The sequence below is a fragment of the bacterium genome (genome assembly GCA_030648955.1).
Taxonomy (GTDB): Bacteria; Patescibacteriota; Minisyncoccia; order Phycocordibacterales; family JAUSHB01; genus JAUSHB01.
On record JAUSHB010000013.1, the window covers coordinates 55882 to 169366 of the forward strand.

General features: G+C 41.7%; 123 protein-coding genes, 4 tRNA genes and 1 pseudogene. 78 read left to right on the forward strand and 50 right to left on the reverse strand.

Translation table 11 applies throughout. From position 1 onward, the window contains the following. Positions 1 to 79 precede the first annotated feature (79 nt). Positions 80 to 649 carry a hypothetical protein gene (locus Q7S11_03360; protein ID MDO8572776.1) on the reverse strand — a complete coding sequence of 190 codons (570 nt, stop codon included), beginning with the start codon at positions 647 to 649 and terminating at the stop codon, positions 80 to 82. A gap of 186 nt (positions 650 to 835) precedes the next feature. Between Q7S11_03360 and Q7S11_03365 the strand changes: the two genes are divergently transcribed. Further along, positions 836 to 2521 (forward strand): GspE/PulE family protein, encoded by a 1686-nt coding sequence (locus Q7S11_03365; GenBank protein ID MDO8572777.1) that lies wholly within the window; start codon positions 836 to 838, stop codon positions 2519 to 2521. A 404-nt stretch (positions 2522 to 2925) separates the two neighbouring features. Further along, the gene (ruvB, locus tag Q7S11_03370; protein MDO8572778.1) at positions 2926 to 3936 is read left to right on the forward strand and encodes a Holliday junction branch migration DNA helicase RuvB; all 1011 of its coding nucleotides are present in this window, start codon (positions 2926 to 2928) and stop codon (positions 3934 to 3936) included. Between the two features lie 106 nt (positions 3937 to 4042). On the opposite strand, the gene Q7S11_03375 is transcribed toward ruvB, so the two are convergent. Then, complete coding sequence (locus Q7S11_03375; GenBank protein ID MDO8572779.1) at positions 4043 to 4699, reverse strand: cysteine peptidase family C39 domain-containing protein; 657 nt, start codon at positions 4697 to 4699, stop codon at positions 4043 to 4045. Then, entirely contained in the window at positions 4699 to 5538 is an 840-nt protein-coding gene (locus Q7S11_03380) for a hypothetical protein (GenBank protein ID MDO8572780.1), read from the reverse strand. Before Q7S11_03380 ends, Q7S11_03375 begins: the two co-directional genes overlap by 1 nt. Positions 5539 to 5747: 209 nt before the next feature. Between Q7S11_03380 and Q7S11_03385 the strand changes: the two genes are divergently transcribed. The 8 genes from Q7S11_03385 to Q7S11_03420 all read left to right on the forward strand — a co-directional run bounded on the left by Q7S11_03385 (position 5748) and on the right by Q7S11_03420 (position 11059). Next, positions 5748 to 6065 carry a hypothetical protein gene (locus Q7S11_03385; GenBank protein ID MDO8572781.1) on the forward strand — a complete coding sequence of 106 codons (318 nt, stop codon included), beginning with the start codon at positions 5748 to 5750 and terminating at the stop codon, positions 6063 to 6065. 641 nt (positions 6066 to 6706) lie between these two features. Next, the gene (locus Q7S11_03390) at positions 6707 to 7132 is read left to right on the forward strand and encodes a hypothetical protein (GenBank protein ID MDO8572782.1); all 426 of its coding nucleotides are present in this window, start codon (positions 6707 to 6709) and stop codon (positions 7130 to 7132) included. Between the two features lie 547 nt (positions 7133 to 7679). Then, positions 7680 to 8027 (forward strand): hypothetical protein, encoded by a 348-nt coding sequence (locus Q7S11_03395; GenBank protein MDO8572783.1) that lies wholly within the window; start codon positions 7680 to 7682, stop codon positions 8025 to 8027. A gap of 50 nt (positions 8028 to 8077) precedes the next feature. After that, a complete protein-coding gene (locus tag Q7S11_03400; GenBank protein ID MDO8572784.1) occupies positions 8078 to 8476 on the forward strand; it encodes a hypothetical protein in 399 nt (132 codons plus the stop codon). Positions 8477 to 8807: 331 nt separating this feature from the next. Then, positions 8808 to 9251: a hypothetical protein gene (locus Q7S11_03405; GenBank protein MDO8572785.1), complete on the forward strand. Its 444-nt coding sequence runs from the start codon at positions 8808 to 8810 to the stop codon at positions 9249 to 9251. Between the two features lie 132 nt (positions 9252 to 9383). Next, a complete protein-coding gene (locus Q7S11_03410; GenBank protein MDO8572786.1) occupies positions 9384 to 9938 on the forward strand; it encodes a YebC/PmpR family DNA-binding transcriptional regulator in 555 nt (184 codons plus the stop codon). A 209-nt stretch (positions 9939 to 10147) separates the two neighbouring features. Next, on the forward strand, positions 10148 to 10645 hold the full coding sequence (gene ruvC, locus Q7S11_03415; GenBank protein MDO8572787.1) for a crossover junction endodeoxyribonuclease RuvC: 498 nt from the start codon (positions 10148 to 10150) through the stop codon (positions 10643 to 10645). Positions 10646 to 10918: 273 nt separating this feature from the next. After that, a complete protein-coding gene (locus Q7S11_03420; protein MDO8572788.1) occupies positions 10919 to 11059 on the forward strand; it encodes a hypothetical protein in 141 nt (46 codons plus the stop codon). 73 nt (positions 11060 to 11132) lie between these two features. Here the strand turns inward: Q7S11_03420 and tyrS are convergent, their stop codons facing one another. Beyond that, entirely contained in the window at positions 11133 to 12332 is a 1200-nt protein-coding gene (gene tyrS / locus Q7S11_03425; GenBank protein ID MDO8572789.1) for a tyrosine--tRNA ligase, read from the reverse strand. Between the two features lie 108 nt (positions 12333 to 12440). Between tyrS and Q7S11_03430 the strand changes: the two genes are divergently transcribed. Next, complete coding sequence (locus tag Q7S11_03430; GenBank protein MDO8572790.1) at positions 12441 to 13289, forward strand: hypothetical protein; 849 nt, start codon at positions 12441 to 12443, stop codon at positions 13287 to 13289. 81 nt (positions 13290 to 13370) lie between these two features. On the opposite strand, the gene Q7S11_03435 is transcribed toward Q7S11_03430, so the two are convergent. Beyond that, complete coding sequence (locus tag Q7S11_03435; GenBank protein MDO8572791.1) at positions 13371 to 14132, reverse strand: slipin family protein; 762 nt, start codon at positions 14130 to 14132, stop codon at positions 13371 to 13373. A 155-nt stretch (positions 14133 to 14287) separates the two neighbouring features. On the opposite strand from Q7S11_03435, the gene Q7S11_03440 reads away from it, so the two are divergent. Further along, positions 14288 to 16843 (forward strand): PBP1A family penicillin-binding protein, encoded by a 2556-nt coding sequence (locus Q7S11_03440; protein ID MDO8572792.1) that lies wholly within the window; start codon positions 14288 to 14290, stop codon positions 16841 to 16843. A 67-nt stretch (positions 16844 to 16910) separates the two neighbouring features. Here the strand turns inward: Q7S11_03440 and Q7S11_03445 are convergent, their stop codons facing one another. The 3 genes from Q7S11_03445 to dnaA all read right to left on the reverse strand — a co-directional run bounded on the left by Q7S11_03445 (position 16911) and on the right by dnaA (position 19921). Next, the gene (locus Q7S11_03445) at positions 16911 to 17174 is read right to left on the reverse strand and encodes a hypothetical protein (protein ID MDO8572793.1); all 264 of its coding nucleotides are present in this window, start codon (positions 17172 to 17174) and stop codon (positions 16911 to 16913) included. A gap of 65 nt (positions 17175 to 17239) precedes the next feature. Beyond that, positions 17240 to 18340, reverse strand: coding sequence for a DNA polymerase III subunit beta (dnaN, locus tag Q7S11_03450; GenBank protein ID MDO8572794.1), 1101 nt, complete (start codon positions 18338 to 18340; stop codon positions 17240 to 17242). 222 nt (positions 18341 to 18562) lie between these two features. Further along, entirely contained in the window at positions 18563 to 19921 is a 1359-nt protein-coding gene (gene dnaA, locus Q7S11_03455) for a chromosomal replication initiator protein DnaA (protein MDO8572795.1), read from the reverse strand. A 320-nt stretch (positions 19922 to 20241) separates the two neighbouring features. Between dnaA and rpmH the strand changes: the two genes are divergently transcribed. The 5 genes from rpmH (at position 20242) to Q7S11_03480 (ending at position 22909) form a co-directional block, all read left to right on the forward strand. Further along, positions 20242 to 20376 carry a 50S ribosomal protein L34 gene (gene rpmH / locus Q7S11_03460; protein ID MDO8572796.1) on the forward strand — a complete coding sequence of 45 codons (135 nt, stop codon included), beginning with the start codon at positions 20242 to 20244 and terminating at the stop codon, positions 20374 to 20376. Between the two features lie 104 nt (positions 20377 to 20480). Beyond that, on the forward strand, positions 20481 to 20894 hold the full coding sequence (locus tag Q7S11_03465; protein MDO8572797.1) for a ribonuclease P protein component: 414 nt from the start codon (positions 20481 to 20483) through the stop codon (positions 20892 to 20894). 46 nt (positions 20895 to 20940) lie between these two features. After that, positions 20941 to 21180, forward strand: coding sequence for a membrane protein insertion efficiency factor YidD (gene yidD / locus Q7S11_03470; protein ID MDO8572798.1), 240 nt, complete (start codon positions 20941 to 20943; stop codon positions 21178 to 21180). 145 nt (positions 21181 to 21325) lie between these two features. After that, on the forward strand, positions 21326 to 22087 hold the full coding sequence (locus tag Q7S11_03475; GenBank protein MDO8572799.1) for a YidC/Oxa1 family membrane protein insertase: 762 nt from the start codon (positions 21326 to 21328) through the stop codon (positions 22085 to 22087). 288 nt (positions 22088 to 22375) lie between these two features. Next, a complete protein-coding gene (locus tag Q7S11_03480; GenBank protein MDO8572800.1) occupies positions 22376 to 22909 on the forward strand; it encodes a R3H domain-containing nucleic acid-binding protein in 534 nt (177 codons plus the stop codon). Between the two features lie 74 nt (positions 22910 to 22983). Here Q7S11_03480 and Q7S11_03485 read toward each other — a convergent pair whose 3' ends face one another. From Q7S11_03485 to Q7S11_03540, 12 genes are all read right to left on the reverse strand, one after another. Next, positions 22984 to 24282, reverse strand: coding sequence for a hypothetical protein (locus Q7S11_03485; GenBank protein ID MDO8572801.1), 1299 nt, complete (start codon positions 24280 to 24282; stop codon positions 22984 to 22986). Positions 24283 to 24305: 23 nt separating this feature from the next. Further along, a complete protein-coding gene (locus tag Q7S11_03490) occupies positions 24306 to 24671 on the reverse strand; it encodes a hypothetical protein (GenBank protein MDO8572802.1) in 366 nt (121 codons plus the stop codon). Between the two features lie 15 nt (positions 24672 to 24686). Continuing rightward, entirely contained in the window at positions 24687 to 25838 is a 1152-nt protein-coding gene (locus Q7S11_03495) for a hypothetical protein (protein MDO8572803.1), read from the reverse strand. 61 nt (positions 25839 to 25899) lie between these two features. Then, positions 25900 to 27711, reverse strand: a complete 1812-nt coding sequence (locus Q7S11_03500; protein ID MDO8572804.1) for a DUF87 domain-containing protein — start codon at positions 27709 to 27711, stop codon at positions 25900 to 25902. Positions 27712 to 27771: 60 nt separating this feature from the next. Continuing rightward, a complete protein-coding gene (locus tag Q7S11_03505) occupies positions 27772 to 28143 on the reverse strand; it encodes a four helix bundle protein (GenBank protein MDO8572805.1) in 372 nt (123 codons plus the stop codon). A gap of 63 nt (positions 28144 to 28206) precedes the next feature. After that, on the reverse strand, positions 28207 to 28872 hold the full coding sequence (locus Q7S11_03510; protein MDO8572806.1) for a hypothetical protein: 666 nt from the start codon (positions 28870 to 28872) through the stop codon (positions 28207 to 28209). A 198-nt stretch (positions 28873 to 29070) separates the two neighbouring features. Beyond that, positions 29071 to 29532 (reverse strand): PrgI family protein, encoded by a 462-nt coding sequence (locus tag Q7S11_03515; GenBank protein ID MDO8572807.1) that lies wholly within the window; start codon positions 29530 to 29532, stop codon positions 29071 to 29073. Positions 29533 to 29587: 55 nt separating this feature from the next. Further along, positions 29588 to 29947 (reverse strand): four helix bundle protein, encoded by a 360-nt coding sequence (locus tag Q7S11_03520; GenBank protein MDO8572808.1) that lies wholly within the window; start codon positions 29945 to 29947, stop codon positions 29588 to 29590. A gap of 36 nt (positions 29948 to 29983) precedes the next feature. Then, complete coding sequence (locus tag Q7S11_03525) at positions 29984 to 30619, reverse strand: hypothetical protein (protein MDO8572809.1); 636 nt, start codon at positions 30617 to 30619, stop codon at positions 29984 to 29986. Between the two features lie 6 nt (positions 30620 to 30625). Continuing rightward, positions 30626 to 32425, reverse strand: coding sequence for a hypothetical protein (locus Q7S11_03530; protein MDO8572810.1), 1800 nt, complete (start codon positions 32423 to 32425; stop codon positions 30626 to 30628). Positions 32426 to 32459: 34 nt separating this feature from the next. Further along, on the reverse strand, positions 32460 to 33317 hold the full coding sequence (locus tag Q7S11_03535; GenBank protein MDO8572811.1) for a hypothetical protein: 858 nt from the start codon (positions 33315 to 33317) through the stop codon (positions 32460 to 32462). Positions 33318 to 33332: 15 nt separating this feature from the next. Continuing rightward, positions 33333 to 34319 carry a hypothetical protein gene (locus tag Q7S11_03540; protein ID MDO8572812.1) on the reverse strand — a complete coding sequence of 329 codons (987 nt, stop codon included), beginning with the start codon at positions 34317 to 34319 and terminating at the stop codon, positions 33333 to 33335. Positions 34320 to 34455: 136 nt separating this feature from the next. Between Q7S11_03540 and Q7S11_03545 the strand changes: the two genes are divergently transcribed. Further along, on the forward strand, positions 34456 to 35787 hold the full coding sequence (locus Q7S11_03545; GenBank protein ID MDO8572813.1) for a hypothetical protein: 1332 nt from the start codon (positions 34456 to 34458) through the stop codon (positions 35785 to 35787). A 23-nt stretch (positions 35788 to 35810) separates the two neighbouring features. On the opposite strand, the gene Q7S11_03550 is transcribed toward Q7S11_03545, so the two are convergent. From Q7S11_03550 to Q7S11_03570, 5 genes are all read right to left on the reverse strand, one after another. Continuing rightward, a complete protein-coding gene (locus Q7S11_03550) occupies positions 35811 to 36701 on the reverse strand; it encodes an rRNA adenine dimethyltransferase family protein (GenBank protein MDO8572814.1) in 891 nt (296 codons plus the stop codon). Between the two features lie 90 nt (positions 36702 to 36791). Next, positions 36792 to 37367, reverse strand: coding sequence for a hypothetical protein (locus Q7S11_03555; protein ID MDO8572815.1), 576 nt, complete (start codon positions 37365 to 37367; stop codon positions 36792 to 36794). A gap of 121 nt (positions 37368 to 37488) precedes the next feature. After that, complete coding sequence (locus Q7S11_03560; GenBank protein MDO8572816.1) at positions 37489 to 39432, reverse strand: UvrD-helicase domain-containing protein; 1944 nt, start codon at positions 39430 to 39432, stop codon at positions 37489 to 37491. A 137-nt stretch (positions 39433 to 39569) separates the two neighbouring features. Beyond that, a complete protein-coding gene (locus tag Q7S11_03565; GenBank protein ID MDO8572817.1) occupies positions 39570 to 39875 on the reverse strand; it encodes a hypothetical protein in 306 nt (101 codons plus the stop codon). Positions 39876 to 39886: 11 nt separating this feature from the next. After that, positions 39887 to 43204: a hypothetical protein gene (locus Q7S11_03570; GenBank protein ID MDO8572818.1), complete on the reverse strand. Its 3318-nt coding sequence runs from the start codon at positions 43202 to 43204 to the stop codon at positions 39887 to 39889. A 503-nt stretch (positions 43205 to 43707) separates the two neighbouring features. Between Q7S11_03570 and Q7S11_03575 the strand changes: the two genes are divergently transcribed. Next, a complete protein-coding gene (locus tag Q7S11_03575; GenBank protein ID MDO8572819.1) occupies positions 43708 to 44790 on the forward strand; it encodes a M23 family metallopeptidase in 1083 nt (360 codons plus the stop codon). Between the two features lie 123 nt (positions 44791 to 44913). Here the strand turns inward: Q7S11_03575 and Q7S11_03580 are convergent, their stop codons facing one another. The 8 genes from Q7S11_03580 to Q7S11_03615 all read right to left on the reverse strand — a co-directional run bounded on the left by Q7S11_03580 (position 44914) and on the right by Q7S11_03615 (position 50797). Beyond that, the gene (locus Q7S11_03580; protein MDO8572820.1) at positions 44914 to 46485 is read right to left on the reverse strand and encodes a YifB family Mg chelatase-like AAA ATPase; all 1572 of its coding nucleotides are present in this window, start codon (positions 46483 to 46485) and stop codon (positions 44914 to 44916) included. 12 nt (positions 46486 to 46497) lie between these two features. Beyond that, on the reverse strand, positions 46498 to 46872 hold the full coding sequence (locus tag Q7S11_03585) for a TraR/DksA family transcriptional regulator (protein ID MDO8572821.1): 375 nt from the start codon (positions 46870 to 46872) through the stop codon (positions 46498 to 46500). A gap of 135 nt (positions 46873 to 47007) precedes the next feature. Continuing rightward, entirely contained in the window at positions 47008 to 47631 is a 624-nt protein-coding gene (locus Q7S11_03590; GenBank protein MDO8572822.1) for a hypothetical protein, read from the reverse strand. Positions 47632 to 47697: 66 nt separating this feature from the next. Next, a complete protein-coding gene (locus tag Q7S11_03595) occupies positions 47698 to 48243 on the reverse strand; it encodes a hypothetical protein (GenBank protein MDO8572823.1) in 546 nt (181 codons plus the stop codon). Between the two features lie 250 nt (positions 48244 to 48493). After that, on the reverse strand, positions 48494 to 49528 hold the full coding sequence (locus tag Q7S11_03600; protein ID MDO8572824.1) for a hypothetical protein: 1035 nt from the start codon (positions 49526 to 49528) through the stop codon (positions 48494 to 48496). A gap of 67 nt (positions 49529 to 49595) precedes the next feature. Next, positions 49596 to 50165, reverse strand: coding sequence for an NYN domain-containing protein (locus Q7S11_03605; protein MDO8572825.1), 570 nt, complete (start codon positions 50163 to 50165; stop codon positions 49596 to 49598). Between the two features lie 89 nt (positions 50166 to 50254). Continuing rightward, entirely contained in the window at positions 50255 to 50518 is a 264-nt protein-coding gene (gene rpsO / locus Q7S11_03610) for a 30S ribosomal protein S15 (protein ID MDO8572826.1), read from the reverse strand. 84 nt (positions 50519 to 50602) lie between these two features. Further along, positions 50603 to 50797, reverse strand: coding sequence for a hypothetical protein (locus tag Q7S11_03615; GenBank protein ID MDO8572827.1), 195 nt, complete (start codon positions 50795 to 50797; stop codon positions 50603 to 50605). Positions 50798 to 51082: 285 nt separating this feature from the next. Here Q7S11_03615 and Q7S11_03620 point away from each other — a divergent pair, with 285 nt between their 5' ends. After that, on the forward strand, positions 51083 to 52042 hold the full coding sequence (locus tag Q7S11_03620) for a tyrosine-type recombinase/integrase (protein MDO8572828.1): 960 nt from the start codon (positions 51083 to 51085) through the stop codon (positions 52040 to 52042). A 59-nt stretch (positions 52043 to 52101) separates the two neighbouring features. On the opposite strand, the gene Q7S11_03625 is transcribed toward Q7S11_03620, so the two are convergent. Further along, a complete protein-coding gene (locus tag Q7S11_03625) occupies positions 52102 to 53601 on the reverse strand; it encodes a CCA tRNA nucleotidyltransferase (protein ID MDO8572829.1) in 1500 nt (499 codons plus the stop codon). 85 nt (positions 53602 to 53686) lie between these two features. Between Q7S11_03625 and Q7S11_03630 the strand changes: the two genes are divergently transcribed. From Q7S11_03630 to Q7S11_03680, 11 genes are all read left to right on the forward strand, one after another. Continuing rightward, positions 53687 to 53758: transfer RNA gene (locus tag Q7S11_03630), tRNA-Arg, on the forward strand. A 100-nt stretch (positions 53759 to 53858) separates the two neighbouring features. Next, complete coding sequence (locus tag Q7S11_03635; GenBank protein ID MDO8572830.1) at positions 53859 to 54551, forward strand: hypothetical protein; 693 nt, start codon at positions 53859 to 53861, stop codon at positions 54549 to 54551. Continuing rightward, a tRNA-Gly gene (locus Q7S11_03640) sits at positions 54531 to 54601 on the forward strand. Before Q7S11_03635 ends, Q7S11_03640 begins: the two co-directional genes overlap by 21 nt. Positions 54602 to 54999: 398 nt before the next feature. Continuing rightward, the gene (locus tag Q7S11_03645; GenBank protein ID MDO8572831.1) at positions 55000 to 55401 is read left to right on the forward strand and encodes a YraN family protein; all 402 of its coding nucleotides are present in this window, start codon (positions 55000 to 55002) and stop codon (positions 55399 to 55401) included. 134 nt (positions 55402 to 55535) lie between these two features. Further along, positions 55536 to 55606: transfer RNA gene (locus tag Q7S11_03650), tRNA-Pro, on the forward strand. 142 nt (positions 55607 to 55748) lie between these two features. Continuing rightward, complete coding sequence (locus Q7S11_03655; protein MDO8572832.1) at positions 55749 to 56129, forward strand: STAS/SEC14 domain-containing protein; 381 nt, start codon at positions 55749 to 55751, stop codon at positions 56127 to 56129. Between the two features lie 79 nt (positions 56130 to 56208). Continuing rightward, positions 56209 to 56418 (forward strand): DUF1059 domain-containing protein, encoded by a 210-nt coding sequence (locus Q7S11_03660; GenBank protein MDO8572833.1) that lies wholly within the window; start codon positions 56209 to 56211, stop codon positions 56416 to 56418. A 270-nt stretch (positions 56419 to 56688) separates the two neighbouring features. After that, positions 56689 to 58506, forward strand: coding sequence for an ATP-binding protein (locus Q7S11_03665; protein ID MDO8572834.1), 1818 nt, complete (start codon positions 56689 to 56691; stop codon positions 58504 to 58506). A gap of 244 nt (positions 58507 to 58750) precedes the next feature. After that, positions 58751 to 59617, forward strand: a complete 867-nt coding sequence (locus Q7S11_03670; GenBank protein MDO8572835.1) for a response regulator — start codon at positions 58751 to 58753, stop codon at positions 59615 to 59617. A 188-nt stretch (positions 59618 to 59805) separates the two neighbouring features. Further along, positions 59806 to 59876 (forward strand) — tRNA-Gly (locus tag Q7S11_03675). Positions 59877 to 59935: 59 nt separating this feature from the next. Then, the gene (locus Q7S11_03680; GenBank protein MDO8572836.1) at positions 59936 to 60154 is read left to right on the forward strand and encodes a hypothetical protein; all 219 of its coding nucleotides are present in this window, start codon (positions 59936 to 59938) and stop codon (positions 60152 to 60154) included. Positions 60155 to 60472: 318 nt separating this feature from the next. Here the strand turns inward: Q7S11_03680 and Q7S11_03685 are convergent, their stop codons facing one another. The 4 genes from Q7S11_03685 to clpP form a co-directional block, all read right to left on the reverse strand. Then, complete coding sequence (locus tag Q7S11_03685; GenBank protein MDO8572837.1) at positions 60473 to 62605, reverse strand: ATP-binding protein; 2133 nt, start codon at positions 62603 to 62605, stop codon at positions 60473 to 60475. A gap of 112 nt (positions 62606 to 62717) precedes the next feature. Beyond that, complete coding sequence (locus tag Q7S11_03690) at positions 62718 to 62990, reverse strand: HU family DNA-binding protein (protein ID MDO8572838.1); 273 nt, start codon at positions 62988 to 62990, stop codon at positions 62718 to 62720. Between the two features lie 217 nt (positions 62991 to 63207). Continuing rightward, positions 63208 to 64737 (reverse strand): ribonuclease Y, encoded by a 1530-nt coding sequence (gene rny, locus Q7S11_03695; GenBank protein MDO8572839.1) that lies wholly within the window; start codon positions 64735 to 64737, stop codon positions 63208 to 63210. A gap of 439 nt (positions 64738 to 65176) precedes the next feature. Continuing rightward, positions 65177 to 65764, reverse strand: a complete 588-nt coding sequence (gene clpP / locus Q7S11_03700; GenBank protein ID MDO8572840.1) for an ATP-dependent Clp endopeptidase proteolytic subunit ClpP — start codon at positions 65762 to 65764, stop codon at positions 65177 to 65179. A gap of 195 nt (positions 65765 to 65959) precedes the next feature. Between clpP and Q7S11_03705 the strand changes: the two genes are divergently transcribed. Beyond that, the gene (locus tag Q7S11_03705; protein MDO8572841.1) at positions 65960 to 66352 is read left to right on the forward strand and encodes a hypothetical protein; all 393 of its coding nucleotides are present in this window, start codon (positions 65960 to 65962) and stop codon (positions 66350 to 66352) included. Positions 66353 to 66535: 183 nt separating this feature from the next. Here the strand turns inward: Q7S11_03705 and Q7S11_03710 are convergent, their stop codons facing one another. The 7 genes from Q7S11_03710 to Q7S11_03740 form a co-directional block, all read right to left on the reverse strand. Next, on the reverse strand, positions 66536 to 67549 hold the full coding sequence (locus Q7S11_03710) for a trigger factor (GenBank protein ID MDO8572842.1): 1014 nt from the start codon (positions 67547 to 67549) through the stop codon (positions 66536 to 66538). A 99-nt stretch (positions 67550 to 67648) separates the two neighbouring features. Continuing rightward, positions 67649 to 67978: a hypothetical protein gene (locus Q7S11_03715; GenBank protein ID MDO8572843.1), complete on the reverse strand. Its 330-nt coding sequence runs from the start codon at positions 67976 to 67978 to the stop codon at positions 67649 to 67651. Positions 67979 to 68015: 37 nt separating this feature from the next. Then, positions 68016 to 68675, reverse strand: a complete 660-nt coding sequence (locus Q7S11_03720) for a hypothetical protein (protein ID MDO8572844.1) — start codon at positions 68673 to 68675, stop codon at positions 68016 to 68018. A gap of 174 nt (positions 68676 to 68849) precedes the next feature. Further along, the gene (locus Q7S11_03725; protein ID MDO8572845.1) at positions 68850 to 69383 is read right to left on the reverse strand and encodes an inorganic diphosphatase; all 534 of its coding nucleotides are present in this window, start codon (positions 69381 to 69383) and stop codon (positions 68850 to 68852) included. A gap of 178 nt (positions 69384 to 69561) precedes the next feature. Beyond that, positions 69562 to 70764, reverse strand: coding sequence for a transcription termination factor NusA (gene nusA / locus Q7S11_03730; GenBank protein ID MDO8572846.1), 1203 nt, complete (start codon positions 70762 to 70764; stop codon positions 69562 to 69564). Between the two features lie 286 nt (positions 70765 to 71050). Then, positions 71051 to 71326 (reverse strand): hypothetical protein, encoded by a 276-nt coding sequence (locus tag Q7S11_03735; GenBank protein ID MDO8572847.1) that lies wholly within the window; start codon positions 71324 to 71326, stop codon positions 71051 to 71053. A gap of 19 nt (positions 71327 to 71345) precedes the next feature. Further along, entirely contained in the window at positions 71346 to 72140 is a 795-nt protein-coding gene (locus tag Q7S11_03740; protein MDO8572848.1) for a DUF3626 domain-containing protein, read from the reverse strand. Between the two features lie 194 nt (positions 72141 to 72334). Between Q7S11_03740 and Q7S11_03745 the strand changes: the two genes are divergently transcribed. From Q7S11_03745 to Q7S11_03795, 11 genes are all read left to right on the forward strand, one after another. After that, the gene (locus Q7S11_03745) at positions 72335 to 74311 is read left to right on the forward strand and encodes a DUF5667 domain-containing protein (protein ID MDO8572849.1); all 1977 of its coding nucleotides are present in this window, start codon (positions 72335 to 72337) and stop codon (positions 74309 to 74311) included. 483 nt (positions 74312 to 74794) lie between these two features. Beyond that, positions 74795 to 76546 (forward strand): ATPase, T2SS/T4P/T4SS family, encoded by a 1752-nt coding sequence (locus Q7S11_03750; protein ID MDO8572850.1) that lies wholly within the window; start codon positions 74795 to 74797, stop codon positions 76544 to 76546. Positions 76547 to 76626: 80 nt separating this feature from the next. Beyond that, positions 76627 to 77844, forward strand: coding sequence for a type II secretion system F family protein (locus tag Q7S11_03755; protein ID MDO8572851.1), 1218 nt, complete (start codon positions 76627 to 76629; stop codon positions 77842 to 77844). Positions 77845 to 77901: 57 nt separating this feature from the next. Further along, positions 77902 to 79026, forward strand: coding sequence for a LamG-like jellyroll fold domain-containing protein (locus Q7S11_03760; protein ID MDO8572852.1), 1125 nt, complete (start codon positions 77902 to 77904; stop codon positions 79024 to 79026). Positions 79027 to 79157: 131 nt separating this feature from the next. Continuing rightward, positions 79158 to 79736 (forward strand): hypothetical protein, encoded by a 579-nt coding sequence (locus Q7S11_03765; protein MDO8572853.1) that lies wholly within the window; start codon positions 79158 to 79160, stop codon positions 79734 to 79736. A 2-nt stretch (positions 79737 to 79738) separates the two neighbouring features. Continuing rightward, entirely contained in the window at positions 79739 to 80347 is a 609-nt protein-coding gene (locus Q7S11_03770) for a prepilin-type N-terminal cleavage/methylation domain-containing protein (protein MDO8572854.1), read from the forward strand. A 38-nt stretch (positions 80348 to 80385) separates the two neighbouring features. Then, complete coding sequence (locus Q7S11_03775) at positions 80386 to 82212, forward strand: hypothetical protein (GenBank protein ID MDO8572855.1); 1827 nt, start codon at positions 80386 to 80388, stop codon at positions 82210 to 82212. A gap of 97 nt (positions 82213 to 82309) precedes the next feature. Beyond that, positions 82310 to 83089, forward strand: a complete 780-nt coding sequence (gene tpiA / locus Q7S11_03780) for a triose-phosphate isomerase (protein ID MDO8572856.1) — start codon at positions 82310 to 82312, stop codon at positions 83087 to 83089. Positions 83090 to 83094: 5 nt separating this feature from the next. Next, complete coding sequence (locus tag Q7S11_03785; GenBank protein MDO8572857.1) at positions 83095 to 84237, forward strand: phosphoglycerate kinase; 1143 nt, start codon at positions 83095 to 83097, stop codon at positions 84235 to 84237. A gap of 121 nt (positions 84238 to 84358) precedes the next feature. Beyond that, complete coding sequence (locus tag Q7S11_03790; GenBank protein ID MDO8572858.1) at positions 84359 to 84910, forward strand: hypothetical protein; 552 nt, start codon at positions 84359 to 84361, stop codon at positions 84908 to 84910. A gap of 244 nt (positions 84911 to 85154) precedes the next feature. Next, positions 85155 to 85361, forward strand: coding sequence for a hypothetical protein (locus Q7S11_03795; GenBank protein ID MDO8572859.1), 207 nt, complete (start codon positions 85155 to 85157; stop codon positions 85359 to 85361). 107 nt (positions 85362 to 85468) lie between these two features. Here Q7S11_03795 and Q7S11_03800 read toward each other — a convergent pair whose 3' ends face one another. Then, positions 85469 to 85876: an HIT family protein gene (locus tag Q7S11_03800; GenBank protein MDO8572860.1), complete on the reverse strand. Its 408-nt coding sequence runs from the start codon at positions 85874 to 85876 to the stop codon at positions 85469 to 85471. Between the two features lie 111 nt (positions 85877 to 85987). Here Q7S11_03800 and recJ point away from each other — a divergent pair, with 111 nt between their 5' ends. From recJ to Q7S11_03820, 4 genes are all read left to right on the forward strand, one after another. Further along, positions 85988 to 87682: a single-stranded-DNA-specific exonuclease RecJ gene (gene recJ, locus Q7S11_03805; protein ID MDO8572861.1), complete on the forward strand. Its 1695-nt coding sequence runs from the start codon at positions 85988 to 85990 to the stop codon at positions 87680 to 87682. A gap of 56 nt (positions 87683 to 87738) precedes the next feature. Next, positions 87739 to 88077, forward strand: a complete 339-nt coding sequence (locus tag Q7S11_03810) for a hypothetical protein (protein ID MDO8572862.1) — start codon at positions 87739 to 87741, stop codon at positions 88075 to 88077. Between the two features lie 70 nt (positions 88078 to 88147). Beyond that, positions 88148 to 88864 carry a ribonuclease HI gene (gene rnhA, locus Q7S11_03815; GenBank protein ID MDO8572863.1) on the forward strand — a complete coding sequence of 239 codons (717 nt, stop codon included), beginning with the start codon at positions 88148 to 88150 and terminating at the stop codon, positions 88862 to 88864. Between the two features lie 22 nt (positions 88865 to 88886). Continuing rightward, positions 88887 to 90377 (forward strand): ComEC/Rec2 family competence protein, encoded by a 1491-nt coding sequence (locus Q7S11_03820; GenBank protein MDO8572864.1) that lies wholly within the window; start codon positions 88887 to 88889, stop codon positions 90375 to 90377. On the opposite strand, the gene Q7S11_03825 is transcribed toward Q7S11_03820, so the two are convergent. Beyond that, complete coding sequence (locus tag Q7S11_03825) at positions 90374 to 90808, reverse strand: HIT family protein (protein ID MDO8572865.1); 435 nt, start codon at positions 90806 to 90808, stop codon at positions 90374 to 90376. The genes Q7S11_03820 and Q7S11_03825 overlap by 4 nt on opposite strands. A 40-nt stretch (positions 90809 to 90848) precedes the next feature. Then, on the reverse strand, positions 90849 to 91448 hold the full coding sequence (locus Q7S11_03830) for a DedA family protein (GenBank protein ID MDO8572866.1): 600 nt from the start codon (positions 91446 to 91448) through the stop codon (positions 90849 to 90851). A 164-nt stretch (positions 91449 to 91612) separates the two neighbouring features. Between Q7S11_03830 and Q7S11_03835 the strand changes: the two genes are divergently transcribed. The 4 genes from Q7S11_03835 (at position 91613) to Q7S11_03850 (ending at position 94665) form a co-directional block, all read left to right on the forward strand. Then, positions 91613 to 92467 carry an MBL fold metallo-hydrolase gene (locus Q7S11_03835; GenBank protein ID MDO8572867.1) on the forward strand — a complete coding sequence of 285 codons (855 nt, stop codon included), beginning with the start codon at positions 91613 to 91615 and terminating at the stop codon, positions 92465 to 92467. A gap of 150 nt (positions 92468 to 92617) precedes the next feature. Continuing rightward, positions 92618 to 93046, forward strand: a complete 429-nt coding sequence (locus Q7S11_03840) for a hypothetical protein (GenBank protein MDO8572868.1) — start codon at positions 92618 to 92620, stop codon at positions 93044 to 93046. An 85-nt stretch (positions 93047 to 93131) separates the two neighbouring features. After that, on the forward strand, positions 93132 to 93854 hold the full coding sequence (locus tag Q7S11_03845) for a hypothetical protein (protein MDO8572869.1): 723 nt from the start codon (positions 93132 to 93134) through the stop codon (positions 93852 to 93854). Positions 93855 to 94020: 166 nt separating this feature from the next. After that, entirely contained in the window at positions 94021 to 94665 is a 645-nt protein-coding gene (locus Q7S11_03850) for a hypothetical protein (protein ID MDO8572870.1), read from the forward strand. A 95-nt stretch (positions 94666 to 94760) separates the two neighbouring features. On the opposite strand, the gene Q7S11_03855 is transcribed toward Q7S11_03850, so the two are convergent. Then, positions 94761 to 94964: a L28 family ribosomal protein gene (locus tag Q7S11_03855; protein ID MDO8572871.1), complete on the reverse strand. Its 204-nt coding sequence runs from the start codon at positions 94962 to 94964 to the stop codon at positions 94761 to 94763. Positions 94965 to 95108: 144 nt separating this feature from the next. Between Q7S11_03855 and Q7S11_03860 the strand changes: the two genes are divergently transcribed. From Q7S11_03860 to Q7S11_03885, 6 genes are all read left to right on the forward strand, one after another. Beyond that, entirely contained in the window at positions 95109 to 95723 is a 615-nt protein-coding gene (locus tag Q7S11_03860) for a site-2 protease family protein (protein ID MDO8572872.1), read from the forward strand. A 192-nt stretch (positions 95724 to 95915) separates the two neighbouring features. Then, positions 95916 to 96338 (forward strand): 30S ribosomal protein S12, encoded by a 423-nt coding sequence (gene rpsL, locus Q7S11_03865; GenBank protein MDO8572873.1) that lies wholly within the window; start codon positions 95916 to 95918, stop codon positions 96336 to 96338. A gap of 21 nt (positions 96339 to 96359) precedes the next feature. Further along, positions 96360 to 96830 (forward strand): 30S ribosomal protein S7, encoded by a 471-nt coding sequence (rpsG, locus tag Q7S11_03870; protein ID MDO8572874.1) that lies wholly within the window; start codon positions 96360 to 96362, stop codon positions 96828 to 96830. 49 nt (positions 96831 to 96879) lie between these two features. Beyond that, positions 96880 to 97224: a four helix bundle protein gene (locus Q7S11_03875; protein ID MDO8572875.1), complete on the forward strand. Its 345-nt coding sequence runs from the start codon at positions 96880 to 96882 to the stop codon at positions 97222 to 97224. 65 nt (positions 97225 to 97289) lie between these two features. Continuing rightward, positions 97290 to 99440: an elongation factor G gene (gene fusA, locus Q7S11_03880; protein ID MDO8572876.1), complete on the forward strand. Its 2151-nt coding sequence runs from the start codon at positions 97290 to 97292 to the stop codon at positions 99438 to 99440. 87 nt (positions 99441 to 99527) lie between these two features. Further along, positions 99528 to 100202, forward strand: coding sequence for an ion channel (locus Q7S11_03885; GenBank protein MDO8572877.1), 675 nt, complete (start codon positions 99528 to 99530; stop codon positions 100200 to 100202). Positions 100203 to 100276: 74 nt separating this feature from the next. On the opposite strand, the gene Q7S11_03890 is transcribed toward Q7S11_03885, so the two are convergent. Beyond that, positions 100277 to 100852 carry a prepilin-type N-terminal cleavage/methylation domain-containing protein gene (locus tag Q7S11_03890; GenBank protein ID MDO8572878.1) on the reverse strand — a complete coding sequence of 192 codons (576 nt, stop codon included), beginning with the start codon at positions 100850 to 100852 and terminating at the stop codon, positions 100277 to 100279. A 384-nt stretch (positions 100853 to 101236) separates the two neighbouring features. Between Q7S11_03890 and tuf the strand changes: the two genes are divergently transcribed. The 21 genes and pseudogenes from tuf (at position 101237) to Q7S11_03995 (ending at position 113418) form a co-directional block, all read left to right on the forward strand. Then, positions 101237 to 102433 carry an elongation factor Tu gene (gene tuf / locus Q7S11_03895; GenBank protein ID MDO8572879.1) on the forward strand — a complete coding sequence of 399 codons (1197 nt, stop codon included), beginning with the start codon at positions 101237 to 101239 and terminating at the stop codon, positions 102431 to 102433. Between the two features lie 48 nt (positions 102434 to 102481). Further along, entirely contained in the window at positions 102482 to 102841 is a 360-nt protein-coding gene (gene rpsJ, locus Q7S11_03900; protein ID MDO8572880.1) for a 30S ribosomal protein S10, read from the forward strand. An 84-nt stretch (positions 102842 to 102925) separates the two neighbouring features. Further along, positions 102926 to 103552 carry a 50S ribosomal protein L3 gene (gene rplC / locus Q7S11_03905; protein MDO8572881.1) on the forward strand — a complete coding sequence of 209 codons (627 nt, stop codon included), beginning with the start codon at positions 102926 to 102928 and terminating at the stop codon, positions 103550 to 103552. Positions 103553 to 103634: 82 nt separating this feature from the next. Next, entirely contained in the window at positions 103635 to 104315 is a 681-nt protein-coding gene (rplD, locus tag Q7S11_03910) for a 50S ribosomal protein L4 (protein ID MDO8572882.1), read from the forward strand. 9 nt (positions 104316 to 104324) lie between these two features. Beyond that, the gene (gene rplW, locus Q7S11_03915; protein ID MDO8572883.1) at positions 104325 to 104765 is read left to right on the forward strand and encodes a 50S ribosomal protein L23; all 441 of its coding nucleotides are present in this window, start codon (positions 104325 to 104327) and stop codon (positions 104763 to 104765) included. Positions 104766 to 104843: 78 nt separating this feature from the next. Next, a complete protein-coding gene (gene rplB / locus Q7S11_03920) occupies positions 104844 to 105674 on the forward strand; it encodes a 50S ribosomal protein L2 (protein MDO8572884.1) in 831 nt (276 codons plus the stop codon). 124 nt (positions 105675 to 105798) lie between these two features. Continuing rightward, positions 105799 to 106824, forward strand: a complete 1026-nt coding sequence (locus Q7S11_03925) for a hypothetical protein (protein ID MDO8572885.1) — start codon at positions 105799 to 105801, stop codon at positions 106822 to 106824. 20 nt (positions 106825 to 106844) lie between these two features. Continuing rightward, positions 106845 to 107276 (forward strand): hypothetical protein, encoded by a 432-nt coding sequence (locus tag Q7S11_03930; protein ID MDO8572886.1) that lies wholly within the window; start codon positions 106845 to 106847, stop codon positions 107274 to 107276. A gap of 33 nt (positions 107277 to 107309) precedes the next feature. Then, complete coding sequence (locus tag Q7S11_03935; GenBank protein ID MDO8572887.1) at positions 107310 to 107924, forward strand: hypothetical protein; 615 nt, start codon at positions 107310 to 107312, stop codon at positions 107922 to 107924. 68 nt (positions 107925 to 107992) lie between these two features. After that, positions 107993 to 108271: a hypothetical protein gene (locus Q7S11_03940; GenBank protein ID MDO8572888.1), complete on the forward strand. Its 279-nt coding sequence runs from the start codon at positions 107993 to 107995 to the stop codon at positions 108269 to 108271. Between the two features lie 35 nt (positions 108272 to 108306). Further along, complete coding sequence (locus Q7S11_03945; GenBank protein ID MDO8572889.1) at positions 108307 to 108747, forward strand: hypothetical protein; 441 nt, start codon at positions 108307 to 108309, stop codon at positions 108745 to 108747. Between the two features lie 394 nt (positions 108748 to 109141). Next, positions 109142 to 109504, forward strand: coding sequence for a 30S ribosomal protein S19 (rpsS, locus tag Q7S11_03950; protein ID MDO8572890.1), 363 nt, complete (start codon positions 109142 to 109144; stop codon positions 109502 to 109504). A 3-nt stretch (positions 109505 to 109507) separates the two neighbouring features. Continuing rightward, positions 109508 to 109834 (forward strand): annotated as a pseudogene (rplV, locus tag Q7S11_03955) (50S ribosomal protein L22). Between the two features lie 105 nt (positions 109835 to 109939). After that, the gene (rpsC, locus tag Q7S11_03960; GenBank protein ID MDO8572891.1) at positions 109940 to 110599 is read left to right on the forward strand and encodes a 30S ribosomal protein S3; all 660 of its coding nucleotides are present in this window, start codon (positions 109940 to 109942) and stop codon (positions 110597 to 110599) included. A gap of 5 nt (positions 110600 to 110604) precedes the next feature. Beyond that, complete coding sequence (gene rplP / locus Q7S11_03965) at positions 110605 to 111030, forward strand: 50S ribosomal protein L16 (protein ID MDO8572892.1); 426 nt, start codon at positions 110605 to 110607, stop codon at positions 111028 to 111030. Positions 111031 to 111068: 38 nt separating this feature from the next. Further along, a complete protein-coding gene (gene rpmC, locus Q7S11_03970; protein MDO8572893.1) occupies positions 111069 to 111269 on the forward strand; it encodes a 50S ribosomal protein L29 in 201 nt (66 codons plus the stop codon). Between the two features lie 70 nt (positions 111270 to 111339). Beyond that, the gene (gene rpsQ / locus Q7S11_03975; GenBank protein ID MDO8572894.1) at positions 111340 to 111588 is read left to right on the forward strand and encodes a 30S ribosomal protein S17; all 249 of its coding nucleotides are present in this window, start codon (positions 111340 to 111342) and stop codon (positions 111586 to 111588) included. 4 nt (positions 111589 to 111592) lie between these two features. Then, positions 111593 to 111964, forward strand: a complete 372-nt coding sequence (gene rplN / locus Q7S11_03980) for a 50S ribosomal protein L14 (protein MDO8572895.1) — start codon at positions 111593 to 111595, stop codon at positions 111962 to 111964. A 10-nt stretch (positions 111965 to 111974) separates the two neighbouring features. Continuing rightward, positions 111975 to 112280 carry a 50S ribosomal protein L24 gene (gene rplX, locus Q7S11_03985; protein MDO8572896.1) on the forward strand — a complete coding sequence of 102 codons (306 nt, stop codon included), beginning with the start codon at positions 111975 to 111977 and terminating at the stop codon, positions 112278 to 112280. Between the two features lie 102 nt (positions 112281 to 112382). Then, positions 112383 to 112961, forward strand: coding sequence for a 50S ribosomal protein L5 (rplE, locus tag Q7S11_03990; GenBank protein ID MDO8572897.1), 579 nt, complete (start codon positions 112383 to 112385; stop codon positions 112959 to 112961). A 271-nt stretch (positions 112962 to 113232) separates the two neighbouring features. Further along, the gene (locus tag Q7S11_03995) at positions 113233 to 113418 is read left to right on the forward strand and encodes a type Z 30S ribosomal protein S14 (protein MDO8572898.1); all 186 of its coding nucleotides are present in this window, start codon (positions 113233 to 113235) and stop codon (positions 113416 to 113418) included. Positions 113419 to 113485: the final 67 nt, after the last annotated feature.

Below are 113485 nucleotides of genomic sequence, written 5' to 3' on the forward strand. Positions count from 1 at the left end.
TCGGGAAAAGAAAAACCCGGCAGGAATCATTATGATTCGCTCGCCGGGCTCAAGATGCATAAGCATCTTACAATGTACTTTACCTATGTCGATATCGGTAGTAGGTTCTTGACTTCCGATCATTCTCGCGACGGAAGTTGTCCCACCATGCATCATAGTTTCCATTTCTCCGTCCATGGTAACTCCCGCCATAGTCATCACCCCCCACACCATCAACTTTGACCATGAGTTTTTCAGTTTCAACTCGCGCCCCGTTTACAGATGCTTGGTGAAAAATGTAACTGCAATCAGGGATTTCTCTTTTCGCGTAGGTGCTGGATGTGCTCGCGCGAAGCTCTTGGCACGTGTTATACAATTCAACAGCTTCTTTGCTGTTGGCCTGTCCACGAAGAGCGGTTGTGCTTTTGTTTCCTCCTCTTTTTTCTACCATCTCAATTTCCTTGGCATCTTTGCGATTCTGCGAATCGCTCAAAACACCAATTCCCGCACCGAGAAGACCTCCGATAACTGCGCCCTTGTTGCCATGGACTGCACCTCCAATAAGACCCCCGGCAACCGTATTGGTTACTGTATTATTGTAACCGTCAGTTGCACAACCCGTCATCACTGCAAGTAAAACCGCAACAACAGTAAACCGAATTGTTTTCATAGTAAACTCCTTCCGGAAAAGCCGGATATGGTTAATGGGTATTTTCTGCGGTCATTATAGAGTATTTCTATTACTTTGTCAAGCTCACGTTAGTGCCTCAACTAAGCCTTCTTTTTGGTACACACGAGCCCCTGTTTTCAACAAAATGTGTTGTGTTTTGAGGGCATTAAGGTACTATTGAGTCAAATGGTGCAATTTGACGAAACAAAACAGAAAAAAAGGCTCGAGGAGTTGCGTAGACACGAGGAAGAACAGCTTATGCAGATGCTCTCTTCAAAATATGGCATTCCTTATATTGACCTCGCCTCCACCCCGATAAGTAATGATGCAATCACGCTCGTCACCGAAGAATTTGCTCGAGAAAACGGCATTGGATTATTTAAAAAAACAGGGAAAGACCTTTTGGATGTTGCTATTGTTTCTCCTAATAACGAAAATACAACCCGTGCGCTTGGCATTCTTGAAGAACGCGGTTATAAAATAAATCTCCACCTATCTTCACATGCGAGTCTGGAAAAAATCTGGGATCGTTATAAAGATGTTTCCCTCGCGCAAAAATCAGAAGCGGGTGTGTTTGATATTTCCCATGCCGGTGTAGAAGAACTCGCGGAAAAACTCCACAGCCAAGGAGATGTAGAAAAACTTATCACAGAAATTACGTCACAGAAGGGCATTCATCAAGTCTCGAAAGTTTTTGAAATTATTCTTGGTGGTGCAATTGCGATTGGTGCTTCCGACATCCACCTTGAACCGCAAGAAGGGGATGTGCGTTTGCGATACCGTCTCGATGGAATTCTGGAAGACGTTACGTCAATTGACCACCGAATATATAAACTTCTCATCTCTCGTCTCAAGTTACTTTCAGGACTTAAGTTGAATATTTCCGGCGACACGCAGGATGGTCGCTTCAGTATTAAACTCAAAGGAATCGATATTGAGATTCGTACATCCCTTCTCCCTGGCTCATATGGCGAAGGAGTGGTACTTCGAATCTTGAATCCAGAATCAATATCTGTTTCCCTTGAAAGTCTCGGCATGGAAGAGGATCTTCTTAAGGTGATTTACCATGAGATTAACAAACCAAATGGAATGATTTTGACTACCGGTCCAACCGGTTCGGGAAAAACTACTTCGCTCTATGCGTTTCTCCGTAAGGTATACACGCCGGAAATTAAGATCATCACCATCGAAGATCCGATTGAATATCACTTGAAAGGAATTACACAAACCCAAGTGGATACTAATTCAAACTACACCTTCCTCTCTGGACTCCGAGCCGCACTGCGCCAAGATCCCGATGTCATCATGATCGGCGAGATCCGCGATGGCGAGACGGCAAAAATCGCCATTAATTCAGCACTCACTGGTCACTTGGTGCTCTCAACCCTTCACACGAACAATGCCGCTGGGGTCATTCCGCGTTTAATCGACCTTGGTGTGAACCCGAAAGTGCTCTCCGCCGCACTCACTCTTTCAATCGCCCAACGTCTTGTTCGTAAATTATGCCAGTTTTGTAAAAAAGAAGATGCACCCAACGAGCGCGAGGTAAAAATTTTAACAAAAATTTTAGCATCCGTGGAAGAAAAGAAGCAAGGGAAAAGTTATCCATTGACGAAGGTGTGGCGCGCGGTAGGATGTGATAAGTGTAATCATACTGGGTACAAAGGTCGCCTTGGTGTATATGAGGCAATCCTCCTAGACGCAAAGGTTGAGAAAGTCCTTACACAAAACCCCAATGAACGCGATATTATTGAGGCATCAAAGGGACAGGGTATTTTGGATATGAGAGAAGACGGAGCGGTGAAAATTTCCACGGGCGTTACTTCAATGGAAGAAGTGGAACGAGTGGTAGATATGGAGAAAGATCTTTAAAAACCATAGAACGTAGAGCGTTGAACAAAAACACTCCAGCACATAAACCTCTAAGCAATTCTTTTGGCATTATGCCGAAAGTGAAGCACGCTTCAAAGGATAACCCCAGGAAATCTTCCGCAAGGGAAGGTACCAGAACGTCCTCGATGCGTACCATGGAAACATTGGCTGTTCAATTGTTTAGAGGTTTATATGCTGGAATCCCGTGTGAAGTTGTCGGTGTTCGATTGCCAAATTGTTGTATACTTATCTCAATGTTTGCTTTTGAAACATTGGGCAATAAAAACAATTACAACTTCTGACGGGACTGGAACAAAAAAGTAATTTTCCAAAAAATAAAAGGAAAGCTACTTGAGAATTTAGTTTTTTAAGAACTGCGTAAAGCATAGCATAAAGAGAAAAATATGTCAAGTGACCCCAAAAAAGAGCCTGTCGAAGCATTTCTTGACCAAACACTCCGCCCCTCTCGATGGGACGAGTATGTCGGGCAAGATAATATCAAACACAATCTAAAAATCCTCCTCTCGGCGGCAAAAGAACGCGGTCACCCGCCAGAACACCTCCTTTTTTATGGCCCGCCGGGCTTAGGAAAAACAACGCTTGCACATTTGATCGCCCACGAAACAGGAAGTCAGATGAAAACGACATCGGGACCTGCGATCGAGAAAGTGGGAGACCTTGCGTCGGTTCTCACCAACCTCTCCCCGGGAGATATTTTGTTCATTGACGAAGTGCATCGGCTCAACAAAATGATCGAGGAGGTGCTCTACCCAGCAATGGAGTCGGGAACACTCGATATCATCATCGGCAAAGGTCCGTCTGCGCGCACGATTCAATTAGACCTTCCCCCCTTCACGTTGATTGCTGCCACTACGCGCATCGCGCTTCTCTCTTCCCCGCTTCGCTCGCGTTTTTCGGGTGGTACATTCCGCCTCGAGTTTTATAACCCCGAAGAGATTAAAAAGATTGTAGAACGCTCCGCAAAGATTCTTGGTATTGATATCGTGGGCGATGCTTCTTCTGAAATTGCGAAGCGTAGCAGGTCAACACCACGCACCGCAAATTATCTCCTCAAGCGATGCAGGGACTTCGCGCAAGTACACCGCGGTGAGTTGGACAAAGAAACAGTGAGAAAAGCGCTTGCGCTTCTTCAGATCGACGAGGTGGGGCTTTCCGCACCTGATAGAAAAATACTTGAAACGATCATTGGTAAGTTTTCCGGCGGGCCAGTCGGCCTTTCCACAATCGCCGCCGCAATCTCGGAGGAAGAATCAACGGTGGAAGAAGTGCATGAGCCATATTTGATGCAGTTGGGGCTCCTTGAGCGCACCTCGCGCGGAAGAATGGCGACCCGCCGAGCATACGAACATCTTGGATTTGATATTCCGGAAGAAAACCAGGAGCGGTTGCTGTAGATATTGTTTTATTGTTCTTTACTGTATTTTAGAGGTTAACAAAAAAGCGGATCAGGTTTTCACCTCAATCCGCTTTTAACTACCGTACTAAAAATTTAACACTTTCTCACTTTATCAACTGCCTCTGCATTTCCGTAAATGACGGTGATGCCTTCACACCAGGCTGTTTTAGAAGTTTTTTCGCGGGAACCCCTTTAGTTTGTACCAAGATTAGCCCTGCGCCGGTTTTCGCTCGTACTCCTTTACGTTTTCCCCACTCGGACAAAAACTCGTCGCGCGAGTACTCTACATTTCCCCGAGATGGGTCTCCTAAAAGGACAATGTTTTTTTGTATTCCACGCACTACCGCAAAATGTCGCAACCTGCCTACTTCAAGGTATACGAGTACTGGTACAAAAGAAACCAGCCGCTCAAGCTCGCTGAATGTAAGGGTTTTCTTTGAGGTTGCATATCCAAGCGACTTGGCGAGCTTCTCCATTTCAAGAAGCGAGAAGCCGTTTTTCATAGTCTCCGCAAGCGACTCCTCGCTCGCATCCTTCATATATTTCTTGAGTAATGACGATTCGTCGTATCGCTCATCCCCAAAGTGCGTACGCATAATAGTGAGAAGTGAGGCAAGGCCACAGGAATTATCGAGACCTTGCTCCGTAATACCGCCAAATCGCACCTCGTCCCAAGTATGCGCGTCGTCGTCAGATGCATACGTGGGAACAAAAAATATGAAGAGAAATAAAATCCAGAAAAACCGTATCGGTTTTTTCATCAAAACCTCCAGTATGTTGTTACACCAAGCGATGTCTGCGGTGTATTTGTTCCCATACTCGTGTTCGTGGACACCACGATGCCAAAATCAGGCATGGTTTGATAAGCAACCTTAAATCCCATGCTCTGGTTGTCCCGTACCGCGCCAGTTTTTGGGTTGAGCGCTATCACGCCGTTTACTTCACCTCCCACCGAGAGCGCATGATTGAGAAAAAATCCCAGTCCAATAGTGTAGCCAAGCCCGTTCGCATTGCTCTCCCAATCGTGTTCCCACGCAAGTCCTCCCGAAACAAATGCTGGCCGTAAAACTTTGTTCAGGTTTCCTCCCAGAGAAGTATGCGTCTCATTGCGTGAGAGCTCATGCTTTCCACTGGGAAATGTTGCCGAAAAAATTGCCGTCGCGCTTATTTCTTTTGTGGGAAGTGTGCCGAGAATACGCACTGTGGTGTCTCCCATGCCGAACACCGTTTTCTTTGCAAGTACCGCGTCTGACGTTTCAGCTCTTTGCGATGTTGCCACGTATGGCACTGCCGCAGAAACTTCAATCCCTGCGCCGATACCACGGCTCGCAAATAATTGCGTGGTGAACGTCCGCGTACTTTGCCGTACTCCGAATGTTTCTTGACTGCTCGTTGCATACGCGACACCGATACCTACTTGCATTTCATTCGGCTTAAGTGAAACCGCGTCGTTTTTTCTGTAGAGATCATATACACGAGCAAGTTTTTGTTCGAGACCAAGCGCTTCAGGCTTGGCCTCTTCAACAACCTCTTCCGCGCATACCGAAGTTCCCATAATTCCGACAGATACTGCACACAAAATCGTAAGTCTTGCTTTCATTTCTTCTTCCTCTTGGTTGGTAAAGAACAATAAAAAATGAACTCCTCATGCAGTTCATCAACTTCCGACACAATACCTTATCTTTTAAACCCTGTCAATATTGACCTCAAGTATTACTTTGGGTACACTCTCCTTTAGATACAGATTACCGTATCTGGAAAGTAGCACCTTAACACCATAGATACCACCCACGACCCTAGGAGGTCATCATGCTGAAGAAGTTCCTGTCGCTGTTCTTGGCGGTCGTAGCTGTTTGTGCGATAGTTGTCTCAACACCAGTTCCCGCAAGTCCCATTAATACGGAACTCGCGGGAAATCCCACCGCAGCGATGGCGGAAATCGATAAGATCGGTCTTCCGCTATCGGATGAGCAAGCGGCGGAGATGAGGGGGGAGAGTTGGGCGGCTGCCCTAGTGATAGCATCTATTGCGTCAATTCTTTATGTGCACTATATGGTTTACACGGGACGTGGAGCATCCTTGAGTCCGGCAGGAATGGACCTCTATATGACATCCATCTCACCTTGAACACTACACAGTAGTGCCATTTATCGGGAGGCTAAAACTTTTAGCCTCCCGATTTTTTAAAATTAATTTTAAAATTTATGAAAACATTAAAAATAGGAGACAAGATCTTTTTTTGGGGCATATTTTTATTATCTTTAAATTTTACATTTAATCTATTTGTTTTTAATATTCTACCGAACCACACGGCACCGATATTACTCGTGTACATGGCTATTTCCTCTATATACTTATTCAACATCATTTTTTCAAAAACTATCAAAAATGTTCTTTTCTGGAAGTGGTTTTTTTATTCAGGAATCTTGATTCTCGTATATAAAGACCTGGTGGTTATGTATACACACACAATGTCTCCCGAAAAGGAATTGATTGTTGGTATACTTTTTATGAATGTTGTTTTCATGCTATTCTTATACGCAAACTATCTATATGTTTTCAGGCTCAAAAATATAAAAATGGAAAATGGAGAGAATTCCCTCATAATCACAAAACGGTTGCCGTAGTATTCCCAACTTTTCTCCTCGGCACACCTGTCAATATTGATTTCAAAAATTGCTTCGTGTACACTCCTTGATAGATACAGAACATCGTACCTGAAAAATAGCACCCTACAATACCAAACTCACGACCCTAGGAGGTCATTCATGCTTTTGAAGAAAGAGGTAGTATCTGTTGCAATAGCAGTTACCATTGCATGCACCGCACTTGTTCCTTCCTTCGTTTCCGCAGGTCCCGTCAACACGGAACTTGCAGGGAATCCTACTGCAGTGATGGCGGAGATCGAGGCGATGAATCTCATTCCGCTTTCGGACGCTGATGCGGCGGAGATGAGGGGAGAGGCTCTACCATGGGTGGTAGTGTACGGCATGTATTATACTGGGGTTGCATTGGGGATTGCTTGGTATAAACTTGCCCCTTACGCTCTCTCTTGTGCTAACAACTGCTCAAATCTCTACGATTTAGGTAGTGCATATTATGATGCGATAAGGACGCTCACCAGCACAAATCCTGGCAAGAGAAACTGTTTTTACTCTGGAACCGCGAACAGTACGCCAATGTACTGCAGTTAAACATCCATAGTAATATAGTTAGTTGCTTTATCACACCATGCATAATAAAATTTGCATGGTGTTTTTATAAGTTACCGAATGGGAATATACACCACCTTTCCATAGACAATAAGACATATAGAAAGCAAGATACACATAAATATTCCGATAACCCCTATCATTAAACGATGTTTTTTTTCAGATGGATTGTGAATGTATTGAATTTTACCCATGTAAAATATGAGTGCGACAAATGACCCAAAGATAATTGCAGCGAATAAGTTTGATAAAACAATGCGCATAAATTCATAATCAGTCATGTTAATATAAGTATATAGTATTTTAGATATTCTCCGAATAGTCTATTCAAAAAAATAATTGTAATCATACAACAATAGTTGCGAATTCAATCTTTAAGATTATGCATATAAAAAAACTAATTAGTCCAATGGAGATGGCGAAGGACCTAAATCGTAATATTGTTCAACGTTGGGAGATGGTCCTATATTCAATATTCTTTGCCCTCCCTTTGTTTATCAGTTTCGATTTGAGGATGTTCCACACATCCATGGATGATTCATTAATGTTCGCATCTTCTCTTGGGGGGAATATTTTTTCTATTGCACTTGCCATTTCTATTGTTCCATTTTTCGTCATCCCCGCGATTCTTGCATGGAGAAAAATGTCGATGGTGGTTTATGTGACATACTTTATATCTCTCAATATACCTATCACTATTGTCACGATTGGTGCATCAGGTGCTCTTGAATTTTTTTATGTAATAATAAATCAAACATTTAATGCACCGATCTCATTTACACATTTCCTTTTATCTTCAGCTATCGTTATGGCTCAATCCCTCGCTATGTCTTATTACATGCATCAGGCGATTCGTTTACAGCAACACAGGAAATAGAGACGGGGGGGGCCATTAAATGACTTTTTTAAAAATTAATTTTTAAACTTATGTTCTGGAAAATATTTGCTTGGGTAAACTTAATTATTAGCTTACCTATCTTTGCCACTGCGGTTTTTTCTGATATCTCAACCCTACGTTTAGTAGATATCGTTGTAGGTGTAGTTAATGACATCCCTTTGATGGTAGTACCACTACTGTTTGCCTACAAAAACTACGATGTTAAGTATTTTTCCAATGTCATTTTTTTAAAGGCAATTCTTGTTTTTACGATACTTTACAACGCAACTCACATTGTTAATGATTTAGTCAAGTATACCCTTACAAGCATCCCCGGTTTCTTATTTGATATGTTTTTTTATGCGTTGATAATTTTGTCTATAATATCTTTTGTTCTCTATATTATGGAAAAATACAAAATTCCTTTTCATCGCGTTTTTCTTAAATAAAAAGTAATGGGTTAGTCCTGCTCCCTTAACCTGTATATCCATTATTTTGGTATGCAGGTTATTTTTTAAAATATGTTTAAAAAAATATTTAAATCTTTTGTAAAAACACTTAGAGAAGTCATCATACTATCTGCCGCGCAAGTGCTTGTAGTTTTGTTTTTTTAGCCATTGATTCTCTGCTTCTAAAGGTTTTTAGAATAAATTTAATAGATATTGTTGGGGGTAATGTATTTTTTCTAGCTATCGCATTTATTATAAGCCTTGCTTGTACGGGATTTACCGCTATTTATATTTTTAATTTAAATAAATATAAAAAATAACTTTAAAACTTATGAAATTAAAAAGGGACGAAAAAGGCTTTTTTATAATAATGTTTTTGTTGGCTATAGATTTTTTTCTTGTTTTTTTTGTTAATCACATTCCCACACAAGGTGGCAAAGATTTTAATTTTAGTGAAATATCACCCTCACTTATTTATACAACTGTTTCCTCTGTGTATTTATTCAATATTATTTTCTTAAAAACAATAAAAAATGTTCAACTTTTGAAATGGTTTTTGTATGCGGGGATATTGATTTTTATACATAAAAATCTTTTTGTTGTGTATACATACCTCACATTATCTCCAGAAAAAGGAGTGATCTGGGGAGTACTTTTTGCGAATGTTGTTTTCATGCTATTTTTATACGCAAACTATCTATATGTTTTCAGGCTCAAAAATATAAAAATGGAAAATGGAGATAATTCTCTCATAATCACAAAACGGTTGCCGTAGTATTCCCCACTTTTATCCCTGGTATATGCACTTGGCGGTCAAACCACCAAGTAAGGTAAACAAGCCTTATTTGCTTTTCCCACTAAAAACTATAAACTGACAGCTATAAGCCTTTTATATTCGTAAACAAAAATGTCCGGACATAATAAATGGTCGCAAATAAAGACGAAGAAGATGGCGACGGATGCCAAAAAAGGTAAGATGTTTGGAAAACTTGCCCGCCTTGTCGCACTTGAATCAAAAAAGGCGCGGGGCAACGTGAACGCCCCAGGACTTCGCACGGTGATCGAAAAAGCAAGATCGATCAATATGCCGAACGAAAACATAGAGCGTGCGGTTAAAAAGGGGGCTGGCGGTGATGCGGGAGAGATGGCAGAAGTTCTCTATGAAGGATATGGACCGGGCGGGGTGGCAATTATTATCGAAGGACTTACCGACAATAAAAATAGAACTTCTGCGGAAATAAAACACTTGCTTTCAAAACATGGAGCGAGCTTGGCGGCGCAGGGCGCGGCAAGTTGGGCGTTCCTACCTGCGTCGCGGCAGGCAGGTGAAAAAACATCAGAAGGATTTATTCCAAAAACTTTTGTCGAACTTTCAAAAGAAGACGGTGAATCGCTTGAAAAACTCCTTGATGAACTCGAGGACAACGATGATGTGCAGGAGATTTACACGAATGCGAAGTGAGTTTGTAAAGTAGAAAGTTTATAAAGTTAGAAAGTGGACACAAAAACCGAAAAAATCCTATAAAGTAAGAAGTTTTTAAAGTATGTTATAACTATATACATGCAAACATCTACGTCTTTATCACTTTAAAAACTTTATGGACTTTACTAACTTTGAACTATTTGGTGACTTTATAACTTTATGGACTTTACTAACTTTCAACTACTCTGATGCGTGTCCTTGCTATAGATCCAGGTTATGAACGACTGGGTATTGCGGTGCTCGAAAAAAAAGACGGGAAAGAAATTTTGTTGTATTCCGACTGCTTCAAAACATCTTCAAAACTTCCCTTTGAAAATCGCTTGATTCTTATCGGTGAAGAATTGAGTCGAATCATTGGTGTGTATAAACCGGAGGCGCTTGCTATTGAGACGCTCTTTTTCAACAGCAACCAAAAAACTGCGATGCGCGTCGCGGAAGCGCGCGGAGTAATTATATACGCTTCCGTTTCGCGAGGGCTTACTTTGTATGAATACACGCCACTTCAAATCAAGATTGCTGTCACGGGATATGGAAAAGCTGATAAAGAACAGGTATCATTCATGATACAAAAGCTCTTGGGATTAACAGGCGATGCGCGACACGACGACGAAACAGATGCGATTGCTGTAGGAATTACCTGCATTGCTTCACGGGGTATACAAAACAGTAAAAAGGATTTCTTGTAATTCAATGGGCTGAAGACATGCAGGAGACAGGGTTTGTTCACACGTTATCCACACCATTGCAAGAGACATATTGTCACATTAATCATATTCTGATACAAATATGCAAGAATGTGGGTGGGTGGTATGGTTGAATATAAATCCTGTTACTACTTTTCCCATTTTCCACGATATCCACAGATAGATATTGCGAGTTTTGTTTATTAAAAGTAGTTTATTGAGTACTAGAATACCTGGTCGTTTTTTAAATAATTACAAATTATTTGTTATAAGAATATGGCTAAACGGAATGATGATTTCACGAGTGAAGACGAGAAGCTCGAAGACGTAGACCCTGAAGATGTGGATCTTGCTCTCGGCGATATAGATGATGAGGACGATGAAATTGAGAGTATGGATGATAGAGACGATTTGTAGTCTGTTTTAGTAAACACCCCCTTTGTTTTTAATCAAAGGGGGTGTTTACGTTTTGGGAGGAAAAATTGTTCTTTTATTGTACGGCGATTTTTAAAAATCTTTTTTTGCCAATCTTAAAGATTCCATTTTGTTCTATTTTGAAACTTTGGTCTTGAATTATTTCTCCTGTTTCTGTGTTTTCTACAGCACGCTGGTCTATGAGCCTTCTCCATTCTGTTTTTGATGCCACAAGACCAAGCGCGATTACGACTTCACGCAACACTGTTCCTCGCACAACTACTTTTTCCTTGAGGTCGGTAGGCGCTCCGCGTTTTGCGAACGTGTTTATAAAATCGTTTCGTGCCTGTAGGGCTTTCTTTCCTCCGTGATACAGCGCGGTAATTTCTTCGGCAAGTTTGAGTTTCGCATCGCGCGGGTTTACGGTGTTCCCCTTGAGAGATTGTTCTATTGTCTTCACTTCTTCCATTGATACTCTCGTGCAGTGTATAAAATATTTTACAATAAGAGAGTCGTTCAAACTCATGACTTTGCCAAACATGTTTTGCGGTTCATCGAGAAGATCTATGGTATTTCCCCACGAGGAGCTCATTTTTCGCCCGTCCGTGCCTTCGATAAGATTCGTCATGAGAATATCTTGCGGTTTCTGTTTTGAACGCTCCTGAAGCCTCCTTCCAGCGAGCATGTTGAACTTCTGGTCAGTTCCCCCTATTTCAACATCTGCCTTAATGGCGACGCTATCCTGTCCCTGCATCAATGGGTAGAGAACTTCGCGAAGCGAAATGCGTGAACCAGACTCAAGACGTTTTTTTATATTCTCCCTTGAAATGAAGTCGGCGAGAGAAAACGCATCTGCCTGTTCTCCGATCTCGTCATACCGAAGTTTGCCGAGCCATTTTGAATTGTAGTGAATCTCGAGATTTTTTGGCGAAAGGATTTTTTTTGCTTGAGCGATGTACGACTTCATGTTTTCTTTCACTTCTTTTTTGGTGAGCATCGGTCGTTCGCTGTCCTTATCGGATGTGTCACCAATCACGCCCGTAAAGTCCCCCACAATAAATACGATGGTATGTCCAAGATTTTGAAAATCTCTTAGTTTCAAAAGAGAGACAGCCCTTCCGAGGTGTATATTAGAACTCGTCGGATCAATGCCGTATTTAATACGAAGTTTTTTCCCTGATAAAAGTTTTGCGCGCAAACTATCCTTTTGAATAACTTCGGCAACACCACGTTCGAGAATTTCGTCGATTGTTTTTTTGTCAGTTACAATAGCCATATAGTGATTACTGTACCACACAACGGCTGTTTTTTAAATTCCGCCGCGCTGGGTGACCTAAAGCAATACGTGTATGTGTTTATTGGTCTATTCCGTAATTAGTAAAATTTGTCTAAATCTAATACAATGAGATTATCTGTGGTGAACAAATCAACAACTAGGTTAAATCCCAAAAAACGCTATTTACAGGTGGCATTGAACGGCACACTTGAAGACGCTCATGAAATAATCAGCAGCTTGCCAAAAAGCGACCGAATTATTATTGAAGCAGGAACGCCACTTATAAAAAGATATGGCGAGTACGGAATTCGCCAAATTCGTAATTGGTATGAAACGCATCTGTCAGGACAAATTTTAGCACCCGTGGCTATGGCTAATGTATCGGCGAATTCCGTACTTTCAACATTATTTCAATCGGCACTTTCTAGAACAGCAACCGCTCAAAAATCAACCTCGCAAACCATACAAAGTGATGAATTTTTTCCTTACATAGTTGCCGACTTGAAAACAATGGACAGAGGAGAAACGGAGGTTGAAATAGCCGCGCGAGGCGGAGCAAGTGCCGCGATTGCTTTAGGAAGTGCGCCAATAGAAACCCTTAATTCGTTTGTGGAAAAATGCGAGGAGAACGGCCTTGACGCGATGATTGACATGATGAATGTCGAATTTCCTTTGTCTGTTTTGCGCGCACTAAAAAAGGTTCCCCCAGTCGTTATTATCCACCGAGGCGTAGACGAGGAAAAATTTAATCGAGAAAAACAAATCCCTTTACATGAAATCCGCCGAATAAAGGGAAGCTACAACATTATGATCTCTATTGCTGGGGGCGATACCCTTCGCGAGGTGGAGCGGTCATTTTTTAACGACGCGGATATTGTCGTGATTTGGAAATCAGTATTTCAAAAGACGGACGACACGGTCGCCCTCATCGAAGGCTTTTTGAAAGAAATAAAGTAGCGTTAGGAACCACCAAGTAACTGATCTAATTTTTCTCGCACAATATCATTAAAGTCTGCGGGCATGTTTTAAATACTTTATTTATTTCTTGTCCAAATATTTCGAGAGACTTTTTATTCCTTCAAAAAATTCTATTGGCAAAGCAAAAATAACCGTTTTGGAAGGATCGGGATTTATTTTCTCTATTGTTTGTAGGGTTCGCATTGAAATACCGCCCGGCGTACTGCTTAAGACACCCGCCGCTTGAGCAAGTCGCTCTGACGCCGCAAATTCTCCTTCTGCCTTGATGATAACTGCTCGACGTTCACGTTCTGCCTCCGCTTGCTTTGCCATGATGCGCTTCATGTCCGCTGGAAGTTCTATATCTTGGATTTTAATATCAGTAACTAAAATGCCCCAGGACCCCGTTGCTTCCGCAACAATCTTTTGGATTTCTTCGGCATTTTTTTCTCTTTCTGACAAAAGCGAGTCAAGTTCAATACTGCCGATAACATCTCGAAGTGCTGCCTGTGCGTATTGGGAAACCGCGAGCGTGTAATCTTTTATAGTCAAAACAGCCTGCTCGGCATTTTGAACTTGAAAATATACCACCGCATTAATACCAACGGGAACATTGTCCTTGGTGATAACTTCTTGTTGTGGGATATCAGTAGTGGTAATACGCAAATCAACCTTGGTCATTTTCTGAATTCCAATCAGAATCCACGTCAAACCAGGCGTTCGCGTTCCTGTGTATTTACCGAGAGTAAGCACGACTCCGCGCTCATATTGATCAACTATCCGGAGTCCAAATAGGACAAGGAAAAACACGAAACCAATTATCGGCCAAATTAATGTTTCCATAGTGTTTTTATTATAGCACAAGCCCAGAAAGCACAGTGGATCAAGCCCTGTGGATTTTCATTCTTTTTTAGCATATCATACTCCAACTAAACCAGTAAACGATTCCCCCCGCACGCATTAAGAAGTGAGGATGTTTCATGATATAATTCTTCTATATGTCAAGGAAAAAATCTGAAACGAAACGGGCGCGAGGGATTTTTCGTGTTCCCCCGCTTAAAACGTTGGGGCTCTTTTTTTTAAGTTTGGGATTTTTTTCCGCGGGAATTATTGCTATTTTTATCGTGACCATAAGGGTTCCTGATTTTAGATCGTTTGAGGAGCGAAAGATTGTGGAATCAAGTAAAATCTACGACCGAACAGGGAAAATTCTTCTCTATAGCATCCAAGACACCACCAAAAGAACTGTCGTTCCTCTTGACCAAATATCTCGTTATGTTAAAAATGCGACGGTGGCAATAGAGGACGCCGAATTTTACCAACACTTTGGAATCAAGCCCTCTTCAATCATCCGTGCAATACTCGCCAATATCACCACAGGAAGCTACGGGCAGGGTGGGTCAACGATTACCCAGCAGGTGGTAAAAAACGCGCTTCTCACAAAAGAAAAAACCATATCGCGAAAACTTAAAGAATGGGTCCTTGCGGTTAAAATTGAAAAAATTCTCAATAAAGAACAAATTCTTACTCTGTATCTCAACGAAGCTCCGTACGGAGGAAACATATATGGTGTTGAGGAAGCATCACTCGCTTTTTTTGGTAAACATGCGAGCGAACTTGATCTTGGAGAGTCCGCGTACCTCGCCGCACTTCCTCAAGCACCCACGTTTTACTCACCATATGGAAACCACAAAGACCGTCTTGATGAAAGAAAAAAGTTGGTTCTTTTAAGGATGCGTGAATTAAGTTTCATAACCGTTGAAGAATTTGACAAGGCGATTGCCGAAAATATTACTTTTTTACCCCAGGAGACGCATGGTATTAAGGCGCCACACTTTGTGACATGGGTAAGGGAATATCTCGCAGAAAAATATGGGGAAGAGGCACTGACGGGACTCGGGCTCAAGGTTATCACAACCCTTGATTACGATCTTCAAAAAAAGGCCGAGAGTGCTGTAGAAACATTCGGAAATGAAAACGAGAAAAAATTCAATGCAAAAAATGCCGGCATGGTAGGAATCGACCCACGCACCGGAGAGGTGTTGGTTATGGTCGGGTCGCGCGATTATTTCAATCGAGAAGCTGAAGGTAATTTTAACATCGCCCTTGCACATCGTCAGCCTGGTTCTGCGTTTAAACCATTTGTTTATGCGGCAGCGTTTGAAAAAGGTTACACGCCGGAAACGGTGGTGTTTGACCTTGAAACAGAATTTGATACACGGTGTGATACAAACGGAAAACCCCTTAACTCTGCCACAGATCCAAAAGTTTGCGACAGACCGGGAAATTATGACAATGTATTCCGTGGTCCCGTGACTCTCCGAAACGCCCTTGCTCAATCAATCAACATCCCCGCCATGAAAGTTCTTTACCTTGCGGGAATCAAAGACTCAATCGAAACCGCCAGAAAGATGGGTATTGAAAAACTTGCGGGAGAAAATCAATACGGCCTCACTCTTGTATTGGGAAGCGGAGAAGTTTCTCTGCTTGATATGACGAGTGCCTATGGTGTGTTTGCAAACAATGGCGTGCGTAATCCCCATCAGGGAATATTGCGGGTTGAAGATAAGGGTGGCGCGGTGCTCGAGGAGTTCTATCCTCGCTCAACAGAGGTTCTTTCAAAAAACGTGGCGCTTCAAATCAGTGATGTGCTTTCGGATAATGTGGCACGTACTCCAGCATTCGGGGCACAATCGTATTTATATTTTCCGGGAAAAGATGTGGCGGTAAAAACAGGTACTACCAACGATTACAAAGATGCTTGGATTGTTGGTTATACACCCACATTTTCGCTCGGTGCATGGGTTGGAAATAATGACAACACCCCGATGGAAAAAAAGGTGGCGGGATTTATTGTTGCGCCGATGTGGAACTCGTTTATGAAAGAAGTTTTGAGCGACCCTGATTATCAAAGTGTTGTGTTTGAAAAACCGGTGCTAAAATACCCGACAACACTTAAACCAATTTTACGCGGTATTTGGAAAGGTGGAGAAGCTTATACTATCGATCGTATTTCCGGAAAGCTTGCAACAGAATACACACCAGAGGAAACAAAAGAGGAGCGCATTTTGACGAATGTCCACGAAATCCTTTACTGGGTTGATAAAAATAATCCACTCGGCCCCCGTCCGGAACATCCTGAAGGTGACCCCCAATTTTCTTTATGGGAAAAGCCTGTGAGGGAGTGGGTTGCGAGACAGGGTATTGGTGAACAATCAAGAGATATCATCCCGAAAGAGGTTGATGATGTTCATGGACCGGGATTCTCGCCAAATATTACCGTGGTATACCCCAACGATGGCGCATCGTTACATGCTAGTGGAAAAGTATTTGTAAGTATTAACAGCGCAGGAAGATTCCCTCTTGCCCGTGCAGATTTTTTTGTGAATGACATATTTATTGGATCTTCAAACAAAGATCCTTTTGGTTTTTCTTTTATTCCCAACGAGATAGATGGTATGAAGCCACAAGGAAACACCCTTCGTGTTGTTGGATATGATTCGGTTTTTAACACGAGTTCGGTAAGTGTTTTGTTTGGTATAAATAGTGATTAAACAAAACAGTCCATTCGTTGTATCCGCAACAAGACTGAGGAGGATTACGGCATCCAATAAAGATTTGTTATCGGATATCAGTGGGAGAATTATTCCCCAGTTTTTCTTTTAATGCTTCGAGGATTTGCTGTTTGTGTATAAAAATTACTGATTTTACTCCAGGGCTTTCATTGATCGAAAGGATGTTATTTTTTGTGGAGATTTTTTCTAGATTTACCATTACCCCCGTTTTTTTATGTATTGTTTCTATTATTTCTTTTTTTATTGTTTCATGTGATATCGCAAGTCGTCGCCATTTATTAAGAAGGGTGGATAGTTTTTGAAGTTCCATACTTTATTAAGCTTTTAGCTTCGGAAGTTTTTGAGTGTCGAGAAGCTGGTGAAAATTTTTCTTAACTATTTATTAATCGGCATCACTAAATAAAGAAATGAGTTATCACCGAGTCCCCTTATGGTCATAGGTTTATTTTCTCCATTAAACTGCATAACAACACTATCTTCTTTGATAAACTGGAGGCAGTCAAGAATATATTTATTATTAAATCCTATCTCAAGAAGATCTCCTGAAAGTGCAGCATCTATTTTTGTCATATTTTCTCCGACGTCCGCGTTTTGTGTGTTAATCTCAAATAATTTATCTTGGGGGTGAATAACGAAGTTTGTTTTATGGAACTTATCTGAAAAAATATTACTTACCTTGAGTGCGTTTATAAGGTCTTGTTTGAGCACAATAATTTCGGTGGTATATGTCTTAGGGATAATTTGTTTATAGTCGGGGAAAATTCCATTTATGATTCTTGAGGTTATATATACACTATCGTAATACATAGAAAGTTGGTTTTTGTTTGTGTGAATAGTTATGTCTTCATTGGTATTTTCAATAATTCTCACTATTTCAACGACATTTTTCAGTGGAATAATAATCCCAGGAAACTCGTTTGTTTTTTTGTTTTGTATTTTTTTCTCGGCAAGCCGAAATGAATCGGTCGCAGTAAATAATATATATTCCCCCTCTGTGTGGATGAAAACACTTGCGATTTCTGGTTTTATATCAGAAGATGAAGCGCTAAATAACACGGATCTTAATCCCTCGGTAAGTTTTTTTGCGGGTATTATCACGGGTTCCCCTTCCTTCACAACAGGAAGTGTTGGAAAATCATCTGGTTGAAAACTTTTTATTGTTGTTGACGTGTGTTCTGTGGAAAGAAAAAGATTGTTGTTTAATAAATCGATGGATATGTTTTTTGCATCTTGTAAACCAGTAAGTGTATTGGATAATATTGACCCGGGAACAGATATGGTTCCCTTTTTTTCTACTTTCGCTGGAATCTCAAATTCCACACCAATATCAAGATTTGTAGCGCGAATTTTTAATGTCTTTCCTTCGCTGGTTAATAATATTGATTGAAGAATGGGAAGTCCTTGAGATCTTCCGGTAATCTTTTCCGCAAGTGAAACTATTTCTTTTAATTTATCCTTCACGCATTCTAACTTCATATATATGTTTATTTATATTAAAAATATATTATATATACTATCCCTGTGTATATGTTGATAAATCAAAAATATCCTTTCCCTGTAATCCATTTTTATTTTTTATATGTGTATAAAATGTTATTTAAAAAAACACACTGTGGGTAGTAAATAAAAATTCCATCGCCTATACATTTTTATTAACAGTTATTTTTTTAAAATACACACCTTGTAAACACCCCTACACTACAATATTCCGCGAATCTGCTCTATTTCTTGTAATAAAAAATTATCATGTTTAATATCATTTTTTATTTTTTCACAAGAGTGAATCACTGTGGTGTGATCTCTCCCACCAAGTTTTTGACCAATAGAAGGGAAAGAAATATTAAAATCTTCCCGCAAAATATACATAACAACCTGACGAGGCTTCACTACTTCTTTCCTTCTCGTTTTCTCATAAATAGTTTCTTCTTCGATGTTATAAAATTCAGCAACAGTTTTTATAACATCCTTGATAGAGACCGATTTTCTTGGTTTGGCGCTGTTTTTAATAAGCACCTTGATTTCATTGAGGTTTAGATACCTGTTTTTGAGTTGAGATTGGCATATTACAAGGTTTAATACACCCTCAAGGTCCCTAATGTTCCCTTGTATGATTGACGCAAGATACTCAAGAGTTTCGTCGGGGGGTGAAAAGTTACTTGTTCCTGCTTTGGATTTCAAAATCGCGAGTCGCGATTCATAATCCGGTGTTTGTATGTCAACAATCATTCCTGCGCCAAATCTTGATTTGAGACGATTTTCAAGATCAGGAATGTAGGTTGGGTGTTTGTCTGAAGAAAAAATAATTTGTTTATTGTTGTCGTATAGGGTGTTAAATAAATGAAACAATTCTTCCTGCGTCTTTTCTTTGTTTGAAAGAAACTGAATATCATCCATGATTAAAATATCATACTTTCTGTATTTTTCCTTAAAACCGTTTACTTTATTTGCCTGAACCGAATTTATATAGTCAATCGAAAATTTTTCAGACGTAGTATAGTGTATTTTTTTCCCCACCCCCATTTTTTTTACATAGTTTCCTATTGATTGGATGAGGTGTGTTTTACCCAATCCCGTTTCTCCATAAATGAAAAGCGGATTATATGCTGTACCAAGTTTTTTTATGACTGCCTGTGAAGCCGCGTGGGCAAGTTCATTAAAGGGACCAATAATGAATGAGCTGAATACATATCTTGGATTCAGGTTATCCTCTTTATCTATATATAAATCATTAAATGAAGGAAGTGGTGTTCCTATGGGTTCGCGCAGTTCTTTGTGGGTACCCTGGGCGCTTTCTTTTGGAGGATGATCGTCTTTGTATACAATATACTCAAGGCCACGAGTCCCTTCCTCGGTCACACGAAGGGCCTTGAGGATAAATTTGTGGTATTTATTAAATAACCAATCTTTTACAAATTCATTGGGAACTCCTAAAAAAACTGTTCCGCTGTCACGCTTTATAATATGAGTGTTTTTAAACCATGTGCTAAAATTTGCTTTCGATACATTCAACTCAATCTCGACGAGCGCATGTTCCCAAAGTTGTTTGTTATCAAGCATAGATAGATTTAATAGTTTCGTGCTTGTAATTATATACTTAATTAACAATTGTAAAACTTACCAAAAAAAGACAGATATGTTCATAAGGTGTGCGTAATGTGTGGATATTGTACTCGTCTATTAAAAAACAATCAACCCCCTATAATAAGCTTACCCCCCGTATTGATTCAATATTCTTTATTATCCCGACCATGGGGACTTGAAAATTTATTAGAGTGATGTACAATGAGCCCGTAAGTAAGTACCATCAAGGTACATTGCTTGTTTGTGGAAGGACGCAAAAAATAAAATTAATCATCTTCATGCAATAAATAAATATTATGTCCAGAACATATCAACCCAAAAAGAAGAAACGACAAACAACACACGGATTTCTTGTAAGAAAACAAACAAAAGGCGGAAAAAATGTTCTTAAAAGAAGGGCGAGGAAAGGAAGAAAGCGCCTCAGTGTGTAATACTAGTAAATTAGGCCCTAAATGTTGGGGGTTAAGGGAAAAGCTACCCCTGTTATTGCGTTGAGTGTTCTAATCTGCCTAGCGCCTAATATCCAAAACTCCTCATGCTTCCACAAAAAAGAAAGGTCGGTACAGAGCTATTTCCCCTCATAATAAAAAAAGGTAAAACTATTTCCTCCGACCATTTTTCTTTCAAGTTTTCACCACTTCCCGGAATCACAGAAAGTAAATTCTCCTTTGTTGTTTCAGGTAAAATATCAAAAAAAGCGACAGAGAGAAACTTACTCAAACGACGCGGATATAATGTTATTAAAAAAAACAGCGCGTTGAAAATAATTCCCGTGGTCGGAGTGTTTTTCGCTAAAAAGGGTTCAACGGCGTTGTCTTTTTCAACACTTGAACAGGAAATAAATAACTTACTCCTCAAAGCATTTGCCTGCGCGCCGCCTGATCGCGAGCCTGTCTGCCGTGACTTCGGCACAGGCAGGCGCCATGGCTTAGGTAGGCGGATTATTTAGAACACAACACACATCTCTTGTGTAATTGTGTTTATGAAAACACAAAATGAAGAGCGCACTCATTGCAATCATTAAGTTCTATCAAAAAACAATTTCCCCCGATCAAGGATTTTTGCGTCGGATACAGGTCACGAGAACAGGAACATGTGTTTTTTACCCAACATGTTCGCAGTACACCATAGAAGCAATCGACAAATATGGAGTTTTGAGGGGGACCATTATGGGCGTGCGAAGAGTGCTTTGTTGTCATCCTTGGCAGAAAAATAACATAGACCCTCTTGTGTAACCGGCTTTACCCCAACACCCATGGTGGTGTTAGGGCAAAATTTCGTCGCATTCAAATTTCTTAAAAAAATTTTAGTAGGAGTAAGGGACACCACTATGGGTGTGGGGGTTTACAAGACGGTAGATAACGTACTAAAATACAAAGAATGATCTCACAAACTTTTAACACAATCTTTTATCAACCACTGTATAATGGGTTGGTTTTTTTGATTTCCCATGTTCCTGGTGCAGATGTGGGTATAGCGGTTGTGATCCTTACATTGCTTGTCAAAATCATTATTCTGCCTCTTTCTCACAAATCAGTCGCATCTCAGGCAAAAATGAGAAGCATAGAGCCTGAAATAAAAAAAGTTAAAGAAAAACACAAAGACAAACAAGAGCAGGCGCGACAAGTCATGGACTTATATAAAAAGCACGGAGTAAATCCGTTCTCGGGGTGTTTTTTAATGCTGGTACAACTTCCCGTTATTTTTGCGCTCTATTGGGTGTTTTTTAAAGGACTTGCACACAACATAGACCAAAACTTACTATACTCTTTTGTTGCCGTTCCTGAGCAGATAAATATGCACTTTTTGGGGTTCATAGATATGGCCAAGAAAAACATATTCCTCGCGGCACTTGCAGGGATTTCTCAATATTTCCAAATGAAACTTTCCATGCCACCAATTCCTGTCGATATTGGTGAAAAAAAGAAAGGAGATATATCGTTTAAGGATGAATTTGCCAAAAACATGAATGTGCAAATGAGATATATGTTGCCGGGGATTGTTTTCTTTGTCGCGTATTCCATTTCTTCAGCAGTTGCTCTTTATTGGCTCGTGAGCAACCTCTTCTCAATCGGCCACGAGCTTATTGTAAAAAGAAAAGCACTTCAAATTGTCCAGGAGGGAAAAGCAGTATCATTCTAACGGAATAATTTTTCTCAAATTACAGGGTTAGTTACATCTCAATTTCTCACACCTACAGCACTCGTGGGAATCCTCTGGTGTTTGTTTTCCCTTCCTACCACCTGCCTACCAACAGGCGGGCGGTAGACAGTTACTGCGGGACTGACCCATAGAAGTTGTTGTGGTTTTATCGCCAAATCACACTACATGTTTCTTCGGGGGTGCTTTCGCGAAATTTGGGCAATGGTTATGATTACAACTTCTGATGGGGTTGATAAAGACGCTTCTCACTGATATATTACACAGTGCATGGACACCGAAGCTATAAAAAAAACCATCGAAGAAATGCTCTCTCTACTCGATGTATCATACGAGTTGACTGTTGTGAATGATGAAACTACAGGGACGGTTTGTTTTCAGATAAAAACGGGAGACCCCCAGATTCTTATCGGGCGCGATGGGATGCATCTTGCGGCGTTAAGTCACGTCATAAAAAGAATTTCAGATAAGGCAACCCTGCCTGCGCCTGCCTGTGCGTATCCGCACGCAGACAGGCCGGGCGTAGCACTGCAGGCAGGCACCAACAGAAAAGAGCAAACCTCCTTCGTGATTGATGTAAACAATTATCAAGGGAAAAAAACCGAAGAACTTAAAAGTATGGCTTCAATGCTTGCAGAGCGAGCACGATATTTTAAAAGTGACGTAGAAATGAACCCCATGTCTCCTTATGAACGCATGATCATTCACTCTATTTTCTCCAATGTAAAAGATATTAAAACAGAGTCAGTGGGTGAAGGCAGGGGGCGGCACGTAGTAATTAAATATATTGCCATTGAGGAATAAGATAAAGCTTCACCAGCTTCCTAGCTTCAAGAGCTTGAAGGGAGCAACCTTAAAAGCTAACGAAGCTTAAGAAGCTACTGAAGCTCAGATCCTACTAACTTGAGACTCCATGGCGCGGAGTCTTTTTTATTGACGAACAAAAGAAATAATTCATCGGGGCTTAAAGAGAGTTTGGTCACATCAATTGATTCACCGGCAACTTTTGTAGGATTAACAAGAATTGTCGTGATTCCCGTTGCGGTGTCGATCATCCACATATCATCGGAGAACGATACAACTCCTTGGTACCAAAGGTCAGGTAAACTTCCAGAAGGAGGTGTTTGCGGGACACCGCAATATAAAATTCCTTTTTTGTGCTTACTCCACACACATTTGTCAGGAAGTGTAGTAAGTGAAAGTTTAGTTTTCGTATCTTTTGTTACATTGTATACAAAAAGATTGATACCATTGTTGCTACTTTCCGAATAGAGAACTTCTTTTCCGTCCGGACTGGTAAGCGTGGTAAGGCCATTGATTCCCCCAAGAGCCTTGGATGTCTTTCCGGTTTGAGCATCAAGGAAGTACATATACCCAGGAACTTTTTGTGACGGCTTGGTGGTGAGTGTGATAAGCTTGTCGTTTGGCCAAAAGGATAACCATTCTTTAAGCGGGGAATCTAAAAGTTGCACCTGCTTTTTGCCATCAAATCCCACCGTGATTCCTACCGAAGAATCACCCGAAGGAAGAATGTAAAACATTCGGTCACCTTTTTCTTGTGATATAGCAACGTCACTAATCTTTTCTGGCAAAAATACACCATCAGATTCAACACGCTTCCCCTCTTCTGTTGTTGTGGCATTTTTTATATCACGTAGCACCATCGAATATGTTTGTACCGTGTCGTTATTATCACCATTTAAATATCTAATTACTACCCCATTCCCTGAATTACCCCATAATGCCTCATAAATTTTTAGACGAGTCTCGTTTGAAATTCGCGTTTCTTTAAGGTCGAACATATTGGTTTCATAAATATGACCAAGACCGCGTTCTATGTAACGCACCACAACGTCTTGCGTTGTGGTGCCGACTATTTTTTTTGTAAACGCGTAAACGCCTGCAACAGGGGAGTTGTGAAGTTTGTGTAGCAATGATATTTCCTGGTTACCTTCGCCAACGATTATTCCCCCACTTGCTTCTGGATTATTTATAGGAACAACGGTGCGATTTTCTGCACCATTTCCGAATGGAAGAAACGTCCTTATCTTTTCTCCCATTACACCTCCACCATTACCACCGTACACAACCCAACCCAATATACTGATTGCAACAACAACGATTGCAACAATCGCGATAATAATTATTTTTTTTGTTTTGTTATTAGTAGTTTCCATAGTCAATCTTTTTATGTCTCTTGTTAAACGAGACTTGGGTTAATGGTGTTGAGAATAAGCCACGAAAGAAGCGCAAGAAGAAGACCCATAATGGCATTAGTAATTTTGTCTTTCGCGTCACTTTTCCCCGAGGGTGACATGCCACTCCCTATGTATTGTATCCCGCCAATGACAATCATAAGCACCGCGAGTACCCCAGCAAGCCCAATACCAGTTAGAAATACCGCACGCAAATAGGTGGACAGAGTCGGAGCACTACCTGCAGCAACGCCGGGAATTGATTCCAGGAGAGCATATGCAGAAACAATGCGTGCGCCAAATAGAAAGAGAAACGCACTCAAAAAACCAACAGATTTTTTTAGTATATTTTTTTGCTTAGTAAGATTCATAATACAGGAGAAGTGTTAAAATAAAGATTCGGTTTTACTGTAGCGCATCATAAACGAGCGTGATGCGTTCTCAAAAATATTTTCTGAATTTTTTACTGAAAGATTAATCCTCGAAGAACCTTCTGATGGAGATTCTTTGCGAAGTATAATTGAAGATCCAGATTCATTGGCAATACTTTTTCCGTTCTGTGCCCATTGGTAGACAAGTTTTCCGGTATTTTTATGTGTTTGTGAAAAAAAGAACGGTTCTCCTCGGAGTGCAATCTCATCATTTAAAAGAACGACTTCTTGGAGTAATGCATGATCGTACATAACGCCCAAAAGAGGGTTGTCTTCATAAAATTGCACTAAGGGTGAAAACGCTTTTATATAAAATCTCTTTTTTGAGCGAAGCGTATTGTTAAGACTCGAAACGTCCACGTCTATGGGGCGTTCAAAACCAATCCCATCTGGAGCTGGTGTATAGGCGTAAGATTTTCCATATCCCTGGTTAAGGATGGTTCCGTTTTGTGCTCGCCAAATATACACCAAGTTTTTTTCAGAAACAGTGTTCTTGTTGGTGTCAATAAAATTAGGCAAGGCCACAATTTTTATTTCGCTCTTGGGTGAAGGGAGTGCTTTTCCTCGATAAAACGGAGGAGTATAGGAAGAGGTTTCCCAATGCATCTCTAGTTCTATTGGTGTGACGGACACATTTTTTGATATAAAAAGACCTTCGTGCGTGCTTATGCTGATCGCGAGAGTGGTTCTGACTCCGGCGTTTTTTGTTCGAATTGTTTGTTTTATAACACCAAAGCCCGTTGCCAACGTTTTACCTCCTGATTCCCATGTTATTTTTGCGCGCTGAAGGTCTGTTTGATAGCTGATAATCTCCACCGTGACATCTTCATTAGGACCAGGATATTCAGGCGTTATTTTTACTTCCACAGACTGAGATATTTGCGCATTAACAAGCTTTTTTTGCAGAAGAGCAATCTCTTCCTCGGTCGCACCGCGCACAATTGCTTCTTGGATTTGTTTTACAATACTAGAAAGCTCCGCATTTGTTGTTTGCGCAGAACTCGCCCAAGGAACTGCAAGAAAAAACGTAATCAAAAATATCAAACCACCATATAGGGCGACTCGCGCTGATACCATTTTCGTACCCGATATTCCAAAAAATCTCATCAACTTAATTATATTAGAAAACAAGTATTTATACCAACTATTCTGTGAACAACGGAAACCCCTATATTTTCCCTTCAGCGAATTTTAGGTCCTGTTTCGCTTTCTTGATCGCAAGGATTTGAGACGGGTCGGATGTAATGATCTGGTCTTCGGTGTAGGAAGCGATGATTTTGAGGGCTACACGCTTGAGTCCAGCGATAAATATGCCTTCTCCCACATCTGACTCAAGAAGGAGGTATTTTTCTTCCTCGGTCAAATTGAACGCTTTCTGGAGCGCGTCAATGGCTGTAGGTGATTGTTTGAGGAGAAGCTGAATCGATGAGTTGGTCATAATTGCCAAACCATATGGAGAGCGAAGGAAGTCCCCCACGTCCTGCGTGATGGTAGCAACCCCTAAATAGTACTTCCTTCCTCGTTTTACAAGACCAAAGAGAAATGACGCCGTGTCCTCCGACTTCATCATCCACCACGCCTCATCGACAACCAAAAGCCTCTTGCGGAGGTTTTTACGGATAGAATTCCAGATGTGGTGGGTGATAATGTACATCGCCACAGGCTTCAATTCGTCTTCCATGTCTCGTACCGAAAACACAATGAATTTTTTATTGATATCTACGTTGGTAGGTTTATTAAGAAAACCCGACCACGTTCCCCGGGTATATTTGCTTAATTTTTGAACAAGCGATTCAGCACCTTTCATTCCAGAGAGAACCATTTCGAAGTCAGAAAGAAGCGGCGGTTCAATAGAACCGAAATCGGAATCGGCGGTGATATCTTTGAGTGCGTATGTTTCTGTAATCGCGCGATCTACAATCGCATCTTCCTCGGGAGTTAGTCCTCCCAACATGATTCTGAAAAGTCCAACGAGGGTGATGATATTGGAACGTAATATGTCTGCAGGAGATTCATCCTCACGTGGAATCGGGAGATCAAATGGATTAATGGTGTGTTCCGAGGTGAGCGAAATATTAAAATATCGACCGCCTGTTGCCTCGGCGAGGAATTCATACTCCCGTTCCGGGTCTATTACAATAACATCGGCATCAAACATGAGACTACGCAGTATCTCAAGTTTGGTCGCGTAAGATTTTCCTGAACCAGATTTTGCAAAAGTAACAGAGTTGTAGTTTTCAAGAGAAAATCTATCAAAGAGAACGAGTGATGAATTGTGGCGATTGATGCCATACAATATTCCTCGATCGGAGGTGAGGTCAAATGAAACAAATGGAAATAAGCTTGAAAGCGGGGCAGAGTTTAATTTTGAGTGTACATTCAACTCGTCTTTGTTGATGGGGATTGTGCTGGTGAACCCTTCTTCCTGTTGAAACAATGCCGGGCGCACATAAATAAGACGGGATTCAAGAATAGAACGTACTTCCGATGCCGCCTTTTTGAGGTCATCATCATCATCACCTTGTATGGTGATATAAATTCCTACATCAAAAATCTTTTCCTGCGCCTGCTGGAGCTTGTCGCGCAAGCTTTCCAGGTCTTGATATGCGGTATCAAGCATCGGATCTCTCACAAACCCTTTTTCTTCACGGATATTAATTTGACTTTGCACCTCCGCGACCTTTTTTTGGAATTTTTTGAGTATTTTTGCGGTTTCGATGGGGTGAATAAATATAGAAATATCAAAAATCTTGTCGAGGTTGATGATCGGCGAAAACCAATTGGTCGACAAAAGGCGCGGATACGAAACAATAAAATATGTCCGCATCACTTTTTCCCCAAGATTGATTTCTTGAGGTCCGACCTTGAGCGCCGATGGCGCAATGATATCGCGAAGCTCAAGCTCCCCCGTCTCGTAGAGCTCCGGAGGGAGTATGGGCATCAAATCTTTGCTTTCTTTTTTCTTATCAAAAAAACCCATAACGTAAGTTTAAAATGCAAATATCAAAATTGAAAGTTACAGTTTAAAATTAAAAAATAATCACCTTTTTCCTTTCATGGTTAATATACTTGAAGCAATTACATTTGATATTTCAGCCATTTCTTTTAAAAGCCACGCAAGATCGCCAGGATTTCCTTTGCCAGTATCTCTTAATAAAGCAAGCCACACCTTGGATTCGTTTGCTGATTTCAGAGAATGGGTGAAAAAGTTTATAAAATCCTTTTTGGAACTTGCCGAATTCGCCTCAACATAATTTGCCAAAACGCTTGTGCCACTCCTTAACAATTGTTTACCCATAATATCACACACAGAGTCTTTTGGTAATTTGTCAATGAATTTTATGAGCCTCAATACAAAAACATATAATCTTTTTTTGAACTCAACTTTAAATTTTGCATTGTCACTTTTCACTTTGATTTTTCAACTTTTCATTCTCATCACCCTCTATGCTCTAGGATTTACATTCTACGTTTCCTACTTCCCCTCTGCCTTCAATTTCTTATCCGTGTCTCCAGGGTTAAACATCTTGTAATAAAGTTCAATAAGCTCCTCTGTTCCCAATGGAATCGCGCGAACACCCGTGCGGATAAGCCCTTGCTTCACCACATTCGCTCTTTGTTCGAGTTGTGAACGCGCTTCTTCGAAGTGGGCTATGTCATTTTCATTTTTTGTTCTCGTTGCGTCTTTATTTTTTTTCCCGCTAAAAAGTGAACCCAACATTCCACCCGAAGATGGATCGGATGCGATTGCTGCGGACGAATAAGGCACAACCACAAAAAACGTTTTGGTCATAATATTGGTTGATTCGGTAAATGCGCGAATGAATGCGATGTATTCTTCAATCTGGATACGCATAAGATCACTCAATTGATCTTTGAGGCGCGCTTCCAGTGTCGCCAGGTATGGCCGTATGTCGAGACGGCGAGATTGTATGAAAATTTGCGTGGAAAAATCAAGAGAGTTAAGAAAATTTTGAAACTGAAGCAAGATTGCCATTTGTTCATCCTCGGACTTCAATGCGAAATTGAGCGAAGACACCATTAATACCATTCGCATAGCGCCATCCTTAAGGATAACAACACCATCGCGGACTTCTTTGATGGGAACAAGATCTTGTGCTGGTTTTGATTTGACGGCCATTTTAATTTAGCTTCTTAGCTTCAATAGCTTCGCGAGCTTCTTGTAAGGGTTGGATTAATAAATCTTTTTATGGTGCAATTTTATACAGGGCACGGTCTTTCTGGTTCATTATAATATAGTTTCTCCTCAATTTGAAAGCTACTTGAAGCTATTGAAGCTTGGGAAGCTACTGAAGCTCTTAAATCGTCTCATCACGTTCTACATATCACGTCTTCCTGTTGTTGGCAGTTCGTGCTCGGTCACCGGCTCTTCTTTGTTTCCCGCAACATCAACGTTCCACGACAAGTTTTTAAGTTTTCCTTCGGTCACGGTAGGTATAGGCATTGAAAAACTAGAACTTTGCTGTACGGGAGGTTGTCCCGGGGTTATATTGGGGGGAACCTTTTTCCATGTGTAGAGGCGGGGGTGCATAAAATAACGCACTCCCGATTGAAGTATCTCAATGAACGGCTTGCCGAATTTTTCACGTGGATAAAACGCAAGCGCAAGCGCAAATCCGACAACAATGGCAATTAAGGGCAACGAAATATACAGAGGCATTTTTCTAAAGAGGATATAGGAAATCCCTCCTGCGCCGGCAAGATAGACGAATTGCTTGAGGGAGAGCGGACCCACAAGCTTGTCTTCCACTTCTATATATTGAGGTACTTGGAATTGCACGTTAGTCTTGTAACTTATAACTTGTAACCTGTAACATACCAGTATTTTAGCACACTTATTTAAGCTTTGAGAGTATTCCCCACAGCATGGCGCCGATTTCTTCAGCCAATGCTAAAAGCTCGTCATACTCTTTTTTATTTATATAACCGCGTTTAAAAGAGAAATAGATCAGATACTTGCTCTCCTTGAGAGAACCATATGATATTTCTAGGAAATTTTTTAAAACCGCAGGTCTCTGTCGAGCATACCCCTCAATGTAATTTAGAGCTACAGACAATGCAGACCTTCTTAATTGTGAGGTTACTCCAAAAATTTCTTCTTTCGGAAATGATTGCGTGCAGTCATACACTCTATGAGCATACCTATCTACAAGCACCCTCAATTCTTTATGAAAATTCCCGCCATTTTCTTTCATCAAGTTACAGGTTTTAGGTTGTGTGTTACAGGGTTGTTACTTCGCCGGCTCCCGATATGGGTCAACCCCCGAAGGACGAGGAGGTGTTGGTGGGACAGGAGCAGAAGACGGTTTTTGTGGAACCAGTGTTTCTTCTCGTGGCATCTTGAAGACCCCTTGGAGCTTTTGTTCAAAAATATTTTGCGGGGCCTTCGGTGTTTCCGGGGGTTTGGGCGCTTCGGGAGCACTTGTACCACCGGGCACAATCATTTGGGGAAATTGAGGAGAAGGTGACATGGGTGGTGTGGGAGCTTGCGGTGGTGTTGGTATTGAAGCTACCGAAGCTTCTGAAGCTAATGAAGCTTGCGGTGAAGCCCCTTCGTCTATTATGTTGTGAACTATTTTGAGTGACTCTTTAACAGGCTGGAAAATTTCCTCATTCACTTTTTCCGCAATTGCGCGCGCTTTTTCTTGATCAACATCTATTTTTGTCACAATATTGCGAATGAAATCCTTAGGGTGGGAAGTTCCCATAAGAACTGATACCACTTCATCCTCCACATCAAGTGCTTGTTCTGGGGTGATACCAGTGTCGCGGCCAATAAGTTGTACATCTATACCAACATCATCAGACAAAAGTAACTGTTGTATATTTTGGGGTAGCTTTTTAAATTTTTCTTTTGTGTATTCCATAAAATACTAAGTTTCTTTGGGTTTTTCTGTTTCTTTAACTATCGTCTCTGCTTTCTCTGGTTCCCCTGCCCCCGCTTTTACTTCTTCTTTAGCTGCTTCTTTAATTTTATCCAGCAATTCCTGTTCCGGTGTTTTACCTTTCTTTATCTTTTTCGCCGCCTCCCTATTAGAAAGACCCCATAACCGATCACCTCTTTTTTCAAGCTTCTCTGTGTATATATCTTTTGCAGTTTTATCAACAAATTTTTTCTCACCCGTCTTTTTATCAACAATCTCTTTTTGTTGATATTGAACATTACCCTGTGTATCTCTTTTAATCCTCGTTTCTCCCGAAGGCCCTTGTTCATACTCAAACATTTTTGTGTCGCTCAAACGTTTTGCAAGATCTTCTTTACGTTTTACTTTTTCGCTCAAGTGTTTATCATATCCGCCCTTGCCGCCCGCTTTCCCAAATCCCGCTCTGTCCATACCGGGAATTCCACGGATGTCCATGGTGCCGGATGATGTTGCGCGAAGTCCTCTGTCGGCGACTTCTCCTACGACACCTGTGCGTGCCGCAAAGCGCTTAAACCTATCCGAATCGGCAAGCGCTCGGGCACCGCCTCCGATTAGGCGCCGTCCCGCAAGCGCTGTGGTGCCGATCGCCGCACCAAATACTGCCGTCCCCGCCTTTGTCGCCCACTGTCCCGCCGATCCAGAAAGCGACTTTGTTTTACTAAGGGCAATCATAAGTGCGACAACAACAATCGCAGCCTTGAGTGCTACTGTGGTAAATAAGTCGGTAAAAGAAGTGCCTGCGGTAGCTTGCGCGCCGCTAAATTTTATGATTTCACCCAAGCCTGATAAGAGTTGAACGATTATGTACAAAAAGAAAAGAAAAACGGGCGCCACCATGGCTTGGCTTAAGAGTTGGTTCCACCACGAGCTTGTGAAGCTCCCTCCTTTTGGAAGGGCGTATGAAATAAATGCAAGCGGAGAAGCGATAATAAGGAATATAAATGCTATCACGCGACCAACGAGGAGAAACCCTGCGTAAAAAAGAACATACGCAATCATAACGTTTATGATTGCCGCAACAAAAAACAAAAATATCAGCGCGGCATTTGAAGAGTTTGTCGACGTCTTCCATTTTTCGAAAGCCGTAGGGGAGAGAAGTGCTTGCGGATTAATGGAACCCATAATTCTCTCTGATATACGTTTCTCTGGAACTCCCTGTATGTGGCCGCCTACTGACGACTTTGACCCCGCTCGATTATAAAATTCCATAGCGATCACATTTGACGCATCAATAACGACTCGGGTGAAGAAAAAACTGAAATTTACTAGAAGCGCCACAATAATTACATTCGCGACCGCTTGTTTCAGTTGCACGCCTCCAATTTGAAGTATGGTTCCAAGGGCAATCCAGAGAAGTATAAGAATGAACAAAAGATTCACGAGATTTCTTATGGTTGCCCAAGAATTTGCCACAAAGTCCTGATTAAGAAGAAGCGGGCTTACTGAAAGCGCAAGGAATGAATCAAATATCCCGCCCGACAATGTGAGGATAAGGCCGCTTGGAGCATAAAAAATGTAATACGCCAGTATTGCAAAACAATCGTCAAAATTGATTCCTGACCACTCAACACACTCCAAACCAAATGCATCTGTTGGGTTTTCTGAAAGCGGTGTCGCTGGCCTTGTGGTCACTAAATCTTGCGAGGGTTCATAACCATCAAGAACGTCTGCGTGCACAACTTGTGTACCAAGTGTCCACCCCTCCTGAATCGCAAAAGATATCGGTGTGCTCCACAGAGTGCCAATCATTACGAGGGTTATAGTAAAATTTTTCAACATGTCATCATTTAAGTTGGGCAAACATTCCTGATACAAGCTGATTAAAAACTGCGCTAACAAGTTCATCAAACTCATCGGCAAGTTCGTATTGCCTCAAATCAGTACCAACCGCAGTGCCCAATCGCGCCGAAATCATTGACCCTGGTGTGGTGGTCTTTCCGTTTTTATCCGTGAAACTCAAGAACCCGCTTGCCCACGAAAGGCGTTGTTCCTCCTGCTTTGTTTGTTCTTCTATAGCCGCCTCCATCGCATTACTTGTATCTATATAAAGACTAAATGGGTTATTGCTACCATAGAGCGATTGTTCGTATGTATACCACCCCCCCTCATCGAAATCATCAAAAAATTTTTTCCCATCAATTCCTAACTCGTCTAAGGTACACCGTGCCTCTGCTTTATATTTATCAACGATACCGGGGCGTGTTCGAAATTGTGCGTCGAAATTATCAAAAAACGTACAGATGTCTGCTCCTACAAGTGCTGATAAAAACTCCGTGCCTACCACGTTTTTCATATCCTCAAGATAAACTTTTAGGTCGTCCACAAAAACAGGTTTTCCGTTAAATCCGCTATTTACCCATTTGGTCATATTACCTATCAGTGTGCTCAAAATACCCTTGGTAATTGTGAGCATAATAGAATCCCAGCCACCCACTGTTTCTTTGTCACAGAGTGACGTTGATGCAGAGTCTGTCACGGGAACCTTCATAAGAGATGATAGAGAGGGTACTTCACAGGCGGGGTTGAGTGCGTAAGCTTTGTTGGGTGTGGAAAATGGAATGATCGGCGAGAAAAGAAATACGAGCATTAAAACCGATGATAATACGCGGTGTCCGAATTTATTTTTAAACAGTGATTTCATGAAAGCCTAATTAAATTATTGAGACCGCTCAAACATTGAAGTGAAAAGATAGCCGTTTTCTCCCTTTTTAAAAATTACACCATTACTATTGAATACCGAGCCCGTATATTTCATGTAGTTTTCAATGGATACCAAACTTTTTTGGTATTGGGAAACTCCCGAGAGTCCGAGTACGGGATTAACCAAGGTGTTGCTCATGGCGCCAACCGCAGATGCAACTGTTCCAAACTCGTTTATAAACCCCAAATGAGTGGAAGCAAGCGCGGGGGGAGTGTTTACTAAAAGAAGTTTTTTAATCATTGCAATATATTCTTTTTCAAATTGAGCAAGTTTTTCAATAGTCCCTGTGTTACTGCCGGAAAGCGCTTGTGAAAGAATATAGAGCTCGCTTTCTTTTGAGGAACGTCCTATGAATATCGTCCCCATGGTTTCTCCATATACTCTCATTGAAGAACTTGAGTCATCGCTGATTGACACATTGGTAGCACGGTAGGTTTTTGCGGGAGGAATTCCTTTTGACATAATTCCGCCCGCCATGGTTTTAGCAAGACTCTCGAGCGATTGACTGCCAGTGTTTCCCGTTCCCTTGAGTTCAAAATAGTTTCCCAAAAGTTCTCGCATGAACACGTCAGTTTCGTTGAGTGATTGGGGGTCGTATGTTGAGGGGGAATTTTCGCTTGGTTTGACGATGTTTTTTTCCAGCACATCGTTTGGGCCTTTTTTGGTCGGGTTTCTACCAAGCTTCACTTCCTCGCTGTCCAGTGTTCCATCGCTGTCCGTATCAGAATTTTGAGAATCTGTTTTCCAGAGCGCTTCTTCCCAATCAGGGAGACCATCGTTATCAGAATCTTGCTGGGAGATGGATTCGGCTAATTTTTTTGCTGTATCCTGCGCCGTGTTTTCTCGCTCGAACACCAACGTTTCTTTTTTGTTCTCCACCCAACGACTCCACAAAAACATTCCGCCCGCTATCACCGCGATAGCAAGTATGATCGCAACCATTTTTTTACTCGGCAGATATTTCAAGATTTTCTTGGTTAATTATATCAAAACCCTTATGTATTTAGTATAACATAACAAATTGTACTGTGGATAAACAATGGGGTATAAATACTCTTTTGTAGTATTCTTGTAATATATGATTTTACATCAGCAAAAATTGTCTGTGGTGATGGTGCTCGCCACGGCGTTTCTTCTTACCAACACCGCGTTTGCGCAAGGCACTAATTTAGTTTCAGTCACCGAAATTTTTTCAACAAACTTGAGAGTTGGTGATCGCGGAGAAGATGTACAAACCCTCCAAAAAGTTCTTAACAGTTTGCCGGAAACCAAACTCGGAGATACTGGTCCTGGAGCTCCAGGGGAAGAAACAACCTATTTTGGCGAACTTACCAAGGGCGCGGTAGTGAAATTCCAAGAAAAGTATGCCCAGGAAATCCTTTTTCCCATTCAACTAGTACAAGGGACGGGGTTTGTTGGCCCAATGACACGCGAAAAGCTCAATGAAGCGGCGGTAAGTGCCGGAATTACAGCAAATATGCAAGGAACGTCAGGTAGTGGGACTTTGTCGGGCGGGGCAACAGGGATAACGGGGTCATCGCAGGGGTCAACCGGTCAAACTACCGCCATTAAGCCAAAAATAACATCTCTTTCACCAACCAGTGGAATCAATGGGACTGAGATTACCATAAGGGGTGAGGGGTTTACGTCAACGGGGAATACCATCAGAACAACCTTTGGTTTATTTGAGAACATACCCTCGGGCGATAGAAAAACAATTAATTTTAAATTTTTTTCAGATGTGGTGGAAAAACAATTAGGAGTTGAAGAGATGAAACAAAATGGAATAACAGCAACTGATATCCTTGAAGAACTTGTTGCACCACTTCCTACTGCATCCACAACGGTTCCTGTTATTGTTGGTGTTGCAAACAAAAACGGAGGAAGTAATTTTGTCCAATTTGATCTTGATATGGACATCACACATTATCTTGCAACATCAACGGTTTCAACAAACACAAACGGTCACCCCCTGCTTTTACAGAGGGTTGCGTCTTTTTTGTCTAATTTTACTATTGCAAAAATCGCCGAAGCAAAGAAGAAGGGGCCATCCCCAGCAGAAATTGCAAAAAAGTTGGCAGATAGTCAATGGAACCAACTTACAGGAAGCACCGGGGGTGGAGGAAGTGTTGGTGGCGCAGGCCCAGCTTTTGGAGGAAATGTTATTATGGTCATACCATGTCCATGTAGTGCTGGGGTTGCGTTTACCATACGGCCAGTTGCTGGTTCTCCAGGACCATATTTTGCACCATATTTTTCATGGAAAGCAAATTACGCAATCTTTCCAGGTAATTGGGTGCTAGGGTCTGCCCCCCTCCCAGGAGCATGTCTAACTGTTGCGTTTTGTTATCCCTACAGCGCGCCGCTTATTCCACCGACACCAGGCGTAGGGACATCATTGGGTATGTAAATAATTGATTCTGGATGCATTATTTAAGAACGAGTCATAAGTGCTTCACCTAAACAAAACCACTGATTAAGCGAGAGATTTTCTGCCCGTACCGTTGACGCAATATCACATTTCTCAAAACCCTCCCCAAGTTTTTTAGGTTCGTAAAAATTTTTTAAGTTTCCCCAAAGCATCTTTCGCTTGTGCGCGAATCCTCGCTTCATGAGCTCAAAAAATGCATTCTCATCTTGCTCACCCGCAAAATTATTTTTTGAAATGTTTTCTATGAGAAGTACCGCGGAATCGACATTTGGTTCCGGAGAAAAATATCGTGCGGGAACTTTTTGTATATAACGGGGTGTTCCGTATGCTTTTACGCTCATCGAAAGAATACTTTCTTTACCCTGAGCGGCTTGTGGTGATTTATCCTGAGTTTTATCGAAGGAGCCTAGTCGAACCGGGTCGAAGGGTTTGCCATCCCTTGCCCCGCTATGGCGGGGGCGTGCCACAATTCTGTCCGCGACCTCTTTTTGCACCATCAAGACCATTCGTTGCGGTTGCAGATCTCCCGAAAGAAATGTTCGCAAGATTTCTCCGGTGATGTAGTAAGGGATGTTAGCGACAAGTTTATAGGTATTAGTTTTTAGTTTGTAGTTAGTGGGATTAAGAGTAAGAATGTCGCCGTGCACGAGTTCTAATTTTCCATTTCTGATTTCTTGCGCAAATTTATCTTTCAAATATGAAATCATTCGCACATCTTTTTCCACCGCGATTACCTTCCCCGCTTTTTGTAAAAGACCCTCGGTAAGGAATCCTTTCCCGGGGCCGATCTCAAGCACGACATCGTCCGGAGCAATCTGTGCAGCCGCGACAATATCTCGCGCAACTCCGCGCGACGTTAAAAAATTTTGACCGAGTGATTTTTTTGCTCGCATAAAATATATAAATTTAGTTAAGTTTATCACACACCTCCAGTAACACATATCCAATGCCTAGGCACTTGATATGTGTCAGTGGTTTATTTTTTATAACAAGCCAAACACCTTTTTGATTTCTTGTTCCCCGTCAATCTTTTTCACTAAAAGGTATTTTAAGTGGTTTCTAATGTTTAAATACTTTCCCAATAGATCAAGCTCGCCCCTGCATTCAAAAGGAGTAACAAACGTTGATTTTTGTATGGGAATAAACCCCATGCGTTTTAAATGAAAATTCACGGCGTTGCGCGCAGACTTTTTTGTGTTGGGGATGTCGAATATAATAACCCGAAACATGCCATCCCACACTTTTGGAGGTTTCACACAGAGATCATATATCTTGTTTTTATCAACCTCTTCCTTGCCGCGATCAGTAAGAGACAGCACACTGTTTTTTGAGTTTACTCGCAACAATCCATGTTTTTCCAATGAGCGTATTGTTCTTTTGACACGAAATCGCTCACGAGAATTTTTCGGCTTAAAAAGAACAAGAACTTGTGCAAGGCCCGGCAAGGCAAGGACAGCAATAAAAAGCCCTCCAACAGCAAGTCCCTTTAAAATAACGAGCGCAAGCTCTCCGTGTCCATACTCACTCAATGGTTTAATATTCAGGGGTTTTATATCCATAAAAATACATTTTTAGAATAACACCATATTAACACATATCAAATGCCTAGGCATTTGATATGTGTTAATGGTAAATTGGTTCCAAGTTTGAGCCATGGTAAGGCGTTAGTCAAAAAATTTATTAATCAAAATGTATCGTATAAAGCGCCTCCTCGCCACCACCCCCTTCTTCTTGTTCGACAAAGTCATTGTCAATATCGGAAAGAAATTCCGAAGGAGTATTCACTTGTTTTGCGCCGAAAATAGTTCTGACTGCCGTGTATGAAAGAAAAAGTTTTTCTTTCGCTCGTGTGAGCGCCACGTAAAAAAGTCGCCGCTCTTCTTCCTCGCGCTCGTTTGCGCCTTCACCGCCTCCCATCCCGCGATGAGGAAAAAGATCTTGTTCGAGGCCTGTGATAAACACATATCGAAACTCAAGTCCCTTTGCGGCGTGCACCGTCATTAGTTTTACCGCATTATCATTTCGCTCGAGTGAATCCTGATCGGTCGTGAGCGCGACATCGGATAGAAGTTTTTCCACTCCTTCTTGCGGGGAAAGAATGTCGTATTTTGTCGCGAGTGTCACCAACTCTTTTAAGTTTTCAAGTCGTTCTAGATTTTCTTCCGTTCCATCTTTGAGTGACTTTTCCATTCCTGTTTCTCGCATGATAAATTTAATAAGCAAAGAAGTTTTTTCTGTAAGCGCTTGTTCTTGTATCCGCACGAGAAGTTTTTTAAATTCCGCAACGCGTGTTTTCATGGCCGGCGTGAGACTCTCAGTGCTCCCCGCGAGCACTTTTATGATTGTAGCTTTGCCAATCCCACGTGTCGGGACATTGATGATTCGCTTCACGTCATAAAAATTTTCCATATTGAGAGCGGCTTTGATATAGGAGATTACATCGCGAACCTCTTTTCGTTCAAAGAATTTTACACCAAGAACTTGATAGGGAATGTTGAGAGATAAAAAAGATTCTTCCAAAACACGCGATTGAAAGTTTGCGCGATACAGCACGGCAATGTCCCGTGGCGACACACCACCCTTGATAAGCTCGTCAGATTTTCCTGCAACAAAGCGCGCCTCCTCATTCTCGTCATACGCGCCGAACATGGAAATTTTTGCCCCTTCGGCGTTCTTGGTGAAAAGATTTTTTTCTTTACGTAGCGTGTTTTTCTTGATCACCGCATTTGCGGCGGCGAGAATATTTTGTGTCGAACGATAATTTTCTTCTAACAAAACAACTTTGGCATCGGGGTAATCTTTTTCAAAATTCAAAATATTCTGAATGTTTGCTCCGCGCCAGCTATAAATATTCTGATCAGCGTCGCCCACAACGCAAATATTTTTGTGTCGTTCTGAAAGCGTTCGAGCAATTTCATATTGTGATTGATTGGTGTCTTGGTACTCATCGATATGAATGTAATGCCAGCGGTTTTGATAGTGCGCACGCACGTCGGTATTCTCTCGCAAAAGATTCGCGGGCTTTAAAATGAGATCATCAAAATCAAGCGCCTTCTGTTTCACGAGCGCTCCTTCATACCGAAGCCAAACCGCCGAAAGTATTTTGGGAAAATAATTATTTCCCGCGCTCCGCGCGTATTCCTCCGCGGTTATCAAGTCTCCTTTTTGACGTGAGAGCGCGGAAAGCAATCGTCCCGGTTCAAATTGTTTCGGGTCAAGCCCTTCCGCCGCGAGCGCTTCTTTAATGACCGCCAACGAATCATTTCTATCAAGAATGGTAAAATGACGCGGAATCCCCAAAAGATTTCCGTGTTCGCGCAGGATGTGAACTCCAAGCGCATGGAAGGTACTCATGAAGGGACGTTCGTGATGAAGTACTCCTATTGACTGGCTCTCACGTTCTAGAAGCGAAGCAACGCGTTCACCCATTTCTTTAGCAGCTTTATTGGTAAAGGTGATAGCAAGAATTTGTGATGGAGCGACTCCTTCTTTGATGAGATTGATGATTCGGTATGTGAGTGTTTTTGTTTTTCCCGCACCCGCGCCGGCAACAATCAGAAGCGGTCCATCTTTGTGGAGCGCCGCTTCTTTTTGTGCAGGGTTGAGTTCATTGAGGTGATTCATGGTGGTAACACTATAACATAGGTCTCAAAACGTAAAATATAAAATGTGTAACGCATAACATTCAATTAAAATGGTATAGAAAACAAAAGAGCGGGCAATGACACCCGCTTTGTTATAAGAAATTGGTTGTCGGTTATTTACACCGCCTCGGCAAGCTGTTTAAATTCCAGAACGCTTTTGTGTACTTCGTTTTTCACAAAATTATCAAGGTCGGGAATTTGTGCATTGAGAAACGTTTTCATGCGCTCACTGTCCCCTGCTTCGCTGATAGCATCAAACTCATGCCGCGCTTCGGGTGAAATTTTTTCAACAACCGAAACAGTGATTCTTCTTAAAATATTTTCTCCGACACGCGCAATAACCTCATCCTGGATGTCTTGGGGAACCCCAGTAAGTCCAAGATTTTTTGTTAACGTGTCGTTGAGTTCATCCGTGTTAATCATAAAATTATCTGCTATTTTTTAGAAATAATTACACCAATAGCTCTTTTTGAAAAATGTTCCACCGTTTCCTTTGGTTCGGGAGTTATGCCACTTCCCGCCTTTTCGGTGAGCATTTTTAGGTACCCCTTCATTTTATCAATTGCACCGGGGGAGTCCATCCCGAACTTTTGCACACCCCCCTCATCGCCAACGAGTGTCCCACCAAAACTTTTTGTGACTACTTCGCTTACGGGACGGTCTTTAAAATCAAGCCAGTCAATTGATTTCTCGCCATTGGTTCCCAAAAAACCATATCCAAAAAATCCTTTCGAGCCAAACATGGTTTGAACATCGGCATGAAGTACCGCATTGGTGTCCATAGCAAGCGCTTCGGCTGCAAGTTGTTCCATAGTTCTTCCACCCGTGTCTGGCATGCTCAATGTGTAATCTTTGGTAATTTCCGCGAGGTGGTTTATTTCGGGTGTGACTGATGTTGCGCCATCCATGGTCCCGCTTAATATTTTTTCTACAGTTTCTGTTGTAAGAAGCGCATCGGGATGAACGGCGTGCCAGGCAGAAATTTTTTCATTATTTGTGATGATGTGAGACGACTCGGTATCAGTGAGCCCGCTTGCGCGTTCAATGATTCCCACAGACTGACCATCCTCAATCGGTATTGTTGTTGTGTTGAGTACGTCATGAATTTTGTCGAGATGGATCGTATCTCCCGCGGACAGACTGTCCACATTGCCGCTTGATATACCAAAACTCCCCGGATCTTTTTTGATTTGTTCTATAATATTTGCGATTGCATTTGATTGCCTTCCTTCGCCATCGAGGTCTTGTATCTCCGGAATTTTTTCTTTAATGATATTCCAGAGTTTGTCATCGCCATGAACTGTGTACGATGTCTCAACCAAAGGAACTGTTTGTGTGGCCTCACTCTTAATTGATTCACGGACTGCTTCCACTTTTTGTACGTATTCATTTTGTGTGGGGTGCATTGAATTTTCTACAACCTCATGGGGTGGTGACGCGGGAATTTCGGAGGTTGAAATACTCGAAGTACTTTCTGGAATAGGAGGCGGCACTTTTAATTGGTTGGCAATTACTTCCCTCGACGTACTCCCCGCCCCACTTTCAGTCGGCGTACTCAAATAATCTCCAAGAAGTTTTCCTCCCAAAAATACTCCAGTTCCCGCAAGTGCTCCCAAGATTACATTCATGCGCATCCCCAACATTCTTTCTTCTTTCTCGTTACTGGCAATAGATTTTTTGGTAAGCATTCCTTCTACTGCGGCAAACATTGCAAGGCCTCCCATAGCACGCTGAAATGCTGACCCCGTAAGTGCTGCAGTTGCTATCATCGCAGCACTAGCTCCACCAGTTGCAGCAAAAGCACTTGCTCCTCCCACAAGCAGTGCAGAGGCAATAAGTTTCTTTTTAAGTGGCAGATTGCGGTATGCATTACCAATTTTTAATGCGTACTCCACAACCTGAGAATCTTTTTCTATCGCTTCTGTATTTTCTGTAAAGGTTTGCGTCGCGCTAAGCAATTTTTCAATCCGTTCCCTTTGTTCCTGATTTGTGCCGATTGTTGCAAGGAGTCGCTCTGCGCGTGCGGGATCTTCGGATTTAATTTTTAAAATCGCTTTTTCAAACGGATTTAGTTCTTTCTCACCCTGCTCGTTGACCTGCAAACTTTCTTGCTGTTTCTGTTTTAGTTTTTCAATAAGGGCATTCGGGGTATCGTTTTCAGAAACTTCAATCCCATTCTCCCCCATAATTTTTTTGAGATTTACTGATACGAAGGCCGGAAATGCTCTACTTTCTACAGACTTAAGTAATTCTTGCGCTTCTGTCGTCAACACAAACGGAACCCTCGGCATCTCTTTGATATCTTCAGGTGGTTTCTCACCAACGGGCGTTAATTTTTTATTTTCCCCCTCGGTGCTTTGTTCACTGATAGTTTTCATTGGTGACGCAGTATCAGGGACAAGTGCTTCCTCGTTTTTTATAAGAGGAATTTCTACAGTTTGGACGATTTCACTGACAACAGAAATTGGCTTATCCTTAAGCGCTAGTTCTTTAGGGGGAACTTCCTGGTTAATCGCCGCACTCGGGACAATTACTTCTGGTACGATTTCTGTTGCCTCGTCACTTCCCGGCATTTCATTATTGGCATGGCTGTCTTTTTCTTGTAGGGCTTTTATAACTTCAAGCGCCTCAATTTTGTGTTTTTCATTTGGGTTTGCAATCACCATTTTTGCAACGTGTGTCATCGCCCCCACGTCTTCGTTTGAAGAACTTGTGATTTTATTTTTGATATGCAGGGTACGCTCTATCTCCAATTCGCGCACCCTCTCTTTTGCCCTTCGAATACTTTTCTCAAGATCGGATGGCGTTCCTTCCCCCGCATGGTCACTCAAGCGTGCGCTTGCTTCTTTTGCTTTTCGGTTTTCAGCATCAATTTCTCTATTTATACCCACAATGGTTTCATCATAGAGGAGAGATCTGCCGAGTTCTTCATTTACGGCAGGTCGTTCATCCACAGGAGCACGTGCCTCCTGTTTAATTTTTGCGAGATTCCTCATGGGAAGAACAACCCCCTCGGGTGTTTGATAGACGAGCGAATTAATTTCGTCGACAGACTTCTCGCCAGGGGGTGTATCGGGTTTATTGGATGCTTCAATCGACTCAACTGATGGAACTGGCGGCACGGTCGGCTCATGGTAAAAAATCTTCGGATGTATCATTTTCGATTCCACGGTGTCCTTATCTGGTTGGTGTAGCGATTTATTTACTATCTCTAATTCACCCTCAAGCCCCGTCAATTTATAGTTGAGGAATTTAAGTTTTTCTTGTATTACATATGAAGAATTCTTGTTCTTTTGAAGCTCGGCAATTTCTTGCTTGGTTTGGTCAATAGATGACTCCAAATGTGCTTGCCTCCCCTCGTGTGACGTGTTGCCCTCATTTTCACCACTCTCCACCGCCTTAATTTTTTCATTATTGCCCATAGTGGTTGCGTTGTTATTACTATCGTTTTCGGTAATTATTTCATATCCATGTGTATCGGCAAAACTATTAACTATCGTGACACGGTCAGATAATTCTTTTTCAAGCGATCCCAGGGTTTTTTCACTTTCAGCGGTAGGTTTCCCGAGTACTTTATCGCGACTCATGTCTTCTTTTACCCTTGCAATTTCATCTTTTATCCTTGTTTGTTCATCTTCATTGAGTATTACCCCAGTCATTAGTTCGCGCTCTTCAGGGGTAAATTCCTCACTGCTTTTGCTTTTTGTATCAGTTAGGTTGTCTAGATTAGTATTGTGTGCAACCTCATTCATGTCAACATGATAGCAAATCTAAACAGAACTGTCGCTATACTTTTTTAAAAAACGTTACGATTTATCAAAAAAATGCTTATCACCCACACCTATTTTTGAATTATTACATCGCATTTCCATCACCCTTACTCAAGATACTCTATAATGTTCCCCCAATATAGACTGTATATCTACATGAACATGCAAAAATACGACACAAAAGTTGGTGTTGTGGGTTATCCACACCGATAAGATTGCCCCGTTGACTTTCAACCCCCGTTGAGGTATACTTGACAGCGAGGTAAGAATAGGTTGTAGAGACATGCTGAACGAATATTTCCCCGTCTTAATTTATGTAAATATAAAAAGGGCGTGGGTAAACACGAAGTGTTTGAGCGAGTTTGTTTGACTGCGAGTAATCTCGCTCAGACAGTCTCGTAGTCAGACAAGATAAAGAAAGAATACGGAATTACCTTTTAATTTTTAGGCTTATACATACTCATAAACAGGACCCTGGCTTACCCGTGGTGACCGAGAACCAGGCTAAAAAAGAATCGTTTTTATGGCTTCCTACTAAAAAGTCTGCTTTTTTGTTCTTGTGTGCGGTTATCATTGTATCCCCCGTTGCATATGCAAATGCGGGGTTTCTTTCATTATTGGGTTCCATATTTGGTACAACCGCAGCGGCAAATCCTGCTCAAGAAGTAACCATAGATTATGTGAACTCGCAAAATATCGGTCTTCTCCAAGCAGCAGTAAATCTCAATCCTAAGTTAGCACGAGGCGGGGGCGACATTACTATTGTCAATGATAGCGCCCTTCTTTCAGACATTGGTCCAATGGGAAGTGCTGTTGGCGTTGAGGAAACATCTTCAAAGAGCGATCAATTAAGCATCTACGTTGTTCGAAAGGGTGATTCACTCTCACAAATTGCTCAAATGTTCGGCGTTTCTGTGAATACCATTATTTGGTCAAATGATATTCCACGTGGTGGTTCTATCCGTGTAGGGGAAACTCTGGTCATCCTCCCTGTATCGGGGGTGAGTCATGTTATTGCTAAGGGGGATACCATAAAATCAATCGCAACAAAATATAAAGGTGATGCAGAAGAAATTCTTGGATTCAATGGGCTTGGTGATAGTGACGCTCTGGCAATTGGATCTACGATTATCATTCCTGAAGGAATGCTTTCTTTGCCAACGCCGGCTTCTATTTCATACACAAAGCCAAAGGGAACAAATGGTCCTTCGTACAGTGGCTACTATTTGCGTCCCGTGAATGGCACAAGATCACAGGGGATACATGGTTATAACGGCATAGATCTTGCTGCTCCGACGGGAACACCAGTGTTTGCTTCAGCCAGTGGAGATGTCGTGGTGAGTAAGTATCGCGAGGGTAATCCATGGTTCGGTGGATATGGTAATTATGTTGTAATTAGCCACGAAAATGGTACACAGACGCTATATGCCCACATGAGTAAAGTAATTGTTGGAGAAGAATGGAGGGTAGTTAAGGGGCAGGTGATTGGATATGTAGGATCAACAGGAAGATCAACAGGGGCACACCTTCACTTTGAAGTTCGTGGAGCAAGAAATCCATTTCAATAATTTTTGAAGATAGGTTAGTCTAGACAATACGTTCAAGTGAGAAAAACCCCTCGAGAGAGAGGTTTTTCTTTATTTAAGCTTTCCAAAGCCTCGCCTTGGAAAGCTTAAAGCTTGGGAGTGGGGTTAATGATTGATGCCCGTTCCCCTCTTTGGCCGATATTGGAGTGCTTCAAGGATGTGTTGCTCACCTACCGCACTCACACCCTCCAAGTCTGCGATAGTGCGAGCAACTTTCAAAAGGCGATGGTGCGCTCTTCCAGAAAGATTAAATTTTTCCGCTGATGCATTCACCATGTCAACGAGTTTGTCACTTAATTTCACCAACACTTCCAAATCTTTTGCACCCATCTCACTATTTGTTTTGATGTGGTGTTGGTGAAATTTAAATCTCTCATTTTGCATAGTTCGCGCGCTTCTCACTCTTTCCCGTATCGCAGTACTTGTTTCTCCTTTATTTTCTGAATCAGAAAGTTTTTTGTGGTCAACGCGGGCTACTTCAACCCAAATATCAATACGATCCGCGATGGGGCCCGAAATCCTACTCTGATATCGAACAAGCGACCCCGGCATGCAAACACACTGTTTTTCTGTGCCATAATTTCCGCACGGACATGGATTGAGCGCTCCGATAAGAATAAAATTTGCAGGAAATAATTCCGTCCCCTTCGCTCTTGAGATGCTTACCATATTATCTTCGAGTGGCTGACGCAATGATTCGATAACGCGCTTGTCAAAAAGCGGAAATTCATCAAGAAAAAGAACACCCCGATGCGCGAGGGTCACTTCTCCCGGTTTTGGAAATGATCCTCCTCCAACAATAGATACATATGATGACGTATGGTGCGGAGAACGAAAAGGCGGTTCCACAATGAGACTGTCTTTGAGTGCTCCTGCAACCGAATGGATGCCGGTTACTTCGATGATCTCATCAAAACTAAGGTCTGGAAGAATGTGGGGGAACGCTTTTGCAAGCATCGTCTTCCCCGCTCCGGGGGAACCCCACATTGCGATATTGTGTCCGCCCGCGGCGGCAATCTCAAGCCCCCGTTTTGCTGTTTCTTGTCCCTTAACATCGGAAAAATCAATAAGGCGACTTCTGCGTTTCACAGTTTCAATGCGCAATGGATCGTATTGCGCCGGCTTTATTTTTTTGTGAATGGTATCACCCCCCTTTACATACTCATGAAGGTGTTCAAAAACATCTTTTAAATTTTTTGCTCCGAAGATTGAAATACCTTCGACCAGAGATGCTTCCGTGATATTTCCTTCCGGCAAATATACTTCTTTAAACCCTGATCGCTTGGCTTTATCAACCAAGACGAGTGCTCCTTTAATGGGACGGAGTTCTCCATCGAGGGAAAGTTCCCCCAAAAATATTTTTTCTTTCGGATTAAAACGAAGATCTCCTGCAGCGACAAGATACGCTATCGAGATGGGGAGATCAAATAGCGGACCCTCCTTTTTTACATCGGCAGGAGCGAGAGAAACCACCACTTTTTGATTTTTTTGTTTCGGTGATTTAAATCCGGAATTTTTAATTGCAGAACTGACGCGGTCACGTGATTCCTCGACGGCTTTGTCGGGAAGACCGACGGTCGTGAAAGAGTGAAGTCCTTTCGATATGTCCACTTCTACGTCAATAATTTGCGCCGAGAGACCAGTTGTTTGCGCTGAATAAACCTTAGAGAATGGCATACCCATTGAGTGTTAACTGTTCATATGTTTGATGCAGGTTATTGCGGCAGGATTTGCTTCAAGGCGTGCAATTTCGATTGGTTCATTTCCAACCTCGCATACCCCATAGGTATTGTTTTTTATTTTATCAAGCGCCCGCGTGATACTCCCAAGCTTGTTTTCAAGCTCAACCTCAACTGCGCCTCTTTCCTCAAATTCTTCCATCTGTTCCGCAACTTCCGTTTTATCTGCAGAAGAAACGTCGATAGGAGAAGGAGTCGCTTCCCAGTCCTTAGGGTTTTCGGGGTTTATCCGCCCGACACCCCGGAGCTCTCCCTCGATAAGCGTTTTCTCTGCTTCAAGCTTTTCTTTAAAATGTGCTGTGTCAATCGATGTGTTTTTATGCATAGTGCTCTTATGATACCAGACAAGTCGTGGAGCGCAAAGCGTGTAGCAGCTACTGACCCCTACGAAGGTCGGACCTCTGTAGGGGTGACGAATGACAAAGGTAACGCGAGGACAAATTGATTCTAGAGCAAGGACTCACCTTACTTTCACATCAAAAAATTGAATACTCTCCCAAATCCTTTCAACATCATCAAGGGGCATATTCATTGTTATTATGTCAAAGAAAAATCCGTTTTGGATAAATAGCATATGCCGTTCGCGGAGTATTTCCGGTTGAGGGTGTACCAAATCTTGTGGAGAGGTAGTAATAATAGCCTCAATACCAAAAATATTCTTTTTCTCTTGTATAAGGCCGCTATACCCTCCGTCTTGAACCAGATACTTCTCAACAGAAGTAAGGGGTGTCTCATCGATAGATATGAAGAAAATTCTCTCTTTGGGGGTTGTGTCAGTAAACGAAATACTGTAAGAATCATATTCCTTTCCTGCGTGTTCCCAAACATTAACAGAATGGCGTATCTCCATGTCTGCCGGGATCTCTATGGAAAACTGAAACATCTTATTTACATAAGAAGACCAGCTCTTGACCGAAGGAATGTATGCTTTACCAAATAAAACCGGTAGATCTTTTCCTTGCAAGGTTCGCTTAAATTGATGCTCAAATGATGGTTGTTTGATTTGGCTACCATCTGTTTCAAAAAAATAATAACTCAATACACTCAACACAACCAACACGGCAATAAAATAAAGGTATTTCATATATTTACATTATAAAATAATAAAAAAGGCGACACAAACTGCGCGCCGCCTTTTCAAATGAAGATACTATTGGATGAAATACACCGTGAACGAGCTGCCGCCTTGTACTTGAGAATAAAACTTCGCAAAGGTAACCGTCCGTGTTTTCACAAGTGCATCATTGTTGTTCCATGGCGTGCTGTCGTAATTACTTTCAGTAAATGTCACCGTGGTGCTAGTCTTTGCGGTAACAATTGCCGTATGTGGCCAACCACTGGCAAGGCGCATCTGGATAATGTACCCAGGAATAACATTTTCAATCGGCATACTCATACCGATCACGTGCCCACTGATATCATAGTCCCACATATAGTCATACGGTGACGATCTAGTGGAGGGTATTGTAACATGTTTCCCTGAGGCTTCGTACACCACTTTACGAGCCCAATCCTTACAAGACAAGCCTGACCACTGATTAACATCTTGATTTGCCCTGCTCACAATGGCAGAGTTCCTTTGTGATTGTGGCATGGTATGCCACCAATACGTAGAACCTCCTGGTGAATCAGCGCGAGCGACACCAATCAAGCCGCCAACCATAACAGCAACAGTCAAGAATGCTTTTACATTCATCCGATATCTCCTCTATAAATTTATGGGAAGGAACTAATGTCGGTTGCTAACCAACCAACTTTGCCATAGTAGCATATTTCCGTTTTTTTTTGCAATTGATTGTTGAATGTAGCTGTGAAAAAAGGTTTATGGAGTGATAAGGAGGTGAGACATCTGTATCATCTGTAGTTGTATTTCCACATACATTTATCTCACGCTATAGTTCATTATAAATGTATGCGAAATAATATTCATTCATGGTAAATACCCATTATTGCGTAACCCGCTTCGGCTGATTAAGGATATCGAGAATATTTCCAAATGTTTCTTTGTCCGGCGCAACGAGAAGGGTGTTGCGGTCAACAAATGAATATATAAACACGGGCTCCTGTGCACGATCAAGGAGCGCGCGAGTATCCTTGTTTTGCATTACCACGTCTTTAAATCTTCCCGTTCCCTCTTTTGACCCAATAAGGAAGCCCAAATTTTGCAGAAGTGTTTTTTCCCACGAAAGCATACCGGCAAACGATGCTTCAAATGAATTTGTTTTAAAAATAAGAAATGCGTGACCTTTTTGGGCGGTGTCATAATAAATCCCAAGCATAAAATTATCATCAAGTGCACGGACGAGGACGTCGGGTGCGTTTGTAAAATATGTGCTCAAGAACACTCCGGCAGGTAAATTACTTTTGCCGGCTACCAAGTCTGGTAATCCTTGCATGCGTACTTGCGTGAGCGCAATGTTTGTAATCGATCCCGATTCCGGGGTCTTCCCTGCTTCATCCGCAACAGTGTCAGCCAGAGTATTTTTAGAATTGTTTGCAGTAGAATCAACTTCCCGCTCATAACGAGGAACTATAATAAACGGAGTTGATGAGTTGATTTTTACAACAACGGTTTCTCCTGGCGGAGTAGATGTAAACGAAAAATTACCATAACGAACGAGTGTGAATATTCCTCCGCCAGCAGCAATCAGACCGACTACAATAGCGGCAATGACCATAATACGCTTTTGATTTTCGGGACTTATTGTTGGCGGAGTTTCAGATTCTTTCTCCGCAGCTCTTTTTTTCTGTTCCCTAAGCGCAATACTCGCAAGGCTTTCTTTTTGTCGCTGTATCGCTTCCTCGGCATCGCCACGGTATGTTTTAAGGGGACGGATGGTCATGCGATGGGTACCTTTCTGTGTATCTGCTGGTATATTTTGCCCGTCTATTGGTAATATTTGTGTAAACACAGACCGATCGCTATTTTTTCCGATCGAATTCTGTGCGGATTTATTTTCTGTTTTATTCTCTCCTGGCATCGTGGTTATTTTTTTGAAGCGTATAAAACGCTCAATCCTACTTTACCATATTTAGTTGCCGTCAAGATTATTTTTGTAATGAACTCTGCGCTCCTCCTTGTGGACGTCGGAACTGTCGACCTCTCGGTCGTTGTGCGCCCATTAAATATTTTCCTGGATCATCACAGAGGTCGATAAAGTCATCTGCTACTTCGCGGAGCTTCCCGGATGCGGATCTTCCAAATGCAATCACCTCTACCTGAACTCCTAGTGATTTTAAGTATTCAACAAGCGGAATAAAGTCTCCGTCCCCAGAAGCAATTACGATGGTGTCGAGCTTGGACGCAAATCGAATCGCATCAACAGCGATCCCGACATCCCAGTCGGCCTTTTTTGCACCACCAAAAAATATTTGCAAATCTTTTGTCTTTGCTTCAATGCCGAGTTTCCCGAGTGCATCAAAGAAATTCTTTTCTTCGCCGGATTCAGTAGTAATGACATATGCGATTGCGCGCACGAGTTCTCTTCCCGCCACGGCATCTTTCATGATTGCCCCGAAATTAACTCTCGCTTTATATAAATTTTTTGCGCTGTGGTAGAGGTTTTGTGTATCAATAAAAATTCCAACCCGTTGTCCTTTGTGTTTAATGACCGACATAGTTTAGTTAATAGGTTGTTAAGTTGATAAGTTTCGCTTTGCTTTTTAGTTTAGAAATATAAAACCAACCAACTAATAAACTTATCAACTTACTTAAGACCAAGTTTTTTAGTGACAACATCGTAACGCTCCTTGCTCTTTCTTTTGAGGTATTTGAGTTGAGTGTGGCGATCCGCAACCATTTGGAGAAGACCTCTTCGTGAATGGATGTCTTTCGTGTGTTTCTTCAAATGTCCTGCAAGTTCGTTGATTCTCTTGGTGAGCAAAGCAACCTGAACCTCGGGAGACCCAGTATCCTTCCCGTGCACCTGGTGTTTATTGATAATATTCTGTTTTTTCTTTGTAGTGAGCATGAGGGGAATTTAATCACAAAACTCTATAATTTGCAAGAATAAGTTTTATTTTCCCTTCAGGAGGGATTTTGGGTAATGGTAAAATTAGTTGTTTTCTTCTGGTAAATTCTTCCCCTCGACAACATCAATTCCCCCATCGCGCAATTGTTTTTCAAGCTCAGTTGCAGAAGGAGGCATACCTTCTTTTGAATCATCAACATCAACCACGATACCTCCTGCTTCCATGAGTTTGTGGGCATTAATTTTTTCGTCTTTATTTTTTTTATCTTTACTGTCCATGTTTTGTTTTAATAACTTTAATAGATGTTACGAATGTGCATATTATCAGCAGATTTCTTTTAAAATCTGAGTAAATATATGCTTTTAAGTATATCATACGCCGATAAATTAACAACAAGGTGCACTGGGTCAGTATATTGTGCGACACAATAGTTGTAGTATAATTGGCGTGTGGAATCCCGTAGTGCCTGCCTGCCGGTAGGCAGGAAAAATGGCATTAGAGAGGAGGGGGATGATTTTTATAAGCGCGCGCTATGTCGAAATATAATTACTAAATAAAACAATGTGGCAAATTTGCTCCACGGGAGCGATGCCATTTTCTACTACAGGATGGAACTTGAAAATCTAAAACGACAATTTCTCGAACATCTTGAAATTGAAAAAGGGAGAAGTCTCAAAACGGTTGAAAACTATGATCGATATCTTTCACGGTTTTTTTCTTACGCAAAAATTTCAAATGCCAATGAAATAACCGAAGATGGCATAAGAAATTATCGGTTGTGGCTCAATAGGCAATCTGCAGGAGATTCACACAAAGGGGAAACGCTTAAAAAAAGAACCCAGAATTATTACCTCATTGCATTGCGGGCATTTCTTAAGTATTTGTCTGCACGGGGAATACCATCTCTATCGGCAGAAAAGATAGAGCTTGCAAAGGTATCTGAACGCAGTCTCGATCTCATATCCTCCGAAGAGTTGGAAAGACTTCTCTCTGCCCCAGAGGGAGATTCCATAAAACCCTTGCGGGATAAGGCTATTTTGGAACTTTTGTTCTCGACAGGACTTCGGGTTTCCGAACTGTGTTCTCTTTCACGCGACGTGGACTTAAAAAAAGACGAGTTTTCGGTGCGTGGGAAGGGGGATAAAATAAGAGTCGTCTTTTTTTCAGCGAGCGCAAAAGATGCGGTCAAAAAATATCTTGAAAAACGAACTGACATGGATGATGCATTGTTTATCAACATTGGCAGAGTGAATAAAGAAAAGAAAAGTATCCGATTGACTCCAAGGTCAGTAGAACGAATTGTGAAGTACTACGCCGTTAAAGCAGGGATTTCACGTACGGTAACACCGCACATTATTCGCCATTCATTCGCGACCGATCTTCTTGAAAATGGCGCTGACCTTCGTTCTGTACAGGCGCTTTTAGGGCATGCAAATATAAATACAACACAGATATACACCCATGTCACTGACAAACATTTACGTGAAATTCACAAGGCGTTTCACGGGAAACGCCGAAAATAGCCTTATAAAACAATCTATCTTCAATCCAAAGCCTCGCTTTGGATTCTTTGGATTGAAGGCTATTTAACCCAGTGGCGCTTTCGGATTTCCTCTATTTCTTGTGCCTCTTTTTCATCCTTCTTTTCCTTTCCTTTTTCGCCTAGTTTTTTAAGTTCCACATCGGGAAGTTTTGCAAGTTCAAGAGTTCGTTTTTTGAGGTAATCTTCCGTGTTGAGCTTTGGATCATCAAGGACTTCTTCAAGAAGAGCATGAAGAATGAAACCTATTCTTGGTCCCGGTGTTTCATGTGTAACATCGATTATCTTTGCTCCATCAATTTTAAGCATTCCAACGGACGTTGGGGAGCGCATCGCTTCCTCTATCATTGATTCATACTTTCGTAACCTATAGGGGGTTTCTTTTGGTCTTCCCATCCCGATTCTGTCGCATGCTCTGACTTTCATAAGATCCCACACATTTTCTGGGCCGACGTTTTTCACAATACGGCGTACTGCCGAAAGTGTTATTTTCTCAACATCCGAGAAAAATAGGTGATATCTGACCAATTTTGATACGGTCTCAACGATTTCACTAGGGAATTTGAGTCTTTTAAGGATTTCACGTGAAACACGTCCACCAACCACATCATGGCCATAAAACGTCCAATCATCATTCTCTTTGGACCAACGTCGTGTTTCTGGCTTTGATACGTCGTGTAACAATGCTGCAAGTTTCACGTGTAACGGCCACCCCCTATCTGCTGAATGCTGGAGGGCTCTTAAGTTGTGTTCCCAAACACTGTAGATATGGTCACCGTTCTGTTCCAGATCTATACCAGCTTCAAGTTCTGGAACCACATACTTCAGAATTCCAAGTTTTTGAGCCAAGATTATTCCGATCATAGGAGAGGGGGAGTTTATGATTTTTATGAACTCATCGCGTATTCTTTCTTTCGCAATTTCTTTAAGACCTGCGCTTTCTTTTTTAATTGCATCTGCGGTATCTTTGTTAATCGTGAAACCAAGTTCCACAGAAAGCCTTACAGCACGGAGTATTCTAAGTGCGTCTTCGGAAAACCTATCGTGAGGAACCCCAACGGTTTTTATTGTTTTGTCCTTGATATCATCTTGTCCTTTATACGGATCTATAATTTGTCCTTGAGAAATATCGTACGCAATAGCGTTCACGGTGAAATCGCGGCGCTTCAGATCATCCTCAATTTTTTCAGTAAACGTGACTTGGTCGGGTCTTCTTTTGTCACTGTAGACACCTTCGATTCTATAGGGTGTTACCTCGACAATTTTTAATGTTTCATCGTCTGTATTTTCATTGACCACCCCTACGGTGCCGTAGTCATTTTCGTAGAATGTCTTGGGGAAGATGGCAGTGATTTGATCTGGTTTTGCATTAGTGGTCACATCCCAGTCTTTTGGTTTTTTGCCAGAGATAATGTCACGTACGCACCCACCGACGAGATACGCCTCAAAACCGGCTTTTTGCAGTGTTTGGGTTACTTGTGAAACTTCTTGTGGGATGATGTATTTACTCCCGTTGTTTTTTGAGCCACTCGCTTTCATCATAAGCCTTATTTTATTCCACTTTTTGATTTTTTACTAATTTGAAGGTATAGTTGATACGCTCTAAGTTGTCACGTTAGTTTAAGGTGCCCCTGTAGTGAAATGGATATCACGCGACGCTTCGGACGTCGTATTGTAGGTTCGAGTCCTGCCGGGGGCATAAGTAAATAGCGAATAAACCAAATAACTACCAATGACACCATGCAGGGTTCTTTCTTGTTTTTGAAAACCGAACCATTGTGCTATACTGTTATTACAACATGAGGAATGATAAAAATAGGGCAATAGAGCTTAGAAGGTTTGGAAAAAGTTATAACCAAATCAACCAAGAATTACGCATACCAAAAAGCACTCTTTCTGAATGGTTTGGTGGCGCTGACTGGTCGAAAAAGATAAGGAAAGAACTTGATACAATGGCTAGGTATGACCATAAAATTCGTATCGAAAAACTTAACAATATTAGAGGTAATAACCTTAAAAAACTTTATGTGCAAGCCAAAGAAGAAGCTATCAGCGATTTTGAAAAACTGAAATATCACCCATTGTTTATTGCGGGGGTTATGTTGTATTGGGGGGAGGGTGACAAAGTGTCAACGCATAGAGTTGCGCTCACAAACACAGATCCCAAAATGATCAAACTTTTTACTATTTTTCTCAAAGATCTTTGTAGAATAGACAAAAAACGAATCAAAATATGGCTTCTTTTATACCCGGATCTTAAGGAAGAAGAGTGTAAAAAATACTGGAAAGAATATGCCGGGTTAGAAGGTTTCGCCTTTAATAAAAGCATTGTTATCAAGGGAAAACATAAAACCAAAAGATTGCACCATGGTGTTTGTACTGTCGTTGTTTCCAGTAGATATTTGAAAGAAAAAATGATACTATGGCTTTCGTTATTCCCCGATGTTGTTATTGGAAGGGAGTATTACCAAGCGGGTATGGTTCAATGGTAGAATAACTGGTTGCCAATCAGTTGATGGGAGTTCGATTCTCCCTACCCGCACAAAATTTTTTTGCAAGGTGAAAAATATTTAATGTTGCATATTAAACTCTAAATAAAATTACACACCAAGTCATATTTTTATTACACACAGTTTTGTCTTATTGAGTCAATAAAAATTTTGTTAAAATAAGGGCACATTGAGTGAAATGTGTGGATAACTATGGGGATAGTGTGCATAAAAGACAATGTCAAATTTTATGAAAAATGTCCTATTTTTCAATTATCTAATAAAAAACATTTTTATTTTTACTAAAATACGCCTTAAAATAAAGGAATTATAGCTTGTTGGCGCGATAAGACGAGAAGAAACAAAAAATCATAAAGTTAAGTCGCCTATCAGCCAAAATAATTTTTTAAAGCAGGGGGCAAGCTGGCATAATAAACGCTTATTGAGTCAAATGGTTTCACAAAATAACATTATCGGGACACTCGGGGAAAGTATTGCTTGTAGATTTCTGTCAAACAAGGGATTCTCCATTGTTAAAAAAAATTACCGGAAAAAGTGGGGAGAAATTGATATTATTGCAAAAAAAGATAGTATCATTCATTTTGTTGAAGTAAAGTCTGTTTCTCGAGCCCATGGTTATGGAGGTATTAATAATGCGAACGATGAATTTATGCCTGAAGAAAATATCCATCCTGAAAAAATAAGAAGACTCTTGAGGACAATTAATTCATATATATCAGAAAAACATTTACACAATAAAGACATAGAGTGGCAACTTGATGCCCTTGTTGTAGTGTTGGATCAAAATGAGAAAAAAGCTCATGTAAGGGTTGTTGAAAATATTACGACATAGTATCGTTTGATTAACCACATATACTTTGAGTTCATTGGTCCCCTGTGTTAATATCTTCTCTACGTTATCGCTTGGGTCAAAAGAGAGTTTAACGCGGGGGTGTAGTATATATGATTTGGGATTAATTTCTATCTCGGGGCGTAGTATAGTGGTAGTATATATGCTTTGGGAGCATAGGGTCCGAGTTCGATTCTCGGCGCCCCGAGATAGAAATTAATCGAATTTTTTCTAACTTTTTTATGACCATAGAGATGTGCACAGGTAAAATTGATTGATATCCTATATATTTTGTATAATGGAGTTTACACAACCTCTTGCGGTTGTTTCAGTGGATTGTACTAAATACAATGATCGACCAAGATACTCAAAAAACGAACTTTAATAACGTGTGGTGCGAAAATGGAATAGTCTACTACACCATAAGCGCACCTGTTGACGAAAAGGAGGCAGTACGGCTTGATACAGTCGGAGAGGGATTTATCAATACAGGAGAAGCATCTTTTGTATTAATCAACATTGAAAAGTCGAAAGAATTTTCATCATCAGCGCGAAAGGCGTGGGTGAAGTTTTTACAAAATCCAAAAATCAAGAGAACCGCAATGTTTGGAGGAAATGTTTTTGTGCGCACTCTCGCATCGTTTGTGATTGCTGCTGCGGGAAAAGAAAACATCAAGTTTTTTGGAACCGAGCAAGAGGCGCTTGGGTGGCTTCACTCTACCAGTTCTTAATGTTCCTAGTTTCAAATAGCTTTGCACATTTATTTGATGTACAATAATTAGTAATCTTAATAATATAATATTATCAACCATGAAGAAGCTTACTTGTAGGGATATTGGAGTTGATTGTGATATAGAATTTCTTGGCGAGACCGAAGATGAAATTATGAAAAAGGCCGCGGAACACGCTTCATCTGCGCATAACCTTCCCTCAATTCCGCCACACATTGATGAAAAATGTAGAAAAGCGATTAGGGTTATTAATGTGATGGATCTGGGGGTTGGTGGCACCACTCAATGAGACGTTTTGTTGAGTGAACAAACGTGTTTTACAAAGTACTCAAAAATACATGCCCTGTGACGGTGAACAGGGTGAATCTCGTATAGAGTAAAAAAGTTATGAATTACAGCTGTATTTTGAAAAACAAGAGAATTGATGAACAGGGGACTCAATGTGGTGTAAATAATCAACGAAAACAATTGAGTACGATCCATTTGTCTGAAAAAAATATTATTAGATATATTAGGGGTGGAAGCGGTGTAATACGTACCGTTTCCGACCTCTAGCGAGATGAATAATCTCGAAACAGGAACACTCCTGTCTTTCATTGCCGAAGGACTCGTTTTATTTGATGGCAATGGTCAAGTGACTATGGTGAATCCTCACGCAAGTCTTTTGCTTGATTATACAGCTGACGAATTTGTGGGGAAAAACATTGATACATTATTTGAAGTTTATCTCGATGACTACTTGATTCCCGAGAGTGAACGCATTGCCAACGCCGTTTTTATTTTAGGTGAACCATTTAAGACACCGCGAGGGAAGACTGTATATTTTAAATCTAAAAGTGGGAAAAAATTTCCCGTGTTTATTTCCGCCAAAGCTATAAAAACAGAAGAAAAAACAAGCGGAGTACTTATTTTTCGCGATATTACCATAGAAAAAGAGCTTGAAAATTACAAGATAAATACAGCAAAAAGACTTTCTGAATTGACGCCAATTCTACAACAAGCCTCAACAGGAGAGTTTTTAGGAACAGGTGTTACCATTCCAGAAGTGGAAGATGAATTTACGGAATTGATTGTTGGGCTGAAGCTTATGCTCGATGACCTGGGTGCGCTCGATAGCGCGCGTGAAAAAAACCAACATGAAAAGATCGAAGTCGTTAAAAAGACTGAAGAAGAACGTCGCAAGCTCACAGAATTATATTCAAAAGAACTTGAGGGGAAGGTTGAGCAAAAAACTGGAGAACTGAACCGCGCAAAAACACATATCGAGACTATTATAGAAAATCTTACGAGCGGTCTTATTGAGTATGATAGCTTGTTTACTATTGTGCGTATAAATAAAACTGCCGAAGATATGCTTGGTGTTTCAAGAAAAGATGTTTTAGGGAAGAGAATAGAGCCAAAAAATATACACGAGAGGCCTGAATGGAAATCACTCATCGAAGTTTCTTACCCAGCTCTTTCGCAGTCTGTGCGAAAGATAACTAAAGAAGTTTCTGGGGTTGATGCAGATGTAGCTGACCTCATGATCACATTTCCCCTCGAACGTGAAGTTCAAGTAACAACACTTCCCATTGCGAGCGTTTTCTCTGGTGACTCCAAGGGTTTTATTAAAGCAATTCGTGATGTAACTCGCGAAAGGATAATAGGTCGCAGTAAAAGCGAATTTATCTCTATTGCGGCTCATCAGCTACGTACACCACTTTCTGCCGTGAAATGGGCCATGCGTCTCCTTATGGACGGTGACCTTGGTGTTATGAACACATCGCAGTTGAAACTCCTTGCGCGGGGTTATGAAACAAACGAAAAAATGATCCGGTTGGTTAACGACCTTTTAAACATTTCTCGTATCGAGGACGGGAGATTTGGGTATCGATTTAATAAAGCAAATATTATCGAAACCATTGAGTCAATCGCGGCCAATTCGTCGATTAGTGCTCGTGAACATGGGATTAATGTTCATATTAATCCACCACCCCAACCAATCCAGCTTTTTGTATTTGATCACGAAAAAATCTCTCTAGCATTTCAGAATTTAATCGATAATGCCATCAAATATACCCAAAAGGGCGGGGTAATAACTGTGGATATCATACAAGAAGATATGTTTGTAAAAATAAGTGTACATGACACCGGGGTTGGTATACCAAAAGGGCAGATCGGTCGCTTATTCACAAAGTTTTTCCGTGCGGATAATGTTATGCACATGCAAACATCGGGGTCGGGACTCGGATTGTTTATTGTGAAGAACATTATTGCTAGACATGGCGGGAAAATAAGCGTAGAATCTGATGAGAATAAGGGCTCTACCTTTTGGTTCACGCTTCCTCTTGACGAAAATCTTATACCGTCAAAAGACGAACGAGTGGCGTATTACTAAAATATTTAGAAAAATAGTGAGCGACCTAAATTTCGCGAGTGAAACGAGCTAGAAATTGGGAGTGCCGAGAGGCCGACCTAAATTTCTTGCGAGTTGTGTGAGTGTAGAAATTGGAAGTATCCCTGTGGTGCACAGTAAATCATTTTTTTACCCAGTGCCATTTTTACAACTCAAGGTAACGTAACTAATTAAGAATATTGCCGGGTGATGGTTTTGAATTCACTTGATTCATTAAAAATTAATCATGGAAAAAAAGAAAATATTAGTTGTTGAAGATGATAGTGTGCTCCGAGATGTTTTGATTACAAAGCTCAATAAAACAGGATATATCGCATTGGGAGCAGAAGATGGGGAAGTGGCAATGGAGGTTATGAGAAAAGATAAGCCAGACCTCATATTACTTGATATTTTGATGCCTAAAAAAGATGGTATGCAGGTCATGGAAGAAATGAACCAAGATGAAAACCTCAAGAATATTCCAATTGTGGTCGTTTCAAATTCCGGACAACCTGTTGAAATAGAACGAGCGAAAAATTTAGGTGCCCGAGACTTTCTTATAAAGGCAGTTTTTGAACCTAACGAAGTGCTTGAAAAAGTAGATAATATATTGGGAAGACAAAATTTCTCACAAAACCAAGCCGACACAAGTGCGGCACATATACCAGAAACAACCACGGATACTTACATGAATAATGTTACACAAGCCAGTACACCTGCTCCCGTGAATTTGAACAACACAAAGATTATGGTTGTTGAGGACGATAAGTTTCTTCGCGAGCTACTCGTCCGCAAACTTTATAGTGAAGGGTTTGTTGTCGAAAGTGCCATTGATGCTACGGGTGCATTTGAAATACTTACACGATTTATTCCAAGCCTAATACTTCTTGACCTAATCCTTCCGGGAGTAGACGGTTTTGAGATTCTTTCAAGGATCAAGAAAGATAATGCACTTTCTGCAATCCCCGTAATCATTTTAAGTAATCTGGGACAAAAAGAAGATATTGAACGCGCCATGTCTCTCGGGGCTATAGATTTCATGGTGAAAGCAAATTTTACTCTTGATGAGATTGCAAGTAAAGCTAAAAAAGTTGTAAACGGGGGGAGTAATTAGATCACGTTAATTTACCCACTTTGTTGTGGTACTTAGAGTTTTAACTAGGCATTAGGTGTTGAACGGGCACTAAGAAATATTTTTTGAATTTACATGAGGAAAGATTTTAATTAAAAGTCCCGTGGGTGCGGGGGAGGGTTCATTGCAGCGGTCTTTATATTTTGGTAGTATAAATTTCGTTATAATCTGCGGGATTAGTTTAATGGTAGAATAGGAGTTTTCCAAACTCTTGACGGGAGTTCGATTCTCCCATCCCGCACATTTTATAAAAAACTCCTCAATAATTATTGAGGAGTTTTTACTAAACTGTTTTGCGGGATGAGCAAGCCGACTGCTTGGCTTGCGTGGAGAATCGAACAGCGGAGTCGTGTTTTTTCATCAGAAAAAACAGACGAGCTTCCCCTTCGGGGCCACCTTGCATCTTGCCTCGTTGCACTTGGCATAGATGCATGCCTACGGCAACGGATGTATCAGCAAGCAGTTGCTGATACATCCCAGTCCGAGCCGAGCGACATTGTTTTCTTAAGAGCGACCTAAATTTCTTACGAGTAACACGAGTGTAGAAATTGGAAGTGCCAAGAGTCCGACCTAAATTTCTTACGAGTAACACGAGTGTAGAAATTGGAAGTGCCAATTGGCCGTAGCGACTTAGAAAACAAGAAGTACTCCTGTGGTGCGGTAGCGAGGCGAGAGTCGCGGGAGATTCTCCCATCCCGCATTGGCCAACAAAAAAGCTGATCTTTTGGTCAGTTTTTTTGTTTTATGTTAACAAGCAGAGAAGTAATTATTTGAGCACATGAGTTGGTGGCGGTGCCCAAAATAGGGTTAAGAATTTCCATCTCGCTCTCGCTAGGGTTAAAATTTAAGAAGGTCTGTTTCTGTATGAATTCGAGGCGGGGCATCTTTTTCAGTAAGGGTTGTGGGAATTATAATCGATACGGTTGTGCCCTTGTCTTCCTCTGATTCAATACCAATGATTCCTTTGTGGGTCTTAATGATATTATTTGCGATGAAAAGGCCTAACCCCGATCCATCTGTTTGAGCACGAAGTGCTTTTACTGAGCGAAAGAACTTAGTAATAAGAAGTTTTTGGATGTCATCTTGAGGTATTCCTATGCCATTATCCTTGATTATGATTTTCACGAAATCACCTTCTTTTTTCACGGTAAGCATAACGTGTTTATCGGGGGGAGTGTAATTAATCCCATTTTTTATAATATTGGAGAGTGCAAGAGATAGCCGTCCCGCGTCAAAATAAAAGAGGGGGATAGGAGTTGAGGGAAGATCAAGATCAAGAGCCACCTTCTTCCAGTGCGCGATAGTTTTCATACTTGCAACGACATCAGTAACGGTGTTTATTATATCTCCCTGTTTAAATTCGTATCCAAATCGACCATCCTCAATGTAAACAACATTAAGAAGGTCGTTAATAAGACTAATCATGCGCTCATTCGCCTGGTACCCCTCCTTGAGAGAATCTAATTGATCTTTGTTGAAGATCTCTCGCTCCGTTTCAAGTGCCATATTAAAAGCCCATTTTATGGCAGAGAGGGGGGTACGCAATTGATGTGCGACAATAGTAATAAAATCACTTTTATTTTTATCAATAAGTTTTTCACGTGTTACATCACGAATAATCTTAACGAATTGCTTGCGTTCTCCCGACCAATTTTGTTCTTCTGAAGCTACGGTAAACGTAATAATCTGGAGACTTCTCGGCGAAGGATGTCGTATGGTAATCTCGGTCATAAGGTCTGCTGACGTAGAAGATGGATCGCGCTGGGGGTCTTTTTCTGCATAATTAAGGTGAATAACTTCAGCAAGTGACGAAAGTTCTTTATCGGTCACATCTTCGCCTGTTATTTTTTTCCCCACAACATTGTTGCGATTAAACCCCAAAAGTTCTTCAGCGGCTCTATTAACACGAAGAACAGAAAAGTTGTTGTCATATTCAATAAGTCCCAGTACTAAGTTTTCAATAATCGCATCAGTGTGTAGTTTTGCACGGCTTAACTCCCCTGTGCGCTCTAACACAATTGCTTCAAGATTTTGATTGAGATTCTTAAGTGCAATATTTGCTTTCGCCAATTCTTCTCTTTGTCCTACCTCGCGAAGTGTTCCACGTATGAGAAAGATTCCCAAAATAATGACACACAAGAGGAGCGCGGAGTTTAAAATTCGTTGCTCTGTTGTTTCGGAAAAAACAATAAGAAGGAATAAAAATCCCCAAATGCTAAATGTGAGGATTTCGGTAGCAATCACGCGAATATTAAAAAGATGATGTTTTACAATTGCGTAAAAGAAACCTATGCCAAAAATTGGAGCTGCGAGTGACGCAATGGCTGGAGAGCCGTTTACTCCATACCATGTCATAAATCGTGATCCACCAGCCAAAAGGCCGATAACGATACTGATGAGCATCCACGTTATTTGATTTTTAACAAAAGGCATTTTAGCGGTGCGTGACATCCAAAGAACAAAACCAGTATAAAGAGTTCCGGCAAAGAAATACAAATAAAGGAAGTGGAAAAATTTCCCAGGCACAGGCTCAAGTATTCCGTCCGAAACAACAACAACCCCTTTCACTATAAAACCTGAAAATTTAAAAAGATCTGAAATGAGAAGTGTAATGATAATTCCTGCAACAAAGAAAGAAACAGTAAGCCCCGTTCTGTGGGCGCGCCTAACGATTCCCATATTTTCTTCATAAAAACGAACTGAAAAATTATTTACACTGGCAGTAAGGACTGCAATAAAAATCACAGAAATAACCCTAAGAACACGGGCAAGCTCCAATTTTTCCGGGGATGTTATTTCAAAAAAAAATCCAAAGAGTCCCCAAATCGCAATAGCTAATAGTGCAAAAACGAATGATCGCGCCGACTTATTTTTGTTTGCTGCAGTGAAAAGAAAAAGACACAACAGCCCCGAAATAAAAAAAGCAAAACCGGAGGCAAACGTCTGAATAAGTCTTGGGTCGCTAAACATATATACAGTATACCCCGTGAGAACCAAAAATTAAATATTTTCCTGAATATTGCCCACAAAAAACCACGCATTACTGCGTGGTTTTTTGTGGGCAACCTAACGCAAGTAGAGGTTACTTCACCGCCTCTTTAAGTGCTTTTGCTGCGCGGAACTTAGGAACCTTCATGGTCGGTACTTGTATAGCTTCTCCTGTCTTTGGATTGCGTGCGGTTCGTGCTGCGCGTTGTTTTACTGAAAAAATACCCAATCCTGCAATTGAAACCTCCTGTCCTTTCTTCATGGTGTTTACAATGGAACCAATGACTGTATCCACCACCTCTTCTGCGGCAACCTTTGTGCCACCGAGTTTTTCGTGTACTGCGTCTACTATCGCTTGTTTATTCATAATAGTTGTTTGTTATTGTTGATAAAAATATTAAACGTTTACTTTTCTTCCCAAACACGTGCGTGTTATGTACATGAATCGACCTTTATTAACGACCCACCTCGCACCCTTGTTGGGGAGAGAGAAGTCTTTGGTGTTCAGTAATCATTATATAGGAAGCCCTTTTTTGTGCAATGTGGGTGTGTCAACCGTCGAATACGAAGGAAATAAAGATATATTATCGTGCATATTCAATCGCACGCATCTCTCGTATGACGTTGACCTTGATTTCTCCGGGGTATTTGAGCTCATTTTCAACTCGCGTTGCTATATCTGCGGCAAGTTTTCTCGCCTCAAGGTCGCCTACTTTGTCTGGCGTTACAAATATCCTTATTTCTCGGCCTGCCTGAAGCGCAAAGCATTTTTCGACTCCTGGAAAGGAGTTCGCAATTGCTTCAAGATCATGAAGTCGTTTGAGATAGTTCTCAACACTGTCGCGCCTTGCTCCTGGTCTTCCTCCGGAAATAGCATCTGCTGTTTGTACAATAATAGATTCAAGGGTCTCATACGGATATTCTTCATGGTGTGACTGCATCGCTTGAATGATGCGATTATCAGCGCCGAATTTCTGAAGAATCCTTCTTCCAATCTCAACGTGTGTTCCCTGGACTTCGTGATCAACCGCCTTACCAAGATCATGAAGAAGCGCTCCCGCACGAGCGACAGCGGGGTCAGCGCCCAGTTCTTCCGCGAGCATTCCGGAGATATGAGCCATTTCGATCGAATGCTGAAGAACGTTTTGTCCGTAGCTTGTTCTAAAATACAGTCTACCCAAGATTGAAATAATGCGTGGGTCAAGATTGAATACCCCGCACTCATACGCGGCTTGCTCACCTTTTTCTTTAATGATTTTGTTAATGGTTTCTTTTGATTTTTCCACCGCCTCCTCGATTTTTGCTGGCTGGATCCTTCCATCGAGGATTAAATTTTCAAGAGCCACGCGTGCGATTTGTCGGCGCACCGGATCAAATGAGGAAATGACGATTGATCCCGGCGTGTCGTCGATAATAACCTCAACTCCCGCGGCACGTTCAAAAACCTTTATATTTCTTCCTTCTTTTCCGATAATTTTACCCTTTAAGTCGTCAGAAGGGATGGAAACCGTTGTCGCCATGATTTCCGATGCTGTTGAAGAAGCCAAGCGTTGTATCGAAGTTGTGAGAATATCCTTTGCCTTTCTATCTAATTTTTCAATTCCCTCAAGTTCAAGCTTCCTCATTCGTACAAGAATATCTTCTTCGTATTTCTTTTCTACAGCCTTGAGTAGTTCTTGCCTGCCCTCTTCCTGTGAAAGTTTTGCAACACGTTCAAGTTCAAGCTCCGAATCTTTCATTCTCTTCTCCATTTTTTCCTTAATTTCCTTAATCTCCTCCGCTTTTTTCTTAAGATGCTCTACCTCGTGGTCGATATCAGTTTGTCGGTTGTCGAGAAGCCCTTCTTTCTTCACTAAACGCTCTTCAGTTTTTTTGTATTGGAACTCCTTTTCTTTTTCTTCCTTTTTTATTTCTTCAAACACTTGCGCTGCTTTCTTGTCTGCTTCCTCGGTTATCTTTTGCGCTTGTTCCTTAGCGGAGACAAGCATGTTTTTTATTTCAAGCTCCATGGAACCACGCTTGCCCAAAGATACGATCCAGCGGAGGAAATAGCCGAATGCGACACCAGAAAGACCCGCGACTGCGAGCAGGAGGAAAACTAATTTTAAACTCATAATAGGGCGATTAACTCGCACCTTGTGGTGTTGTGGCGTGTTGAAAAAATTCTTCCTTAGAAAGTATATTCGAGATTGGGCTTAAAACACAAGAAAACAACATTAAAGAATTTACATGCGACAGATCTGATGTTCAGATACAGACAAGAATTTGCAACCGATCCACACAAGGCAGAGCCAACAAATTAAATGATTAATATGCTACAAAAATTTTAAAAATACTACATTTCGATAGTACCAGATTATTCACACGATGTCCACAGGCGTGTCATTCAGCGTGCCTGCCCTGCCTACCGGCAGGCAGGCGGTAGGCAGGGACTATACGCGGACCAGCGCGGAATAAGGAAAATCCCCCAGAAAGGTGGGCCGAATTCTGGCAAAGTCAGAATTCGGACGGAAAGAAGCTTTTGAATCTTAAGAAGCTACTGAAGCTCAATTACTACCTTGGGTTCTTCGGTTTATAGATATCATCAACAATCCCGTATTTCTTAGCTTCTTCGGCAGACATATAAAAATCTCGTTCAGTGTCTTTTTCAACTTGTGCAAGGGGTTTGCCGGTGTTTTTTGCAAGGATTTTATTGAGATTTTCTCGAGTTTTCAAAATATGCTTTGCGGTAATAGCAATATCTGTTGCTTGGCCTTCAATCCCACCCCATGGCTGATGGATCATCACTTCTGCATTGGGGAGGATAAATCGTTTTCCTTTTGATCCCGCGGAGAGAAGTACCGCCGCCGCAGAAGCTGCAATGCCGACGCAAATCGTTGCGACATCGGGCTTGATGTGCTGCATGGTGTCATACATTGCCATCGCGGCAGTTACTGATCCGCCAGGGGAGTTGATATAAATGCCGATGTCTTTTTTGGGATCCTCTGATTCAAGAAACAAGAGCTGTGCAATAACAATATTAGCAGTATGGTCATCAATTGATCCTCCCAAAAAGATGATACGCTCACGTAAAAGACGCGAATAGATATCGTATGCGCGCTCGCCAAACTGGGATTTTTCTATAACGGTTGGTATTAACATAGTAGGGATAGTATAAAGTATCAGGTATAAAGTATCAAGTATAAATCGTGTAGCGTTATTGTCCGACCGGTATATTTCTGGTAAAAACCACTAAGCGATTACATTTCGGTAGGGAATTTACTCCTACAAGGGGTTGACAAAAATATTAAAAAGTGCTATTTTATAAAGCGGAATAAACTTGATAAGGAGTGAATAATGACGCACTATCTGGCATTAGGTGTTTTTGCACTTTTGTGTGCCCTTTTTGCTGCATGGGTATCACAAAAAAAGGAATCTGTTGTCTGGGCAGCGAGTGCTTTTCTTCTGGTTAGTTTAGGTACGGCATGTGTCTATTTTTGGGCAATAGATAGTCCTAATAAGCCTACTTTTACTCAGACTAACGAGGGTAAAAACAAGGTGTATGTTTCTAATGATGGTATTACAAGCACGCTCGGATGTGAGAAAACAAGCATTATGATCGTGCACATTCTCGATGGCAGGGAATATACGCATCAACTTGAATGTCTTTCGTCCGAGATCTATACATCATTAAAAACGGAAGCGGGACAAACACTGTATGTTCCCGAATGGTACGTTCCCTCAAAATAACTTCGACCTTAATTTCAAATTTCCCCACAGCGCGCAGATTACTCTGCGCGCTTTCTATTTTTATCAACGCAATATATCAGATCACTTCTTATCATATGATGTATCGTATGATAAGGTCACACGATATCTGCTTATTTACATAGGTTTAACCTATGTAATAACCTATGTAAATTACGCATATGTTTACTGTGACACCCGTTGATTTTCTAAAAATTGCAAAACTTTTTCATTAGTAATGATGTTGGTCACATACGCTCGTGCACGAACAGGATCCGCGTCTTTATGGTGCTTCAGGATATGCGCAATTTCTTTTTCTATTTCGTCGGTCGACGGGACAATCTTTTCTTGAGAGGCAATGTTGTGTAATATAAATTCTATTTTTGAACGTTTTTCCGCATCCGGAGCAAATTCTTTTCTCATATCTTCTTCGGTTTTCCCTGCTTGTTTGAGGTATTCTTCGAATCGTGCTTCCATCCGGGCTACATCTCCCTTAAATTGCTCCATCATTTTATTAAGTTCTTCTTCGACGACGATTTTTGGTACGGTGATTTCTGTCTCTACAAGAATGCGGTCGATAATTTTCATCCGTTTTTTACTTCGCGCACGATCCGTTTTTTCACGCACAAGGTGATCTTTAAGTTTTATTTTAAAATCAGTAACGTTTTCATACGAACCGAGTTTTTTTACAAACCCATCATCAAATATTGGCAACTCTCCGCCACTCTTTGATTGCTGCGCGGTTTGTTTTCTGATGTTTTCAATCGCTTCAGAAACCTCTTTCTCGCTTACTTCAACAACTTCTTCTTTTTCTGCCGCAATTTCCACCGCTATTTTTTTATAATCAGGAAGTTTTACTTCGGGTACAACCGCAACGGTGATTACAAATCCCAATGGACTTCCTTTGGCAATTTTAGTGATGCGTATATCTGGTCTCCCCAATGGGTCGATGTTGTGTTCAGCAAGAAGCGCGGGATATGATTCTCCAAGAGCAAGCTCCGCCATCTCGTAAAGAATTTTTTCTTCGCCGAGCTTTTGGACGATAATATTTTCAGGAACTTTTCCCTTCCTAAACCCAGGAATCTCAAGATTTTCTGAGATGTTTTTAATGGCTTTTGGGCGAAATATTTCAAATTGTTCCACGGGAATCTCGCCAGTAATGGAAACTTCGCTCCGCTCAAGTTTTTTTAGTTCTGACATGAGCGATAGTTTAACGCACCAGCTCTTTACTTGCAAGAACCCCCGCCTTCTTGCAAGAAGGCGGGGGTTCTTGAGCGCCACGTATTTTTTGTGTAACAATTAAAGCTGCGCGTCGATATTGTTCATTCCCGCATCAAGGTTATCGAAATTGGTTGCATCAAGATCTTTTTCAATGTCTGAAACTTCATTGGATGTTCCTTGAGTAAGAAGTGCGGCTGTTTCCTGATCCGGTGCCACAGTTTGCCCAAGAGAAGGCGCTTCTGTTGTGGTTGGTGCAGTGAATTCACTGCTTTGTATTATCCAGAAATAAATACCCCCAATAACAATAACCGCGATTACGATAATCGAGCCAATGAGCGCACCTATCGATTTTTCCTCTTGAGGCGTTCCCGCAGGAGTCCCCGTTGGGTTTTGTTGTGTTGGTTCCACGTTGTGTTTAGTTTAGGTTTAATAAGGACAAAAATGATTATGGTGTTGTAGTTGTTGCCGTTGTTGTTGCGGTTTTATTTCCCGACTTTCCTTTGAGTGCCACAATGGAATCAATGAGAGCTTTATGTGCCCTTTTTGCCGCGTCTCGTACTTGTTCTACGTGGGCACGTACCGCTTCGAACGCTTCTTTGGGTGTTTCTGACTCTATCGCTTCCTGTGCCGCTGTTTTAGCCATACCAAGATGTGTTTCTGTGTTGGTGATTTCGGTTCTTGCGCTTACAAGAAGTGATCCCGCTTTCGTTGTATTCATCCCTTTTCCCCTAAGCTTGATGATTCTTTCTTCAATTCGGACTCCAAGTTTTTTAAGGCGTTCAATTGCGGCTTCAATGCGCTGAAACATCATTTCTGCTTGACGCTTGATGATTTCTTTGCGTTGCGCGGAAAGTTTTTCGATGCGCTCCTGACGGGGTTCTCCCATAGTGCTTGTTCCTCGTTCCATTGCTGTAGGTTTTGGGTTTCCTGTTATTTTTTGGTGTGCATCACGAGGGGGGAGCGGGAACTTGTTCGATGTTCCCGTTGCGTTACTTGTTGCGGAAGAAGACGCATCCCTGCGTAAACCCATTTCTGCTGATGCGATATTTGCGCCAATAACGAATATCATCGAGAGGGCAAATATAAATAAAATTGATTTTTGCATAATTACATATGGTTATTAATATATGAATAAATGAAAATTACTTATTTTGTATTTGATGTATCATCAGTGGCCTTTCTAAAACAACGCAAAGTATCCCTTTAGTATATAGAACGAAAGAAGTGGTGACAACTGGAAAAAGAAAGAGGTTGTTAACAACCTCTTTCTTTTTCCAAGTTATTTTTGAGGAAATTTTTCCCTATAGAGTATCTGACTTCTTTCTATGGCTCGTTTTGCGGATTCCTTGTTTTCAAAGCCGGCCACGTGAACTTCTTTTTGTTGAATTTTTTTATAGGTAGAGTAAAAATGCTCCATTTCTTTTAGAGTATGTTTATTGATATCCGGAAGATCTTCCACGTGGACCCACCGGGGGTCATGAATGGGTACGGCAACTACTTTGTCGTCCAAGTCACCACCATCTGTCATTTTCATGAGTGCTACCGGTCTCACCTTCACTAAAATACCTGACAAAAGGGGGTGGGTGGTGAGAAGTATGACATCAAGTGCGTCTCCATCATCCCACAGTGTCTGGGGTGCGAAACCGTAATCAAATGGAAAATCTTGGGTTGTATGGGCAACTCGGTCAAGTGCTATAAGTCCCGTTTCCTTATCGATTTCATATTTATTTTTTGATCCCTTGGGAATTTCAACGATCACATTGAATTCATCAGGAACCTTTTTTCCGATTGGAATATCGTGCCAGAGGTTCATATTTAATTACCAATGCTTATTTTTTAATAACGATAAGATACAAAGTAGTGTAACATATACCGTGAAATACTCGATATCAAAAATTAAATATCAAAATGTAAATTTGGTGAATTCGCCTATGGTGAATACAAAAATTTTAAACTTTGATATTTAAATTTTTAATTTACTTAAAATCTACTTACCGTGTATCCACCGCTCCACTTGTATCTGTTTCCGCTGGAAGCACGCTTCCCCCGTCAACACCCTTGATGTCAATTTTCCAGCCACTTAGTTTTGCTGCAAGTCGAACGTTTTGACCCCCTTTTCCAATAGCGAGTGAAAGCTGGTCCTCGGAAACCTTAACAGAAGCAAGGTGTTCTGCCTCATTCAGATCAACGCTCATTACTTTTGCTGGAGAAAGTGCGTCTTCAATGAATTTTTTCTGTTCCCCTGACCATTCAATAATATCGATTTTTTCTCCACCCAGCTCACTCATGACCGTTGAAACGCGCACACCACGCTGTCCCACACATGATCCCACGGGGTCAACGTGTGTATCGTTGGATGTGACAGCAATCTTGGATCGCGATCCTGCTTCACGGGCGATTGCCTTAATTTCTACAACACCGTTTGCGATTTCGGGAGCCTCAACCTCAAAAAGTTTTTGAATAAATTTCGGATGAGACCTTGAGAGATGAAGATCTATTCCACGCGGGGTTTCTTCTACTGCGTATAGATATGCTCTTATCCGCTCTCCTTGCTTGTAGCGTTCCCCGGGAATTTGTTCATGATATGAAAGAATCCCTGTGGTTTTGCCCAAGTCTATAAAAATATTTCCGCGTTCCATTCGTTGCACGGTGCCATTTACGATCTCACCTTGTTTTTTGCCATATTCATCTAAGACGGATACCTTTTCAGCTTCTCTGATACGCTGAATAATGACTTGTTTTGCCGTTTGTGCGGCGATTCTGCCATATTCATCGCGTGACTCGAGGGGGAAAATGAGTTCATCGCCAGGTTCCACACCCTTTTTTATTTTCCGCGCATCATCAATCATGATGTGCTGTTCAGGATTAAAGCGAATGAGTTTTTCCCCAACTTCATCAATGACATTCTCAGTTTGACCCTTCTTTTCTGTGAATTCGGTGGGGGTATCCTCCGTGCCTTCTTCGATTTCAGGGCGGAGCATTGATTGCTCTACCGCGATTTTAATCTGAAAAAACTCTGTTTTTCCTGAACTTAAATCAAATTGAGCTTTTACAATTTGTCCTTTCTTGCCGTAATCTTTTTTATACGCGGCAGCAAGCGCCTGCTCGATTGCCTCGATAATTTTTTCTTTTGGTATACCGCGCTCTTCCTCAAGCTGGTGAAGCGCCGAATTTAATACTTTGAGATCCATCATAAAATTTAGTCAGTAGTTAGTAGTAAATAGTTCGTAGTTTAAGGGCGAAGCAATAAGATAACAAGATAAATAGGTGCTGTGTTCGTTAATAAATTTTTAATAAAAATGTCCGTTCTTTCGAAACGGACTTACGTGCATCTAAGGTATCAAATTTAGTTGGTTTTGTCAAACAGAAATCGCCCCCAAAGATGTTATGGCTATCGATATGCGACAGTACGGCAATAGGCAAGAGAAAAGCCGATGGTTCCCATCGGCTTTGAAAAGAACGAACCTACTCGGTAAAATGCTATGCGGCTTGCGACACATGTTTTTTTTTGTAACGCTTCTCGTATTCCGGTATCGTCTTCTCCCAGTCCTCGAGTTTCTCCATGGGAGTGGGGGGGGTATGGAGGATGAACCCATCTCTCTCAATAAAAACAGCCACTTCCTCTTCACATGCGCCCTGAAGATTTTTTTCCAACGGCGATCCTCCCAACATATCAGGGCCCCATGAGAAATAGAGCTTATCGTTTTTCTTAAGAAACGCAGCCTCATTTCCATCCGAAGCGATAATCTCGTACATAAAGTACCTCCTTTCCGAATTAATAGGATATAAGTTTGAATTTGCACTCTTTCGCGAGCCGTTTCAACTTCGGGAAAAACTCCTGATTGAACTGGTCGGTCTCGGGGTAGTATAACACCTCTACGTCGTTCTCCAAAAATACGCCACCTAAAATCTGCGCTTCAATATAGGATGTCGTGCCATACTCGTCAATAGGAATTTCCATGCGGTTTACATACTCGTGCCAGCACTGGTCCATGCCAACTACTCGCGATGCAAGTACCCCTTCAATATCATCCCACACAAAAACTTGCTCCGGAGTAATGTGAAACGAGTCAGCCGGTGTAAATGTACTCCGTTTTTTCACCCTATCTTTTAAAACAAATCGATACCATCCGTAAAATCCAAGCGCAGAAAGTCCTATGGGATTATTGCGATAATCAAGAACGCCATAGTTTGGATGCTCGGTGTTGGACATCCCCGCAAGAACCGTTTGAAGATTGCGCGTAGCGCCATAGAGTTTAAACTCAAGCATGATGCGCATACGCAAATCGCTCGGATTTCTTTCGCGCGCTGCATGAGCGATTTCAAAAAGATTGTACAGCCGTTTTGACGCAATCAAACTGTCAATCATGGAAATACCGAAGATATGGTCATGGAGATTTACATTTACCACAATACGAGAATTTTGCAGTTTTTTCTTCAAACCAACAACCATGTCCCGTTGCTGGTCCAATAAACCTTCCTTCGCAGCAATAGAATGCTTATTGCTTACCGAAAGAACTCTGTCAAGAAGATATTGTTGACTTGGTGAAAGACGCCGACGCAGTTTCATAAAAACCTCCGTTGTAAAAAATTTCAATATACAAAACCCTGCAAGGAAGACTATACCGCAACGTTTTTTTTGGCAAGTAGAAAACGGTGGGGTGTGAAAAAATAGGAAAGGGGGGAAATAAGCGCAGTTCATCTAAGGACTACCTTTGAAAAATACTGCTTGAATAATGTGGCGTAATTTGGTGTAATAAAGCTATGAAAAAATACATAGGACAATTTATTTTTGTAGGGTTCGCGCTTTTTATATTTAATCCCGTTTCTCTGGTTCATGCCGCAGAAGAGATCGATGCCTATTGTGTTGTGCCAAAAGAGGCCGTCCCTCACGGCAGTACTGTTTCTTTGACCATTAAGTTTAAGGATAACGATACAAGCAATGACCTTATTGTTCAGGGACCTTTTAAAATTTTAAGGTATGACAAAGATGGTAAAGCAATCATAGTTGACTTTAAGCGTGGTAATGAGAAGGACGATACAGGAAAAGAAAACCCTGAAAAACCAGCCTTAACTTCCAGTGTTGCTTTAAGCCCCAAACATATACTTCCAGCTCCCGCCACAGAGTCGGTGACTTTGACTTATTTTGTTAAACATAAAGAAGGCAAAAGAGGAAAATTGTCTACAGCCGACCGTGAACAGCAAGTTGACTGCTCATTTACTGTTCAGCACGAAATAAAAAAAACAACTACTCCAAGCGGTAAAAATTCTATAGGGGATCCGGATTTTGATTTACTGCGCATTTCGAGTGCTGCGGTTGATTTGGGCATTGAAGATGTCGGCACATTGCCCACCAGTGGCTTTTATTTTTGGAAAGAATGGAAGCGGGGATTGAGCCGTGCGTTTACATGGGACAATGTGAAGGAAGCGGAGCTCGAGCTTCTCATTGCGAACGAAAAAGCGGCGGAAATGCGGAAGGTTGCGGAGGTAAGCCCAGACAACAAGGAAGCAATTAAAAGTGCGCTTGAGAATTACGGAGAAGCACAAGCACGGCTCGAGGCACGGCTTATTGACGTGAAAGAAAATTCAGGAAACCCAAAGGTGAAGGCGCTCCTCGAGAAACTCGACAAGCAGTCTTTGCAACACGCGACGCTGTTGAACCAAATTGCGATGCGGTGGAACAATGATCCGTATGCCGAAGATGCTGCGAAGAATGTAGTGAAGCCAGAAGCAGTTCGTGATAACCATCTGCAGGGAGCAGTCGATGTTCTCCAAAAAAAGATTCAGGAAGTTGCTCTTGTCGGGGTTGAAAAAGATGGCAACATAAAAGAAAAAGCGACTGAGCAACTCAAGCGTACGGAGGCAGAACTCGCTTTACTAAAAACTGAATTGACAAAATTCATGGCAAGTAGTGCGGAGACAAACCCGCTTGCGATTGAAGAAGAGGGGGTACAGAAAACAGGACCCATACGCATCGACAATACTCCTGCGCGTCTTTCCACCAACATGACCATCGAGCGCCAAACACCCAAACGAGATTTTGGCGACCGTATGAAGGCAGGCCTGGAACAGGCGGGCGGGATGCTTGCACAAGGAAAGGTAGCGTTTACGACAGGGAAATTTGGAGAAGCATTTGGAAAAGCCCGTTCAGTCGAGGTGATGGTACGCAATATGCGAGTTGCTATTTCTGACTTTGCCATTAAAGAACAGGGGGTAAAAAAAGTTGTTGAACCCGGAAAGCCTAAATACGAAGATATCAATGCAAAAAATGTGAACCCAGTTTATGATGATTCTAGCACCGAAGGCACCAACCCTCTGTATGACAAAAAAATGGAAAATATGAGAGCGTGCGGGCCACAACCCGGCGCACCGGGAAACTGGATGTGCAAAGAGGGCAAGTGGCAGTTGTCGCCAAATCCTACTCCGATTTCAAAACCTGCTCCCAATCCGACCGAAAGCGTGGCATGTACGCAAGAAGCGAGACTTTGCCCCGATGGTACGAGTGTGGGGCGTGCGGGACCTCGTTGTGAGTTTGCGGCATGTCCGTCGCTAAGACCACTTCAGGGTATGGCATGTACTGCGGATGTTGATCCTGTCTGTGGCGCAGATGGGAAAACGTATTCGAACGAATGCGTGGCGAATGTTGCAGGGGTGAAAGTTTTCACCAAAGGTGATTGCAATGCTACTTTGAATGGAGGCGTCATGATTAAAACAGAAGCGGAAGGTTCTGTTTTGCGGTAGTTTTTGCTTGTATAAGTAGCTTTCCGCAGTACTCAGCATCGGCGTACACGATTTTAGGTATATAGCGCAAATTAGGACCTGATATGTAAGAACAAGGGGGTCAGGTACTCTATTTTTGTTGAAAATGAAGATGAAATTTTCTTAAAAACAATTATTCCCAGCAGGAAATTTACTAAAAAATATTTAATTCAATAAGGGAAAGTTTGAAAACCTTGGTTTTCAAGTAATCCTAGAACGAAGTTCCTAGATACCTCGCCGATGCGGAGCGAGGGAATAGATTGCTGCGGGGTAGTTCATCAGGAAGCTTCTGAAGCTCGCGAAGCTTTTTCTCCGTACGCTCTATAGTTCTACGATTCACGTTGCACGCTTAATGTTATCACCACCCGCGCGCTACTTACAGGGCTTCATGTGGTATAATTTCTGTGAAGCAACTTACATGATACTTTCAACACTTTTTATTATACGTACGACACTCCACTTGCCATGAATGTACAAGATGAACATTTGAAAGAGTTTCTTATAGATTCCGGCCTCGTTTCGAAAGATGTCGTTTCACAGGCTGAAATTATTGATAAGGAGAAAAAGATAGGACTTGGAAAGGTTCTGGTAACACAAGGAAAAATTTCTGAAGATGATCTGCGCCGATCGGAAGCATACATACTCGGTATTCCGTTTGTTGGTTTGAAGGGGCAAAAAATTGATTTTGCCATTTTGTCGATGATTCCTGAACCTATCGCCCGCAAGCACAACATTGTCGCATATAAAAAGGGTCCCGGTACGCTTGAGGTGGCAATGCTCGATGCCGACGATCTTACGGCGATTGAATTCGTCAAAAAGAAAGTAGGGCTTAAAATTGTGCCTCGTCTCACCGACAAAGAATCCATAAAGAGTGTCCTTGTCCAATATCAAAGAAGTCTTAAGGCGGAATTTAACGACATCATCGACAAAGAAGCAGCCCTTCTTAAGGCTATTCCGGAAGAAGACGATGATGGGGCATCCGAAAAAGACCTCAAAAAACTTGCCGAAGATTTGCCGGTGGTAAAAATTGTCGACACACTTCTCAATCACGCAATCATCCAAGGCGCATCAGATATTCATATTGAACCAACGGAAAACGAAGTTGTCATTAGATATCGCATTGACGGTCTATTGCATGATGCTATGGTGTTACCAAAAAATGTTGCACCTGGTATTACTGCGCGCATAAAAGTTCTTGCGAATCTCAAGCTTGACGAGAAACGATTACCCCAAGATGGACGATTTAAAATAGAAATGTCGGATCAGAAAGTGGCGTTTCGCGTGTCGCTTCTTCCTGTGTATTACGGTGAAAAAACAGTTATGAGGCTTTTGCGTGATTCTGTTGCGGGGCATACCCTCGAAAGTCTCGGATTCCATGGTGCGGCACTAGAAAAAGTTCATGAAGCGACACGGCAAAAAACTGGAATGATCCTTACCACAGGACCTACTGGATCAGGAAAATCAACGACTCTTTATACCGTGCTTGATATTGTGAATACGCCCGAAGTGAATATTTCAACCATTGAGGATCCGATTGAATATCAAATGCCTCGAATCAATCAGACACAAGTAAAATCTGAAATAGGGCTTACGTTTGCAAGTGGCTTGCGAGCACTTGTTCGACAGGACCCCGACATTGTGATGGTGGGGGAAATTCGTGACAGCGAGACGGCATCTCTCGCGGTGAACGCCTCTCTTACTGGTCACTTAGTACTCTCAACACTTCACACCAACTCTGCTGCTGGTGCGGTTCCACGTCTTATTGATATGGGAATTGAGCCGTTTCTTATTGTATCAACGATAAACGTCATCATCGCACAGCGATTAGTGCGCAAACTTTGTGATGTAAAGGAACGGTATACGCTTTCACCCGCCGAAATTAAAGTGTTGTCAAAAAATATTAACCTTGATCGAGTGATGATGATGCTTAAAGAGGAAAAGATTGTTGATCCGAAAGCGGGGTGGGAAGATATTCCATTTTATCGTATAAAAAAAAGCGATGAATGCGATGATGGTTATAAGGGGAGACTCGTGATTCATGAAGTGCTCAAGGTAACACCTCCCATTCGTGACCTTGTCATGAAAGGGGCGACCTCGACACAAATCGAACAGGAGGCTACCAAAGAGGGAATGTCCACGATGATCGAAGATGGATTATTTAAAGCGGCACAAGGACTTACCACCGTGGAGGAGGTGCTTCGTGTGGTATCGGAATAAGTTAAAAAAGCTTCAGTAGCTTCCAGAGCTTCAAAAGCTTCCGAAGCTAAGAAGCTAACGAAGCTAAAAGCTTTAAAACAATGACTCGATTCAATTACAAAATACAAAATAATACTGGAAAAATTGAAACGGGAGCAATCGATGCGACGGATAAGTTTTCTCTCGCGGCACAATTTAGGAATGAGGGGAAAGTTGTTGTTTCTATCGACGAATTCCATCAAAAAGATTATTTAAAGATGGAGTTTTTAAACGAGATGCTTTCTCGCATAAAACTTCAGGACAAAATAATTTTTGCAAGAAATCTTTCTGCAATGATCAATGCAGGACTTTCGCTCTCGCGAGCGCTGGGAGTGTTAGAGCGACAAACAACGAATCTCAAATTCAAAAAAGTTCTTCAGTCGCTCACCGAAAACATCAGTAAGGGGAAATCTTTGAGCGACGGAATGAAAGAATATCCAAAAGTTTTTCCACAACTCTTTGTTTCTATGGTGGGGGCTGGAGAAGAATCAGGCAATTTGGCCGACTCACTTTTAATCGTTGGCAATCAACTGGAGAAAACATACCTCCTTAAGAAAAAAATAAAGGGAGCAATGATTTATCCGGCCATTGTTATTTCAGCAATGGTTGTTATTGCAATTCTCATGTTCATCTTTGTGGTTCCCACGTTGAGCGATACGTTTACCAGCATGAACGTTAAGCTTCCTACTAGTACGAGTATTATTATCGGCATCAGCGAGTTTTTGAGAGATCACGGTATCCTCGCCTTGATTATCGTAGTTGTTGCGGTCGTGGTTATTTCTATGGCCATACGCACCCCACTCGGCAAGCGTTATGCAGAACTTATCTTGCTCCATCTTCCGATTATTTCAAAGATCGTGAAAGAATCAAATGCGGCGCGTACAACACGCACACTCTCATCTCTCCTTTCCGCAGGAGTTGATGTCGTCGAAGCTCTCTCTATCACCAAGAGTGTGGTTCAAAATTCATACTACAAGGATGTATTAACTATCGCAGGGGAGAACGTCCAAAAAGGCATACCCCTTTCGTCGATTTTTATGGAAAACAGTAAAATTTACCCCGTGCTGGTTGGCGAAATGATCGAGGTTGGCGAAGAAACAGGTAAACTTTCCGATATGCTTTTGCGTGTCGCTGAATTTTATGAAAGCGAAGTTGATACTGCAACGCGTGACCTCTCAACAATCATCGAACCGATTCTTATGGTTGTCATTGGTGGGGGTGTCGGATTTTTTGCTATTTCAATGATCACGCCGATGTACACGATCATGACCGGAATTTAGGCAGTGGGGTATATAGCTTGGAACACGGAGCGTGAAAATTCATTATTCAATAAAAATATGAAAAAAGAAAAAAAATTATCTCGCGGGTTCACGGTATTTGAAATTTTGATCGTGCTGACTATTATTGCCACACTCTCCTCAATCATTGTTACTTCTTTTTCTCAATTCAGAAACACAAAAATTCTTGATACTGGGGTCGAAAATACAGTTTCTGTTCTTGCTAAAGCGCGAGGAAACACTTTGTCTTCAAAAAATTCCTTCCAGTATGGCGTACACCTAGAGGCGACTCAAGTAGTTCTTTTTCGGGGAGGGACCTATACTGTGGGTGATTCTAATAACGAGGTATCGCTACTCGACAGCTCTCTTGAAATTTCAACAATAGCTCTTACGGGGGGTGGATCCAACGTTATCTTTGACCGTCTGACCGGAAAAACAAGTCAAGGCGGAACGATTATTATTCGCGTGAAATCAGATGTATCAAAAACAAAGACGATCACCATTAATGGAACAGGGTTGGTAAGTATGACTGATACCACCACCTCTGCATCATATGCATTCAGCGAAGGTGCTGGACTCACCACAGCAGACTCATCAGGCAATGGAAATACGGGAACTCTCACGAATGATCCACTTTGGGTTGCAGGAAAGAATGGCAACGGTCTCTTTTTTGATGGTATGAACAGCTATGTTGTTATTCCCAACACTTCCTCGGTCGATATTGGTGGCACAGATCTTACCATTTCTATGTGGGCAAAGATTATTAGCACTTCAAGCCTCGCTGATTACATCCTTGTTGCCAAACCATGGAACGCATCCACAATGTCCCCTCCATATTTTCAATACGATGTTGAATATGATAACAATGAAAATAAAACTGTCGACTTCTACTTTGGTGATACTACGAGCACAAACCGTGGTCCCTATAGTGTGACACCACCAGTAGACACCTGGACCCACATCGCCTTCACCTATGACGGAACATCAGTGAAAGGATACCTTGATGGCGTACAGGAGTTTTCCACTCCTACAACCGGGAGCATTCAAGCCCGCGGTCAATCTTTGCGCTTGGGCACCGACGGACAATTTTACCAAAACTACAATGGATCTCTTGATGATGTACGCATTTACAGTCGCGCGCTTACACAGGCGGAAATACAAACGGATATGAATACTCCGTTGTGATGCACGCACAGATAATCGCAACTATCCCCGTCAACCTTTCAGTCGCAGTAGTTTCCTTATTATAGAAACGTACAACACGCAGGTAGCTGTTGATGACTAATTCAATTCACGTGTGGTATAATTTAATTCAAATGGACTTTCTTTCAAAAAAGAAAAAATACTTCAAGTACAGATTTGTCCCGTACGAAAGCGACGTTTTCAATATTAAAAATTCTGCGCGACATTCCAAGTATAGTACGAGATATTTTCGTACGGGATTCGGTCTCATTGAAATTGTGATTGGTGCGACAATCCTTTCCACATCTCTTTTGGGGATCTCGTCTTATTATCAGCAAGCACTTCAAGTCAGTCAACAAACGGGAAATTCTGTGCAGGTCGCCTTTCTTATGGAAGAAGGAATGGAAATTGCAAAAATTTTTCGCGACACCAGCTGGACCAATATTTCTGGTCTTACCATGGGTGCAACATATTATTTAACATGGAACGGAACTACATGGGCTACTACGACTACCAACACATTCGTCGATGGAATGTTTGAACGTACGCTGGTAGTCGACGATGTATATCGAGATGGGAATGATGATATTGTTACTTCGGGTGGGACAATCGATGACGGTGTAAAAAAGGCGACAGTATATGTATCGTGGAACGAACGGGGGGCAACAACCACAAAAAGTATTTCCACATATATTACCGATTTTTTTAATTGAACATGAACGAGCTTTTCAATATAAAACGGCTTATTCCAGGAGAGAGCAAATTATTTGGACTCAAAGATTTTGGATTGAGTTTCGCCAAAACAAAAAATCTAAAATCCAAAAGTTCCCCTAGGGGATTCACCCTCATTGAGATGGTTGTGTATGCTGCCGTGTTGGGCGTACTTTCAGTGCTCGCTATGAATTCTACACTCATCATGACGCAAGTTTACTCAAGCTTGCGAGCATCACGCGACCTCAATCAATCTGCAACCACAGTACTCGAACGAATGACAAGAGAAATTCGTACCGCCAACGCAATTGATGTAAGTAGTGTCATTAATGCAAATCCAAGCGATCTTGTACTCAATACAAAAGATTCGGGAGGGGCAAATACAACCATTGAATTTTATGTACTCAATGGTCTCATAAACATAAAAGAGGGTGGGGTGGCACAAGGGACTCTCATGACATCTTCCACTCAAGTAGATAATTTTGTCGTCCGGACAATAACCTCCACGAACTTTAAGGCGGTAAAAATAGAGCTAACAATGACTGCTACGCGTGGGACAAAATCAAAAACAAGGAATTTTTACAATACTATCGTTTTGCGCGATAGTTATTAACCGTGATTTAAACTGCCCAAATTAATAATAACTATTGCATGAAAATTCATACCACAAAACATACAAGCATCAATTCATCACACAAGCGCGGTGCCGCGCTTACTATTGCTGTTCTATTTTTTGTTCTTATTTCGATCGCAATCGTTATGGGATCGATAAATCCCGTCATAAATGATTTTAAGTCTGGGAGTGAACTCATAAATTCAAAGCTTTCGTATTTTACCGCCGAAGCGGGGAATGAAGACGCAATCTATCGCACCAAGAAAGGCAAGCAAATGTCGAGTCCCGAGGTCACAGTTTTGAATGGCGGAACAGTTTCTGCTACAGTTGTGGACATTAGTTCAACTGATAAGGAAGTGACGTCAAATAGTACCGTATATTCTCTTGCGCGTAACGTAAAAACAGTCCTGAATACGGGGGTGGGATCTGACTTTGTGTATGGCGCGCAAGTGGGCGAGGGAGGTTTGGTTATGAGTAATGGCACACAGGTTAAGGGAACGGGTGGCGCGGTAGGAAATGTGTATAGCAATGGTCCGATTTCCGGTTCAGGAAGTGCAAATATCACAGGGAGTGCAACTGTTGCAACAAGTGTACTACTCGACAGCAATCAATCTAATGTTTGTAACCAAGATAACATTTTAGGACAAACGAACCCTCAAATTGATTTTGCGCAAAGTTTTGTTCCTACACAATCAAAACCGATTTACAAAGTAAGTCTCTATATTAAAAAGGTGGGTTCCTCAAATCCTCCCACTGCGTATGTAAAAATTGTTGCAGATAACGCGGGGTCCCCGGCAACAAGCGCTCTCGCAAGCGCAACTCTTCCGGTTGCACTAGTTACTACTACATATGGGTGGGTAGACATAACCTTTTCAAGTCCCTATGCTGTTACTGCGGGACAGAAATACTGGCTTCTTATTGATGCGGGTCAAAATTCAACCAGATATTGGGTGTGGTGTGGTGATTCAAATAATGGTTCGGGGAATGGTTTGGGAAAATACAAGCAAACATGGAGTACGAGCGGAACCTGGACACAAATCACGGGTGATCTCAATATTAAAACATATCTTGGCGCAGGACCGGGTACTATAAATAGCGTTGCTGTTGCTGGTAATGCATATGCAAATACTGTCACGAATAGTACTATAACTGGGTCACTGTACTGTCAAACTGGTTCGGGAAACAATAAGTCGTGTAACACGGGATTAGCAGATCCTGCTCCACTCAACATGCCCCTCTCACAAGGAAATATTGACCAATGGAAGACAGATGCCGCTGATGGCGGAACAATTACGGGGAATTGCGGTGATTCAGGAGATCCTTCGTGCACCATAGCGAGCGGAAGCACACTTTCATTAGGACCAAAAAAGATTGTGGGGAATCTCACTCTTACCAATACTCGCATGCTTAATATAACAGGAGTACTCTATGTGACGGGGACGGTAAACATTTCAAATAACGGGGTTATTAAATGTGATGTGTCATTTGGTACTGATAGTTGTGTCTTGATCACCGATGGATCCATTGATGTAAGTAATAATGGCGTCGTGAATGGTTCTGGACAAACAGGGAGCTACGTCCTTATGGTTTCGACCATATCGGGATGTAATGGAAGTGGAGGAAGTGGATGCGCTCCTAGTTCGTCTGGTATTAACCTCGGGAATAATCTTGATGGCGGAATTTTTTATACGACAAATTCCATGATTAACATTTCAAATAACGCGGGAATAAAAGCGGTGGTTGGGTATAAACTTAATCTATCAAATAATGTTGAAATTGAATACGAACAAGGTGTTGCAAATACGAATTTCTCATCGGGGCCGGGCGGAGGATGGAATGTAAAAAGTTGGAGTGAAGTGCAGTGATATTGTTGCTTGTGCGTATCATAAAAAACACACCCAGTAAGGTGTGTTTTTTACAATACGACAAGACAGTATATGAAGAAAATGCTAAAATATCGATATGAAGAAGAAAAAAATCATTGTTGGAAATTGGAAAATGGCGCCACAGACCATCGAGGAGGCAAAAAAGACTTTTGCGGGAATTAAAAAAATCGCGAGTACGTTGCGTAATGTCGATACGATTGTGTGCCCCCCATTTGTATTTGTGCATGAGCTTGGCAAACGAATTTCGGGGAAGCGATGTTTAATTGGTGCACAAGATGTGTTTTGGAAAGAAGAGGGTGCTTATACGGGAGAAATTTCCCCCTTGATGCTTCGTTCACTGGGTGCACGATATGTAATCGTGGGACACTCGGAACGGCGTGCGCTCGGCGAGACAGATGAAATGGTTTCAAAAAAAGTTGATGCATCTCTGCGCGTGGGACTCATGGTAATTATTTGTGTTGGGGAGCTATCACGAGATCAACACGGCGAATATACAAAGCGAATCGAAGAACAGTTAAAACAATCCTTGTCACGAGTGCAAAAAAAATCACTCCAAAGTATTATTATTGCCTATGAACCCGTATGGGCAATCGGCGCAAACGCAATCCGTTCAGCATCTCCCGAAGACGTGCTCGAAATTTCCATTCTTATCCGCAAAGTTCTTACCAATATGTTCGACCGAGAATCATCACACATTGTTCCGATACTTTACGGCGGATCTGTCGATGCAAAAAATTGCGGCAGTTTTATGCGTGAAGGAGGCGCAGATGGACTATTGGTTGGCCGCGCGAGTCTTGATGGAAAACAATTTGGAGAAATACTTAAAGTTGCGGAACAATCCGCAAAAAAGAAATAACTACCATGCAAAAATTACCCTCTCTCGAAAACGCAAAAAATCTCAAAGGAAAACGCGTCCTTCTGAGGCTTGATTTCAATGTGCCCCTTAAGGGAGGAAGAGTGGTTGATGGGTATCGGATCAAATGTGCGCTTCCTACCATCAAGTTTTTGAAATCTCAAGGCGCAAAGACGATCATCATAAGCCACATCGGGAGTGATGGAGAAAAAAGTTTACGACCCGTAGCGCGTTATTTGAATAAAAAAATGAATGTGGGGTTTTACCCAAAGCTCGAAAGTCGCGATCTTCCGAATATTATTTCAGCAATGAAACATGGTGGTGTGATGATGCTTGAAAATTTGCGAAAAGATCCGGGGGAATTAAAGAATGATATGAATTTCGCAAAACGACTCGCCGTGCTGGGCGACGTCTATGTCAACGACGCATTTTCAGTATCGCACCGCGACCATGCATCGGTGGTCTTACTTCCCAAGCTTCTTCCTTCATATGCAGGATTTTTATTTGAGGATGAGGTGAGTCATCTTTCGCGCGCGCTTCGTCCGTCGCATCCGTTCCTTTTTATTTTAGGCGGCGCAAAATTTGGTACGAAAATTCCGCTCATTAAAAAATTTTTACGTGTTGCTGACAGAGTGTTTGTGGGCGGTGCGCTTGCTAATAATTTTTTCAAAGAGGCGGGATATGAGATTGGAACATCACTTTCCGACAACGGTAATTTTAAACTAAAACCGCTTTTTAAAAATAAAAAACTCATAGTACCGTCTGACGTTATAGTAAAGACGAAAACGGAGACACTCGTGAAAGATATAGGAAGTATCCGCGAGAGAGATTCTATTAAAGATGTGGGACCTAAAACAATTCGTGAAATTAAAAATGTTGTATCTCGGGCGAAATTCATTCTCTGGAATGGGCCTCTCGGCAATTACGAAGAAGGGTTTGATAAAGGCACCATCGATCTTTTAAAAATTATTGCAAAGAGCAAGGCAGAATCGATTGTGGGCGGAGGAGATTCCCTCGCGCTGATTTCAAAACTTGGGTTTGAAAAGAAATTTACGTTTGTTTCCACCGGCGGCGGTGCCATGCTTGATTTTCTCGCGAACGGAACACTTCCCGGCATCAAGGCGCTTCTCAACTCAAAAAAGAAATTATAGAACATAAAAGATGCCGTCACATACCTTCTTTCTTTATATTATGTTATTATACATTTCAAGTCATGACTTGAAATGTATAATAATTCTATGGTCTGTGGGTAATCAATAAAGTAAAGAAGATATGAAAACATATAATAAGGGAGAACTTGCAAAAGAAATATTGAAAGGGCTTGCCCTTGGCGGATTTATCGTCGCATGTTTTGCTCTGCCGGGGCTTGCGCAGGTTGCGGTGTTGTTCAAGCCTAAAAAGTCATACGACAAACACAGAATTTACCAAGCGGTTAAGGGGCTTCAAAAAAAGAAAATGGTAAGCATCTACGAAAAAGATGGTAAAGATGTCGTAGAAATCACTCAAGCGGGGAAGAGGAAAGTTCTCGAATACAATCTTGATGAGATGAAACTCAAGGTTCCCAAGAAGTGGGATGGATGGTGGCGCATGGTTATGTTTGACATTCCGCAAACAAAAAAAAGAGCTCGAGACGCTATCAGTTTCAAGATAAAAGAACTTGGCCTTTATCCAATCCAGAAATCAGTGTTTGTTTCGCCCTATCCATGCAAAGACGAGATCGACTTTATCGGGGAATTTTTCAACGTGCGGAATCACATCATTTATATCAGAGCGAAAGAGATCGAAGGCGCGCCAAAGTTAAAAAAACACTTCAATATTTCTTAAGGAAAATATTGTTTTCAATAAAGCGTATCCCGATTGCATCACAATTATTATGTATTCCAAGTCATGACTTGGAATACATAATAATTGTGATAATAATAGTCGGGAGTGGTAGACAGAGAGGATGTGATTGTTGGGAATGGGGGTGTTGATTTGGGGCTTGCGGGTTTTTGCGGGGGGGGGGGGTAGAATTAAGTCGGGTTAGTTATTAAGGTACTAAGTTTAAAAGTTAAGAGGAGATAAAACTATGAGTATAGAAGGTAATATAGAAAAAGATATTGATCCTGCGCAAGGGGTAATGAACAGACACCTTGGATACATGGAGATTGGGCAAGTCCGTGAGATAAGCGCAGAGGACTTAGCAGACTTATTACTAAAGTTAAAAGTAGAGACCAAGGCTGGTTTTGACCAAAATCTCTCTGGAACTACTGAGGGTGATATGGGGAAATTTTAATATTCCTATACAGGGTTTAGTACTTCTCCGGAACGTAAACATCACACCGTGTTTGTTCGAAGAGTCGAATAAACAGTTTTGACATTAATTTGATTTTAAAAGCGAATCTAAAGGTTCGCTTTTATTTTTTGAGCAACATTATCAATCTCGCCATCCTGGTAGGGTTTTCCATGCCAATGCTCATGTCCGTCATTTTTGAATCGCGGCATGATGTGAATATGCGCGTGAAATACTAATTGTCCGGCGGCGGAGTCGTTATTCATTCCGATATTTATTCCGTCTGCCCCGACAGATTTTTTTATGGCAATCGCCAGCTTTTTTATTGTTGGTGTAAGGTTTGCAAGGACATCGTCCGGCATTTCATAGAGATTTGCAAAATGTTTTTTGGGGACAAGGAGTGTGTGTCCGGCGTTTATCGGCTTAATATCTAAAAATGCATACGAATGTTGATCCTCGTATACTTTTGCGGAAGGGATATCGCCGTTTATGATTTTACAAAAGAGGCAATCGTTCATGTGATTAGTATAACGCGTAACAGAGCAAAATTCCAAGGACTGTCCTTAAGTCGGGCTCCCCAAGGACAGTCCTTGGAATTTTAGTACCCCGCATGTGCTAGAATTCAATCCATGACAAAGAAAACAGCAGTGATCGATGATAAATTCTCTACGTACCACCCTCTTACGCAAACACTTCTTAAAAATCGTGGGATTACTACAAGCGGAGAAGCGGAAAAATTTCTCCATCCAGACTATGAGCACGACATTCATGATCCATTTCTGATTCTCAATATGGAAAAAGCGGTGGAGCGTATATTACGCGCGATCGATGCGAAAGAAAAAATCGTTGTGTATGGAGACTATGACTGCGACGGTATTCCTGGAAGCGTCATCCTTCATGATTTTTTTAAAAAAATAGGATACAAACATTTTGAGAATTACATTCCGCACCGACACGACGAAGGATATGGACTCAACACTGACGCTGTCGATGAGTTTGCAAAAAACGGCACCGGGCTTCTTATTACCGTCGATTGTGGCATCACTGATGTAAAAGAAGTAGCTCACGCAAACAGCTTCGGCATTGATGTTATTATTACCGACCACCATCTCCCGCAAGAAATTATTCCGTCTGCATATGCAATTTTAAATTCCAAACAAAAAGGCGATACATATCCCGACAATATGCTCTGCGGTGCGGGCCTTGCGTGGAAGCTCGTGCAAGCATTACTCAAAAAAAGAGCGAAAGAATGGAATGTAGGAGAAGGGTGGGAAAAATGGCTTTTGGATATGGCGGGACTTTCAACGATTGCCGATATGGTGCCGCTCCGCAATGAAAACAGGGTGCTTGCACATTATGGACTCAAGGTTCTGCGAAAAAGTCCGCGTCCCGGACTTATGAAACTACTTCGAAAACTGCGTGTGGACCAACGATATCTCACTGAAGAAGATGTTGGGTTTACGATTGCTCCGCGGATCAACGCCGCATCAAGGATGGGAATACCACTCGATGCATTTCGGCTTCTTTCAACCACTGACGAGACTGAAGCGGATCTCTTGTCGGATCATTTGAACGAGATGAATGAAACACGAAAGGGTGTGGTTGCGGTAATGATCAAAGAGGCGAAGAAAAAAATTGCATTGCGCGAAATGCGAGAAGTGATTGTTGTGGGAAATCCTGCATGGAAACCGGGAGTATTGGGACTTGCGGCAAACCGTCTTATGGAAGATTACGAGCGACCGGTATTTGTATGGGGAAGAGAGGGCGGTACTCATATAAAAGGATCATGTCGCTCCGACGGAAGTATTAATGTGGTGGAACTTATGGTGAGCGTGCGGCAAGGAATTTTTCTTGATGTGGGAGGGCATGAGCTTGCCGGCGGTTTCTCGATATCACACGAGCAGATCCATTTTCTTGAAGAAGAAATTCTTTTGGCTCACGGAAAGATTGAAAAAAAAGAAGCAAAAAAATTAATGGCAATCGACAGCACGCTTTCTCTTGACCAAGTAACATGGGAGACACAAAGACTTGTTGAACAACTCGCGCCATTTGGTATCGGGAATCCCAAGCCGTTGTTTCTTTTTGAGAATATTGAGATCGGGGGAGTAAAAATATTCGGGAAAGAAAAAAATCATCTCGAATTGCAATTTGAAAATAATGTCGGCAAAAAAATTCCCGCCATCGGATTCTTCATTTCACAGGAAAATTTTAAAACTGCAGTCGAAGAAGGCAAGTTTATAAATCTTTTTGCTACGCTCGAAAAATCAATGTTTCGAGGAAGGCCGGAACTTCGTTTACGGATTGTTGATATTCAAAAAGTTTGACTTTTGTATTTTTATGACTATGCTGTGTTAAGATAAAATTTTGTGAGGACGACGTGATGAGTCGCACATTTGATCTTGAAGAATTCAGAAACTGCACTGAGGGGAGTACTTTTTTGGTAACTGTTGGACCAGTATGGAAATCGAACCTATTGGCGCGCGACATACAAAAACCCCAAAAAATCATTCTCCGTGTTGAAAAAATATTTCACACGGCGTACTCTCTTACGTTCAAAGTTTTTTTTGTTCGACAAGGGAAGAAGTATGGCGAACGATATCTCAATCTTGATATTATGAAAAATCTTTGGACGTATACCAAAGACGAAAAAATGGGGTATCTTGTGCGTGGTGATCCGCGTGTGGTGATTGATATAAAAATAACACACCACAAAAATTAATTAAAAAACCGCTTACAAAGAAGCGGTTTTTTTTATTTTCCTCGTTTCCATATATGTGTATAATATAAAAATGAACATCATTACTATTTTTACTGACGGCAGTTCATTGGGGAATCCCGGTCCTGGTGGGTGGGGGGCGATTATTGCGGAAGGAGAAAATGTTCTTGAACTTGGCGGTAACGAGAAACACACTACCAACAATAGGATGGAGCTTACCGGAGCTATCAGTGCGATCGAAGCTGTTAAAAATAAAAAAGAAAATATCACCCTTCATACCGATTCGCGCTATGTCATTCATGGCATTACCCAATGGGTTACAGAATGGAAGAAACGCGATTGGATGACCAAGGCAAAAAAGCCGGTTGAGAATCGTGATTTATGGGAAAAACTTTCTCATCTTGTTGATACACGTGCAAAACTTGGGAATATCTCATGGGAACACGTTGGGGGACATGTGGGAATTGCCGGCAATGAGCGTGCCGACAAAATTGCAACCTCGTACGCAAAAGGAGAAAAACTAGAACTCTATCACGGACCATTTGCGAACTATGAACATGATATTAAAAATACGACTGCAAGTGGAAAAAAGACAAGAACCCGCAGTGCATCCCGAGCGCGTTCGCGCGTGAAAGCATATTCATATTTAAGTCTTGTGAACGGCGTACTCAAAAAGCACATAACATGGGAAGAATGCGAAAAACGTGTCAAAGGTGTGCGCGGAGTAAAATTCAAAAAAGCGATCAGCAAAGAAGACGAGAAAAAAATTCGCGCGGAGTGGGGCGTATAAATAATAAGTATACTAATTTTTTATGCGCGCGCAGTGGTTTCTCATTTTGGTCGCAGGTTTCACAATCGGAGTGGCGTTTCGATCATTCATTAATCTTGGGGGTGCGTTCACACTGTTTCTCATTTTTACAGCAGTCTCGCTATTTCTTTTCTTTGTCACGAGAAGAGAAAAAAGGGTTATTCTCGTGTCACTCATCATGTTTTCTATTGGATTGGGAATGTTTCGGTACGACCTATCAGACTTATACCATGGGGACCCTTTTCTTAATGATCACATTGAAAACGAAATTTCTGTTCGCGGGTTTGTGAGCGAGGAGCCTGACCTACGAAGTGATCATGTTAATCTTACGGTTGATATTGTCGAAATTGATACTACGGGAGAAAAACATCCGGTAAAAACTCGTGCACTTGTCATCACCGACCGGTATCCGTCCTGGAACTATGGAGATGAAATCTCTGCGTCCGGGAAACTTCTATTGCCGAAAAATTTTGAACAATCAGATACAGAGAGATTGTTTGATTACGTTTCATATCTTGCGAAAGACGGAATCTTCTATCAATTTATTCGTCCAGATATCTCGCGTGTTGGGGAAGGGAAGGGGAATGTTATCAAGCGAGAACTTCTTTTACTTAAGCACGCATTTCTTGATCGGGTTTCACGCGTTATTCCCGAACCGGAGAGCTCTCTTTTGGGTGGGTTATTGGTTGGCGCGAAACAATCTCTCGGGAAAGATCTCTTGGATGATTTTCGCATCGCGGGAGTGATTCACATTGTCGTTTTGTCTGGGTATAACCTTACGATTGTTGCGGAAGCGATCATGAGATTTTTCTCTTTTGCTCCGCGCATGGCGGGCCTCATGCTTGGCGGTGGTTCGATCATCCTTTTTTCAATCATGACGGGCGCAGGCGCGACAGTTGTACGCGCGTCCATCATGGCACTTCTCGCACTTCTTGCGCGGGCAACAGGGAGGGTGTATGAGATCACCCTTACGCTTCTTTTTGCCGGGTTTGTGATGCTTCTCTATAATCCAAAAATTCTTATCTTCGATCCCTCATTCCAACTTTCATTTCTTGCAACACTCGGGCTTATCCACGGTGCGCCCCTTCTCGAGAAGCATCTCAAATTTATTACGAAAACTTTTGGGCTTCGCGATATTGTTTCCGCGACGCTTGCAACCCAGATCTTTGTCCTCCCACTCCTTCTTTACATGATGGGAAAATTTTCCATCGTATCATTGCCGGTAAACCTTCTTATTCTCCCGTTTATTCCGCTCACCATGCTTTTTGGATTTCTCGCCGGAGCGGCGGGTTTTGTAAGTATTTTTTTCTCGTTTCCTTTTGCGTTTATCGCGCACTTGTTTCTTTGGTACGAACTCAAGGTTGTTGAAGTTGCCGCGGCGGTTCCCTTTGCGTCTATCGGGGTGTTTGTATTTCCCGCATGGCTTATGATTATGGTATACACAGTATTTGCGATCGTTCCTTATCTTTTTTATATGAAATTAAAATCCGCCTAATGGTTTTCAATAGCAGATTTTATTCTTGAAATCGTTGAGGCGATTTCTTCTTCGGTGAGTATCGTTCGCTCCATTCCAGCATGATCAACATCGCCTATGTGCACATTGGGGATAAGATGATAATGTAAATGCGAAACAGATTTTCCCGTGAGGTCTCCCTCGCGTACAATGAGCGAAATATTACTATAACCGAGTTTCTGAAGAATCCTTAGACCTGTTTTTTGTAAGTCATAAACATCTTTTATTTCCTCGTCGGTAACCTCAAGAATATTTTCTGTATGGCGTTTGGGAATAACCAAAAGATGGTCTTTGTGGTACGGAGCCAATGCGTATGTTAAAAAAGCATTTTTGTTTTGCAGTATTTCTTGATTATCAACGAGGATACAGAAATGACACTCTTTAGTATTTTTTAAAAATTCGCTGTATTTCATGTTGAGAAAATATATTAAAATTTACGCATGTAATATTTTTTTATACACCTTTGTTTTCAATCTCCGAAATGACTTCTTTACTATTCATAAACTTATAAAATACTGTTGCGACGATGAGTGCGATGAACGCAAGCACTACTGCGTATGCGCCAAACACATGTGCGCTTTTGCCAAAATAATATCCGATAGCCAAAAACGCAAATGGCCAGATCGATGATGAAACTAAAATTATGATGGCGTAAAGTGGGCGGTTCATGTGTGCAATGCCAGCGGGAATCGGGATAAATACTTTGAGTGCGGGAATGAGTTTGCCCACAAAAAGAAACCAAGCACCTTTTTTATTGAACGCGATCTGCAATTTTTTTAGTTCACGTTCCGGAAAAATTTTCCAGCGGGTGAGATAGACGAGTCCTTTACTGCGTGCAAGTTCATAGAGAATGATGTTGCCGATTGTATTTCCGAGTGCCCCCGCGATAACCACAGCGAAAAGATTCAAATGTCCGGTGAAGACAAAATATCCGGCAATGATGTAGAGGATCTGACTTGATGGAAAACTTACCACTCCATTTGAGATCATCAGAAAAAAAATTCCCGCGTATCCGGAGAATAAAATTATTGACTCGATAGTTTCTTGGGACATACGTTCATTCTAACACAGCTCACGGTGTACTTAAGGGACTTGTCCCGTTAGAGATTATCCAGTTTGTTCTTTGGCGAGTAAGTTATACTATATATAAATGTTCAAGAGGATTGGGAAAGGTTATTTAATTATGCCCCGATGTTATCGGGGTTATCTCTAATGGGATGGAGAATATAAAGAAACATACGGCACTCTATTTTATGGGAGTTCTTTTTGCGGCAAATTTTTTTATTTGGTACGCAGTTTCCGCGGAGGAGCACGGCATTCTTACGGTTGCGTTTCTTGATGTGGGGCAAGGCGACGCGATTTTTATTGAGTCGCCGACAGGGAAACAAATAATTCTTGATGGAGGACCTGATGGAAGCGTGCTCTCGCATATTGGCGCACTCTTGCCGTTTTATGACCGCTCTATCGATATGCTCATCGTTTCAAATCCCGACAAGGATCATTTTGCCGGGTTTATTGATGTTCTTAAAAATTATCAGGTTGGAAAAATTATGGAACCGGGGACTATTCCTGATACGGAAATCTATAAAATATTTAAAGAATTTGTTCGAGAAGAGGGATCCACGAGTATTCTTGCGCGGCGCGGAATGGTGATTGACCTCGGCGGCGGGGCGTATCTTCAAATTTTGTTTCCCGACAGGGATGTTTCAGGGCTTTCCACAAATGACGGTTCAATCATTGCAAAACTTGTATATGGGAACACCTCGTTTCTTCTTCCCGGAGACACAACCCAGAATATTGAAAAATATCTTGTTCGTTTAGACGGCAGTAACCTTGATGTTGACGTGCTTAAATTGGCACACCACGGGTCAAAAACTTCTTCATCGGAACCGCTCTTAGCCGTCACAACACCGAAGTATGCTGTCATTTCAGCCGGAGTAAAAAATCGCTATGGCCATCCGCACAAAGAAGTGCTTGACCGACTTCTAAAATACAACATCCCCGCACTCGGTACCTACAAAGACGGAACGATTATTTTTGAAAGTGATGGAGAGCGATTGTGGAGGGAGTAAAAACGTAATTATTATACATTTCAAGTCATGACTTGGGATGTATAATAAAAAGTTCTGGCGATACGGGGTGGGGAAAGAAAGTTGTGGTGAGTGTTGGGAGTGGTAGAATAAAAGCAAGTTAAGGGATTAAAATTTAAAATTGTAACTATCATGGCTCAATCTCCTAAAGATGGTACACGTTTAGCGAAGCGCAGTTTTATTGTTCTTGGAATTGTTTATATTGTTTTTGCTATTTCAGATTTAGTTCCTAGTTTTGCTATCGTTTCTTTATTAACACTTCCTCTCAAAATGGCTTTTGTGGGTGCGATTTCGTTTTCTTCAAGCCCAATGGTTTCTTATGTAGTCTTATTAGCTGGAATTGTTTTACTCGTAGCCGGGTACCTTCTTGCGAAGCGAAATATAATAGGTGCTTATTTGGGGTGGGTTTTTATCTTAATGGGGGCAATAGCAATCTTTAGTAAAGGTATGTTCATAAATGTAATACCACTAGTGATTCTTACTTATCTTATCTATGTAAACTATAGGGCACACAAGACATTGCGATCTGAACAAAATAGCATACCAATTGCAAGTACTTAAGATTAATCGGACCTTTGTGTGGTTCCGATGTTATTGCGTCACCACATTTTCATCACCAGATTGATTTGGGGTATGATAATAATATATGGAAGAAATCGGAAATCAAAAAAAAATTCAATCCATACTAAACCTTAAGCATGAATGGGAAAAATCACGGCTTGGCTTTTTAAACACATTCACAAGGTATTTAGTATCTTATTTCGTGTCACTCATTTTCTTGGTGACTGGTGTCTTCCTTTTCATATCAAATGTTTCTATACAAGGGAAACTGTTGTTTCTTGGATTTACTATTTTGATTTTTCTGTCGTCTTATTTGATCCACAGGCAAATGTTCAATTCAATAAAAGAAGATCGCATTAAACGAACACTTTTTATGCTCCTGTTAGGTAATGTTTTTGGGTTCTTATTTAATCTCATTTATTTTGTTGTGGTGTTAGGAAATGGCTACGGCCTTCATTTGAGTTTAGGTGGAATCGGGGATCTTATGTTGAGAAAATCAGACGGTCTCAACATGGTTGAAGGAATGTATTCATTGGTATTTTCATTTATTCTTATTGTATTAATGATGATATCTATAAGTTATGGTTTGTCTTTAAGGGACAGATTTTCACAAGAAAAAAATAAACTCATGACAATGGTATCGTATGCAGTTGCGGTTACTGCTGGTTTTTTCACCTTTCTCTTTGTTCTTTTGCTGGTTGCGTATCCAAAGTTATATAACCTTTTTATTTATTTAACGGTCGGCTCAATGTTTTTTATATATGCCGAAAATCTTTTTACGAAAAAATTGTTTTACGGTCGGCTATAACCCGTGTACTTGTGAGATTTAAAAAACCGAGGATAGTCGTCGGTTATAAGGTGTGGGGATAAGAAGGTTGCGGGGTGATGAGGGGGGGGGTAATATGAAGGTAAGTTAGAAAACGGTTGTTTGTGTCGAGAAGTGTACGTAGATATTAACTAACAATTTATTTCGTATGAATCTGCTTCAATCGCTTTTTGTTTTCTTCAAAAAACCGCGTCAAATTGTCAAAGAACTTTCCACGCAGAATGTTCCGGAATGGTACATAATTCTCATTTTTTTAACCCCCTTTTTTCTTTTTAGAATCGGAGAATTAGTTACAAATAAAATAACTTTTGGAAAATCCAATTTTGATGTATTTTTACACTCAAAGTCTGTCATTTTTGACATTAAATTCCTACTGTTGGGTGTTTTTATTTTTTATGTACTAGGATATAGTTTATTTTATTTTGGAAAGATGCTAAGTGGGGCCGCTACGTTTAAACAGGTAAGAATTGCATTTTTATATTCGTACTTTTTTGGTGCAGTATTTTTATTGATTACTCTTATAGAAGGAATCAATTTATTTTGGGTCTACTTCCCTATAGTTCCTGCGGCAATCATTTTCAGTCAATTCTTCTATTTGTTTATATCATCAATGGCGGAAATTGAAAGATTCTCTGTTCCAAAAACTGCACTGGTTTCTATATTTTTTGTTATATTCACCGTACTTCTTTTTTCAGTTTTGTACTTGCAGTATCATTTATATAAGGAAAACTTGTACGAAAAGAGAAAGTTAGAGAACATAAAAATTTACAATGAAATAGGGTATCCAAAATAGCGGAAATCTAAAGAACTAAGAAGTTATCTCATATAAGACTCTTGCATGTAACTAGAATTTAAAAAAACCGAGGACAATTCCTCGGTTTTTTTAAGTTAGATTTTCATCGTGAGGTGTTTTCCCGCCTTCATGCATCGGGTACAGATCTTCATGCGTGTGCCGTTTGAAAGCGCTGCCCACTGGAGATTGGGGTATTTACGTGAATTTCCCGTAGGGTTGAATTTAGTAGCACGAACGCGGTTGCTGTATTTTCCCGCAACCAACGTTCCCTTCGCGCAAATTGGACATACTTTCGCCATAATTGTGGTACGATAGTATCATAGCAAAAAAGATTATGCAACCCCATACGAAATGAATGAAATTGAAAATGCAAATCTCAAAATGCAAAATTAATGTATTCGCCAAAGGCGAATACAAAAACTTTTAACTTTAATTTAGTACAGATGCCAGTTGACACGCTATTTTTAATCGCCATTCTTGTGATTTCGGTGATCATTCACGAAATTTCGCACGGCTATGTCGCGGAGCTTCTTGGCGACCCCACGGCACGACTTGCGGGGCGTCTCACTCTCAATCCCGTTCCGCACATTGACCTATTTGGCTCAATTCTTCTCCCTGCACTTTTAGTGTTGAGCGGTTCACCGATTCTTTTTGGCTGGGCAAAGCCGGTGCCGGTCAATTTCTACAATCTCAAAAATCAAACATGGGGACCGGCGCTTGTGGGCGCCGCGGGCGCACTTTCTAATCTCTTTCTTGCGATTATCTTTGGGCTCCTTATTCGTTTTTCGGGAGAACTTGGAATTTCTTCAGGACCATTCCTTCAAATGTCGGGAACGATCGTACTCCTAAATGTCCTTTTGGCGGTTTTTAATCTCTTGCCTATCCCGCCCCTCGATGGTTCAAAAGTACTTTTTGCGTTTTTGCCCCACCACTTAAGGTTTATTGAAGAATTTCTTACGAGATATTGGATTATCTTTATTATAATCATCTTTCTTTACGGTTGGCGGATTATCGGTCCCATTGTTGATTTTATCGTGAGAATTATCATTGGGGGGTAGGAGAGTGAGTTAAAAGTAGAAAGTTTATAAAGTTCTTAAAGGAGGAGCGAATTATAAGGAAAAATTTAAAAATCCGCTTCCTAATGTCTTACGTTCCATGCTCTACGATTTATGTTCTACGTGTCCGGGGAGTTGCATTTTTTGGCGCCTAGAGTATAGTATGTCCTATCGCCTTGAGGCGATATTTTAAATATGCCAACCATAAATCAACTTGTAAAACAAAGACGCACAAAGCCCATAAGAAGGTCTAAAGCAGTCGCACTTCTCCGCAGTTTTAATACACTCAAAAACAAACCGGTTTTTCGACCAGCTCCTTTTAAGCGTGGTGTGTGTACAAAAGTGACCACAACAACTCCCAAAAAGCCGAACTCAGCGCTTCGAAAGATCGCGAGGGTTCGTCTTACGAACGGAATGGAGGTCACTGCATATATTCCAGGGGAGGGACACACACTCCAGGAACACTCTGTGGTGGTGGTGCGTGGCGGTCGCGTAAAAGACCTTACGGGAGTTCGTTATACCGTTGTCCGCGGTGTACTTGATGCAACTGGTGTTGACAAGCGAAGAAAGGGACGAAGTCAGTATGGAACAAAGCGACCAAAAGAAAAGAAACAATAAAAAGCTTTCGAAGATTAATTTATGCGAAGAAAAATAAAAAACCGCCATAGTGCACAACCAGATTTTACTTATTCATCTCAAAAAGTAGGTAAGCTTATTAACTATGTGATGAAAGAGGGAAAGAAGAATGCCGCTCAAAAGATCGTGTACGGCGCCCTTGATTACATAAAGGAAAAAATGAAGACAGAAAATCCGCTTGAAGTTCTTGATACCGCTCTTAATAATGTCGGACCTGTGATGGAAATTCGTTCTCGCCGAGTTGGCGGTGCTAATTATCAGGTTCCCCGCGAAGTGCGCCCTGATCGCAAAAGTACACTCGCCATGCGCTGGATCCTCGAAGCGGCTCACGGCAAAAAGGGTGCTCCGATGCACGTGAAACTTGCTGATGAGCTTATTGCAGCAAGTAAGAACGAAGGGGAAGCGATCAAAAAACGCGAGAATACCCACAGAATGGCAGAAGCGAATAAGGCATTTGCCCATTTTGCATGGTAGATAGTAAGTTTATAAAGTAGAAAGTTCATAAAGTTTATAAAGTAAGCGCATGAGAATAGATCAATTTGAAGACATTATTGCTTGGCAAAAAGCAAAGTGCCTTACCGAAGAGACTTACGAACACATGAGAGGAGTGAGGGATTTAGGGTTTAAAGACCAGATCCAGAGAGCGGCGGTTTCTGTGATGAATAACATTGCAGAGGGATTTGAAAGAAGATCAAATAAAGAATTCAAAAACTTCTTATTTATCGCAAAAGGATCGTGCGGAGAAGTGCGTTCAATGTTATACATTGCAGACTCATTGAAATATATCGACAAAAAGCAAATCGATTTAATGTCTGCGCTTTCTGTCGAAATCTCCAAAATGCTCTCAGGATTGATAAAAACTCTCTAAACTTTATGGATTGTATTAACTTTAAAAACTTTATGAACTTTATTAACCTTAAAAACTGACTTGGCATGGAACGAGACTACCCGTTAGAAAAAATACGAAATATTGGCATCATCGCTCACATTGACGCTGGGAAAACCACCACAACCGAGAGGGTTTTGTATTACACAGGACGATCGCACAAGATCGGCGAAGTGCATGAGGGCGATACAGTTATGGACTGGATGGAACAGGAGCGTGAGCGTGGAATCACGATTACTTCTGCGGCAACCACCTGTTTTTGGACGCCAACCTACTTGGACTCGAAAGATGAGAGCAAAAAATATCGTTTTAATGTTATTGATACGCCTGGGCACATCGACTTCACAATTGAAGTGAAGCGCAGTTTGCGCGTGCTCGATGGCGCAGTGGTGGTGTTTGACGGTGTTGCCGGCGTTGAACCGCAATCAGAAACAAACTGGCGCTATGCTGATGAAGGAAAAGTGCCACGTATCTGTTTTATCAACAAGCTTGACCGCACAGGCGGTTCTTTTGAGAAATCGTTTGCAAGTATTTTAGACCGTCTCACCAAAAACGCGGTGCGCATGCAAATCCCGATCGGCGAAGAAGAAAAACACGAAGGAGTTGTGGATCTTCTCAAAATGAAAGCGTATTACTTTGAAGGAGAAATGGGTATGACGGTACGAGAAGCTGAGATTCCGGAACATCTCAAGGCAAACGCGAAAAAATTCCATAACGAACTTATTGAAAAGATCGTTGAGCAGGATGAGCCACTCATGGAAGATTTTCTTGCCGGCAAAGAGATTCCTGTCGCGGAACTTAAAAAAGTTTTACGCAAAGCAACCATTGCAAATGACATTGTTCCTGTTTTTACCGGTTCGGCGCTCAAAAATAAAGGTGTTCAGCTCGTGCTCGATGGTGTTGTCGACTATCTCCCGAGCCCACTTGATATTCCTAAACCAAAAGGTATTGACCCGGTAAGTGGAGATGAAATTACTCGCGAAGTATCCGATACCGAGTCGCTTTCAGCGCTTGCGTTCAAACTTCAAAGCGATCCGTTTGTGGGACAGCTCACTTTTTTCCGTGTCTACTCGGGAACACTTGAGTCAGGCTCATATTTATATAATTCAACAAAAGGAAAAACTGAACGTATCGGGCGGATCTTGAGAATGCATGCAAACCAGCGTGAGGAAGTGAAAAAGGTTTTTGCGGGTGAAATTGCCGCGGCAGTCGGACTTAAGGATACAATGACATCAGACACGCTCTGCGACGAAAATAATCCGATCATTCTTGAAAGGATTAAAGTTCCAGAACCAGTGGTGTCGCTTCGTATTGAACCGAAAACAAAAGCAGACCAGGAAAAAATGGGCATGGCGCTCTCACGTCTCGCTGCTGAAGACCCGACATTTCGCATTACCACCGACCCGGAGACGCTTGAAACGGTCATTTGGGGTATGGGAGAGCTTCACTTGGAAATTATCGTTGATCGTATGAAGCGCGAATTTACCGTGGAAGCAAATGTGGGCAAACCGCAAGTGGCATATCGCGAGACCATTACGAAAGAGGCGGAGGCGGAAGCAAAACATATCAAACAATCAGGAGGTCGCGGACAATATGGACACGTCAAAATTCGCATCAAACCGCTTGATATGTCGGGTTGGGCTGAAGAGAAAAAACAACCGAAGAATGTCAAACGCGAGCAAGGATTTGAGTTCATCAATAACATCAAGGTAGGGGTGGTGCCGCAAGAATTCATTCCGCCTATTGAAAAAGGCATCAAAGAAGGAATGGAGCGTGGCATACTCGCCGGATATAGGATGGTTGATATTTCAGCCGAGCTTTTTGATGGTTCTTACCACGATGTTGACTCATCCGAAATTGCATTTAAAATCGCGGGTTCGCAAGCACTTCAAGATGCGGCCCGGCGCGCAGGTCCGGTCATTCTTGAACCAGTGATGAAAGTCGAGGTGGTAACACCGGAGAAATTCATGGGTGATGTTACCGGCAATCTCTCTTCCAAGCGCGGACAGATCGAAGGGATGGAAGAGCGCGGTATGAATAAGGCGATCAAAGCAAAAGTTCCGCTCTCGGAAATGTTCGGCTATATCACGACCCTCCGCTCGATGACCGAAGGCCGCGCAAGCTTCACGATGGAATTTGATCACTATGAGATTGTGCCTACAAATGTGGCGACGGGGATTATCGAGGCGAGGAAGTAATCCTTTTTCGAAATTTAAATTTGAACTAAAAACAGTGGCTATACAGCCACTGTTTTTAGTTTGGGGGTTTGATACAATAAATATCAAATGTTCACTATGGATATTCCCAATAAAAACACCCGAGCCCTTGCTCTGAAAGCAAAACTTGATGTTCCTATGGCGATTCTTGCAATCATCTGGGTTGTGGTTATTGTGGCGAGCTTGATTCTCGAAGAAAATAACTCCATAAAAAATTCTCTCGATGGACTTGATTGGATCATTTGGTTTGTTTTTCTTGTCGAATATTTTACACTTGTTTTTCTTGCCGAAGAGAAAATATATTATATTCGCCGCAATATTCTCGATCTCATTATTGTTTTTTTGCCGGCGCTTCGTATTTTGCGTATCGCAAGAGCGCTAGAAATATTCAAAAGCGCAACGGTTTTTTCTGAAACCTTTCGAGAACTATCGCTATTTTTACATCATAAAAAGATTTACAATCTTTTATTCCTGGCATTTTTTGTCACCACTACGGGGGGAGTATTAATTCACCTCGTAGAAGCTCCATCAAACCCAATTTTCGAACGATATGCCCATTCTTTTTGGTGGGCGATGGCCACCATGTTTACATTCGGCCATAGCGGTATTTCCCCAGTGAGTTCTGCCGGTCAAACAATTGGCGTAATTTTAGCGCTTTTTGGTGCGGGTTTTGCCCTTTATTTCGCATTCGCCCTGGTTTCTTGGATTGCCAAGAGAAATAATTCAAGAAATTTACAGGGATAATTCTGTAATAATGAATTTAATTATCCAAAGCGAGGCTTTGGAAGTAACTCCGTAGAGAAAAAATGGACCACTTTTTATTGCCAAGAACCAGGGTCACCAATCGCAGTGCAATCATTAATAGTTGATGCAGAGGTATTTCGAAGTGTTGGATCAGAGCACGGAATGAGTCTAGGATATAATATGTGACATTCACCAGGAGATCCAAGAGGGTCGGCTGGATATGTGCCAGCAGGGCACTCTGTTTTGTTAGGGTCTAAGTCAATCGAGAGGTATACATATTGACCGCAACTACTACTGCCGGGATTATGAAATGTCCAATATTCATAGTCATGTTTGGACGGTTCGGGGTCCTGAACGGTCCCTGTTAAGTATCCTTTTTCATAAAGTGGAAGGAGCCATTCGGGGTCAGTGGATCCATCGTTTTGCGTTGATCCCATCCACGAGTGACATGGAAAATGTCCGTAATCTTTATAATAAAGGAAGAGGGCGGTGGTAATTTGTTCCACATCACTCAGCCGTTTTATGTCATAAGCTTTGTTCCGAAATCCACTGAAAATACCCACAACCACACCAGAAATAAGTCCCATTATTACAATAACGACAAGCATCTCTAAAATAGTAAATCCTCTATCTTTCTTGGATATAATCATTATCGCGCTTTTAATTCTTACTCTTTTGGTTTTTGTGTAACTAGATTACAATATTTATTACATAATCATAACATACCAAATAACTTAGCATGTTGCATTATTCGCCCAAACACCCAATCATTTCTACAAAGGTCTCCCCTTTCGTAGGACACCTCCTATAATGTAGTGTTATTTTACGTCATTTATTGTGGGGAGTTGACTATATTTTGTGTTTTGTTATGATGATGGTTACCGCATTTTTGCGCTATTTTTTGTTTGTGGAAATTAATAAAATAGTTAAAAAGTCGATAAAATTATTAGCAATTTATATAATTACATTTAGCGGAGAGAGTTCAGTTATCCGTTCTCGCGGGTTGAACCCTCAACACTAGGTACATAAATACTATGGCAGAAGCATTTGATCGGTCGAAGCCGCACGTTAACGTAGGCACTATCGGCCACGTTGACCACGGCAAGACCACACTAACCGCCGCGATTCTCAATGTTTTGAATCTCGCGGGCAATAAAGTAAAGCTCAAGTCTGTTGACCAGATCGACTCGGCTCCTGAAGAAAAAGCGCGCGGTATCACCATCGCTCTTTCGCACAACGAGTATGAGACCGCCACACGCCACTATGCTCACATCGATGCTCCAGGACACGCTGACTACATCAAGAACATGATTACCGGTGCTGCTCAAATGGACGGTGCTATCTTGGTTGTTGCCGCGACTGACGGCGTAATGCCCCAGACTCGTGAGCACATCCTTCTTGCAAAACAAGTTGGAGTTCCTAAAATCATTGTTTTCCTTAACAAAGTTGATATGGTTCCTGATCCGGAACTCATCGATCTTGTTGAAGAAGAAGTTCGCGAGTTGCTTACCAAATATGACTACGACGGGAAAAATGCACCAATTATCCGCGGATCAGGACTTAAGGGTCTTGAGGCAAAGAAAGTTGATGATGAATGGGCAAAGAAAATTCTTGAGCTTACTAAAGCGCTTGATGAGTACATTCCTGTTCCTGAACGTGATGTCAAAAAGCCATTCTTGATGCCTGTCGAAGACGTGTTCTCTATTGAAGGACGCGGAACCGTGGTTACCGGTCGAGTGGAACGAGGTACTATCAAAGTAGGTGATGAAGTTGAAATTGTTGGTCTTAAGGATACCGTAAAGACAACTATCACTGGCATTGAAATGTTCAACAAATCGCTCAACGAAGCTATAGCTGGCGACAATGCAGGTATCCTTCTCCGTGGTACCAAGAAAGAAGATGTTACGCGCGGACAAGTTATTGCAAAGTCAGGTTCGGTAACTCCTCACACAGAATTTGAAGCAAAGATTTATGTCTTGAGCAAAGATGAAGGGGGTCGCCACACGCCGTTTTTCACGGGATATAAACCGCAATTCTACATTCGAACAACCGATGTTACAGGAGACGTCACCCTTCCTGCGGGAACTGAAATGGTTATGCCAGGAGACACACCTCCTTCGTTGACCGTAAAATTAGTTGCTCCTGTCGCGCTTGAAGCGGATCAGCGATTTGCAATTCGTGAAGGAGGCAAGACTGTTGGTGCTGGAGTGGTAACCAAAGTTATTAAGTAATCACGGAACACGATACACGCAAATCATAAGCACCTGATACTTACCCGTATGCCAACAAAAGCGAAAAAACAAAAAACACCAAAAGCGAAAGAAGAGAATCTAATTCAAAAACTTCGTATCCGTGTCAGTGCTTACGAACACAAGATTCTCGATAATTCGGTGAAACAAATTATTGATACCGCACTTCGGTATGATGCAAAAATCTTGGGACCAGTTCCGCTTCCCACTTCGATTAAGAAGTACACCGTCAACAGATCAGCATTCATTTATAAAAACGCGCGAGAACAGTTCGAAATCAGAATCCACAAACGACTCATTGATATTTTAAATCCGACCGCAAAAGTGATTGAGGCACTCACCAACATGAGTCTTCCATCTGGGGTCAACATTGACGTAAAAATGATGTAGGAATAGCCACTAGGCTTTAGGCACTAGGCGCTAGGTTGTTTTTAACTAGAGCCTACTTTGCCTAATACCTAATTCTCTAATACCATGAAATTTATCCTTGGAACAAAACAGAATATGATTCAATTTTTCACTGAAAAGGGGAAAAGTATCCCAGCGACGATTCTTTCTGTGCCTCCTGCGGTAGTTACTGCTCTTAAAACCAAGGATAAAGATGGATACGATGCTATTCAAATTGGCATTCCGTCAAAAGAAAAAAGAATTTCAAAGGCTGAAAAAGGGCACTTGAAGGATCTTGGTAATTTTAAACCTACGAGAGAGTTTAGGACTTTGAGGGGAAGTCTTACCGATTTCAAGCGGGGTGACACTATTGATGTTTCGACATTTAAGGAAGGGGACGAAGTCACAATAAGTGGAATCAGCAAAGGAAAGGGATTTCAGGGTGTTGTGAAACGACACGGATTTTCAGGAGGTCCAAGATCGCATGGTCAAAAGCATTCCGAGCGTGAAGCGGGTAGTATTGGCGGTGGTGGACGAGCCGGAGGACGTGTTGCAAAAGGAATGCGCATGGCAGGTCGTATGGGAGGAGATCGCGTGAGCGTCAAAGGACTCAAGGTGCTTTTGGTCGACATTAACCAAAATGCCTTATTGGTATCAGGTGCAGTGCCGGGGAAGAGAGGAACGTTGTTAGAGATAGTTTGGGAAGCTTCATAAGCTTCAGCAGCTTCCAGAGCTTCAAAAGCTTTCGAAGCTAACGAAGCTAACGAAGCTCAGGAAGCTATAGAAGCTAAATTTTATGACAGAAGCAAAAGTTTACAACACTGAAGGCAAAGAAGTCGGAACATACAAACTTCCGGAAAGCGTCTTTGCGTTGCCGTGGAATGGTGACCTTGTTCACCAGGTGGTGGTTGCCATGGAAGGGAATGCTCGAACACCTGTTGCTCACACGAAAGGACGAGGAGAGGTGCGTGGCGGTGGCAAGAAGCCATGGCGCCAGAAGGGTACGGGTCGCGCTCGACATGGATCGAGTCGATCTCCTATTTGGAAAGGGGGTGGGGTTACTCACGGACCGCTCAAGGATAAAAGCTATGAGCGCAAAGTTAACAAGAAAATGAGGATAAAAGCTCTGTATACGGTGTTGTCACGAAAGGCAAAAGACGGCGAGATCATCCTTCTCGACGCTCTTTCGTTCAATACCCCAAAAACAAAACAGGCAAAAGAAGTGATCGCATCACTTTCTGGAATCAAGGGGTTTAGAGCGATTCAGAAGAAAAATAATGCGGCATATTTTGCTATCCCCAAAAAAGATGAAAATCTTACAAAAAGTTTTAGAAATTTCAACAATATAGAATTGGACGAAGCGCGAAATCTTAATCCAATGAATTCGCTCAAGAGTAAATTCATCGTCATTGTAAATCCAAAAGAAAGCATTAAGTTCTTGGAAGAGCGCCTCAAAAAAGCTGTTGCACGATCATAAAAAACCATCATGGCTATTTTTAATACATCAAAAAAGAAAAAAAATACTGTCTCAACAAAGGTGATCCAAGGAAGGGAGAAAAAGAGCGTGAAAACAAATTCAGTTGTTGTACCTGTCGGTCTGCCTCCTCGCCAACATGAAGTCAAGGAAGGGATGAATGTCCAAGTAACAGAGGAGGGTTTTTCGTCTGTGTTGCTTCGACCACGCATAACCGAAAAATCTTCTATGCTCGCGGAAAAAAATACCTACGTATTCGAGATCCATCCGAAAGCTAACAAAAAAGAAGTTGCCACGGCAGTAACAAACATATATAAGGTGACTCCAACAAGGGTTCACATTATCAATCTTCCTGCCAAGAAAGTATTTTCAAGAGGGAAAAAGGGAGTGCAAAGCGCAATCAAAAAGGCTATTGTGTACCTCAAGCATGGAGACAAGATTGAGTTCGTGTAGAACAATAATTTACAATTATCAATAAACCAATTTTCAAGCACTAAAATCATTGAGTATTGAGATTTAAAAAATAATTATATGAAGACCTATAGACCAACAACCCCATCACAGCGTCACACAATCACGGTTCCTTACCGTGGCGTGATTACTACGTCAACTCCTCTCAAAAAACTCACCAAGGGCAGAAAACGGCATGTGGGAAGAAATAATGCAGGGCGTATCACGGTGAGGCACAAGGGTGGAGGTCACAAGCGGCTGTATCGAGATATTGATTTTATGTATAACAAATTCGATATTCCGGCAAAGATACAAACAATCGAATATGATCCGAATCGCGGAGCATTTATTGCACTTTCGACCTATGCTGATGGAGAAAAGAGATATGTTATTGCGCCCAAGGGTTTTCGTCCGGGAAATACTTTTATCGTGTCAGAGAAAGCACCGCTTTCTGCGGGAAATCGAATGCCGCTCAAAAATATTCCTGTTGGAGCATTTGTATATAACATTGAAATCCATCCCAAGGGGGGAGCAAAGTTAGCGCGTGGAGCGGGAAACTTTGCGGAAATTGTGGCGCACGATGGAGGATTTACTGATCTTAAAATGCCATCAGGAGAAATCAGGAGAATCATAGAAACAGCATGGGCGTGCATGGGTGAAGTTTCAAACGAAGAACGCAAGTTGCGCAATATTGGCAAAGCCGGTCGTTCACGATGGCTCGGTATTCGCCCAACCGTTCGTGGAACTGCAATGAACCCTGTTGATCATCCACACGGCGGCGGTGAAGGCCGTCAAGGTCGTGGCACCAAGCGTCCTAAAACAATGTGGGGCAAGATCACCGGCGGTAGAAAGACAAGGACTCCAAAAAAATATTCAAATGCACTGATCGTTTCAAGAAGGAAAAAGAAGTAAAAAGCGTAAAAATAGAAACTTAACCCCCCGCCATCTTAATAAGATGGCGGGGGGTTATCCACATCCTCGCGTGCGGAATAATTGTCTAAATAGTTGTATACTATTCTACATAAGCACTTTTTCTATGCAATTTTTTAAACCACTTAGACACACACTATTATCAATAACTCTCGCCGTTATTCTCTCGGTGCTGGGCGGGTGGTTTATTTTTGGAGGGGGAGCAACAGAAACTCAAATAGTATCGGCTGGTTCAACAGACAACTTATCTGGTTATGCATGGAGCTCAAATATTGGTTGGATTTCGTTTAATTGCATAAACCCACTCGAAAATTGTGGCACGTCTAACTACGGTGTTCATATCGCTAATGACACATTAAGATTTACTCCGGGGGCAAAAAGTGATATTACGGGAACAGCATGGAGCTCAAATATTGGTTGGATAAGTTTTGACCGAAATAAGACGGGCAATCCGCCGTCAAGTGATATAGGTTCAGGAGTTGGACCAATTGCACAAATTACTTGGTCTCCAACACCCTATATGAGCGGTTGGGCGCGCGCGCTTGCGGGATGTCAGAATATTCTTGGGGTTCCTGCGTCTTCTTGTTCTGGAAGTGGTCCCGGGTTAGCTTCTGGTGGCTGGGACGGATGGATCAAACTTCGCTCGACAGTTGGCGAACCAAATTATGGCATTACTCTAAATTCCGCAACAAATAAACTCACTGGATTTGCATGGGGTGGTGATGTGGTTGGGTGGGTTAAATTTGCCTCAACGGTTGGTGAGCCAAGTTACGGAGTTGTGTTTACTCCAATCGGGACACTGCCTCCAGTAGGCTGTGGAATTGCAAATAATGTTCCAGTTGCACCTCCAACAGGACCAATATCCGCAAATCTTTGCAGTGATGGATCAACACCTCTTGTTACCAACAACAATACAACCGCTCCATATTCTTGGAGTTGGACGTGTGCGAACGGGGGTTCTCCGGTTTCGTGTAGTGCGCCATACACCCAATGCTCCGATGGCATTGATAATGATGGAGATACTCGTATCGATAACAATGCTGGTAATGATGACCCTGGCTGTAAAGATTCGTTGGGGGTTTATAGTCCAACGCGCAACAATGAGCGGAATTTCAAATTTAATGAATTCTAAAAAGTAAATTTTATTAACCTATGGATCAACAAAATCTTCAAAATAATACTGGTACAACAAGTCATGCTCACCGAAGTATTGTGGTGATTAGCGCACTTGTTGTTGTTGCCGTCATTATTTTAGCGATAATATGGGGAATTACGGGCGGTTTTTCCGGGAATAGTGTAAATAAAGATGAGCAAGCAGCACAGCAAGCCGCGCTAGAGCAAAAAGCTCGTGAAGACGCAAAACTAGCCGCACAAAAAGCGCTTTTAGCACAGCAAGCTATGGAATCACAGCAAATTATACAAGACAGGAACATTAAACCGCCCACAGAAGCTGAACTCAAACAACAGGCCGAAGCATCAAAAAAGATTATACAGGAAAGAAATATCAAACCGCCTACACAAGCAGAACTTGACCAGCAAGCCAAAGAGTCTGATGCCCTACTTAAATCAATGCAACAAAATTAGCCAATTATAAACTTTATCTATCTTACAAACTTTATGAACATTCTCACATCCCTCCGCACCCTTCTCCTTGCTCTCATTCTCTCAATCGGCGTCTCCTATGCCTATGCGGCATGGTCACCTCCCTCAACATCACCAACAGGGGGAAACACTGATGCGCCAATAAATGTGGGAGGTGTGACTCAAGTGAAAGCAGGAGCACTGACGGTGAATGGGTTACTGACGGCGGTGTCAAAGCTTATGGTTGGAGGAGCAGGAACCCCTCCAGGAGGTCTTACGCTTGGAGTGATAGGGAATGTGGGCGCTGATAAATATTGTGATAGAAATGGGAATAATTGTATTTCGGCTGGAATTGGCGCCGGGGGAATTCAGAAGCGCGTTACGGGTACGTGTAGTGGCGGAAATTTTTTGGTTGGAGTTAATCCTGACGGATCGGTGAATTGTGCTGCGGCATCAGGTGGAACCCAATTTTATCAATGCCCAAATATTCAAAGATCAATAAACGAGGGTGGTACTACATCGTATTGTCCCACAAATTGCACAGGTCAACTTTCAACCAGTAATACATGTACCTATCAAGAACCTGATGTTCAATGGCCTTGCGTTAACGGTAATAATCAATGGCAGAGTGCGAGTTGTTCGGCAGTTTAGTAATAAGAAAAATCCTAAGTTAAAATTGAAATTTGTAATACCCTGGGTGTGGTGTAGAATTAAGAAATATGGCAAAGAAAAAAGTAACCATTGAAGATTTAGCGCGGATAACCAAGAGCGGTTTCGATGTAGTTGATAAACGCTTTGAGCAGGTTAATACGCGCCTTGACGGTATTGATACACGCCTTGATGGTATCGACACACGTCTTGATGGTATTGATGTGCGTCTTGACGGCATGGACACTCGTCTTGATCGTATCGAAAACCTTCTCATTCGCGCTCACGAAAGTCGTATTGAGAAATTGGAAGATGATATGAGAATTCTTAAAACTTTAGTAGGAAAATAAATAATCAAATTATTAACCATTAACTTTATAATACCATGAACATCCCCACCTCCCTCCGCACTCTCCTCCTCGCCATCATTCTCTCAATCGGTATCTCCTACACCTACGCCACATGGGCACCTCCTACGGCAACACCAACAGGGGGAAACACTGATGCGCCAATAAATGTGGGAGGTGTGACTCAAGTGAAAGCAGGAGCACTGACGGTGAATGGGTTACTGACGGCGGTGTCAAATGTTGTTGTGGGAGGCAACATTGCAACACCAACACTCTGTCTTAGTGGAGACTGCAAAAGCGCATGGCCAGTTGTTAGCGGCGCTGCGGTAACAAAAACCATCCAAGTTTATCAGTGCCCACAACTTACTGGTTGTTCCGCAATAAATCAATGCCTCGGGCAACTATCAGCTAACAGTAGTTGCCAATACTGTATAGGGGACACAAGAAGTTGTGATCCCAAGGGATACCTTATGCAGTAACTTGACTACGGAGGTGAGGCCCAACCTCCGTATAACGCAAGGTTCATAGAGTTCTAAGGACAGTCCTTGGATGGAATAGTTTCTTGCAACGCAATAACATTCAATTGTTCTCCTGCCGGATATCTTGTCCTGTAATATCGTGTAATTTGACATCCGCTCCTGATTTGTATAGTATGTGAAGCAATCCCGCACTCGGGATTGTTTTAATTTAAATTAAGGAGTCCTAGCTTTGCTTGGGCGACTATAATTTATTTAACCGAGCACTCAGTTCAAGTAACACCCTCGTTATTTTTTACGACTGAAAACCGTGTTTGTCGGCTAGTATTTGATGATACTACACTGAGTGCTCGGTGTTCAATTTTGTAATTCACTTGCGTTCATAACGAAAATTGGCATGACCCGATCACTTAAAAAAGGACCATTCATACACCCTTCAATTTTGAAAAAAATTGCAGGCAAGAAACCGCTTCAAACCGGAGTTATTAAAACATGGTCGCGCGCGAGCCAGATCGCCCCGGAAATGGTAGGGTTTACCTTCGGTGTCTATAATGGCAAGGTACATGTCGATGTGTTAGTAACAGAAGAAATGGTGGGGCATCGTTTAGGAGAATTCTCACCAACAAAGAAATTCCTTCGCCACGGAGGTAAGATGCAGAAAGAGCTTGAAACAAAGAAGAAAGAGGCTGAAATTACTGCGGCACAATCTGCAAAAGCGGCTACAACTGAATCAAAAGCTCCGGTAGCACCTAAAAAATAATCTATGATTTCCGCAACCCTAAAAACATACCGTCAATCTCCCCGAAAGGTCCGCCTTGCATCAGACCTTATTAAGGGTAAACCTGTTCTTATGGCATTGGCGCAGCTCAAGTTTCTTTCCAAGCGCGCATCAAATCCGATTGAAAAACTTTTGAATTCTGCGATTGCGAATGCCGAACACAATTTTGGTGCAACGCGTGCAGAACTTATGGTGAAAGATATTCGCGTGGATAAAGGAATTGTTTTTCGCCGGTCTATGCCACGCGCACGAGGATCAGCATCTCCTATTAGGAAGCGCACGAGCCACATCGTGATTGTTCTTGCAAAGCAAGAACAATCAAAAATCAAAAATAAAAGTGCAAAAATCAAAATTAAGGAATCGCCCTCGGCGATACAATAATTTTGAACTTTAATATTTAAATTTTTAATTTTATTTATGTCGCATCGAGTGCATCCATATTCACATAGACTAGGAATCATCAGGGACTGGAGGGCCCGTTGGTTTGGTGGCAAAAAAGAATACCGCGAATTTCTCCGTGGAGATATTATGTTGCGTGAGTATCTCACCAAGCGCCTCCGTGGCATGTACATCGCTGGTGTTGAAATGGAGCGAAATGAAAAAGCATTCCGCGTTATCATCAGAACTTCTCGTCCGGGAATGATTATTGGACGAAGTGGCGAGGGTGCAACCAAACTTCGCGAAGATATTATGAAGTACGCGAAGAAGCTCAAGCTTCCTATTCCTGCTAATTTTAAAATTGATATTGAAGAGATAAAATCGCCGGAATCAAATGCGGCCATTGTTGGTCAAATGATCGCCGAAGGTCTTGAGAAGCGTCTTCCTTTCAGAATGGTGATGAAGCAAACGATTGAAAAAGTAATGGCAAACCGCGATGTCAAGGGAGCAAAGATTGCCATGTCGGGCCGTCTCGGCGGTGCCGATATGAGCCGAAATGAAGGGATCAAGCGCGGTGGAGTGCCACTACAGACGTTCCGTGCGGATATTGATTTTGCACGCGAGAAAGCATATCTTCCTTATGGCGTAATCGGCATCAAGGTTTGGATTTACAAAGGACAGGTGTTTGAGAAAAAATAAAAACCATGTTGTTTCCTAAAAAAGTAAAATTTAGAAAATGGCAAACTCGCCGGAGAAATCCTAAAAAGGTCTCTCCTGAAACCAGGGGCATTACGCTCGCCTTCGGCTCTTTTGGGTTGAAAGCACAAACTGCAGGACGCATAGAATCTAAGCAACTTGAAGCGGGTCGTAAAACCATCAGCAGAACACTTGATAAGGCAGGAAAGATATGGATCCGCGTCTTCCCAGATCGTCCGTTCACCCAAAAGGCTGCGGAAGTGGGCATGGGCAAGGGAAAGGGGGATCCTCAAGGGTATCAGGCTGAAGTAAGACCTGGCAGGATTATTTTTGAGGTTGACGGTGTCGAAAAAAGCATTGCAACAGAAGCACTCCGTAAGGCTGGTGCAAAACTTCCCATTAAGACTAAAATTGTTGCACGCGAAGGAATGTAACATTGACGTTGTTGTCGAAAAAGCTAGAATACAAGATCATGCAAGACATACAAAACAAACCATCCACTGACCTTCGTAAGGAGCTTGGAGAAAAGCGTGAATCGCTTCGCCAGTTTCGTTTCAATGTTTCGGGCAGTAAAATCAAGAATGTAAAGGAAGCGTTGGCATTACGCAAGCAGATTGCGAGAATATTAACATTACTGGGAGCAAGAGAAACTGATGAGAAAAAAGTAACTTAATATCTTAGTAGATAGTATTTTAGATTAAAACCAAGACACTACTAACATGCTAGTATACTAAAATTAAACCATGGAACATAAAGATAAAAAAAATAAAAAAAGGATAAAGGGTGTCGTTGTTTCTGATAAAATGCAGAAGACGGTTGTTGTCTTGACGCACCGTTTTGAGAAGCATCCCAAATACGGAAAATTCATGAGAATCAGCAAAAAATATAAAGCGCATGATGAGAACAATAAGTACAAAATCGGCGACACTGTGCTTATAGAGGAGACTCGGCCGATATCAAAAGATAAGACATTTATTGTTGTCGAAGAATAATACTATGATTCAACCGCGATCCATTGTAAAAATAGCAGACAATTCCGGAGCAAAAATCGGGCGAGTATTCAAAGTGCTGGGAAGCTCCAAAAAGCGCTACGCGCAGATTGGCGATATTGTCGTTCTTTCTGTTCGTGTTGCGGAACCAAGAAAAGCGGCAAAGAAGAATGACGTCGTGTACGGACTTGTTGTCCGCCAGCGTAATGCATTTAAGCGTGATGACGGTTCGTATATTCGATTCGATGAAAATGCGGTCGTTCTTGTCGAAAAAGAAAAGAAAGAACCGACGGCGGGAAGAATTTTCGGTCCAATCCCCCGTGAGATCGGCGAATTAGGATTTCAGAAGATTGTGTCGCTTGCGCCGGAAGTCGTTTAAGATATATATCATGAAAATAAAAAAAGGAGACAACATAATAGTGATTGCCGGAAAAGATAAAGGCAAAAAAGGAAAAGTGGTGCGCGCTTTGCCGGCAGACTCTAGGGTTGTTGTGGAGGGGATAAATATGCGCAAAAAACACCAGCGAGCTGGTAAAGGACGACAAAAGGGGCAAATCATTGATATCGCGATGCCCATCCATGTTTCCAATGTCATGGTTGAAGATCCAAAATCTGGAAAACAGACACGTGTTGGGGTAAGAATTGCAGCCGGGAAACGAATTCGCATTGCAAAAAAAAGCGGCACGGAATTATAACAAAGTTTTCAGTTAAATAGTTTGTAGTTTTTAGAGAAAAAACGATAGAATCTTTCAAACTAAAATTAAAAACCAATAACTACCAACTAAAAACTAACTATCATGGAATCAGTCAAAATAAAAGAAAAAAAAGCATTCGATACACTCAAGGGGCAATTTGGGTATAAAAATCCGATGGCAGCACCGCGCCTCGTTAAGGTGATCGTGAGCAGTACCACAGGGTCTTCAAAGCAAAAAGGCAGGAATGAGCTTGTTGCGGACCGTCTTGCAAAAATCACGGGGCAGAAGCCAACATTGCGAGGAGCGAAAAAATCCATCGCATCGTTTAAGCTTCGTGAGGGTGAAAAGATTGGCGTTATCGCAACGCTCCGAAAAAACAGAATGTATGGATTTCTCGATAAATTCATTAATATTGCGGCACCAAGAACGCGTGACTTCCGGGGATATAATAGAAAAAGCATTGATGTTATGGGGAACCTCACTCTCGGACTCAAAGAACAGACGATTTTTCCAGAGACCGTCGACGAAGATCTCAAAGATGTCTTTGGTATGTCGGTTACTATCGTAACGAGCGCGAAAAACAAAGATGAAGCCACCGCATTCTTCGAGCTTCTTGGTGTTCCCTTCAAAAAACAAGGCGTGGAAGAAGAAAAGAAAAAAAGAGCGAAAAAGAAGAAATAGGCGTTGCGTTAAAATGTTGAATGTAGCCTACAAAGGTTTGACAATATCCGCTGATTTGTTAAGATACCCACACGCTCATTGAGCATTGTTTTTATTCAAATTCCGTCCAATCCACCTCTCTCCTTCTGAATTATTGTTTTAAAGCAGAGTTTAGAAGGAAAAAGGTGTGATATTGGACAGGAGAAAAAGCTTCAATAGCTTCCAAAGCTTCAAAATATTTAAAAGCTAAGCAGCTAACGAAGCTTAAGAAGCTAGAAGCTTCTTAATTATTATGGCAAAAACATCAGTTATTGCGCGAGCAAACAAGAAACCAAAATTTAGCAGTCGTATCGTGCGTCGCTGTTTTCGTTGTGGTCGTAAGCGCGGCTATATGCGAGATTTCAACCTTTGTCGTATTTGTTTTCGAGAATATGCAAACGAAGGTATGATTCCAGGAGTTAAGAAATCAAGCTGGTAGAAGAAGTAGAAAGTCATAAAGTCCATAAAGTGGACATAAGACTTTAAAGACTTTCGACTTTATAAAC

Coding starts and splice junctions, on each gene's coding strand:
- Q7S11_03360 (MDO8572776.1), bottom strand. CDS start 649: ATGAAAACAATTCGGTTTACTGTTGTTGCGGTTTTACTTGCAGTGATG.
- Q7S11_03365 (MDO8572777.1), top strand. CDS start 836: ATGGTGCAATTTGACGAAACAAAACAGAAAAAAAGGCTCGAGGAGTTG.
- ruvB (MDO8572778.1), top strand. CDS start 2,926: ATGTCAAGTGACCCCAAAAAAGAGCCTGTCGAAGCATTTCTTGACCAA.
- Q7S11_03375 (MDO8572779.1), bottom strand. CDS start 4,699: ATGAAAAAACCGATACGGTTTTTCTGGATTTTATTTCTCTTCATATTT.
- Q7S11_03380 (MDO8572780.1), bottom strand. CDS start 5,538: ATGAAAGCAAGACTTACGATTTTGTGTGCAGTATCTGTCGGAATTATG.
- Q7S11_03385 (MDO8572781.1), top strand. CDS start 5,748: ATGCTGAAGAAGTTCCTGTCGCTGTTCTTGGCGGTCGTAGCTGTTTGT.
- Q7S11_03390 (MDO8572782.1), top strand. CDS start 6,707: ATGCTTTTGAAGAAAGAGGTAGTATCTGTTGCAATAGCAGTTACCATT.
- Q7S11_03395 (MDO8572783.1), top strand. CDS start 7,680: ATGGATGATTCATTAATGTTCGCATCTTCTCTTGGGGGGAATATTTTT.
- Q7S11_03400 (MDO8572784.1), top strand. CDS start 8,078: ATGTTCTGGAAAATATTTGCTTGGGTAAACTTAATTATTAGCTTACCT.
- Q7S11_03405 (MDO8572785.1), top strand. CDS start 8,808: ATGAAATTAAAAAGGGACGAAAAAGGCTTTTTTATAATAATGTTTTTG.
- Q7S11_03410 (MDO8572786.1), top strand. CDS start 9,384: ATGTCCGGACATAATAAATGGTCGCAAATAAAGACGAAGAAGATGGCG.
- ruvC (MDO8572787.1), top strand. CDS start 10,148: ATGCGTGTCCTTGCTATAGATCCAGGTTATGAACGACTGGGTATTGCG.
- Q7S11_03420 (MDO8572788.1), top strand. CDS start 10,919: ATGGCTAAACGGAATGATGATTTCACGAGTGAAGACGAGAAGCTCGAA.
- tyrS (MDO8572789.1), bottom strand. CDS start 12,332: ATGGCTATTGTAACTGACAAAAAAACAATCGACGAAATTCTCGAACGT.
- Q7S11_03435 (MDO8572791.1), bottom strand. CDS start 14,132: ATGGAAACATTAATTTGGCCGATAATTGGTTTCGTGTTTTTCCTTGTC.
- Q7S11_03440 (MDO8572792.1), top strand. CDS start 14,288: ATGTCAAGGAAAAAATCTGAAACGAAACGGGCGCGAGGGATTTTTCGT.
- Q7S11_03445 (MDO8572793.1), bottom strand. CDS start 17,174: ATGGAACTTCAAAAACTATCCACCCTTCTTAATAAATGGCGACGACTT.
- dnaN (MDO8572794.1), bottom strand. CDS start 18,340: ATGAAGTTAGAATGCGTGAAGGATAAATTAAAAGAAATAGTTTCACTT.
- dnaA (MDO8572795.1), bottom strand. CDS start 19,921: ATGCTTGATAACAAACAACTTTGGGAACATGCGCTCGTCGAGATTGAG.
- rpmH (MDO8572796.1), top strand. CDS start 20,242: ATGTCCAGAACATATCAACCCAAAAAGAAGAAACGACAAACAACACAC.
- Q7S11_03465 (MDO8572797.1), top strand. CDS start 20,481: ATGCTTCCACAAAAAAGAAAGGTCGGTACAGAGCTATTTCCCCTCATA.
- yidD (MDO8572798.1), top strand. CDS start 20,941: ATGAAGAGCGCACTCATTGCAATCATTAAGTTCTATCAAAAAACAATT.
- Q7S11_03475 (MDO8572799.1), top strand. CDS start 21,326: ATGATCTCACAAACTTTTAACACAATCTTTTATCAACCACTGTATAAT.
- Q7S11_03480 (MDO8572800.1), top strand. CDS start 22,376: ATGGACACCGAAGCTATAAAAAAAACCATCGAAGAAATGCTCTCTCTA.
- Q7S11_03485 (MDO8572801.1), bottom strand. CDS start 24,282: ATGGAAACTACTAATAACAAAACAAAAAAAATAATTATTATCGCGATT.
- Q7S11_03490 (MDO8572802.1), bottom strand. CDS start 24,671: ATGAATCTTACTAAGCAAAAAAATATACTAAAAAAATCTGTTGGTTTT.
- Q7S11_03495 (MDO8572803.1), bottom strand. CDS start 25,838: ATGAGATTTTTTGGAATATCGGGTACGAAAATGGTATCAGCGCGAGTC.
- Q7S11_03500 (MDO8572804.1), bottom strand. CDS start 27,711: ATGGGTTTTTTTGATAAGAAAAAAGAAAGCAAAGATTTGATGCCCATA.
- Q7S11_03510 (MDO8572806.1), bottom strand. CDS start 28,872: ATGGCCGTCAAATCAAAACCAGCACAAGATCTTGTTCCCATCAAAGAA.
- Q7S11_03520 (MDO8572808.1), bottom strand. CDS start 29,947: ATGAAAGAAAATGGCGGGAATTTTCATAAAGAATTGAGGGTGCTTGTA.
- Q7S11_03525 (MDO8572809.1), bottom strand. CDS start 30,619: ATGGAATACACAAAAGAAAAATTTAAAAAGCTACCCCAAAATATACAA.
- Q7S11_03530 (MDO8572810.1), bottom strand. CDS start 32,425: ATGATTGGCACTCTGTGGAGCACACCGATATCTTTTGCGATTCAGGAG.
- Q7S11_03535 (MDO8572811.1), bottom strand. CDS start 33,317: ATGAAATCACTGTTTAAAAATAAATTCGGACACCGCGTATTATCATCG.
- Q7S11_03540 (MDO8572812.1), bottom strand. CDS start 34,319: ATGGTTGCGATCATACTTGCTATCGCGGTGATAGCGGGCGGAATGTTT.
- Q7S11_03545 (MDO8572813.1), top strand. CDS start 34,456: ATGATTTTACATCAGCAAAAATTGTCTGTGGTGATGGTGCTCGCCACG.
- Q7S11_03550 (MDO8572814.1), bottom strand. CDS start 36,701: ATGCGAGCAAAAAAATCACTCGGTCAAAATTTTTTAACGTCGCGCGGA.
- Q7S11_03555 (MDO8572815.1), bottom strand. CDS start 37,367: ATGGATATAAAACCCCTGAATATTAAACCATTGAGTGAGTATGGACAC.
- Q7S11_03560 (MDO8572816.1), bottom strand. CDS start 39,432: ATGAATCACCTCAATGAACTCAACCCTGCACAAAAAGAAGCGGCGCTC.
- Q7S11_03565 (MDO8572817.1), bottom strand. CDS start 39,875: ATGATTAACACGGATGAACTCAACGACACGTTAACAAAAAATCTTGGA.
- Q7S11_03570 (MDO8572818.1), bottom strand. CDS start 43,204: ATGAATGAGGTTGCACACAATACTAATCTAGACAACCTAACTGATACA.
- Q7S11_03580 (MDO8572820.1), bottom strand. CDS start 46,485: ATGCCATTCTCTAAGGTTTATTCAGCGCAAACAACTGGTCTCTCGGCG.
- Q7S11_03585 (MDO8572821.1), bottom strand. CDS start 46,872: ATGCATAAAAACACATCGATTGACACAGCACATTTTAAAGAAAAGCTT.
- Q7S11_03590 (MDO8572822.1), bottom strand. CDS start 47,631: ATGAAATACCTTTATTTTATTGCCGTGTTGGTTGTGTTGAGTGTATTG.
- Q7S11_03595 (MDO8572823.1), bottom strand. CDS start 48,243: ATGAATGTAAAAGCATTCTTGACTGTTGCTGTTATGGTTGGCGGCTTG.
- Q7S11_03600 (MDO8572824.1), bottom strand. CDS start 49,528: ATGCCAGGAGAGAATAAAACAGAAAATAAATCCGCACAGAATTCGATC.
- Q7S11_03605 (MDO8572825.1), bottom strand. CDS start 50,165: ATGTCGGTCATTAAACACAAAGGACAACGGGTTGGAATTTTTATTGAT.
- rpsO (MDO8572826.1), bottom strand. CDS start 50,518: ATGCTCACTACAAAGAAAAAACAGAATATTATCAATAAACACCAGGTG.
- Q7S11_03615 (MDO8572827.1), bottom strand. CDS start 50,797: ATGGACAGTAAAGATAAAAAAAATAAAGACGAAAAAATTAATGCCCAC.
- Q7S11_03625 (MDO8572829.1), bottom strand. CDS start 53,601: ATGATGAAAGCGAGTGGCTCAAAAAACAACGGGAGTAAATACATCATC.
- Q7S11_03635 (MDO8572830.1), top strand. CDS start 53,859: ATGAGGAATGATAAAAATAGGGCAATAGAGCTTAGAAGGTTTGGAAAA.
- Q7S11_03645 (MDO8572831.1), top strand. CDS start 55,000: ATGGTTTCACAAAATAACATTATCGGGACACTCGGGGAAAGTATTGCT.
- Q7S11_03655 (MDO8572832.1), top strand. CDS start 55,749: ATGATCGACCAAGATACTCAAAAAACGAACTTTAATAACGTGTGGTGC.
- Q7S11_03660 (MDO8572833.1), top strand. CDS start 56,209: ATGAAGAAGCTTACTTGTAGGGATATTGGAGTTGATTGTGATATAGAA.
- Q7S11_03665 (MDO8572834.1), top strand. CDS start 56,689: ATGAATAATCTCGAAACAGGAACACTCCTGTCTTTCATTGCCGAAGGA.
- Q7S11_03670 (MDO8572835.1), top strand. CDS start 58,751: ATGGAAAAAAAGAAAATATTAGTTGTTGAAGATGATAGTGTGCTCCGA.
- Q7S11_03680 (MDO8572836.1), top strand. CDS start 59,936: ATGAGCAAGCCGACTGCTTGGCTTGCGTGGAGAATCGAACAGCGGAGT.
- Q7S11_03685 (MDO8572837.1), bottom strand. CDS start 62,605: ATGTTTAGCGACCCAAGACTTATTCAGACGTTTGCCTCCGGTTTTGCT.
- Q7S11_03690 (MDO8572838.1), bottom strand. CDS start 62,990: ATGAATAAACAAGCGATAGTAGACGCAGTACACGAAAAACTCGGTGGC.
- rny (MDO8572839.1), bottom strand. CDS start 64,737: ATGAGTTTAAAATTAGTTTTCCTCCTGCTCGCAGTCGCGGGTCTTTCT.
- clpP (MDO8572840.1), bottom strand. CDS start 65,764: ATGTTAATACCAACCGTTATAGAAAAATCCCAGTTTGGCGAGCGCGCA.
- Q7S11_03705 (MDO8572841.1), top strand. CDS start 65,960: ATGACGCACTATCTGGCATTAGGTGTTTTTGCACTTTTGTGTGCCCTT.
- Q7S11_03710 (MDO8572842.1), bottom strand. CDS start 67,549: ATGTCAGAACTAAAAAAACTTGAGCGGAGCGAAGTTTCCATTACTGGC.
- Q7S11_03720 (MDO8572844.1), bottom strand. CDS start 68,675: ATGCAAAAATCAATTTTATTTATATTTGCCCTCTCGATGATATTCGTT.
- Q7S11_03725 (MDO8572845.1), bottom strand. CDS start 69,383: ATGAACCTCTGGCACGATATTCCAATCGGAAAAAAGGTTCCTGATGAA.
- nusA (MDO8572846.1), bottom strand. CDS start 70,764: ATGATGGATCTCAAAGTATTAAATTCGGCGCTTCACCAGCTTGAGGAA.
- Q7S11_03735 (MDO8572847.1), bottom strand. CDS start 71,326: ATGTACGAGATTATCGCTTCGGATGGAAATGAGGCTGCGTTTCTTAAG.
- Q7S11_03740 (MDO8572848.1), bottom strand. CDS start 72,140: ATGAAACTGCGTCGGCGTCTTTCACCAAGTCAACAATATCTTCTTGAC.
- Q7S11_03745 (MDO8572849.1), top strand. CDS start 72,335: ATGAAAAAATACATAGGACAATTTATTTTTGTAGGGTTCGCGCTTTTT.
- Q7S11_03750 (MDO8572850.1), top strand. CDS start 74,795: ATGAATGTACAAGATGAACATTTGAAAGAGTTTCTTATAGATTCCGGC.
- Q7S11_03755 (MDO8572851.1), top strand. CDS start 76,627: ATGACTCGATTCAATTACAAAATACAAAATAATACTGGAAAAATTGAA.
- Q7S11_03760 (MDO8572852.1), top strand. CDS start 77,902: ATGAAAAAAGAAAAAAAATTATCTCGCGGGTTCACGGTATTTGAAATT.
- Q7S11_03765 (MDO8572853.1), top strand. CDS start 79,158: ATGGACTTTCTTTCAAAAAAGAAAAAATACTTCAAGTACAGATTTGTC.
- Q7S11_03770 (MDO8572854.1), top strand. CDS start 79,739: ATGAACGAGCTTTTCAATATAAAACGGCTTATTCCAGGAGAGAGCAAA.
- Q7S11_03775 (MDO8572855.1), top strand. CDS start 80,386: ATGAAAATTCATACCACAAAACATACAAGCATCAATTCATCACACAAG.
- tpiA (MDO8572856.1), top strand. CDS start 82,310: ATGAAGAAGAAAAAAATCATTGTTGGAAATTGGAAAATGGCGCCACAG.
- Q7S11_03785 (MDO8572857.1), top strand. CDS start 83,095: ATGCAAAAATTACCCTCTCTCGAAAACGCAAAAAATCTCAAAGGAAAA.
- Q7S11_03790 (MDO8572858.1), top strand. CDS start 84,359: ATGAAAACATATAATAAGGGAGAACTTGCAAAAGAAATATTGAAAGGG.
- Q7S11_03795 (MDO8572859.1), top strand. CDS start 85,155: ATGAGTATAGAAGGTAATATAGAAAAAGATATTGATCCTGCGCAAGGG.
- Q7S11_03800 (MDO8572860.1), bottom strand. CDS start 85,876: ATGAACGATTGCCTCTTTTGTAAAATCATAAACGGCGATATCCCTTCC.
- recJ (MDO8572861.1), top strand. CDS start 85,988: ATGACAAAGAAAACAGCAGTGATCGATGATAAATTCTCTACGTACCAC.
- Q7S11_03810 (MDO8572862.1), top strand. CDS start 87,739: ATGAGTCGCACATTTGATCTTGAAGAATTCAGAAACTGCACTGAGGGG.
- rnhA (MDO8572863.1), top strand. CDS start 88,148: ATGAACATCATTACTATTTTTACTGACGGCAGTTCATTGGGGAATCCC.
- Q7S11_03820 (MDO8572864.1), top strand. CDS start 88,887: ATGCGCGCGCAGTGGTTTCTCATTTTGGTCGCAGGTTTCACAATCGGA.
- Q7S11_03825 (MDO8572865.1), bottom strand. CDS start 90,808: ATGAAATACAGCGAATTTTTAAAAAATACTAAAGAGTGTCATTTCTGT.
- Q7S11_03830 (MDO8572866.1), bottom strand. CDS start 91,448: ATGTCCCAAGAAACTATCGAGTCAATAATTTTATTCTCCGGATACGCG.
- Q7S11_03835 (MDO8572867.1), top strand. CDS start 91,613: ATGGAGAATATAAAGAAACATACGGCACTCTATTTTATGGGAGTTCTT.
- Q7S11_03840 (MDO8572868.1), top strand. CDS start 92,618: ATGGCTCAATCTCCTAAAGATGGTACACGTTTAGCGAAGCGCAGTTTT.
- Q7S11_03845 (MDO8572869.1), top strand. CDS start 93,132: ATGGAAGAAATCGGAAATCAAAAAAAAATTCAATCCATACTAAACCTT.
- Q7S11_03850 (MDO8572870.1), top strand. CDS start 94,021: ATGAATCTGCTTCAATCGCTTTTTGTTTTCTTCAAAAAACCGCGTCAA.
- Q7S11_03855 (MDO8572871.1), bottom strand. CDS start 94,964: ATGGCGAAAGTATGTCCAATTTGCGCGAAGGGAACGTTGGTTGCGGGA.
- Q7S11_03860 (MDO8572872.1), top strand. CDS start 95,109: ATGCCAGTTGACACGCTATTTTTAATCGCCATTCTTGTGATTTCGGTG.
- rpsL (MDO8572873.1), top strand. CDS start 95,916: ATGCCAACCATAAATCAACTTGTAAAACAAAGACGCACAAAGCCCATA.
- rpsG (MDO8572874.1), top strand. CDS start 96,360: ATGCGAAGAAAAATAAAAAACCGCCATAGTGCACAACCAGATTTTACT.
- Q7S11_03875 (MDO8572875.1), top strand. CDS start 96,880: ATGAGAATAGATCAATTTGAAGACATTATTGCTTGGCAAAAAGCAAAG.
- fusA (MDO8572876.1), top strand. CDS start 97,290: ATGGAACGAGACTACCCGTTAGAAAAAATACGAAATATTGGCATCATC.
- Q7S11_03885 (MDO8572877.1), top strand. CDS start 99,528: ATGTTCACTATGGATATTCCCAATAAAAACACCCGAGCCCTTGCTCTG.
- Q7S11_03890 (MDO8572878.1), bottom strand. CDS start 100,852: ATGATTATATCCAAGAAAGATAGAGGATTTACTATTTTAGAGATGCTT.
- tuf (MDO8572879.1), top strand. CDS start 101,237: ATGGCAGAAGCATTTGATCGGTCGAAGCCGCACGTTAACGTAGGCACT.
- rpsJ (MDO8572880.1), top strand. CDS start 102,482: ATGCCAACAAAAGCGAAAAAACAAAAAACACCAAAAGCGAAAGAAGAG.
- rplC (MDO8572881.1), top strand. CDS start 102,926: ATGAAATTTATCCTTGGAACAAAACAGAATATGATTCAATTTTTCACT.
- rplD (MDO8572882.1), top strand. CDS start 103,635: ATGACAGAAGCAAAAGTTTACAACACTGAAGGCAAAGAAGTCGGAACA.
- rplW (MDO8572883.1), top strand. CDS start 104,325: ATGGCTATTTTTAATACATCAAAAAAGAAAAAAAATACTGTCTCAACA.
- rplB (MDO8572884.1), top strand. CDS start 104,844: ATGAAGACCTATAGACCAACAACCCCATCACAGCGTCACACAATCACG.
- Q7S11_03925 (MDO8572885.1), top strand. CDS start 105,799: ATGCAATTTTTTAAACCACTTAGACACACACTATTATCAATAACTCTC.
- Q7S11_03930 (MDO8572886.1), top strand. CDS start 106,845: ATGGATCAACAAAATCTTCAAAATAATACTGGTACAACAAGTCATGCT.
- Q7S11_03935 (MDO8572887.1), top strand. CDS start 107,310: ATGAACATTCTCACATCCCTCCGCACCCTTCTCCTTGCTCTCATTCTC.
- Q7S11_03940 (MDO8572888.1), top strand. CDS start 107,993: ATGGCAAAGAAAAAAGTAACCATTGAAGATTTAGCGCGGATAACCAAG.
- Q7S11_03945 (MDO8572889.1), top strand. CDS start 108,307: ATGAACATCCCCACCTCCCTCCGCACTCTCCTCCTCGCCATCATTCTC.
- rpsS (MDO8572890.1), top strand. CDS start 109,142: ATGACCCGATCACTTAAAAAAGGACCATTCATACACCCTTCAATTTTG.
- rpsC (MDO8572891.1), top strand. CDS start 109,940: ATGTCGCATCGAGTGCATCCATATTCACATAGACTAGGAATCATCAGG.
- rplP (MDO8572892.1), top strand. CDS start 110,605: ATGTTGTTTCCTAAAAAAGTAAAATTTAGAAAATGGCAAACTCGCCGG.
- rpmC (MDO8572893.1), top strand. CDS start 111,069: ATGCAAGACATACAAAACAAACCATCCACTGACCTTCGTAAGGAGCTT.
- rpsQ (MDO8572894.1), top strand. CDS start 111,340: ATGGAACATAAAGATAAAAAAAATAAAAAAAGGATAAAGGGTGTCGTT.
- rplN (MDO8572895.1), top strand. CDS start 111,593: ATGATTCAACCGCGATCCATTGTAAAAATAGCAGACAATTCCGGAGCA.
- rplX (MDO8572896.1), top strand. CDS start 111,975: ATGAAAATAAAAAAAGGAGACAACATAATAGTGATTGCCGGAAAAGAT.
- rplE (MDO8572897.1), top strand. CDS start 112,383: ATGGAATCAGTCAAAATAAAAGAAAAAAAAGCATTCGATACACTCAAG.
- Q7S11_03995 (MDO8572898.1), top strand. CDS start 113,233: ATGGCAAAAACATCAGTTATTGCGCGAGCAAACAAGAAACCAAAATTT.